The sequence below is a fragment of the Rhodococcus sp. DMU1 genome, assembly GCF_012272955.1.
Taxonomy (GTDB): Bacteria; Actinomycetota; Actinomycetes; order Mycobacteriales; family Mycobacteriaceae; genus Rhodococcus; species Rhodococcus aetherivorans.
Genome location: NZ_CP050952.1, coordinates 5983266 through 6098608 on the forward strand (window position 1 = coordinate 5983266; position 115343 = coordinate 6098608).

Genomic DNA, 115343 nt, shown 5'->3' on the forward strand with positions numbered 1-115343 from the left:
CGTCGCGGTCGTAGCACTCGACCGGCTGATTTCCGTACAAGTACACGAACCGTCGGAGTGGCATGAATACTCCGCGTCGATCTGGGGGGCGTAGATGTATACCGAACTGTTGGCGAACATCGCGATCCTGGTCCTGGCCGGGTTCGTGGGCTTCGCCGTGATCTCGAAGGTGCCCAACACCTTGCACACCCCGCTGATGTCGGGCACCAACGCCATCCACGGCATCGTGGTGCTCGGTGCGCTGGTGGTCTTCGGCCACCTGCCGGCCGGCGCGCCGTGGAGCATCAAGGTCATCCTGTTCGTCGCGTTGGTGTTCGGCACGCTGAACGTCGTCGGTGGCTTCGTCGTCACCGACCGCATGCTCGCGATGTTCAAGCCCAAGAAGCGGGTGCCGGTGTCGGCCGCCCCGGCGGAGCAGAAGGGAGCCGACGCGAAATGAGCTACCTCGTCTCCGTCCTGTACATCGTCGCGTTCGCGATGTTCATCTACGGTCTGATGGGCCTGACCGGCCCGAAGACCGCGGTCCGCGGCAACTACATCGCCGCGGTCGGCATGGCCGTGGCGGTGCTCGCCGTGCTGATCGACATCCGCGACACCGACAACTGGAGCTGGATCGTCGCCGGCCTGGTCGTCGGCGTCGTCCTGGGCGTCCCGCCGGCGCTGCGCACGAAGATGACGGCGATGCCGCAGCTGGTGGCGCTGTTCAACGGCGTCGGTGGCGGCACCGTCGCGCTGATCGCGTGGGCGGAGTTCCTCGACTCGGACGGCTTCACCACCCTCGCCGAGGAACCGACGGTGCCCGTGGTGGTCGGCTCGCTGTTCGCCGCGATCATCGGATCGGTGTCGTTCTGGGGTTCGCTGGTGGCGTTCGCCAAGCTGCAGGAGCTGCTGAACAAGAACCTCGAGCGCCGCCTCGTCGGCGCGGCCAAGGCCTTCCAGCTGGCGAACATCGTGCTCGCGCTCGCGGCGATCGCGCTCGCCGTGTACATCGGACTCGCGGCCGACCCGGCGAACGATCCGACCTCGGCGGTGTGGATCGTCGCGCTGCTCGTCGTGGCCGGGCTGATGGGCCTGTTCGTGGTGCTGCCGATCGGCGGCGCCGACATGCCGGTGGTCATCTCGCTGCTCAACGCCCTGACCGGCCTGTCGGCCGCGGCGGCCGGCCTGGCGCTGAACAACCAGGCGATGATCGTCGCCGGCATGATCGTCGGTGCGTCGGGTTCGATCCTGACCAACCTGATGGCCAAGGCGATGAACCGGTCCATCCCGGCGATCGTGTTCGGCTCGTTCGGCGGCGACGGCGGTGCCGGTGCGGCCGCGGGCGGGGCCGGCGGCACCGTCAAGGCGACCTCCGCCTCCGATGCCGCGGTCCAGATGGCCTACGCCAACCAGGTCATCGTGGTGCCCGGGTACGGGCTGGCGGTGGCGCAGGCGCAGCACGCGGTCAAGGAGATGGCGGCGCTGCTCGAGGAGAAGGGCGTGGAGGTCAAGTACGCCATCCACCCGGTCGCCGGCCGGATGCCCGGGCACATGAACGTCCTGCTCGCCGAGGCCGAGGTGCCGTACGAGGCGCTCAAGGAGATGGACGACATCAACGGCGAGTTCTCCCGCACCGACGTCACCGTCGTCATCGGCGCCAACGACGTCACCAACCCCGCCGCCCGGCAGGATTCGTCCAGCCCGATCTACGGCATGCCCATCCTCAACGTCGACCAGTCCAAGTCGGTCATCGTGCTCAAACGCTCGATGAGCTCCGGCTACGCCGGCATCGACAACCCGCTGTTCACCGCCGACCACACCTCCATGCTCTTCGGCGACGCGAAGAAGATGGTCTCCGAGGTCACCGAGGAACTCAAGGCGCTGTAACCGCCGCAACCGCCGAACCCTGCCAGTGCCCGCCCCCGTGAACACAGTGGCGGGCACTGGCACGTCGGCCTGAATTTCTCGAGTCACCTACCGGCGCATCTGCTTTCACCGGAATTAGTCACCAGAGAAACAAGATCGTGGGCAGCCCTGGACAATGGCCGGTCGGCTCTCCAGACCGCACGAAGAGTCCGTTCGAGTTTCAGGCCGTGCACGTAGACCTGACGCAGGGCGCCCGATGCGAGATCGTCCGCGACGGCGAGGCCGCTCACCACCGCCGGACCTATGCCAGCGAGCACGCTGTTGCGTATCGCTCCTGTGCTCCCCAGTTCGAGCAACGGCGATGCGGTGTGTCCGTCCAACGCGCGATCGATGGTCATGCGGGTTCCGGAACCCACCTCACGAACCAACAGCGGGGTGGCAGCCAACTCCGAGACGGTGATCGGTGCCGCACGACGCGCCCACGGATGAGCCGAATTCACGACGACGACGAGACGGTCGTGGGCGACCACGGCGCTGTGTGCGAACTCCGGAACATCCGGGCACTCGACAAAGCCCAGATGACAGCAACCGTCGTGCACCTGCTCGAGCACCTGTGTCGAATTCCGAACCTGTAGGTGTATCCCTACGTCGGGAAACCGTCCACGGTAGTGGTTCAGCCACACGGGCATCAACTGCTCCGCGATCGTCGTGCTGGCGCACACGTCGAGTTGGGCATGTTCGTCGTGGCGCAATCCCTCCGCCACGGCGACCATATCGGAGATGGCCTCCAACACTTTTCGGGCAGCCTCCATGATCGTCCGTCCGTGCGGGGTGAGAGTGGAGCCGGTCGGATTGCGTTGGAGCAGCTGCGTGCCGAAACGTCGCTCCAGATGCCGGATATGACGGCCGGCGTCCGGCGGGGCCATTCCCGCCCTCCGACTCGCAGCCGCCACGCTCCCGTATTGCTCTATCCCTGACAATAATTCGAGAGATCGAACGTCGATGTGTCTGGTCGACATGGGCTGGTCACACTTCCGCTGAGAACATATCGAATCGATATGGGGTGTTGGTATTCTGGTGTCTACCAAAGGCTTCTGAAATGCCCGACTGTTGAACAATGAACCCGATACAAGAGCGGATGCGTCCCACCGCGCATCGGAAAGCCACACCCGCCGGCATGTCACGGATCGGGAAGCTCAGTGGTGAACTGGCTCCCGGCGTCGCGATGTGCCTCATCGTCGCGATCCTGTCCATGGCAGCGGCTCGATTCCTGCCTGCGGTCAGCCCCCTGCTGATTGCAATCGTCATCGGGGCCGTCGGCGCAAACCTGCTCACCGTCCCCCAACGACTCCAGCCCGGGATGACCTTCTCGTCGAAGAAGCTGCTGCGTGTGGGCATCGCATTGCTCGGCCTGCAACTGATGCTGGCCGACATTTTCGGATTGGGCTGGAAGATCATGGCTGTGGTCGTCGCCGTTGTCTCCTTGGGCATCGTGGGCACGATGCTTGTCGGCAGGCTGTTGGGACTCTCGTGGACCCAGCGGGTGCTCATCGCATGTGGCTTCTCCATCTGTGGAGCCGCGGCGGTGGCTGCCACGGACGGTGTCGTCGATGCGGACGAAGAGGAGGTCCTCACCGCAGTCGCGCTAGTGGTCATCTTCGGTACGCTCATGATCCCGACGGTTCCTCTCGTGGCCGGTGCATTGGGACTGGAGCCCACCGTGGCGGGCCTGTGGGCCGGCGGGGCGATCCACGAGGTGGCCCAGGTGGTCGCGGTGGGCGGCATCATCGGCGGCGGCGCGCTGACTGTCGCCGCGATCGTGAAGCTTGCCCGCGTCCTGATGCTCGCACCGGTGATCGCAACCTTGGGCATCCTGCAGCGCCGGCGGGCGACCGATACGACCGGGCAGGCCGAACGGCCGCCCCTGGTGCCGTTCTTCGTCCTCGGCTTCCTGGCATGTGCGGCGCTGCGCACCACCGGAATCGTGCCCGACAACGCGCTGACGCTGGCCAAGAGCGCCCAGACGCTCCTGCTCACCGCGGCGATGTTCGCGCTCGGCGCCGGCGTGCGAGTATCGCTGATCAAGAAGGTCGGTCCTCGACCGTTTGTTCTCGCCACTGTCTCCACCGCATGGGTGGCCTCGATCGCTCTCGTCGGTGTTCTGCTCGTCGTGTGAGTGTCGGACCTCGCGACGATCGGCGCCGATTCCCTCACGGGGATCGGCGCCGATCTCTCGGGTCGGTTGTCGACCCCCTGGGCGAAGGCGGACCACCCAGAGCGCCGCCGACAGGAAACGTGCGCGATCAGTGTTCGGTCGAGGTCGCCGACACCCTGGTCCGGGAAGGCATCAGGTGGTCCTGGAACCGTTCTCGGAGCGGGGCCTTGAGCACCTTGCCGGTCGAACCCATCGGCAGGGAATCGACGAACACCACATCGTCCGGCAGCCACCACTTGGCGACCTTGCCCTCGAAGTAGGCGAGGAGCCCCTCGCCGGTGACATCCGCGTCGGGAGCGCGGACCACGACGAGCAATGGCCGTTCGTCCCATTTCCGATGGCGGACACCGATGCATGCTGCGGCGGCGATGCCCGGGTGGCTCATGGCGATGTTCTCGAGGTCGATCGAACTGATCCACTCGCCGCCGGACTTGATCACGTCCTTGCTGCGGTCGGTGATCTGCATGAATCCGTCCGCGTCGATGGTTGCGATGTCCCCAGTGGGAAACCATCCGTCGATCAGTGGATCGGCCTCCTCGCGGCGGTAGTAGGTCGACAGTACCCACGGGCCCCGGGCCATGAGGTGGCCGGCTGCCCTTCCGTTCCAAGGGAGTTCGTTGCCGACGTCGTCGACGATCTTCAGATCCATCCCGAACACGCATCGTCCCTGTTTGGCCTGCACCGCGAATCGTTCGTCGTCCGTGACGTCCTGATGTGTGTGCTTCGGTACGGACGCAGTGCCGAAAGGACTGGTTTCGGTCATGCCCCACCCGTGGATCACGTTGACGCCGTGTAGCTTTTCGAGCTCGCGCAACATGGACGGAGGGCACGCAGCGCCGCCGATCACCGCCCGTTCGAGCGTCGTGAAGCGCACGCCGTGCTCCTGTGCGTGCCGGAGTTGGCCTTGCCACACTGTCGGTACACTCGCCGAGAGGGTGACCTGCTCGGCCTCCTGCAACTCGTACAGGGAGCGGCCGTCGAGATCGGCGCCGGGCAAGACCACCTTCGCTCCGACCATGCACGCCGCGTACGGCAGGCCCCAGGCGTTGACGTGGAACATGGGCACCACCGGCATCACGCTGTCGCTCGCCGACAGGCCCATCGAATCGGGCAGGGCCACGGCGAACGTGTGTAGAACGGTCGACCGATGGCTGTAGAGCACACCCTTGGGATTGCCTGTCGTGCCACTGGTGTAGCACAGTGAGGATGCGGTCTGTTCGTCGAAGGTCGGCCACTGGTAGCTGCCGGATTCCTGTGCGATGAGGTCCTCGTACACGAGGACATCGCCGATGTCGCCGGGTAGGTGCTCGCGGTCGCTCATGACGACGTAATGCCGTACGCTCGCGAGTCGCGGACCGAGTTCACGCACGAGTGGCAGGAACGTGAGATCGAAGAAGAGCACGTCGTCGGCGGCATCGGCAATGATCCACGCCATCTGGTCCGGGTGGAGCCGGGGGTTGACGGTGTGCAGGACGGCACCCGAACCGGAAGCGGCATAGTAGAGTTCGAGATGTCGGTAGCCGTTCCATGCCAGGGTCGCTACTCGGGTGCCCGGTTCGATGCCCAGACGCTCCAATGCCTGTGCGAGTCTTCTCGAACGGTCGGCAAGATCGCGAAATGTGTAGCGGTGGATATCGCCCTCGACGCGCCGGGAGACGATCTCCTGCCCACCGTGGTGACGCTCCGCATGTCGGAGCAACGAGGAGACCAGCAGGGGTTGCTGCATCATCTGACCGATCACGGGAAACTCCTGTCTGTGCGGCGCCTCAGGACTTCTGGGCGCGCATCGAAATCTCTTCGAGGAGAGCGCGTGCACGTTGTGCGGCGTCACGCCCGCCTGCCGCGTCTCCGCGAACATGCAGCGGGCGCAATTCCTCGATCTCGTCGAGAGCACCGAGCAATTCGGGTTCGACGATCTTGTACTTGCGTAGAGTGTTCACGACCAGCATCGATGTATGGACGATGTCCTCGTCCTCCGTCGAAACGCCGTGTCGGTGCAACGCGTAGTTCGCCCAGTGGGTGCCCGCGAGCATCGCGGCTTCGATCGTGATCTCCCAATCCTGCTCACCGCAGAGCGCGATCGACTGCTCGATTCGTTGTGCGAGGTGGCAGTGTCGTTCGGGGTCCATCGGTCATCCTCGTGTTCGTGTGGTCAGCGTGGCCCGTACCTGCGAGAACGCGTGTTCGCACTCGTCGACGATGTGCCGGTCCGGGGTGTGGTACCCGCGCAGGCAGGGGTCGCGATGGTGCTCGATGGTTTCGAGGGCGTGTTCGAGTGCCTCGATGTCGGGCGGAATCGGCCGGGGTACGGAAGGCCAGCCCACGTGGCTCACATCACCGAGACCGCACAGGATCCGCCGATACGTGCCATCGGGTTGAGGTGCCACGTGGACTCCGGGGATTGTGGAAAAGAGCCTGTCGTCGCGTGTCAGGCCTGCGTCGTGCAGTGACGCGTTGTAGGCATTCGTACCTGCGGTCAGCGTGGTCCAGTACCACAGTTCGAAGTCCTCGAGGGGGTGGAGCCGGTCCCGCAGGTCGCACAGCCGTTCGAACTTGTCCAGATGCGATGCGATGTTCATGCGGCTTCTTCCAGCGCGGGGTCCACCAGTAGGACGATCTTGCCGAAGTGTCGATCGGTCGTCATGTACTCGTGTCCGGCGGCGATGTCCTCGATCGGGTACGTGCGGTCGATCGGCATGTTCAGCAGTCCCGCAGCGAGCGGTGCCATCAGGTCGCGTGCGGCGGCCTGAACACACTCGAGGCGTTCCGCTTCGGCGCGGGTCCGGAAGGTGACGCCGATCAGGTGCAGCCTCTTCAGCCAGAGGGTGTTGAGGTCGATCGACGCTGTCGCGGACCCGAGGCGTCCGATGTTCACCAGGCGTCCCTGCACGGCCAGGCACTCGAGATTCGCTTCGAACACCGTCCCGCCGACCGAGTCGATGATGACATCGACACCCGCTCCGTCGGTGGCGGCCAGGACCTCGGCGACCTGGTCATGCACCGAGACGTTGACGACGCAGTCGAGCCCCAACGCCTTCAGGCGTTCGGCCTTGTCGTCCGAACGTGTGGTCGCGACAATGCGGCCCGCTCCCATCGCCTGGGCGATCCGGATCGCGGCCAACCCGATCCCGCTCGACGCGGCATTCACCAGTACCGTTTCGCCCGGCCGCATTCGAGCATTGGTGATCAACGCGTCGTGAGCGGTGACGAAGACGTTGGGAAAGGCCGCGGCCTGTACCCACGAGATCGTGTCCGGCACCGGAATCAGGGCCAGCGGCGCGGCCACCACGTACTCGGCTTGCCCGCCGGTTCCGTGGCCCATGACGCGATCTCCGACGCGCCATCGCCGCACCTGCGCTCCTACTTGTTCCACCTCTCCCGCGAACTCGACCCCGATGGGGACGGGGTCGCCGGAGGTGACACGACCGGCCTGCAGGATTTCACCCCGGTTCAGTGCCGACGCTTTCACCCTCACGAGCACTTCGTCCGGGCCCGGGGTGGGGCGCGGGACCTCCATGACCGTGACCTTGCCGCCGGCGGGGTCACCGACGATGCGTGCAGCTTGCATGTTCACTCCTGGGTCGACGAATAATTATGTCGACATTAATAAATTTCAGCGTGTATCGCCAGGGGTCCAGGGCTCGATCGCGCATCGGACGTGGGTCGCGAAACCCCGGACGAAAAGCGGGCCGCCGACATCCTTCAATATTTATGTCGACAATAAACGCGATGATGGCTAGTGTGGTCATCCAAGACCTGACGGGGTTCAGGTCGAAGTCCTAGCACCCGATCCCAGGAGGGGACATGACCCAGACCAGAAGTGCCGAGCGCCTCGACCGCCTCCGTGGCAAGATCGTCGACTTCCGGCTTCGTCCGCCTACCGGCCCGTACCGCAACTTCTTCACGCCGACCGTGGTGGGCGCGGTGAACCGGATTCTCGGGATGCCCACGCCGCGTTCGTACTCGATCAGTACGGATCCGTTCCCGAACGCCGAGGACCGTGCGATTGCGGCGCTTGTCGACGAAATGGATTCGGTCGGTGTCCGACTGGGCGTTATGAACGGTCGTCACTCGGTCAACCGTCCCGTGCCCGTCCACATCGAAGACAGCGACCTCGCGGAGCTGAGCGCGCGCACCGGCAACCGCGTCCTCGGGCTCGCCGGTGTCGACTTCGACAAGCCCACGGAAGAGATCATCGAGGGTCTCGACATCGCGATGAAGGAACACGGGCTCGTCGGTGTCTGCCTCGAACCGGGCCTCGCCCGCGAACCCATGTATGCCGACGATGAGCGGTTGTTCCCGCTCTACGAGAAGATCGCCGATCTCGGTGTCCCGCTGCTGTTCATGTCCGGTCCGCTGGCCGGCCCCGACATCAGTTACACCGATCCCGTGCGCTTCGACCGGGTCGCCCGCCGGCACCCGTCGATGCCCGTGATCCTGGGGCACGGATGCTATCCCTACGCCAATGAGGCCGTGGCGCTCGCCTTCAAGAGCGAGGCGACCGGTGTCCACAACGTGTTCGTCTCGCCCGACGTCTATATGTTCGCCCCGGGCGGCGAGACCTTCGTCAAGGGCGTGAACTGGCTGCCCAACCGCTTCGTCTACGCCTCTGCGTACTCCTTTGCTGGCGTTGCGGAGTCGGTGCTCAGAACCGTCGAGTTGGACCTGACCGACGACGCGCTCGACGCCTACATGTACCGAAACGCCGAGAGCCTGCTGCGTCCCGTTCTGGGCCGCTGACCGGAACAGCGAAGGAGAATAGCCCATGGGTGAGCAGAACCTACAAGTCCACATGCGCCGACATCCGGAGGGGATGGTGACGGAGGACGACTTCGATATCGTCAGCGTGGACGTACCCGTGCCCGGTGCCGGTGAGGCTCTGGTGAAGATCCACTACCTGTCGTTGGATCCGTACATGCGGCCGATGATGGACCCGTTGCGGTCATATGTGCCGCACCTCAACCCCGGCGACCTGATGCCTGGTGCAACCGTCGGCGAAATCGTCGAAAGCAACGAGCCGTCACTTCCGGTCGGCTCGATCGTGACCGGGATGCTCGGATGGCAGACATACGGGATCGTCACGCCCGCCACATGCCGCATGGTCGATACGGAGGCAGGGCCAACCTCGGCAGCTCTGCATGTGCTCGGAATGACGGGCGCGACCGCGCACTATGGACTGCTCGAGCTGGCCAAGCCTCAGCCAGGTGAGACCGTTGTCGTGACCGCCGCATCGGGGGCGGTCGGATCCGTCGTCGGTCAGCTCGCAAAGATCCGCGGTGCCCGAACGATCGGCATCGCGGGGGGACCCGAAAAATGCCGTTACGTTCGAGAAGAACTCGGCTTCGACGAGTGTCTCGACTATCGCGCCCCCGATTTCGTCGAGCAGCTCGCTGCCGCTACGCCGAACTATGTCGACGTACTTTTCGAGAACGTGGGCGGCCCCATCTTCGATGCGGTTCTGACCCGGATCAATGACCATGCACGAATCGCATTGTGCGGAAACGTAAGTCAATACAACGTCGACAAGCCGTACGGCGTCACCGGAATGCGTTATCTGCTGGTGCATCGGGTCAGCGTGTTTGCCTTCGTCATCGCCGACCACCGTGAGTACTGGCCGGGTGCCATCGCGGAGATCGGTCAATGGGTCCGTGAAGGCAAGGTGTGCTACCGAGAAGATTTCGCCCCAGGACTGCACACTGCACCCAAGGCGTTCATCGAGATGTTGACGGGCAAGAACTTCGGTAAGCAACTCGTGGACGTGGCTGCACCTTGACCGGCCGTTCCAGAACGAGTTCGGCGTGGCAGATGAAGCGCGGAACCGCCGGGGCTCGTGTCGACAGTATCGGATGATCTTGTTTCCGACGATCCGCGGGCACGGAAAGCCACTTGCTTCCACCTCGGCCTGACCGCCGGTCTCGGTTCACGGGACACGAGCCGATCGACGATCGTCTCGCTCCGGCCTGCGTCGTCTTCATCCGGCCCGCCAACGCCGGTTGGAGGCATGTTGTCCACCGAAAGATCGGATGCAGTGGAGTGACATCCGGTGCGGGTTGCGCATGTGACCGACGTCGGGGCGCGGCCCCGGCTGCACGTGGCGGTGCGCGCGGAAGCGCGCACCGCCGGGTTGCTCGAGATGGATGACGTCGCGGTCGACGGCTCGTATGCGCAAGCCCTCGAAAGAGAGATCACACCGGGCCGTCACCGGTCGATCGTGGTCGCGGCGGCAGCAAGTACCTGTGATCGCCGGCCGGCACGGACTCCGTAGGCGGTGTCGCGGACCAGAGGAAACCGTCACGACGTTACTCAACTGCCGCCGCTGATCGATGGGTGGCTGGTGGACCACGAGCCGCCTGTGCATGCTCCATCTCCTCCAATCGATTGTTGTGCCCCGACTCCGACAGAAGGTCTCGGGCCATCCGGTACACGCCGGGCCTGGCCTACGTCGGCGCGGTCGCCTCGGTCGGCAGCACTCGGGACTCCTTCCACAACGCGGTGGCGGACGCATTCAACTCGCTGTTTCAAGGCCGAACCGATCCGAAACAAGGGTCCGTGGAGGTCGATCGGGACCTCGAATTCTCGGTCGCCGAGTACATCGACTGATTCAGTCGCACGGGAACAACCGGGCGGGTTATCGAGAGCCTCTATGAACAGCACAACACTTCGGGTGCGGATCCTGCCGTGGTCGTGCGCCCGGTCGGTGTGCGCCTGAACTGGTTCAAAATTGTTGTCGACATAAATGGTGATACCTGTTACGTTTGTGACTGGCACCACTTGCCCGACCTTTGCCGTCATCCGCATCGTGGAGAACCAGCCGACATCCGGGAGCCCTCGTGAAGGTTTGTGTCACCCCCCTGACTGGATCCATCGGTGCTGCAGTGGGCGGCGTTCGTCCGGACGAACCGATCGACGAGCAGAGCTCCGAGACCGCTGCGCGCGGCGTTCCGCGAGCGGCGCACGCTCGCATTCCGCGATCAGTTCGTAAATCCACCGGCGCAGATCGCGTTTGCCAGGTTCCGGGACAACCAGTGCACCATGCACTACGCGATTCACGGCCATGACTGCCCGGAACGGGTGCCCAACCGCACCACCCTCCACGGTGACGTCTCGGCGTAAGCGGTCCGGACCGTCGGCGGCCACAGCCCCCGGGCAGCGATACCTCACGAACAGGTCCATCCCCGTCCGCGTCGACTACCGGGGGCAAGTCAGGTGCGGTGCTCACTGATTGGAGCGACAATGCAAGTTATCGATCAGCCATCGGTAAGCGCGGCTGCCGGACCGGGTGGATCGGCACTCACACGTCGATCATGGAAAGTGCCCAAGGAGACGGCTTGCATCACAACGACAAAGACGAGGATGCCGTCATGACAGTCACGGACGATGCCGAACGGGCAGGCGACCCCGCCGACGGCGGCACCAGGACCACCGCGGCGGTGAGCGCTCCGACCGCCCGCACCGCATGGAGCATCACGTTCCTCGTGATGATTTTGCAGACGATCAACTTCGCCGACAAGGCCGTACTCGGGATCGTCGCCCGACCACTGTCCGAGGATCTGGGTCTGTCGAACGCGGACATCGGACTCTTGGGGAGCGTCTTCTACGTCCTGTTCGTGGTCACCGGGTTGGTGGGCGGCTTCATCGCCGACCGTGTGCGCATCGTCTGGGTACTTCTGGCTCTGGCCCTGCTGTGGTCGCTGGTTCAGATCCCGGTACTGCTGGTAGGCACGTTTACCGCGCTGATCGTCAGCCGCGTACTGCTCGGGGCGGCGGAAGGCCCCGCGAGTGCTGTGAACAACGTCGCGGTGTTCGGGTGGTTCCCCAAGAACAAACGCGGCCTTCCCTCGGCGGTGGTCAGCTCCGGTACGTCGCTGTCGAAAATTCTGATGGCACCAGCGCTCACGGTGATCGTCGCGGCATACGGCTGGAAGTCCGCATTCTGGACGCTGATGATCGTCGGCCTGGTGTGGGCGGCCGTATGGCTGATGGTCGGAAAGGACGGGCCGTACTCCGTGAGCAGTGCGCGCGAGGTGGCCCAGTCCGGTACCGCGGGCAAGGTGAAACGGGTGAGTCTCCTGCGGATTGTCGCGTTGCCCACCTTCTGGGGTGGGGTACTCGGCATGTTCGCCCTCTATGGCATGGTCGCAGTGATTCTGACCTGGCTGCCGTCCTACTTCGAGCAAGGGCTGGGCTTCAGCCGGGTCGACTCGGGGCTGCTCTTCGCCCTGCCGAGCGCGACCGGGATGGCTTCGATGTTGTTGGTGTCCTACATCACCGACCGGCTGGCCGGCCGTGGCGTGACCGTGCGGATCTCGCGCGGAATGGTCTCGGCGGTCGCATTGTTCGTCTGTGGCGGCATGATGGCCGCCATCCCGTTGGTGACCAGCACGTGGCTGGCGGTGTTCCTGGTCGTTGCGGGATACGGAGCCGGGGTGGCCAGCTATCCGCTGATGAATGTCGCGGTGGCGCACATCAGCCCGGAGCGTCAGGTCGCATCCACCCTGGGGGTCTTCACCGCATTGTTTTCGACCTCGGGCATCCTCGCGCCGTGGCTCACCGGTCGTCTCGTCGATGCGGCGTCGACACCGGCCGAGGGGTACACGACGGCCTTCGAGATCTTCGGTGTCGTGGCGATCATCGGTGCCGTGGTGATGGCGCTGACCGTGAATCCCGAGCGTGATCGCGCCCGTATCGCGGCGATCGACACGCTGACCAGGGCCGACCGCTCCGCCGGCGACGAGTCCTGACGGTTCCGGCGCAGACCCCACGCAGCCTGACCACGTGGGAGGCCGGAACATGCAATCACCGTGGCCTTCGTCGCCAAGAGACCGGGAAGGGCCTCGGTCCTCGCCGGCTTCGCGTTCAATTGCTTGGTGGTCCCTGCCGTTCACGGCGGGCGCGTCAGCGTCGACAGAACATCGAGACAGTGGACACTTCTGCGGTTCACGGTCGCCTCGCTGCAGTGCTGGGCAGGAGGTGATCTTGCCGGCGTTCTCCGAACTGCTGGACCCTCGGTCGAGCGACTGCGGTTGATCCCCGATCGGCGACGACCAGGCCTTAGGCTACCTCGCCACCCGACACCTGATCGATCTCTGACATTCCGACATCGCCGTCCTGTCGGCCCGTTGTTCACCTCGACCGCCTCCGGACGCCTCGCCGGCGCGAGGAGGACGTTCCAGAGGCCGAGATCGAAGTCGACCCGGACCGGATCGTCGAGACAGGCTTCGGTATAGAGAGCGGCGAGGAAGCCGGACGACGGCTCTTCGCCTCCTCGGCACACGCTACAGCCGCCTTCGCCGCCATGACCACCTCAGGGTCATGACGGCAACTCCCCAGCGGTCGCTGGCGATCGGCGACGATATCGACCTCGTCGGATACCATGACATCTCGTTGTCGCAACGACTTCCGGTTCCCCTGACGTCGGAACGCACGCCCTTCGATCTGCTCGCTGCCACCGCACCCGATCTGATGCTCGGCCCCACAGCCGATCCGATCCGCCGCGCCCTACCCGCCCTGATCCCCAGACCCTTCTCGGGGTTACACAGAGCCAGCGCCGAATCCCTGCGCTGACAAGCCGACTCACCGGTGCGTCCGTACCGCGCTCGGCCGGTGCGACGGACGATGTCGAGTCTCGGAGCAGATGCCCGCTTGGATCTCGAGGGCGCTTCCCGTTCGCGGATCGGCCCGGGCTCACCGCCCGTTCACCTTCTCGTTCCCTTTACCTGGTTTCGGTCTCCTACGGTGCCCGCGTTGAACCGATTCGACGAGGGAGTACCTGTGAGTCCGAAGCCCCTGCCGCTGATCGTCACGCACGACGGCACATCGTCGCGCGCCGCCGTCACCTGCCGCTACAAGTGCGGCAACGCGTGTTCCCACGCGGTGCCCAACACCTCCGGGGGCGAGTACTTCGGCGACATCGTGCGCACCGCCCTGACCCGGCGCGGCGTGCTGCGCGGCGGCGCGATGGCGGTTCTCGCGGTCGGTGCGGGCGGCGTGCTCGCCGCGTGTTCCGACGACGCGGGCAGCACCGGCGGCACCACGACGTCGGGCCCGGCGGACCTCGGCCCCGTGCCCCCCGGCACCGACTTCACCGCCGTCGCGCCGAACACCGACGACGCCGTGACCGTCCCCGAGGGCTACGACCAGGCCGTCGTGATCCGCTGGGGTGACCCGGTGCTGCCCGACGCGCCGGCCTTCGACATCGGCAACCAGACCGCGGCCGCGCAGGAGAAGCAGTTCGGTTACAACAACGACTTCGCCGGGCTGCTGCCCGTCGACGGCGTGCCGAACACCTACCTGCTGGTGGTCAACCACGAGTACACGTCCGAGCCGTTCATGTTCGCCGGCTACGACGCCGAGAACCCCACCGAGGAGCAGGTGCGCATCGGCTGGGCCAACCACGGGCTGTCCGTCGTGCAGGTCAAGGGCGAGGCCGGATCCGGGCGCCTCACACCCGAATTCGGCCCGTACAACCGCCGGATCACCGGCCTGACCGAGTTCGCCCTCACCGGTCCCGCCGCCGGAAGCGACCTGGTCAAGACCGCCGCCGACCCGACCGGAACCCGCGTGCTCGGCACCCTGAACAACTGCGCCGGCGGGCTCACCCCGTGGGGCACCGTGCTCTCCGGCGAGGAGAACTTCAACCAGTACTTCGCGAACGCCGAGAACGTCACCGATCCCGTGGCCGCCGAGCGACTGGCCCGGTACGGCCTCGAGGGCGGCGCCTCGGAACGGCTGTGGGAGCGCTTCGACCCGCGCTTCGACATCGTCGCTACCCCCAACGAGGTCAACCGGTTCGGCTGGGTCGTCGAGGTGAACCCGTGGGACGCGACGTCCGTGCCGGTCAAGCACACCGCGCTCGGCCGGTTCAAGCACGAGGCCGCGACGATCCACGTCACCGGCGACGGCACCGTCGTCTCCTACAGCGGCGACGACGAACGCTTCGACTACATGTACAAGTTCGTCTCCTCCCGGACGATGCAGAGCGGCACGTCGCAGGCCGCGATGCGGCACAACATGACGCTGCTCGACGCCGGAACCCTGTACGTGGCCAAGCTGACCGGCGATGCGCCGGACGAGATCGACGGCAGCGGTACGCTTCCCGCCTCCGGCACGTTCACCGGCACGGGGGAGTGGATCCCGCTGCTGCGCACCGCCGAGGACGGCCGCGGCGAGTCCCTGGTCGACGGCATGACCGCCGAGGAGGTCGCCGTGTTCACCCGTCTGGCCGCGGACAAGGTCGGGGCCACCAAGATGGACCGGCCCGAGGACTTCGAACCGAACCCGGTCACCGGCAAGATCTACGTGGCGCTGACCAACAACTCCAAGCGCGGCGAGGAGGGCAAGGCCGCGGCCGACGTGGCGAACCCCCGCAACAACAACAAGAACGGGCAGGTGCTCGAGCTCGACGACGACCACGCGGGCACGTCGTTCACATGGAACCTGCTGCTGGTCTGCGGCGACCCGGAGGCCGCCGACACCTACTTCGGCGGCTTCGACAAGGCTCAGGTCAGCCCGATCTCGTGCCCGGACAACCTGGCGTTCGACCCGCACGGCAACCTGTGGATCTCCACCGACGGCAACGCGCTGAAGTCCAACGACGGGCTGTTCAGCGTCGTGCTCGACGGTCCGCGCCGCGGCGAGACCCGGCAGTTCCTCACCGTCCCCGTCGGCGCGGAGACGTGCGGGCCGATCGTGCAGGAGAACCGCGTCGTGGTGTGCGTGCAGCACCCGGGCGAGACCGACGACGCCACGTGGGACAACCCGTCGTCGCACTGGCCCGACGGGGGCACCGCCCAACCGCGCCCGGCCGTCGTCGCGGCCTGGAAGTCCGACGGCCTGATCGGCGCCTGACCCCGTGCGCGCTTCTGGTAGTAGCCGCTACCAGAAGCGCGCACGGGCGCCGTCAGGCGTCGAGGCGGCGCGCGAGGTCGACGAGGTCGTCGGCGATCACGTCCCAGTCGTGTTCGGCGTGCAGGTCCGTGGTCTGGGCCGGGCCGTGTTCGGTGGGTCGCGCGAAGAACGCGGTCTTCAGGCCGCAGGCGCGCGCGGCCGCCAGGTCCTCGTTGTGGGCGGCGCACATGCACACCTCGCCCGGCTCCAGGCCCAGGATGTCTGCCGTGCGCAGATAGGCCTCGGGCATGGGTTTGTAGGCCTGGGCGACCTCCGCACCGAGGATGGCATCCCAGGGCAGACCCGCGCGCTTGGCGATATCGACCATCATGCTGACGTTGCCGTTCGACAGCGGCGCGACGACGAAGCGCTGCTTCAGCCGCGTGAGCCCCTCGACGGCGTCCGGCCACGGATCCAGTTCGTGCCAGGCACGGTTGAGCTGATCGAGTTCGTGCCCCGGTATGCCCGCCGGGTCGATGCCGAAGCGGCGCAGGGCGTCGTCCAGGTTCTCCCGGTGCAGCACGTCGAGACGCACGAAGGGCCGCCTGCCCTCGCGTACCGCCTGCATGGCCGGTTGGTAGCGCGCGCGCCAGGCATCCGCGAACTCCGCGGGTTCGACACTGCTCCCGTGACGAGCCAGGAACGGTGCCGCCGCGCGCGCGATGCTGGTGCGCCAATCCACCACACTGCCGAACACGTCGAAGACGAGTGCCTTCACGCCGGGCATGCTCATACGGTGCCTCCTGGAATCGACCGACCGTGCCGATGTTGTCACAGTCGGGATACCCGGCGCGTCAGCGCAACACCGCCTCCCCGAGGAACTCGCACGCCTGCAACGCCAGCGCGATGTCCAGCTTGTCGTGCACCGCGGGCGCGCGGGTCGGGTCGCCGAGGGCCTTGTTGATCCGGTACTTGACGGTGTTGCGGTGCAGGTTCAGCCGTTCGGCGGTGTGCAGGTGGCTCTCACCGGTGGCGAAGTAGGTGCCGAGCGTGACCCGCAGCATCGCGGCCTGCTCGGTGTCGTCGGCGAGCGGGCCGAGGATCTCGCCCACCCACGCCCGCGCGGCGTCGAGGTTGCGGGCGAGCAGCGACACCACGGCGACGCCGCGATCCCCGAACCCGATGACCCGCCGGGTGCACGTGGCCTGGGCCACCGCGATCGAATACGCGGCCTCGGCCTGTTCGTGCGAGCGCCGGAAACCGGCGAGGCCGGAGCCGGGCAGGCCCAGCGCGAGGCGGCCGGCGGGATGGGATCGGACGACGGAATCGAGTGCTGCCGTGTCGATCGTCGGCCGGTGCCGATCGAACGGCAGCCAGGCCCACACCGTGCGCCGGTCGATGGCGGTGAGGATCGGCGGGGCATCCGACCCGAGGTGCACCGCCACCGCGCGCACCAGCCGGTCCAGGGGATTGATCGCGCCGTCCGCGGATTCGGTTGTCGTCCAGACGATCACCCCGACATGACAGCGGTCGAGCCGGTACCGGGTCTCCGCCTCGAACGCCGCGACGTCGGTTTCGGATCCGTCGACGAGGCCGTGGATGAGGGCGGAGTGCACGTTGCCGCGCACGGCCGACCACCGGCGTCGTTCCTTCTCGTACGCGTCGAACACGTACAGGGTGATCCAGTCGATGTACCGGTAGACCACCGCGGAGATGTGCTCGATGACGTCGAGTGTCACCTGCGGCGGGAGGTTCATCGACCGCACCTCGTCGAAGCACAGCCGCATGAGGTCGTTCTGTCCCATGTGGTACGCACGGACGAGCGAGTGCGACGGCACGTCGCGCTGCGCCAGCCGCAACGCATATTCCACTGCCGCCGTGGTGGGTTGGAGGTGTTCGGCGGGGATCTCGTTGGTGAGCACGTGGATGATCGTCGCGATGTTGCCGTGCACGCTCGCCTCGAGCAGCTCGACGAGATGCGGATCCTCGTCGAGGTGAGCGATCTCCCGCGCCATCATCGCGGTCATGGAACGGGTGATCTCCCGCTGGCGGGCGTCGAACCGGCGCGCGACCTCGGCGACGACGCGCTGAACCTCGTCGGCGGCCGACGGTGCGCCCGTCGACCGCCCCGAGACCACCGGCTCAGCCACGGCCGGCGCTCCGCAGGTGCCGCAGCGCCGATTCCGCGGCGTTGTAGCCGCACATCCCGTGCGCGCCCGCCCCGGGCGGGGTCGAGGCCGAGCACAGGTAGACCCCGAGAACCCCGGTGCTGTAGGGGTCCAGAGCAATTCGCGGCCGGAACACCACCTGCAGGTCGGCGTTGGCGCCGCCGATGATGTCACCGCCGACCTGGTTGGGGTTCTGTCGCGCGAGGTCGGCGGGCGCGGTGACCGCGGTGGCGACGATGCGGTCCCGGAACCCCGGGGCGAACCGCTCGATCTGGGCGACGATCGCGTCCGTCGCGTCGCCGGTGTAGCCGGCTGGGACGTGGGCGTACGCGTAGAGCGGATGCACGGAGCCGCGGGAGCGGGTCGGGTCGGCGACGTACTGCTGGCCGAGCAGCACGAACGGCCGCTCCGGCATGCGTCCCGTCGCGACGTCCCGTTCGGCCCGGGCGATCTCGGCGAACTCGCCGCCGAGGTGGACGGTGCCGGCCTTCCCGCATTCCGGGTCGGCCCACGGAACGGGACCGTCGATCGCGAAGTCGACCTTGAAGGCTCCGGGAGCGTGGCGGAACCTGCGGTAGGCCTTGGCGATCCGCGCGGGTACCGCGTCGCCCAGGATGCCGAGGGCGGCCTCGGGGGCGACGTCGAGGAGCACGACGTCCGCGGGCGGCAGATCCGCGGCACGGCGGACCCGGACCCCGGTGTGCACCTTGCCGCCGTGCTCCGCGAGCTGCGCGGTCAGTGCCCGCGCGATCGCGGCGGAGCCGCCCTCCGCCACCGGCCACCCGTAGCGATGGCCGGCGGCGGTGATCATCAGACCCACGGCGGACGTGGCGGGCCGGTCCAGCCGGTGGTAGGCGTGAGCGGCGACCCCGCCGAACAGGGCACGTCCCTTGGGGGTGCGGAACCAGCGGGCCGAGGCCGTGGCGGGCAGCAGGGCCCGGGGCCCGAACGCCGCCAGCCGCAGCGGGTGCCGCGGGACGTTGAGCACCGGCCGCATCAGGTCCGCGGCGAGCCCGTCGAACCCGGTTGCGAGGTCGGCGAACATCCGCCGCCACCGCGGGCCGTCCTCGCCGAGGCCGGCCGCGGTGACGTCGAGGGATCGGTGCAGCAGGGCTGCCTCGCCCCCGTCGAGGGGATGGGCGCAGTCGATCTCCGGCCACCGCCACCGCAGCCCGTAGCGATCGAGGCCGAGGGTCTGCAGGTAGGGGGAGCCGGCACCCATGGGGTGGAAGGCGGAGCAGTGGTCGTGGACCAGGCCGGGCACGGTGAGCTCGCCGGAGCGGGTGCCGCCACCGATCTCGTCGGCTGCCTCGAGAACCTGGACGTCCACGCCGCTGCGGGCGAGGTGGACGGCGGCAGCGAGCCCGTTGGGTCCGCTACCGACCACGACCGCCGTACTCACGCTGTGACCTCCCGCTGTGCGGCTGCCCGGTGGGCGCCCTCACGGTCCATTGTCCACTGCACGTCGAACGGGATGGGCCCGTTGGGCAACCAGGGCTGCTCGGCGACGGCGTCGGCGACCCTGTAGGTGCCGCGTTCGATCACGCCGAGGGCCGCGTCGATCACCTTGTATTCCTGGGTGCCCTTGTGGATCGGCTGGGATTCGATCCAGGCGACGACGAACTCGCCGGGCGCGAAGTTGCAGCGCCGCTGGATCGCGGCGATCAGGTGCTCGTTGTGCAGGTGCCCGTCACCGAAGTTGAAGGCGACGATCGAGTTGCAGGAGAACTCGGCCTCGCGCAGGTCGTAGGTGTCGATGTCGTCCCCGAGGTGGCGCATCATCAGGGAGATCAGCGCCCGGCCCTGGCTGTGCATGGACCGCCAGCCCAGGAGCTGGTGCATCACGACGTCCGCGACGTCGGCGGGGTAGGTCGCGAGCAGCTGGGTGCGGGTGTTCTCGGCGGCCCGCACGATGTGCCGGTTCAGCTTCTCCTCCGCACCCGGGGCGAACGCCCAGGTGGCCGAGGCCCAGTTGCCGGCGTACTGCCGCATCGACGGCAGGAACGAGACCAGGTCGGGGCGCAGGTTGCCGAGGACCGGGAAGAAGCACAGCGCGGCGGTGATCGCGCCCGCCAGCCACAGCGACGACATGTCGGTCACGGCGTAGCCGTCCCAGGCGGGGAAGCCCCAGAACAGGAAGACCGTGGCGTAGGCGAACAGCAGGTTCCATTCCAGCGGCACCGCGAGCGGGAACGTCGAGGCGATGAAGAAGTGGAACGCCACCATCAGCAGCACCGCGAGCAGCGTGAGCGTGCGGTTGGTGGAGAACAGCAGCACCAGCGGGGTGACGATCTCGACGAACGTGCCGAGGACGTGGGCGACGCCGCTGCCGAGGTGCGAGGGCCGCAGGTCGTTCGGGAAGCTGCGGTAGTGCATGCGCTTGACCCGCTTGGACAGCATCCACGGGGTGTTGCTGATCATCGGGGGGACCACCATGGCGAAGTGGCGGCCGAACTTGGAGACGCCGGCGCCGACCCAGACGGTGACGATGAGCAGCTTGAAAGCCACGATCATGTCGACGAAGGGCAGGAAGGTGAAGAACACCATCGCCGGCAGGTACTGCTCGCTGCGGGCGGCGATGAAGATGACCTTGTCCCGCAGGCCGATCACGATCAGCAGCACGATCAGCGGCGCCACGACCGCGGGGCGGACGAGGCCGGCGTTGTCGGCGACGAGCGCGTCGACGGAGGCGGAATGCACACCCGGAAGAACGACGGCGACAATCAGATTGGCGAGCAGAAGGGCGTAGAGCGCCACGTCGCCGACGGTGCGGCGGTCACCGGACGTGCCGGGCACCTTGCCCGGCCACGGTGGGAGCCGGATCGTCTCGGGCTTGAGCCAGTACCGGAAGCCACCGGTCATCGGCTTGAAGTGCCCGGCGAGCGGCCCCCACGACCCGGCGAGACCGAGCGCCTCGAGCAGCACGGTCCACAGGATCAGCTTCTGGTAGACGATCGGCTGGTTCCACCACGACGAGACGTCGAGCCACGACAGGCCCGAGGTCAGCGTCGCCAGGGCGGTGCCGGCGCCGATGTAGAGGAACAGCAGCTTGAGGATGTAGACGGTGTGCACCATTTTCGGCGTGCCGAATCCGTAGTCGACCCAGTGGGTCGACATGGCCCGCAACCGATCCCGGAACGGGAGGTCGCGGAACGTGGCGGGGTCCACTTCCGGGAAGTGGCCGGTCTTGAAACCCATGGGAATTCGCCTTTCGGGTAGGGGTTGCCGCCCCACCGGCCCGGGGCCGGCGAGTCGGGGTGGAGCGTGTGGTGTCCTCGGGAGCGGTCAGGCGTGCACGGGAGCACCGTGGCTGCGCCGCAGGCCGGGTTTGTCGATCTTGCCGACGGGGTTGCGCGGCAGGGCGGCGACGACGTGCACCTCGGCGGGCACCTTGACCCTCGTCAACCGCTCGGCGAGGTGGGCGAGCAGTTCGGAGTCGGTGACGGTCCGCTCGGGATAGGTCACGACGTACGCGACGGGAACCTCGCCGTACACCTCGTGCGGCGCGCCGATCACGGCGGACTCGAGGACCGCGGGGTGCGTGGCCAGGGCGTTCTCGATCTCCTTGGGATACAGGTTCTCCCCGCCGCGGATGATCATGTCCTTGATGCGGTCGACGAGGGTGAGGTATCCGTCCTCGTCGAGCCGGCCGACGTCGCCGGTGTGCAACCAGCCGTCGACGACGGTGCGGGCGGTCTCCTCGGGTCGGCCGAGATAGCCGCGCATCACGTTGGGCCCCTTGATGAGCACCTCGCCGGTGGCCCCGGCCGGCAGGTGCCGCCCGTCGGGTCCGGCGATGGCGATCTGCTGGCCGGGCAGCGCGGGGCCGACGGTGCCGAGCTTGCGGGGGCCGTCGATCGGGTTGCACGCCGACGCGCAGGTGCCCTCGGTGAGCCCGTAGCCCTCGACCACGACCAGGCCGAAGCGCTGCTCGACCCGATCGAGAAGTTCCTTCGAGATCGGGGCCGCGCCGCAGATCGCGAAGCGCAGCGACGAGGTGTCCACCGGGGTGTCCAGCGGCTGGGAGACGAGCAGGGCGTAGATGGTGGGCACGGCCGAGAAGTAGGTCGGCCGCAGCCGTGCCACGTCGTCGAAGAACCGGGCCGGGGAGAACCTGCCGGTGATGCTGAGCTGCGCCCCGGCCAGGATCGGCGCCAGGAAGCTGACCGCGATCGCGTTGACGTGGAACAGCGGCAGGATCAGCAGGCAGTGGTCGGCCTCGGTCAGCTGCAGGTGCGTGCGGAACGAGTCGGCCATGAACTGCAGGTTCGCGTGGGCGAGCTGCACGCCCTTCGGGCGGCCGGTCGAGCCGGAGGTGTAGATCAGCAGGGCGGTGTCGTCGGGACGGGGATCGGCGCCGGCCGACCATCCGGCCGGCGGGGCGGTAGCCATGTCGTCCACGTGGATCAGCGGGCGGCCGCCCGACGGGGCGTCGGGACCGGCGCCCAGGACGAGTACGGCTCCCGCATCGTCGATCTGGTACTCGGCCTCGGTCGCGGTGAACGCGGGATTGACGGGGGTGGCCGTCGCACCCAGCCGCCACGCCGCCATGAGGGCGACGAGGAGTTCGGCCCGGTTCGGCAGCATCACCGCGACGACGTCACCCGCAGCGATCCCGTGCTGCTGGAGTTGCGCCGCGAAACCGTCGACTCTGCGGGCAAATTCGGCGTAGGTGAGTTCCCGGTCGTCGTCCCGCACGCAGGGCCGGTCCGATTCGCGGTGCCACACCAGATATTCGATCGTCACTACCGTCGGTCCTTTTCTCTTCGGCTGACCACAACGGTAGTGACGGGGATCACGTCCCGACTACGGCCTCGCGGGCTCGAGTTCCGACGGGGTGTTGTCCTCCGAGCACAACACCGCGCCGCCGGCTGTCGTTGCAGCCGGCGGCGCGGAGCGGATCGTCAGTGGGCCGGATTGCCCGAGGGGGCGGGCTGCGGCCCGCCGGGTCGCGGCTCCGCGTCGACGTGCATCGCCCGGGCCAGCGCCCTCTCCTCCGGCGGGGTGGCCCGTTCGCCCCCGCGCCGGCGCAGGTACCGGGTCTTGAGGTGGTACGCGGCGACGATGACCGCGAGCGCGATCAGCGACTGCACCAGTTCGGCGCGGGCGCCGGTGAACCACATGCCGACGAGGATCGCGACGATGACCGCCGTGACGACGACCGGCAGGACCGGGTAGAGCCACACCCGGAACTGCAGGATCTCCGGCGACGTGCGTTCCCAGCGGCGGCGCAGCACCAGCTCCGACAGGCAGATCATGATGTACACGAACAGGCAGATCGCACCGGACGACGTGACCAGGTACAGGAAGATCGTGTCGGGCCAGACGTAGGCCGCAACGATGCACACGTATCCGACGAACGTGCACGACAGCACGCCCTTCAGCGGGACACCGCGGGAGTTGACGGCCGTCATCCACGCGGGTGCGTCGCGGTGGGCACCGAGCACGAACAGCATGCGCGAGGCGGTGTAGAGCCCGGAGTTCAGGCACGAGAGCACGGCGACCAGCACCACGAAGTTGAGGATCTCGGCGGCCCCGGGGATGCCCAGGACGTCGAGGGCGGCCACGAACGGGGATTCGCCGACGACATAGCTGTCCCACGGCAGCATGGTCACGAGCAGGAACGTCGCGCCGACGAAGAACGCCAGGATCCGGAACACGACGGTGCTGGTGGCGCGGCGGATCGCCGCGGCCGGCTCCTTCGACTCGGCCGCGGCGATCGTGACGAGCTCGGCCCCCGTCATCGAGAAGATGACGGCGACCACCCCGACCATGACGGGGATGAAGCCGTGGGGCAGGAAGCCGCCGTGTGCGGTCAGGTTGCCGAAGGACAGCTCGGCCCCGGGCCAGACGCCCAGCACGTAGAGACCGGCCAGGACGAGGAACGCGATGATCACCGCGACCTTGATCCCGGCGAACCAGTACTCGGCCTCGCCGAAGTTGCCGACCGACAACAGGTTCACGACGGTCATGATCAGCAGCAGGCCGGCGGCCATCAGCCACAGCGGCACCCCGGGGAGCCAGCGGCCGAGCAGGGTGGCCCCGACCACGGCCTCGATCCCGACGACGACCACCCAGAAGTACCAGAACAGCCAGCCGGTGGCGAAGCCTGCCCAGTTGCCCATGGCGTCGCGGGCGTATTCGGTGAACGAGCCGGTGCAGGGCTTGGCGACGGCCATCTCCCCGAGCATGCGCATGACCAGGAAGACGATGAGCCCACAGATCAGGCAGGTGAGGATGGCGCCGGGGCCGGCCTGGCCGATGATCGCGCTGATCCCCACGAAGAATCCCGCGCCGATCACCCCGCCCATGGACAGCATGGTGAGATGGCGCTTCTTCAGCGCGTGACCCAGGGTGTCGGACCTTTCGGCCGGTGAATCGGTGTGCACGGCACTCCCTTCGAGACCTGGTGTGCGGCGCCGTGGGGTGCCGGTTCCGGCGTCCCGGCGGCGCTGTCGCTCGGATGGGAGAACCCTACGACCGCAATGTGACCCACGACATGTCCGTGATGTACACAATCGTGGGTCACACCCGCCGTCGGGGCGATTGTCCGTCGGATTCAGACCGGCTGCGCCTCATCCGGCGCCGCCTCGGGTGCCTGCGACGTTTCGGGTCCCTGCGCCGCCTCGGGTTCCGAGGGCGCACGATCCGTCACCCGCGGGGTGAGCAGCACGTAGCTGCCCGCGGCCAGCAGCACCGTCACCACCGGGGCGAGCTGCGCCCACGTCGCGCTGACCTCCTGCACGGTGAGCGCGATGCCGGCGACCGAGGAGATCAACCACGCCAGCGCCCCACCGGACGCGGTGCGGGGCATGGCGTGGCCCCGATCCCGCAGCACGTAGACCACCGCGATCGCCACCCAGGCGGTGATCAGCACGCCCTGCCAGGCGAGGGCCTGCAGCAGGTACCCCAGCACGTCGGTGAGCATGAGCAGGTATGCGAGCACGGCGGTGACCACCACCCACACCGCTCGGGGCACGTCGATGCGCAGTGCCCGGTGGACGAACACCTGGAGGTTGGTGGAGGCGAGATAGAAGTTGGCCGAGTTGATGCGGGTCTGGGACACGATGATCAGCAGCACCCCCGCGAAGCCGAGGGAGCCGACGACCGCCTCGACCACGCCGGTCTCGGTTCCGGCGATGTCCCAGGCGCCGAGGAGATAGAGGCCGACGAGCCCGTTCACACCGAAGGTCAGCGCATAGAACACCCAGCCGAAGGTGACGGTGCCGTGGAAGGCGGCGTCGGTGCGGCGACCGAGCCTCGCGTAGTCGAAGGTGTACATCATCAGCACCCAGACGCCCATGTAGACGAGGTAGGCGGTGAGCCAGCCCGGAAGCGGACCCGATGCCACCGTGGCGGTGAGCCATCCGGTGGGGTAGCCCTGGCGCACGGTCGCGGCCACCACGACGGCGACCATGCCGACGAGATAGAACGGCAGCAGGATCCCGTTGAGCTTGTCGAGCCACGCGGCGACACCCCCGATCACCACGGGAATCATGTACACCGTGCAGAGCAGGTACCACAGCCTGATGTCGCCGCCGAAGTACTCCTGCAGAGCCACGGCGACGATGGAACCCTCGAAGACCCCGTAGTAGAGCGCGGTGGCCGCGAACAGCGCCGGGGCGAGCAGTGAGCCGACGGCGCCGAACATGCGCCGGGACAGCAGCTCGACCGACAGGCCGGTGTGGATCGCATAGCGGGAGAGCACCAGATTGACGACGCCGAAGGTGGCGATCGAGGCAGCCATCCCGGCGAGGGTGGCCGGTACCCCGACCGCGCCGGCCGAGGCAACCGCGATGTAGAGCCAGAACATGGCGCTGAACATGGCCCACCAGGCCATCGTCAGCGACCAGCGGGACAGACGCCCGGATTCGGGCACGATTTCCCGCTCCGCGGGGGATCCGGGAGCAGATTCGGTGAGGTGATCGGACATGGGGTCGCCTCTCGGGGGGAGGGAATCCGAACCGGCGCAGGGGCGCACGACCGCCCGCAGCACCGGGGGCGGGAGATTCGGCAGGGGAGCTTCGAGGGAGGGTGGAGGGCGCGAAAACCGTTGCGGGGCAGCGGTGTCACTGCCCCGCAACAGAGATTCAGGACCAGTGTGCGACGGAGCGGGTCCGCAGCAGATCGCGGAACTGGGCGGTGGTCGTGGGCAGCAGCTCGCCGGTGCCCCAGTCGACGATCACGCCGTAGCGGCGCACGAGATCGAGCATGGACAGCTCACCGCTGCGGTAGCGGCCGGCGACGGCTTCGGGGTCCTCGTCGAGCCAGCCCTTGCGCGACACGCGGATCTCCTCGCGGACGCGCTCGGTGGCGTCGTGGTCGAGCTCGTAGCGGTCGATCTCGGGGTCCACCGGCACGACGACGACGCCGTAGTCCAGGGCGGCGCGCTCGACGGAGACGTACCCGTCGATCACGTCCTCGAGCACGGCCTCCGGGTCCCGCTGCAGCGGATCCCCGTAGCCACCACCGCCCGCCGACGGCCGCTCGAACGAATCTCCGGACTGGACCGGCACATTCGAGAACACGGACCCGAGGAAGCGCTCCTCGGGGGTGCCGCGGTTGAGCCACACACCGTGCGGGATGGACGGCAGGCCGCCCTCGATGCCCCAGGTGACCGAGCGGGAACGGTCACAGCAGTACGACATCACGCTGCTGTCGCTGTCGGTGAGGATGCCGCCCTTGGACAGGCCGCACCCGCCGCGGTATTCCCCGGGCCCACCGGAATCGGTGATGATGGCGTGCTCGCTGGTCAGCACGGGGGTGAGGCGTTCCTGCCCCTCGCACGGCTGCACGGCCAGGCCGATACCGAACACCGGTGCGGTGGCGCTCGATCCGTCCTTCGAGCTGCGTCCGCCCCAGCCGCCGGCCATCCAGTCGTACCACATGAAGAACGGCCGGTCGTCGGTGCGGGCGTCGCGGCCGCCGACGAGCAGGTACTCGAGGTTGAACGAGCACGCGATGGCGCGGGAGGGCACGACCTTCGACCACAGTTCGAAGATCGCGTTCATGATCTTCTCGTAGGGACCGGAGCAGAACCCGGTCACCGCGTGTGGCCAGCCCGCGTTGACGACGGTACCCTCCGGTCCGAGGTCGGTCCGGATCGCGTTGTACAGGCCCGAGTTCAGCGGCACGTCGGGGAAGAACGACTTGGTGCCCGCCACGATCCCGGAGAACGCGGTGCCGTAGCCGCTGTTGAGGAAGCTGGCGACCGCCGGTGCGCTGCCGGTCAGGTCGTAGCTGAGCTGGTCGCCCTCGATCGTCATGGTGACGCGGATCGGGACGAGCCCCTCGGGCCGGGCGGGATCGGAGTCGAGGTAGTCCTCGGTGGTCCACGTGCCGTCCGGCAGGTCGGCGACCCGGCTGCGCACAATGCGCTCGACGTAGTCCTGGACCTCGCGCATCGCGTCGGTGACGGTACCGCGCCCGTATTTGTCGACGAGGCGATGGATTTCACGTTCACACACGCCCGTGGCCTCCGCCTGGGCGTGCAGGTCGCCCATGCTGATCTCCGGGGACCGGGTGTTCGCGACGAGCAGTTTCGCGACGTCCGCCAGGAATCGGCCCTCGTGCCACACCCGGACCGGGGTGATCCGCAGGCCCTCACCGAAATGCTCGGTGGCGGTCACGTCGAACGACCCGGGGACGCTGCCGCCGATGTCGGCCCAGTGGCCCTTGTTCTGCGCGAAGGCGATGAGGACGCCGTCGGCGAAGATGGGCCGGACGAAGCTGACGTCGTTGAGGTGGGTGCCGCCCCGGTAGGGGTCGTTGACCATGAAGATGTCGCCGGGGTTGATGTCGGAGCCGAATTCCTCGAGCACGGCCTTGCACTGGAAGTGGAGGGTGCCCACGTGGACCGCGATGTCCTGGCTGCCCTGCATCACGGTGTTGCCCTCGGCGTCGCAGAGCGCGGAGGAGAAGTCCCGCGAGTAGATGACGAACGAGTAGCAGGTGCGCAGGATCTGCTCGGACATCAGGTCGACCGAGGTGGCGAACGCGTTCTTGAGGACCTCGAAGGTGACCGGATCGAGGGTGGGGGACGTGGTGGTCATCGGGTCTCCTGGATGTCGATGCGGATGTTCGCCCACTCGTCGATCGTGGCGGTGGTCCCCGGGGGGACGACGGTGGTGGAGTCGAGCTGGGTGATCACGGCCGGGCCGGAGATGCACGTACCGAATTCCAGTGTGTCGCGGTCGAAGACGGGGGTGTCGAGCCGGCCGCGCGCCTCGTCGAAGTAGACGTTGCGCCGCTCGACGGGCGCCGGCTCCGCGGTGGTGGGTTCGGAGGTGCGCGGGAAGTTCGGCTTCGGCGTGGTGCCCACCGCGCGCAGCCCGATCTGGTAGATCTCCACGGGCGTGTCGTCGCGCCGGAACGAGTAGTCCCGTTCGTGCTCCTCGTGGAACCGCTCGACGGCCTCCGCGAGGAAGCCGGGGCCGCTGCCGGCCTCGACGGTGAGCGAACGCCACTGCCCCGCGTAGCGCATGCTGATATGACGATCGAGGACCATCCGTTCGGGTTCGACCCCCTCGTGGCGGAGACGCTGCGTGCCCTCCTGCTCGAGCCGCAGGAATTCGCGCTCGAGCGCGGTGGTGTCGACCTCGTCGACGCGGCCCTGGAACATGGCCGACAGGTCGTGCCGGATGTCGACGAGCAGGCACCCCTGCGCCGAGGTGATGCCCGGATGGGGCGGCACCACGACGGTCGGAATGGACAGTTCCTTCGCGAGGGCCGCGCCGTGCAGGGCGCCCGCGCCGCCGCAGACGACGAGAACGAAGTCGCGCGGATCGTAGCCACGCCGAATGGACAACAGCCGCACCGCATCCGCCATGTTGGCGTTGGCCACCTGGATGATGTTGCTGGCCGCGGTGTCGGCGTCGAGACCGAGCGGTCCGGCCACGCTCTGCTTGATCGCGTTCTCCGCGGCCGCCACGTCCAGAGTGAGGCCGCCGCCGATGAGGGCGGTGCCCAGGCGGCCGAGCAGCACGTTGGCGTCGGTGTTCGTCGGCTCGGTGCCGCCGCGCAGGTAGCAGGCGGGTCCGGGGGAGGCGCCGGCCGACTGCGGCCCGTTGCGCAGCGAGCCTGCCTCGTCGAGCCAGGCCAGCGATCCGCCGCCGGCGCCGATGGTGAGCACCTCGATGCTGGGGAAGGAGATGGGGAAGCCGTACTCGACCTGCCACTGCTTGGTGGTGCGGACCTCGCCGTCGTAGACGAGCGAGATGTCGGTGCTGGTACCACCCATGTCCAGGCCGATCGCGTTGGGGTATCCGCAGCGGGTGGCGATGTCGGCCACGGCGATCGCGCCGGCGGCGATGCCGGAGGCGGCGAGCCGGACGGGATACTTCTCCACCATCGCGGGGGTCATCGAGCCCCCGCCGGAATGGAGCAGGAGCAGGTCGCCGTCGTATCCGTCGGTGCGCAACTGCGCTTCGAGCCGGTTGACGTACCCGCTGACCAGGGGTGCGAGCACGGCGTTGGCGACGGTGGTGGAGGCGCGGTCGTACTCGAAGATCTCGGGGAGGATCTCGCTGGAGGTGGAGACGGTGACGTCGGGCAGCTCGGCCTCGAGCAGTGCCCGCACGCGCTGCTCGTGTGCGCTGTTGACGTAGCTGTTGATCAGGCACACCGCGACGGTCTTGATGTTCTTGCGGCGCAGGATGCGGGCGATCTCCCGGACCTCCGACTCGTCGAGCGGGGTGACGACCTCGCCGGCGTAGTCGATGCGTTCGGTGACCTCGTACCGATCACGGCGGCGAATGTAGGGGGTGCCGACGTCGACGTACGTGTCCCACAATTCGTCCTTGGTCCCGTCGCGGATCTCGAGCACGTCGCGGAACCCGCGGGTGGTGACGAGGGCCGCGGGCGGGAAGTTGCGGGTGATGAGCGCGTTGGTCGCGACAGTGGTGCCGTGGGAGAACAGGGTCACCTCGGTCAGGTCGATGCCCGCGGTGCGCACACCGTCGATCACGGCGCGCATGGGATCGTCCGGGGTCGAGGGAACCTTCGCGATGCGGGTGGTCGATGCGCTCTCGTCGAAGATGCACACGTCCGTGAAGGTGCCTCCGACGTCCACGGCGACGCGCAGGTGGGGATTGCGGGATGTGATCATCGTCATACTCCTGGGTCGGGTGGAACTCAGTATTCGGCCTGGTCGCGGGGCCATCAATTGGAGAAAGTGAATCGAGTTCCCCGAATCGTTGGAGATCTTCACACCCATGGGAGAAAGATGTCGGGCATGCTTCCGGACCGTTTCCGGCTCGTCGACCTGCTGCTCGAACCCGACCTCGGGCTCCGGCTGGCGACCGATGCCGACCCCAACGTGGGAATCACCGGCGCGCACCCGATCGAGATCGAGAACCCGACCCGGTGGCTGCGGCCGGGGTCGATGATGCTCACCACCGGCTCGCGCTTCCCCGGCCACGAGCACCCGCAGCAGGCCTATCGCGAACTGATCCGCGAGCTCGTGGGGTCCGGCATCGCCGCGCTCGGGTACGGCGTCGGGGTGATCACCGACGACGTCCCCCGGCCCCTGCTCGACGAGGCCGAGCGCCATCGGTTCGCCGTGGTGGCGATCCCGCCGGAACTGCCGTTCATGGAGGTGGTCGGACGTGTCAATGCCGCGGCGCAGGCGCAGGACTCGATGCTGCTGCGCCGCACGCTGCAGATGCAGAACCACCTGCTCGAGGCGATGACGGCCGAGTCCCCGGAGGCCGACCTCGTGGCCCGGCTCGCCGGGCTGCTCCGCAGCAGCGTGGTCCTCTACAACGAGGTCGGCGACGTCGTGGCCTCGGCGGGTGGCGCACCGGTGCACCTGATCCGCAATCAGCTGCGCGGCCGGGACGGCCGGCTGCTGTTCCGGGTGGGCCGATGGTCGGTGAGCGCGCACTCGATCTCGCCGGGCGGCCAGCACTACTGGTTCGCCCTCGCGTCCAAGAGCAACGAACTCACCGATCCGCTCACCGCGCCCGCCGTCGAGGTGTCGCTGAGGCTGCTCAACACGATCGAACGCACCCGCCAGCGCGCCACCATCGAGAACCGCGCGCGGCACGCCGCACTGGTGCGGGCGCTGGCGTCGGGCGATCCGGCCGATTCCGACACCGTCCTGGACCAGCTCGAGATGCTGCGGTTCGGCCCCGAGCCCGATATGCGGATGCTGGCCTTGTCCGCCGCACCCGACTACGACAACCGCCGATGGGTGTTCCGGGCGAACTCGCTGCTCGATGCCGTCGAAACGGACGTGTCCGGGCTGGCCCGCGACATCGGGCTGACCCTGCTGCTCGCCCGGGGCGAGGGGGGCCTCGTCGGAGTGGTCCCCGCCCGGGCGGAGGCTCTCGACTCCTGGTCGAACAACCTTCCACAGGGGTTGACGTGCGGCTCGAGCGAGCCGTTCACCGATCCCGCGCGCGGGCCCGACAAACTGCGCGAGGCGCGCTGGGCGCGACGGGCCGCCGAGCGGCTCGGCCGCAGCACCCAGCGCTTCGAGGACGTGAGCCTCGCGGACTGGTTGCTGGCGGGCCGCGACCCGGGGCCCGCTCTCGCGCGCGCCACCGCGGTCCTGGCCCCACTGCTCGACGGCCACGACGACCTGGTCGATTTCCTCGTGCTCCACCTGGCCCGGGACCTGGACGTGGGGCGGACGGCGCGGGAGCTGAACCTGCATCCGAATACCGTGCGGCACCGGGTGAAACGAGTCGAGGACCTGCTGGGCCGGTCCCTGCGTTCCCCCCGGGACGTCACCGACGTGCATCTGGCCCTCGAAGTCCTCGCCGAACACCCCACCTCCTAGCCGCCCGGTGCGGGGAAGGATCGTCATCATGGCCATCACCGTGCGTCGGCTCACGACGCTGCCGGAGCTCGGGCTCACTCTCGTGGCGGGTCGCGACGGAGCCGACCGTGTCATCGAGTGGGCGCATCCGATCGAGCTTCCCGACCCCACCCCGTGGCTCTCGGGTGGAGAGCTCGTGATGACCACCGGACTGGAGATCGGCGCCGGCGCCGACGAGCAGTTCGCGTACCTCCAGGGCCTGGTGGGGGCCGGCTGCGCGGCCTTGGCGTTCGACACCGGAACCCGGTTCGACCGCGTGCCCGACGGTCTGCGCGCCGCGGGTGACGCGCTGGGGTTCCCGGTGCTCGCCGTGCCCGCCTCGACGCCCTTCATCGCCATCACCCGGGCGGTCATCGACGAACTGACCGCCGACCAGGTCCGCGCGGTGCAGCGGGTCGTCGATCAGCAGGAGCGGCTGGCCCGGGCCACACTGCGCGGGGGTGTGCCCGCGGTCGTGACCGCGCTCGGTCAGGCCCTCGCCGGAGCCGTCGCCGTCGTCGACGCCGACGATCGCGTACTCGCCGAATACGGGTCCGACACGACGCGGGCGGTCCGGCATGCGCGCGGGGTGGCGGAGTCGGCGTCCCGATCTCCGCGGCGGCGGCAGATGAGCAAGGTGCTGGCCGACGCCGCCGGGCACTACACCGTTCAGAGCATCGCGGCGGCCCAGGACCTCTACGGATACCTCGCCGTCGGCACCGCGGAGCCGCTCCCGCCGGCCGACCGTCTGCTCCTCGCCCACGCCGTGTCGCTGATCTCCATCGAGCTCGGCAAGCCCGCGAAGGTGCAGAGCGCAGAACAGCGGCTGCGGGCCGTCGTCACCCGGACACTCTTCGACGCACCCGAACGCATGGACGCCGGCCTGCTCCGCTATTTCGGGTTCGAACCGACCGACACCGTCGCGGTCGCCGTGCTGACGGAGGTCGGCCCGCTGCTGCCGGCGGAACGACAGGTCGGCGCAGTCCTCGCCGCGGAGGGCGTACCCCATCTGGCGGCCTCGGTCGGCGCGGATGTCGCCGTGGTCGTGCCGGCCGACCGGGCCCGCGAGATCGCGACCCGGGTCCAGGACCGGGTCCGCGCGCAGCTCGGCCGGCCGGTCCGGTGCGGGCTGGGCGGTCCGTGCGGCGTGAAGGACGCGAACACCAGTGTGCAGCAGGCTCTCTCGGCGGTCAGGGCAGCGCGGAACGGGGGCCGGACACCGGTGGAGTTCGCCGAGCTCGGTACCTTCTCGGTGTTGCTGGGCATGCAGGACCCGGACGCGCTGCAGGCCATCGCCCGCACCGGACTCGAAGCACTCGATGCCTACGACGCGAAGCACGGATCGAGCGGAAGACTGGTCGAGACCCTCGCCGCGTACCTCGAGCACAACGGCCAGGCCGAGAGCACCGCCGCCGCGCTGGGCATCCACCGGCACACCCTGCGGAACCGGCTCGCCCGCATCACCGAACTCACCGGCCGCGACCTCGACTCGATCCACACCCGGGTGGAGTGGTGGCTGGCCGTCAAGGCCCGGGAGATGCTGGACGGCCGTGGCGGATAGGTGCCGACGTCCGGTCGCAGCGCCTCGACGAGATCCTCACCCCGGCCGCGCCCCGGAAGATTCAGGTGCGGTACGCGTCGGCGCGGTGGGAGATCGCGGTGACTCGGACCTGGCGGGTGTTCTCGTCGATCAGGTACAGCACCCGGTAGGAGCCGCGGCGGGCGGAGCAGGCCGGTGCCAACGGTGGGGCGAGTTGGTTGCCGACCCGGTGCGGGTTTTCGAGGAGGGGTCCGGTGAGGAACTCGTACACCGCGGCGGCGACCTTCTCGGGCAGGGTCCGCTCGAGCGCACGAGGAGCGGTACGGGCCACGATCAGGGTGTAGGGCTCGCCGGGAACGCTCACTCGTCGCCGGGCTTGCCCGCGGACATGATCTCGGCGAGGGATGCGGCATCGAGGCTGTCCCCGGCCTCGATCTCGGCCATTCCCGTGAGGTGGTCGGCAAGCAGGGACTTCTCGGCCAGCACGGCAATGGTCTCGCGCAGCGCGTCGTAGTCGTCGGCACCGAGCAGCACCGCGGCCCGGTGCCCATTTCGGGTGATCTCGAACCGCTCGTGGGTGCGCTCGGCCTCGTCGACCAGACGGGAGAACTGCGCCCGCGCCTCGGCCACCGGAAGAGTCGTCATGTACATAATTGTAGCCAACATTTCGGCTGACCGCTGCGACCTCGACTCGATCCACACCCGGCCGGAGTGGTGAGCGGCCGTCGAGGTCCGGGAGATGCCGGGCGGCCGTGGCGGACGATCCGGACCCGAGCGGGGGATGCAACGCGGCGCAACAGTTGTGGCGCGCGATCGTTTCGAGTGTGCTCCGAGTCACATTCTCACGAGTCGCATTCTCACGGGAAGGACACTCCGATGCTCCACGCTCCCACGGCCGGTCCCGAACTGCGCCGGCGGAGCTGACGAAGAACCCTCGAGGACACGGTCCGCGATCCGGCAGCCGACTCCGGCCACCACACCACTCACCGATCTCCTCGGCCGACGTTCCCCTCGCCCCTCGTTTCGAGGGCATCACAGAAGGTTTCGGTACCCCATGCCCGAACGCTCGCACGCCGACACGTCCCCGGGGTGGCTCGGATTCGGTGTCGCCAACACCGCCGTGATCACCACCGCCTCCGTCGCGGCGTGGTATCTGCTCGCCGACCCGCGGCTCAGCCCGTTCGACCTGTATCCGTTGCCGTTCAACGCCGCCCTGTTCTGGGCCCTGCTGTTCGTCGTGTGGGCCGGATTCAACCTCGAACTCTGGGGATTCGACCGGCTACGGCAACCCTGGCGCGGCATTGCGTTCCTCGGCGCCGCATCGGCTTTCGCCGTCGTTGTCACGTATGCCCTGGCGAGCGGAATCGGCCACCTGTATCCCGACTACGCGGCCGCGCGTCCCGACGGCCTGGGCTACTTCACGGGCGCGTTGTTCGTCCTGTTCGGCTTCTCCACGTGGGTCCTGGTGGTGCTCAACTGGGGACACTGGCCGTGGACCGATCTGGGCCTGAAACAGCCGTGGGTCGGCGCCTGCGAGATCGTCTCCCTCCTCGTCCCCACCGCACTGCTCTATCTCGTGTTGGGTGTACCCGCGGTCTCGGAGACGGTTCGGGAGGGCACAGCACTGCTCGGCATCGACACACTGCTCGGCTGGTACTACTCGATCATCGTCGCGATCGTGCTCACCGGACAGACCTGGGAGAACTGGCCGTGGCGGCTCGCCGGCAGCCGCATGCGGGTCGCACTGGTCTCGACGGTCGGCAACATCGCGCTCGGCACCGTGCTGTTCGCGGCACTGCGCGCCGTGTGTGCGGTGCTCGTCGGTCCCGGCACGGCAGCCGAACCGGGCTTCCCGCTCGATCAGTTCCCGGCCCAGCTGGGCGTGTGCTGGGTCGCATGGATGATTCTGTGGGCCAACGCCTTCGGCAACAGGCCGACGGGCGGCGGGGCCGTGGTGAACCTGCTGTCCCGCGCCGCGATCACGTTCGCCCTCGCCGTGACCACGTTCGTCCTGTACTACTACGTGATCGCCGAGATCGTGCTCCACGAGCCGGCCGTCGCCGGCGGCCTGCACGGCAACGCCCTCGGATTCATGGACTTGTTCGCGTTGGTGACGCTCCTGTACGTCGTCGGCTTCGAGTCCTTCGGTCTGCGACGGCCCGCAGCCACCGTTCCCGCCCCCGAGGATCGCGCCGTCGCGCATCCCTGATCGAGGGAGGGGACGGACGACGGAGGTGCCCGCCGTTCGGTTCGGTGCGGCACGACGCCCGTCCCGCCGCGGCCGGACGCGACGGGACGGGCACTCCTCCGGTTCCTGCCGGTCAGTCCGCGGCTCCACCCAGGGGTGGCGGGGCCGAACGGTACCGGACCGGAGTCCTGGAGAAGCTCAACGGATTTCCGACCTGCGGCGTGGCGCTTCCCGGCACGGACACCACGGCGTCGAGGCCGAGACGCCGGGCGAACTCGAATGCCTCGGCGACGTCGTTGATGGGTCCGGCCGGAACACCCACGCGGGAGAGTTCGTCGTACCAGTGGTCGGCCCCGGCCGTGACGAGGATCGAGGTGATCTCGGCGCACAGTTCCTCGCGGTGTGCGACGCGCAGCGGGTTGCTGCGGAAGCGCGGATCGGTGGCCAGCTCCGGCGCGCCGATCGTCTCGGCGAGCCGGGTGAACTGCTTGTCGTTGCCCACCGCCAGCGCCAGCGGCCGGTCCTTGGTCGTGAACACCTCGTACGGGGCGATGCTGGGGTGCCGGTTTCCGAGGATGCCGGGCACCACCCCGGCACCGAGGTACGCCGACGCCTGATTGACGAGCGACGACAGGAGCGCGGAAAGAAGGTTGGTCTCGACGCGCTGCCCCTCGCCGGTGCGCTCCCGATGATGCAGAGCGGCGAGGATGCCGGCGAGGGCGTGCAGGCCGGTGAGCACGTCGACGACCGCGACACCCACCTTCGTCGGCGTACCGGCCTCGGGTCCGGTGATGCTCATGAGCCCACCGACGGCCTGCACGAGCAGGTCGTAGCCCGGCAGGGCCGCTCCGTCCCCGCTCCCGAACCCGGTGACGGAGCAGTAGATCAGCCCCGGGTTCACGTCGAGCAGCTCGTCGTAGCCCAGGCCGAGCCGCTCCATGGTGCCCGCCCGGAAGTTCTCGACCACGATGTCCGCGCGCGCCACGAGCCGGCGGGCCTCGGCGCGGCCGTCCTCCGACGCGAGGTCCAGGACCACGGAGGTCTTGTTGCGGTTCACCGAGTTGAAGTACGTGGCCGAGCCCTCGTCGTCGTAGGGCGGTCCCCACGCGCGGGTGTCGTCGCCGGTGCCGGGACGTTCGATCTTGACGACCTCGGCGCCCATGTCCGCGAGCATCATCGTGGCGTAGGGGCCGGCGAGGACCCGGGTGAAGTCGGCGACGACGATGCCGTCGAGTGCGCCCCTGCTCATGCGATCGGCCTCCCGCCGCGAAGGTAGACGGTCGTGGTGTGGGTGAAGAACTCCCGTGCGGCGCGGCCCTGTTCCTTCGGGCCGTACCCGCTCTTCTTCGCGCCGCCGAACGGGACGTGCGGGTCGGCGCCGGCGGATTCGGAGTTGATGTGCAGGATGCCCACGTCCAGGTCGTCGAGCGCCCCGAGGGCGCGGGTGAGGTCCTGGGTGAACACGGCCGCCGACAAGCCGTACTCGCTGTCGTCGGCGAGCGCGAACGCCGTCTCGGCGTCGGCCGCCCGGCACACGGCCAGCACGGGCCCGAACAGTTCCTCGCGCCACACGTCGAGCCGGGTGCCGGGCAGCTCGAGCACGGTGGGCGGCACGTAGAACCCGGCCGCCAGTTCACCGTCCTCGTAGGGCCGGCCCCCGCACAACACTCGGGCACCCTGGCGTACCGCCTCGTCGACCCCCGCCCGGATCGACGCCCGCGCCGCGGCGTCGACCACCGGACCCATGTGGACGTCCTCGTCCAGGGGGTTGCCGACGGTCCACTTCCCGATCCGGGCGACGAGTTCACCGACGAACTCGTCGGCGACGTCGTCGGTGACGATGAGCCGGGAGGTCGCCGTGCACTTCTGCCCCGACGACCGGAACGCGCCGAGCAGCACCTGTTCGGCGGCGAGATCGAGGTCCGCGTCGCCGAGCACCACCGCCGCGTTCTTGCCGCCCATCTCCGCCTGCACCGGCACCCCCCGGGCGGCTCCCGCCGCCGCGAGGCTCCGGCCCACCGCCGTGGAACCGGTGAAGGTCAGCGCGTCGACACCCGGATGGTCGGCGATGCCGGCGCCGACCGCCCGGCCACCGATGACGAGGTTGAGCACCCCCGGCGGCAGGCCGGCGTCGGCGAGGGCCTGCATCAGCCGCATGGCCAGCAGCGGCACGGTGCCCGCCGGCTTCCAGACCACGGTGTTGCCGTAGGTCAGTGCCGGGGCGATCTTCCAGGCGGGGATCGCGATGGGGAAGTTGAAGGGGGTGATGACCCCGACCACGCCGACGGGCTTGCGCGCGACCAGGATCTGCTCACCGCGGCGGGGGGAGGCGAACATCTCGCCGGCCTCCCGGTCGCCCTCGCCGCCGTAGAAGCGCAGGATCTGGGCCGCGCGGAGCACCTCGGCGACGCCTTCGCCCCGCGTCTTGCCCTCCTCCCGGGCAAGTTCCGCGCCCCACTGCGACGCGGACGATTCGACGACGGCAGCCGCCCGGGCGAGGACGGCACCGCGCTCGTGCGCCGGGGTTTTCGCCCATGGCCGGGCCGCGGCGCGCGCGGCGGCCACGGCCCGGTCGACGTCGTCGCCCGTGGCCGCACGACCGCGGGCCACGGTGACATCCGGCTCGGCGGGGCTGATGCTCGCCAGGGCCTCGGCCCCGCCGTCGAACCACTCGCCGTCGATGTAGTGCTGCAGCAGAACGGGTGTCGTCATCGTGTGTCCCTTCGACGCTTCGACGGTGCGGGTCAGCGGAATGCGGCGTGACCGGTCAGGGCGCGGCCGATCGAGAGCAGGTGCATCTCGCTGGTGCCCTCGTAGGTCAGCACCGACTCGAGGTTGTTGGCGTGCCGCAGCGGCGAGTACTCGAGGGTGATGCCGCTGGCGCCGAGAATGGTCCGGCATTCGCGGGCGATGGCCAATGCCTCGCGCACGTTGTTGAGCTTGCCGAGGCTGATCTGCTCGGGGGTGACACCGGACTCGTCCTTGAGGCGGCCGAGGTGCAGTGCGAGCAGGAAGCCCTTGCCGAGCTCGAGCGTCATGTCGGCCAGCTTCTCCTGGGTGAGCTGGTAGGCGGCGAGCGGGCGGTCGAAGACCTCCCGGGAGGCGGCGTAGTCCAACGCGGTCTCGAGGCTGTTCCGGGCCGCGCCGAGCGCGCCGAACACGATGCCGAAACGGGCCTCGTTGAGGCACGACAGGGGAGCCCCGAGGCCGCGGGCGAGGGGAAGCTCGGCCGAGCCCGGCAGGCGCACGTTGTCGAGGACCAGCTCGGAGGTCACCGAAGCCCGCAGCGACAGCTTGCGGTGAATCCTGTTGGCGGTGAAGCCGGGTGTGTCGGTGGGAACCAGGAACCCGCGGACACCCTCGTCGGTCTGGGCCCACACCGTGGCGACGTCCGCGAGATTGCCGTTGGTGATCCACATCTTGGTGCCGGTGAGGATCCAGTCCGAACCGTCCCGGCGGGCGCGGGTGCGCATTCCCGAAGGGTTGGACCCGAAGTCGGGTTCCGTCAGGCCGAAGCACCCGATGGCGTCTCCGGAGGCCAGGCGGGGCAGCCATTCCTGCTTCTGTTCGTCGGATCCGTAGCGGTGGATGGAGAACATCGACAGCGAACCCTGCACCGAGACGAAGCTGCGGAATCCGCTGTCGCCGGCCTCGAGTTCCAGGCAGGCCAGGCCGTAGCTGACGGCGTTGGTGCCGGCGCAGCCGTACCCGTCCAGGTGCATGCCGAGGACGCCGAGGGCGCCGAACTCCTTCGCCACTTCCTTGGGCAGCGTCGCGGATTCGAACCAGTCGCCGACCTCGGGGACGAGCCGGGTCTCGACGAAGCGGCGGACAGTGGCGGCGATGTCGCGTTCGTCGGCGTCGAGCAGTGTGTCGGCGCCGAGGAGTTCGAGCGGTCGCAGCGGACCGGTCGTGCGGGCGGGTGCGGTGGTGGTCATGTGCTGGTCCTCGCGGAGTAGGGAGCGGTGGTGGTCAGAGGGCGGCGAACGCGTCGCGCAGCACCGAGAACGCCTCGGTGAGCAGCTCGTCGGAGATCGACAGCGGCGGCAGGAAACGGAGCACGTTCCCGAACGTGCCGGCGGTCAGGGTGAGGACCCCGTGGGCCTGGCAGTACCGGACGATCTCCGCGACGGCCTCGCGGTTGGGAGTGGTCGTACCGGGCTCGACGAGTTCGACGGCGATCATGGCGCCGCGTCCGCGGACGTCGCCGACGACGGGGTGGTGGGTGCCGATGTCGCGCAGTTCCCGCAGCATCAGCGCGCCGATTTCCTGAGCCCGGTCGAGCAGATGCTCCGCTTCGATCGTCTCGAACACCCCGAGGGCCGCCGCGCACGCCGCGGGGTTGCCGCTGTAGGTGCCGCCGATGCCGCCCGGGTGGGCGCGGTCCATGATCTCGGCCCGGCCGGTGACGGCCGCGAGCGGAAGCCCGCCGGCGAGTCCCTTCGCCGTGACGATCAGATCCGGCACCAGGCCTTCGTGCTCGCAGGCGAACCATGCTCCGGTGCGGGCGATGCCGGTCTGCACCTCGTCGGCGACGACGAGGATGCCGCGGTCCCGGCAGAAATCGGCGACGCGGCGGAGGAATCCGTCGGCGGGGACGATGAACCCGCCTTCGCCCTGGATGGGTTCGACGACGACGCACGCCACCTGGTCCGCGCCGATCTGGGCGTCGACGAGCAGCCGGAACTGCTCGAACGCCTCGTCCGCGGCGCGGTCGGGCCCGCTCGGCCACCGGTAGGGGTAGGCCATCGGCGCGCGGTAGACCTCCGGGGCGAACGGACCGAAGGAGTGCTTGTAGGGCTGGTTCTTCGCCGTCATGGTCATCGTCATCAGCGTCCGGCCGTGGAAGGCGTGGTCGAACGTGACCACGGCGGAACGACCGGTCGCCGCGCGGGCGTACTTCACGGCGTTCTCGACGGCCTCGCTGCCGGTGTTGAACAGTGCCGTGCGCTTGGCGTGGGTTCCGGGGGTCAGCCGGTTGAGGACCTCGGCGACCTCGATGTACGGCTCGTACGGCGTGGCGAGGAAGCAGGTGTGGGTGAACTGCTGCAGCTGCGCGGTGGCACGTTCGACGACGCGCGGCGCGGAGTTGCCGACGGTGGTGACGGCGATGCCGGAACCGAGGTCGATGAAGGAGTTCCCGTCCACGTCGACGAGCACACCCCCGCCGCCCGCCGCCGCGTAGATCTCGGCGCCACTGGCCAGGCCCGCCGGCAGCGCGGCGGCGCGGCGCTGCGCCAGCTCGCGGGACCGGGGGCCCGGGATTTCCGTCACGATGCGGCGTGCCTGCTCGAGTCCGGGCCCGCCCCGTACGAGTTCCACTGCGGTCATGTCCTTCTCCCTCCGTCGGTTTCCTCGAACTGTAGGGGCGAGAACGCCGGTCACTTATGGACCGGAAGTACAAGTTCTGACGCATACATGGACATCGAGTACATGTCCGTCTCCAGGGGTCGCCCGCAGACTGGCGGCACACCACGGCCCACACCGGGTGATCGAAAGGACACGCCGATGACCACCGATACCGCCACCACGCATCGACACGAACCGCTGCCCACCGACGTCGCCGGGGCCGCGCGGCACCTCGCCGGGTCACGCGGGGAGCATCCGGCCCTCCTGTTCGTCGAGCGCGCTGCCCGCGACGGCGTCGCCGACGCCGTCATGAGGTGGCCGGGCCGCGATCCGTCGCTGTCCGACTCCGTCCACACCTTCGAACACTTCGGGCTGCGGATCGACGATCACGAACACCTGACGGGGGACGGCGAGGATCGCCGGGTGCATCGGTTCGCGTTCGTCACGCCCCCGGAGTGGGGGCCGGGTTCGCCTTGCCGGGTAGCGGCGGTCGTCGACGCCCATGCGCAGGGCCGCACCGTCGTCGACCGGTACGCCCGCCTCGCCGTCGTCGCCGATGTGGACGTGCGGGACATCGCCCTGGTCCGGGCCGCCGGCCGCTTCGCCCGCCAGGCCGGTCTGATCATGTCGGAGCGGTACATCGTCGATACCCTCTGCCGGCATCCAGGATTCGTCGAGGCCCTCGTCGCCTGCTTCGCCGCGCGCTTCGACCCGGACCGGCGCGACCGGGACGTCGCCGCCGAGCGGGCGGAGCGGGCGCTCGCCGCGCGGCGCGGTGCGGCGGAAAGCCTCGACGAGGACCGCATCCTGCGCAGCGCGGAGTCGTTCGTCACCGCCACCGTGCGCACCAACTGGTACCAGCGCGACGAACACGGCGCACCGAAATCGTACGGCGCATTCATGCTCGATTCCGGACGTCTCACCGATCCCGGGCCCGTCGTCCCCCACCGCGAGATCTTCGTCCACTCGGACGACATGGAGGGCATCCACGTGCGGAGCGGCACCGTCGCCCGTGGCGGTGTGCGATTCTCGGACCGCCCGGAGGACTACCGCACCGAGGTACTCGGCCTGATGAAGACCCAGGTGGTGAAGAACGCTCCCATCGTCCCCGTCGGCGCCAAGGGTGCGTTCGTGCGGCGAAACCCGGATGTCTCTCCGGCTCAGGCCTATTCGACGTTCATTCGGGGAATGCTCGATCTCGTCGACAATATCGTCGACGGGAAGATCGTGCACCCGGACCGTACGGTCGTCCACGGTGGGGACGACGGATATCTGGTGGTGGCCGCGGACAAGGGCACCGCAGCGTTCTCCGACCTGGCGAACTCCATCGCAGCGGAGTACGACTACTGGCTCGGCGACGCCTTCGCCTCCGGCGGATCCAGCGGATACGACCACAAGGCCATGGGCATCACCGCGCGCGGCGCGTGGGTCGCGGTTCGCGAGCACTTCGCCGACCTCGGCGTCGACGTGGACACCACCGAGGTGACGGCGGTGGGGATCGGAGACATGTCCGGCGACGTCTTCGGCAACGGGATGCTGCTCTCCCCGCACCTGCGCCTCGTCGGCGCCTTCGACCACCGGCACATCTTCCTCGACCCGGACCCGGACCCGGACCCGGCCCGCGCCTACGCGGAGCGCCGCCGGCTGTTCGAGCGTCCCGGATCGAGCTGGGACGATGTCGACCGCGACGTCCTCTCGCCCGGCGGAGGGGTGTGGCCTCGCTCCGCGAAGTCCGTCACCGTCCCGGAACCCGCACGGCGCCTGCTCGGTCTGCCGCACCCCACCACCACCCCGAGCGAGTTGATCAAGGCGCTGCTGACCGCACCGGTGGACCTGCTCTGGAACGGCGGCGTCGGCACCTACGTCAAGGCCACCTCCGAAAGTCACACGGATGCAGCCGATCCGGGTAACGACGACGTCCGCGTCGATGCCTCCCAGCTCCGCTGCCGCGTCGTCGGCGAGGGCGGCAACCTCGGTTTCACGCAGCGGGCACGCATCGAGTTCTCGGCGGCGGGCGGCCGCATCAACGCGGACTTCATCGACAACGCGGCCGGCGTCGCCACCTCCGACGCCGAGGTGAACCTGAAGATCGCCCTCGAATCCGCCCGGCGCAGCGGACGTCTGACACTCGAGGAACGCAACCGCCTGCTCGGCGACGCCCGTGACGAGGTGGCCCGCACCGTGTTGCGCACGAGCCGGGACCAGTCGGTGGCGCTCGGGCTCGCCGTCTCGCGCGCGGCCCGGCTCCTCGGCCGGCACGAGCGGCTCATCAGCCACCTCGAGACCGGTGACGGGATCCGCCGCAGCACCGAGGTACTGCCCACGGTGCAGGAGCTGGCCGCGCGGGCCGGGGCCGGCCGCGGGCTGACCAGGCCGGAGATCGCGGTGCTGCTCGCGCGGTCGAAGAACGTCGTGTGCCGGGACCTGCTCGAGTCGGATGTGCCCGACGACCCCGTCTTCGCCGACGTCGCCCAGGCGTACTTCCCCGAACGCATGCGCGGACTGCTGCAGGACGAGATCCGGGATCATCCCCTGCGCCGCGAGATCGTCGCGACCCGGATCGCCTCCGACCTCGTCGACCACGTCGGACCGGGGATGATCTATCAGCTCGAGGAACGACTCGGGGTGCGCACGCCGGCGGTCGCACGGGCGTACGCGGTGATCCGGGCGGTGTTCGACACCGACCGGTTGTGGGCCGAGGCGCGGGACCGCCCCGGTTCCGGCGCCGAACGCTGGGCGCGGCTCGGCACCGTGCAGAATTTCGTCGAGCATGCGGCCTCGTGGATCCTGCGGCTGCGGCCGTCGCCGCTCGACGTGAGCGCCGAGATCACCCGGCTGCGTGCCGGAGTGGAGGACCTGCTGAGCGACACCGGGGCGGACGGGGGGCCGGACTTCCGGCTACTCGGCGAGTACCCGGCCCTGGTCGACACGGCGTACACGCTGAACTGCCCGGCGCGCACCGTCGCCCGGGTGCACGCCGGCACGGGTTCGCTGCTGGGGCTCGACGGGACGTCGCCGGACCTGTCCGCCGGATCCCACACCTGGTGGGACAGCACGGCGATCGCCACGGTGCGGGACGAGCTCGCCGAACGCCACCACGCCCTCGTCGCCGCGATCCTGCGCCGGGACGGCACCCCGATCGCTCCGGCCGACGTCGACGAGGTCCTGGCGCGGTGGCAGCGGCGGGTCCCGGACGCGATCGCCCGGGTGACGCGCCTGACCACCGAACTGCGCGAGGACGGGCTCGTCGATCTGCCGCGGGCGTGCACGCTCGGCGCGGAACTGCGCCTGCTCGTGCGCGAGAGTCATTGAGTGTGGTGCCCTTTCGGATCGGGGGAGATCCGAAAGGGCACCACGGCGAGCCGCCACAGTGTCACGGCGGCGAGCCGCCACAGTGTCACGGCGGCGAGCCGCCTATATTTCGAGTTCGCCCATGCGGGACCACTCGACGCCGGGGATCTCGGTGTGGAGGATCCGCGGGGTCTCGCTCAGCGCCGGGCGCATGGCGTCGAGCCCCTTGCGGAAGTGGTCGGCACCGACGTGGGCGGCACCGGCCTCACCGTCGCGGAACGCCTCGACGAGCACGTACTCGGACGGGTCGTCCACGCTGCGCGACCATTCGAACCACAGATTGCCCGGTTCGGCCCGCGTCGACTCGGTGAATTCCTTTGTGAGGGGGAGCCAGTCGTCCCGGTATTCGGGACGGACCCGGAACCTGACCACGATGAAGATCATTGCGCACTCCGTTCCTGTCGAGCCGTGGTGGGCACGGCGGCGGCCGGTTGCCTCGGAGGGAAGCGACCGACGAGGCCCGGCCGCCGCCGAGACGATCCCCCGGCGATCAGTAGATGTTGGACGGGCGGACCATGCCCTCGGCCAGGTCCCCGAAGCCGGGCGCGTGGATCGCCCCGGGGTTGCCGAAGACCTCCTCCACGATCGCGGTCTCGGTGGTGATGAGCAGCGCCGCGATGGACGCGGCGCTCTCGAGCGCGGCGCGGGTGACCTTGAACGGATCGACGACGCCCTCGTCGAACATGTCGCCGTACTTGCCGGAGAGCGCGTTGAACCCGTGTCCCGACGGCAGCCCCGCGACGACCTCCACGACCTCGTCGCCGTCGAAGCCGGCGTTGACCGCGATCCACCGGAGCGGCTCGGGCAGGGCACGCCGCACCACGTCGCGGCCGATGCCTTCGTCGCCGGGCAGGTCGAGGTCGGCCAGCGCCCGGTGCGCCTGCCCCAGGGCGGTGCCGCCCCCGGCGACGATGCCGTCCTCGAGGGCGGCCCGGGTGGCGGCCAGGGCGTCCTCGACGCGCAGCATGCGTTCCTTGAGTTCGACGCTGGTGGCGCCGCCGACGCGGATGACGGCGACCCGCCCGGTGAGCCGGGCGATGCGCAGCTGGAGGCTGTCCTGGTCGGCGTCGATCCGGGCCCGTCCGAGCTGCGCCTCGAGCTGCGCGATCCGCGCGTCGAGGAGACTCTGATCGCCGTGGCCGCCGACGATCGTCGTCTCGTTCTCGGTGACGGTGATGCGGTCGCAGGAACCGAGGTGCTCGGCCGTCACCTCGGACAGTTCGACGCCGGTGTCCTTGGCGACGACGTGCCCGCCCAGCGCGACCGCGAGGTCCTGCAGCTCGGCGACGCGCCGGTGCCCGAAGCCGGGCGCCCGCACGACGACGGACTGCATGGTGTTGTGCATGTTGCCGCCGACGAGGAGCTGCAGGGCGGGGCCGTCGACGTCCTCGGCCAGCACGACGAGGGGCCGATCGGCGCGCTTGGCCGCCTCGATGCTCGGCATGATCTCCTGCACCTGGGTGATCTTCTTGTTGGTCAACAGGATCAGCGGATTCTCGTGGACCGCTTCCATGCGTTCGGGGTTGGTCACCATGTAGCCGGAAATGTAGCCGTGGTCGAATTCGATGCCGTCGACGACGCTCACCGACATCCCGAGGGTCTCGCTCTCCTCGGTGGTGACGATGCCGGACCTGCCCACGTGGGAGACCGCCTCGGCGATGGCCTCGCCGATGGCCTCGTCGTCGCTCGCGGCGAGGGTCGCGATGCGCTCGAGATCCTTGCGTCCGTCGACCTGCACCGACCGGTCCCGCAGTGCCTCGACGACGACGGGAACGGTGCGTTCGATGCCGCGCCGCACCCGCATGGGATTGGCACCGGCGTCGACGGCCCGCATCCCCTCGCGGACCATGGCCTGCGCCAGCACGGTCGCGGTCGTGGTGCCGTCACCGACGACGCCGTTGGTCTTCATCGCCACTTCCTTGACCAGCTGCGCGCCCATGTTGGCGAACGGGTCCCGCAGCTGGATCTCGCGGGCGATCGTGACACCGTCGTTGGTGATGGTGGGTGGGCCGGTCAGCTTCTCGAGCACCGCGTTGCGGCCCTTGGGGCCGAGGGTCACCTTGACCGCGTCGGCGAGCGCGTTGACCCCGTACTCGAGAAGGAGGCGTGCCTCCTGGTTGAACCGCAGATCCTTGGCCATGGCTGGACTTCCTTTCGTGCTGACTGTGCGGGGTGCGGTTCAGGGGACGAGGATCGCGCGGCCGCGGACCCGTCCCGCGTCGAGGTCGTCGATCGCCTGCTGGAACTGCTCGAGCGGATATTTCGTGGTGTGCAGCGTGACTTTTCCCTGGGCGGCGAGGGCCATGAGCTCCTGCAGGTCGTTGTAGGAGCCGACGAGATTGCCGATGAAGTTGATCTCGGTGGAGATCACGTCGATCGTGGGGACGTCGATGTTCTCGCCGTATCCGACCACGTAGTAGTTGCCGGCGCGGCGCAGCATCGCGACGCCGTCCCTCGTGGCGCCGCCCTCGCCGACGAAGTCCACGACGGCCTCGGCGCCGCGGCCGCCGGTCAGCTCGAGCACCTGCTGCACGTGGGTGCCGTCGGCGACGATGCCGTGGTCGGCACCGATCCCGACGGCCAGCGCGACGGCGGCCGGGTTGCGGTCCACCACGATCAGGGTCGCCGCGGAGACCGCCTTCAGGACCTGGATGCCGATGTGGCCGAGGCCGCCCGCGCCGATCATGACGCACACGTCGCCCGGTCGCGTCGCCCGCGCGGCCTTGGCGACCGCGTGGTAGGCCGTGAGCCCGGCGTCGGCGAGGGCTGCGACGTCGGACGGCTCGAGCGAGTCGTCGATCCGGACCACGCTGCGCGCGGTGGTGCGCAGGTACTCGGCGTAGCCACCGTTGGTGTCGATGCCGGGGAACCGGCTGTTCTCGCAGTGCACGTCGTCGCCGAACCGGCACGCGCGGCAGAGTCCGCACGTGATGAGGGGGTGGAGGATGACCTTGTCGCCGACGGCGACGTTGGTGACGGCGTCGCCGACGGCGTGGACCCAGCCGGCGTTCTCGTGGCCGATCGTGTACGGCAGGACGACGCCGCTCTTCTCGGCCCACTGCCCCTCGAGGATGTGGATGTCGGTGCGGCACACGCCCGCTCCGCCGATGCGGACGACGACGTCGAGCGGGCCCTCGATCTTCGGCTCGGGGATCTCCTCGAGCTGGAGCTTGGTGTGGTACCCCACCACCTGCACGGCCTTCATGACACTCTCCTGACGATTGCGGAACAACTGGTTCGGATGTCGGCGACCCGGGGTGTTGCCGATCCGCCGTCGCTGTCGGCGTACCGGGTCGCGAGCAGCCCGCGGCAGAAGTGTGCGTTCCCCTCCATGGAGATCCGCACGGACTTGGCGAACCGCAGCCGCATCGGTACCGCCTCACGGGGGATCGGCCGCCCGTCGTCGTCGACGAACACCCGGCTGGCCGGGCACAGGCTCAGGCCGATGTCGAGCCGCCGGCGTATCAGGGCCGCCTTCTGCCGGCCGGGCGGGATGTCGCTCAGCGTCAGCGACGGGATGTCGTCGACGGTGAGCTCCGAGTGCTTCAGCAGGTTCTCGAGGCAGCGTTCCAGGGCGGCGAGGTGCGCCTTGCGCCGGAACGTGCGCCGCAACTCGTCGAGGTTCTCCTCCGCCTCGGAGCCGAAGGTGCCCCGGTAGCCGGCGTCGGCGGCGAGCCCGCGGTTGATCTTGCCGCTGTCGTGGTGGTCGTCGAGGAGGATCCGCACGTGCCCGATGTCCTCGATCGCCCGCAGGGCGTCCTGCGCGTCGGATGCCATGAGGTAGGCGAAGTTCGGCGAACAGAACGCGGTGGGCAGCCGCAGGTGCACGGTCACCCCGTCGTCGTCGAGGACCACCGACCGCACGAAGCCGAGATCGGTGATCGGTTCGTCCAGTTCGGGATCGACCACGGTGCCGAGCGCGGCGAGCACGTCGCTGCCCGACACCGGAGCCGCGGTCACGACGACACCGCCTGCTGGGCTCCCGCGGCGACCTCGACCCCCTCCTGTCCGGCCGGCTCGGGCAGCCGCAGGTGTTCCGGGACGTCGATGTCGTAGAGCGCCGCGGCGTTGAGGCCGAGGATCTTCTTCTTCTGTTCGACGGTGATCGGCGCGTATTCGGTCATGTCCTCCGGGATCTGGAAGTCCACGAACTTCTCGATCAGCCACTTCGGGGTCCACAGCGCGTAGTCGCTGGCGAACAGGATCTTGTCCTCGCCGAGCCAGTAGAGCAATTCGCCGATGATCTGGGCGAAGTACCGGGGACGGGTGTGGATGAACGGCATCGCCACGGCCAGACCGCCGTACACGTTGGACTCCTGGGTGGCGATCCAGCAGAAGTCCTCGAGCCGGGGCAGGCCCACGTGTTCGACGACGAAGCGCAGGTCGAGGTAGTCGGTGGCGACCTTGTCCACGTCGGCGACGTCGAAGGCGTCGCGGTCCAGCGGCCGGATGGTGGGGCCCTTGTGCACGTGGATGTTCTTGATCCCCAGCTCGATGCACTCCTCGAGGTAGCGCCTCGACCACGGGTCGTCGAGCTTGTATCCGCGGGAGTCGCCGTGCCATTCGGCGGTGTAGAGCTTGACGCCCTGGAGGTTCATCCGTTCGGCGTCCCGGCGCAGCTGTTCGAGGCCGGCCTCCCCGTGGCGGGGATCGTAGGCATGGTTGTACGTGAGCTTGTCGGGGTGCTTGCGGGTGAGCCCGAACGCCTCCTCGGTCTGCCCGAACCCGTTGCGGTAGAAGTCGCTCAACAGGGTGGCCTGGAAGATCGCGTGGTCCACGTGACCGTCCACGAACAGGTCCTTCATGAGGCGTTCGCCGCCGTAGTAGGTGTAGGTGTCGTAGTCCCACACCTCCTCCTCGGGGCTGAGGTTCTTGTGGTAGTCGTAGAAGCAGTCGATGAACTGCCGCCCGTGCACGTTCTTCTGGTTCGACTCGCGGCCGTCCCAGATGTGCACGTGCCCGTCCACGATGAAGTACTGCTGCCCGTCCTTCTCGTACATCGCTTCCCTCGTTCTGTCGTGTGCCGGTGGTGGATCGGGAGCCGTCCGGGCCCGGTCTGCGGGCCCGGACGGCCGCGGTCAGTGCGCCGTGAGATCGAATCCGATGTACTCGGCGGCGTCCTCGGGACTGGCGAAGAGCATGGTCTTGTCATCGAGGTGCACCATGCGCCCGTAGTGGGTGGAGCTGATCTCCTCGAAGACGGAGCCGTCGAAGTCGGAGCCGAGAGCGTCGGTGAGTTCCTCGTAGTCGAACTCGAGGCGGTTGACGCCGTCGACGCGGATCATCGACGGGTACTCCGTCAGCTGCACGCCGTCCTTGGCGCCCATGACCTCGGCGACCACGCGGCCGATCGGGGTGTTCATCAGGGTGACGCCACACATGTTGGAGAACTCGGTGGCCGATCCGAATTGCATGCTCACTTGTCCAGCTCCTTCGCGATGTCGAGCCCGATGTCCTCGAGCAGGGAACGGAACTTCGCCTCGGCCGCCTCGAGGCTGGAGGCGAAGGTGACCGCCTTGTCGGCCGGCTGCGACCAGATCGGCTGCAGGGCGCGCGCGGCGTCGAGGCAGCGCGGCACCCAGGTCGCCAGCCAGGTCCCGAACAGCTCCCTGTTCGATTCGCCGAACTGCTCGTCGCGGGTGAGCAGCCGGAAGAGGTTGCGCGTGTACGCGAGATCCCGGTCGTAGTCGTGCTCACCGGTGCCGACGATCGTCGGCGTGATGTAGTCGCCGTTGCGGGCGGCGATCTGCATGACCAGTTCGCTGCGGAACAGCGAGCCGACAAGCTGCTCGAAGACGATGTTGGTGGCGAAGAGCAGCTCGCACCAGTCCGGCACCGCGGTGAGCCGTTCGACGACCTCGCGGGTGGGCTGCCATTCGGGCGCCGACTGCCAGACCTCCTTGTGGGCGGCCCCGTCGAACGGTATCCCGGCCTCGGACAAGTCGAGGTTGAACAGCGCGAGGTCCTGCGCGAACCGCATCTTGTGTGCCGCGTTGACCGCCACCGCGGTGTTGATCATGTTCGTGGGCCCGGACCGCTGGATGGAGGTGAACACGTGCAGCGCCAGGCCGTTCTCGGCGTGCATCCAGGCGCCGAGGTTGCGCTCGATGAACTTCAGCCACGGCGTGTTCCAGCCGTCGTAGGCGCGGGCGCGCTTGGCGTTCTGCAGGCACAGATCGACCTGGCGCACGACCGCCGCGTTGTTGCGGTAGATCGTCTGGTCCCACTCCTCGTTCGGGTCGAGGAAGGCGTGCCAGTTCGACGACTTCGCGGCCGTCCATTCCTTCGGGTATCCGCCCGGTCCGTCGCCGAAGCCGTAGATCCAGCCCTGCGACAGGTGCCGCTCGGGATCGGGCTGCACGTCGACGGTGACGTCCTCGTACATCGTCGACCGCTTCTTGGCCGGCGTGTAGTAGGTGAAGGTGCGGCTGCGGGAGCTGGGAAAGTCCAGCGCGCCGGCTTCGGAGTCGGTGAACTCGATCTTCGGGAAGCTACGGTGCTTGGAGTCGGTAGATGCGGTCATCTCGTTTCTCACTTCTGTCGGTGAAGGAGCAGGGTGGTTTCCTACGGCGCCTACTCGAAGGCGGGGCTGGTGAACTTGTCGTAGAAGATCTGGTCTTTCGGGGTGTTGTGCACCTCGAGCAATTCCAGGGCTGCATCGACCATGGGGGGTGGCCCGCACAGGTAGACCTCGCTCCGATGGATGTCCGGCTCGCGGCGGTCCACGATGTCGGTGACGTTGCCTTCCTCGACCTCCGGGAGTCCGGACGGCACCGGCTCCGCCGACTCCGAGAGGCAGGGCACGAACACGAAGTCCGTCAGGGTCTTTCCCAGTTCGAGGATCTCTTCGAGGTAGAACAGATCCGCCGGCGTGCGGGCACCGTAGTAGAACCGGACGGGCCGGGTGCTGCCGGTCTCGCTCATGTGCCGCAGGAGCGAGAGGATCGGGGCCATGCCGGCGCCGCCGCCGATGAAGACCACCGGCAGGACGTGACCGTCCTTGAGGGTGAAGGATCCGTACGGTCCGGTCAGGGTGATCTCGTCGCCCACCGAGATGCCGTCCTCGAGCAAGCCGGCGAACTTGCCACCGGGGTACTTCTTGATGAGGAACTCGACATGTCCCGGCGTCGATCGGGTCGTCGCCATGGAGAAGGACCTATGTTCCTCGGTTCCCGGTATCTGCAGGTCGGAGTACTGACCAGGTTTGAACTCGTACTCCGTGGGTTCGACGGGCTGCAGTTGCAGCGACACAATGTCCTTGGTCATCGGCTCGATCGCGGTGATCCGGGTGCGCACTTCTTGAATGGGGATACCACCCAGGAGTTCGTCCTCGTCGAAATTGAGCAGTTCGATGGTGCAGTCGCTGTATGCAGTCGAGCGGCAGAGCAGTACGTGCCCCTCGTCGGTCTCGGCGTCGTTGCAGGCGAACGTCGAATAGTCCTCCATCTGGATGTCGCCGTCGAGGACAAAAGATTTGCAGGCCGAGCAACGCCCCTCGCGGCAGCCGTGCATCAGATGGATGCCCTGCCGGAAGGCGGCGTCGAGGATGTACTCGTCCTCGCCGACTTCCATCTCGATGTCGACGGGCTCGAAATTGATGCGGTGCTTGTCGGCCACGGGGGTGTCTCCTGGGCTCGTGGAATGAATGGTGAGGCGGTGGGTGGCGCCGGAGTGGCCGCGGCGCCACCCACCGAGCCTGAATCAGGCAGGAACTGCGCCGCCGGCGCGGTACGCGGCGATGTGGGCGTCGCGTTCTGCGTCGGACATCTGGTTCAGCAACACGTTCGGGCTCTGGAAGGTGTTGCCCCGCACGTCGTCGAGGGTCCACATCTTCTTCGGGTCGAGGTCGAGGTGCGGCTGACCGACGAGGGTCTTGCCGTCGTCGCGCACGTACCCGAGGTCCTGCACGATGTCGGCGAGATCCTTGTCGTGGTGCAGGGTCTCCCATTCACGGAAACCGGTGAGGCGGCCCATGTTCGGGGTGGGACGTCCCTCGTACTCGCTGCGGAACGCGACGGCGTCGGTCCAGTAGCAGGTCTCCGAGCAGTAGGTCCGCCACTGGTCGTCCACCTTCTCCACGACCATGTCCTCGCGGATGAGGGCGGGCACCATGCACGTCCAGCAGCGGTGCGGGTACTGGTATCCCACCTCCTCGAACGCGATCGGCTTGTTGCGGCCGGGGTAGGCGAGGCGGTTGTAGTTCTCCCACCACTTGCCGTACTTGGAATACCAGCCCGGGTACTTGTGCTCGAACCACTCGAAGTCCGCGTCGGTCATGGCGTCGATCCGCCAGTAGTTCACCGGCCAGCCCGTCGCGAAGAACCGGGCCACCTCGTGGACGTAGCCCTTCTCGGTGATGCGCTTCCACGCCTCCTCGACGAGGTCGTGCGGAATGGTCAGCCCGTACTTCTCGAGCGGGATGAGGTAGCTGCGGTAGTAGTCGTCGTAGATCCACCGCCGCCACATCTCGGCGTAGCTCTCGCGATCCTTGCGGCGGTCCTTGGTGCCGTACTCGATGAAGGTGCCGATCGCGGCGTCGACCACGCAGTGGTTGTTCCACCACGCGTAGCGCAGGTCCCGCTCGAGCAGCGGCCGGTTCCGCTCGTCGGCCAGCGCCATGAGCAGGATCGAGTAGCCGTTGGAGATGTGCCGCGACTCGTCGGACTGCACCGAATGGAACACGGTGGGCAGCAGGTAGTCGCCGTTGGCGGCCGCCTCGTCGGGCATCGCCACGAACAGGGTGTTCGTGAAGGCCGTCTCCGCGACCACGGTCAGGTAGATGTTGGCCGCGGTGATCGCGTCACCGGTGATGAAGCCCTCCCCGAACTGCCGGCCGATGGTGCCCGCGTAGTTGTTCGCGAACGCCTTCTCGGTCATGTCGAACCCGGCGGGGTCGATGTAGTTGTTCATGTAGAGCTTCTTGAGGTTCATCTGGATCGTCGAGTGACGAACCTCGTCGATCATCTGCACGGCGAGCCCGTTGTGGATCTCGGGGTTGGGCACCGCGTCGATGGCCATCGGCATCGCGCGGGCCGCCGAGATCTCCGGGAACGGGATGATCGAGAGGAACAGCTTCTGCCACTCCAGCCAGCGCTGCTGGACCTGCCGGAACATGTTCCCGCGGATGGCGCCGTCCATCGCGCCGTAGACCCGGTTGTCCTTCTCCTCCTCCATGGGGAAGTAGGACCGCATGATCTGCTTGAGAGGGTCCTTCTTGGGGGCCTTCTCGAACGTGTAGTCGGTGCCGAAGCGGGTGGCCGGCGTCGCGAACGTCGGTTCCCACGACAGCTCGGTGATCTTCGCATGGGCCTTGGTCAGGCTCTGCCTACTCAATGTGCGCCTCCTGGATCGGGAGCCGGCTCGGTGCCAGCCGTGGACGGTGGGGTGTGGATGCAGATACAACCCGCGGGCGCCACCCCGATCTGTCTCAATGTGAGACGCAGGTCACATTCGGCACAATTACCCTTGTGGACGCAGGGCCCGATGAGAATGTCCCCGTGACAACTCCAGACGACCGGGAGACCGAGGTGGGTGAATTCAGCCGAAGCAGTTCCCAGGACCACACGTCACTCCGGGAGGCACGCGAGGCGTTCCACTCGGCCGATCAGGCCGCGGACGATCCCGGCGACCGCCGGGTCCGGAACTGGCTGCGGGTCTCGTGGCTGCGGTCTCGGGCGGCGAAGGTCGACGTGGACCGCCCGAGCGCCGGCTACGTCGAACCGCTCCCGGTCGACACCGTCCTCACCCGCGCGGCCCGCCCGGTGCTGTCCGCGCTGTCGGCGGAGATCGAGAACGAGCCGGTGTCCCTGATCCTCACCGACGCCAAGGGCACCGTGCTCAGCCGCTACGGCGGCGACCGCGGCCTGCTGACCGCCCTGGACCGGGTCGACCTCGCTCCCGGCTTCCGCTACGCCGAGTCCCAGGTGGGGACCAACGGCATCGGGACCGCGCTCGAGGTCGGTGCACCCCTGCTGATCCGGGGGGACGAGCACTACAGCGGGCACCTGCGGTTGTTCTCCTGCGCCGGGGCCCTGGTGACGCACCCGATCACCGGGACACTCCTCGGCGTCGTGGACCTGACCACCAAGACCGAGAACACGAACTCGCTGCTGTTGTCCTTCGCCAAGCTGGCCGCCACCCGCATCAGGGAACGGATCCTCGAGGAGGCCAACGAACTGGACCGGGCCCTCCTGCACGACTACCACGCGGCCTGCCAGCATTCGGGTCGCCCGGTCATCGCCGTCGGCGACGAGGTCCTGATGATGAACGCCCAGACCCAGCAGCAGTTCGACTCACGCGACCAGGCCGCGATCATCGACCGGACCCGCGACGCCCGCGGGCGGGCCGAACCGTTCACGATGCTCGCCGACCTGCCGAGCGGGATCACGGCGCGGCTGTCCTACCAGCCGACCTTCGTCGAGGACAGGCTCGCGGGCGGGGTCGTGCGGATCAAGGAGCAACTCGCCCGGACCCGGAGCCCGCGCGCCGCGAAGCAGCCGGCGTTGCGCGCGCTGGCCGGTCGCAGCGCGCAGTGGCAGCACACCGTCCACGGCGTCGTCGAGGCCTGCCGGCGACGGGAATGGCTCGTGCTCGACGGCGAGCCCGGAGTCGGCAAGACCGCGCTGATCCGGGCCGCGCACGAGCACGTCCGGAGCGACCGCGGCCTCGCGGTGCTCGACGCGGCCGCGGTCGACGGCGGGGAGCTGCTGGAGCAGGCGTCGGCTACGCTCGAGGGCGGCTCCGACCTGGCGGTGCTGCACGCCCATGCGCTCGGCGACGACGATCTCGCCGGTCTCGGCCAGCTCCTGCAGACCGTCACGCCGGACACCCTTCCGGACGACCCGTGGGTGGCGCTGACCATGCAACCCCCGCAGGAGGAGAGCGACACCCACTCCCTGCTCCGACTCTTTCCGAAGACGCTCTCCGTTCCCCCGCTGCGCCATCATCTCGAGGACGTCCCCGAGCTGGTGCGCTTCCTCCTCGACGCCGCCGGCGCCACCGACCTCACGCTCTCGCCGGCCGCGGCGAACCAGCTCATGCGACTGTCGTGGCAGGGGAACGTGACCCACCTGCGCAGCGTCCTCGAGGAGACCTGCCGGCGCCGGCGCTCGGGGACCGTCGAGATCGGCGACCTGCCCGCCGAGTGCCGGGCGACGACCCGCCGGAACCTGACCCGGCTCGAGTCCCTCGAGCGGGACGCGATCGTGGACGCACTGGCCCTGCACGGAGGCGACAAGGCGGCGGCCGCGAAGGCGCTCGGCATGTCGCGGGCGACGATCTACCGCAAGATCCGCGAGTTCGGCATCACCCTCTGATTCCGAATATCAAGTGCCCGTGTCAAATTGAGACACCGGGACACCGCTCCTCAGGAAACACTGCTGAGCGCAGAGACGTTCGCCCCGCCAGCCTGGGGTGACCAGACAGGAGTGATCGATGACCGACCACAACGGACTCACCACCGCCGCCGGCGCGCCGGTGCCGGACAACCAGAACAGTCTCACGGCCGGGGCGCGCGGACCCATGCTGCTCCAGGACGTGTGGTTCCTCGAGAAGCTCGCGCACTTCGACCGCGAGGTCATCCCCGAACGACGGATGCATGCAAAGGGTTCCGGAGCATTCGGCACCTTCCGCGTCACGCACGACATCACCCGGCACACCAGGGCCGCAGTGTTCTCCGCCGTGGGCAAGCAGACCGAGGTGTTCGTCCGGTTCTCCACGGTCGCGGGGGAGCGCGGTGCCGCCGACGCCGAACGCGACATCCGCGGCTTCGCCGTCCGCTTCTACACCGAGGAGGGCAACTGGGACGTCGTCGGCAACAACACGCCGGTGTTCTTCTTCCGCGACCCGCTCAAGTTCCCCGACCTCAATCACGCCGTGAAGCGGGACCCCCGGACCAATCTTCGCGATCCCGAGAACAACTGGGACTTCTGGACCAACCTGCCGGAGGCACTGCACCAGGTCACGATCGTCATGTCCGACCGCGGCATCCCCGACGGGTACCGGCACATGCACGGATTCGGCTCGCACACCTTCTCGTTCGTCGATGCCGAGGGCACCCGTTCGTGGGTGAAGTTCCACTTCCGCACCCAGCAGGGCATCAGGAACCTCACCGACGAGGAGGCCGCGGCCGTGATCGCCGGCGACCGCGAATCCGCCCAGCGGGACCTGTACGAGGCGATCGAATCCGGCAACCACCCGAAGTGGACACTGTACGTGCAGATCATGCCCGAGGCCGACGCGGCGACGTACCGGTACCACCCCTTCGACCTGACCAAGGTGTGGTCCAAGAAGGACTACCCGCTCATCGAGGTCGGCGAGCTGGAACTGAACCGCAATCCGGACAACTACCACGCCGACGTCGAACAGGCCGCCTTCTCCCCGGCGAACATCGTTCCCGGCATCGGGTTCTCACCCGACCGGATGCTCCAGGGCCGGCTGTTCTCGTACGGGGACGCCGCGCGCTACCGGCTCGGCGTGAACCACCACCAGATCCCGGTGAACTGCCCCCGGGCCGCCGCGCACGTGAACTCCTTCCACCGCGACGGCGCGATGCGCGTGGACGGCAACCAGGGCAGCGTCCCGAGCATCGAACCGAACTCGTACGGCCGCTTCCGGGAGCAGCCCGAGTACGCCGAACCGCCGCTCGCGGTGGGCGCGGTCGCGGACCGGTTCGACCATCGGGCGGACGACGAGAACTATTTCGAGCAGCCGGGAATCCTGTTCCGCGGCATGTCCGCCGAGCAGCAGACCGTGCTGTTCGAGAACACCGCGCGTGCCATCACAGGGGCATCGGCGGCGACGATCGAGCGGCACATCGCCAACTGCACCCAGGCCGATCCGGCCTACGGCGAGGGAGTTCGCAAGGCCTGCGAGGCACTCGGCGCGCTGTGAGTCCCGTGGTGTCCCCCGGCCCCGTGCGGGTGCGGGGGACACCGCCTCACCCCAGCCAGTCCAGTACCGCGGCGGCGGTCCACGACTGCTGCATGCTGCCGAGCGGCTCGCCGGTGAACGGCTCGTAGTACTCGGCGAACGAGCCGTCGCTGGCCTGCCGCAGACCCTCCGCTCGCAGCAGGTGAGCGCGCTCCGCCCACCCGCGGCGGGCGAACGTCCACGAGAACAGCCACGTCATCACCGGCCACACCGGCCCGCGCCAGTACTCGCGCGGACGGAAATCCCGGGAGACGGGGGAGGTGGACGGCGGCACCGCGTAGCGCAGGTCGGGGTGGCCGCAGAACTTCGGGCCCTCGAAGGTGCGCAGCAGGGCCCGTTCGGTGCCGCGGGGCAGGCCACCGCACAACAACGGCGCGAACATCGCGAGCGTGTCGGTGGCCATCCAGCGGCCGCTGCGCAGGTCGAAGTCCTTGGCGGCGCCGGTGCGCGGATCGGTGGTGTCGAGCACGCCGCGGCGGAACCGGTCGGCGTACTCGTGCAGCTCGCGGACGTCGGCGTTCGGGCGCGAATGCTCCTCCCCGATGACGGCGAGCACGTCGCACGCGAGGGCGAACACGGCACTGACGAACACGTCCTCGACGGCGAAGCTCATGGCCGTGGCCAGGGCGTCGTCGTCGTAGCGCACTTCCTTCATCTCCTCGAGCAGCCACAGGTAGCGGGCGTACTCGGCGTCCGTCGGCCGCTGACTCGGGTCGCCGACGTGGGCGAGGTCCTCGCGCCGGAACGTCGGCACCGCGCCGGCGACGACGTTCGCGTAGGCCGCGTCCCACCGGGGCGAGTTGTCCATGCCCGATTCCCAACCGTGGTAGAGCGCGATGCGGCCGTTGCCGTCGAGGTCCCGGGCGCGGGCCAGCCACCGGTGCCAGCGCACCAGGTCGGGCCAGCGGCGGTCGAGGAACTCCTCGGCGACGGCGCGGGTGCTGCGGCCGTGCCGGCGGCTGTGGTCGAGGATGCGCTGCACCGCGATGGCGTGCACGGGCGGCTGGGTGATGCCCGACGTCTGCGGGCCCAGTGGCGCGGCGGCGGCGAGATCGGTACAGGCCCAGCGCGCCGGACCCGGAAAGTAACCGTCCACCCCGCTCGCGAACACGATGTGCGGGATCATGCCGTTGCGCCACTGCGCCGAGAGCAGGGTGTCGAGTTCGACGACGGCCCGCTCGACGCTCAACGGGGCCAGCCCCACCGCGACGAACGCCGCGTCCCAGCTCCACATGTGCGGATACAGCTTCGGGGCGGCACTGGTCATCGTGCCGAGGTCGTTACCGCGCAGCAGGTAGGCAGCCCGCGCGGCGAGCTGGGTGTGGGTGAATCCGCGGTCCGGCATCGCATCATTGTGCGACCGTCCCGGCGTGGGCGCGCGCCGAGGGGCAGGTGGACCGCCCGTCGCGGGGTGCCGGAAATCGGACATCTTCACGCGTCCCGACCGTTGTTTCTGTCCGAAACGGCGCATCGATCGGTGCCGACGCCCACCAACCTTCCCGCACGAGACCTACGGTGGGATCCGGAAACCGTCCCGCGGACCCGAGGAGTATCGGCAGATGAGGATCACCGGCGCAGTCCTGGAGGAGATCGGCCGGCCGCGGCCGTTCGCCGAGTCGAAACCGATCAACGTGTCCGAACTCGAGCTCGACGCGCCGGGACCGACCGAGCTGCTGGTAAAGATCGAGGCGGCCGGGGTGTGCCACTCCGATCTGAGCGTCGTGGACGGCAACCGGGTCCGCCCCGTACCGATGCTGCTCGGGCACGAGGCGGCCGGCCGCATCGTCGAGGTGGGCTCCTCCGTCGACGACTTCCGGGTGGGGCAGCGGGTGGTCATGTCGTTCCTGCCGAGATGCGAGGCGTGCGACAGCTGCGCGGAGGACGGCCGGCTGCCCTGCACGACCGGGTCCGCCACCAACAACGCCGGGGAACTGCTGCACGGCGGCCGTCGCCTGCACCGCGACGGCCACCCGGTGCACCACCACCTCGGGGTCTCGGGTTTCGCGACGCACGCGGTGATCGACCGCGCGTCGGCCGTCGCGGTCGACGACGACGTGCCGCCCGACGTCGCCGCGGTGCTCGGCTGTGCCGTGCTCACCGGCGGGGGCGCCGTTCTCAATGCGGCCCGGCCGCGGCCGCAGGACAGCGTCGCGATCGTCGGCCTCGGCGGGGTCGGCATGGCCGCCCTCCTCACGGCCGTCGCGCAGGGCGTCTCGCGCATCGTCGCGATCGACACCCTCGACGACAAGCTCACCCGCGCCCGCGAGCTGGGAGCACACGAAACCTACACGCCGGCCGAGGCGGTGGAGCGGGGCGTCAAGGCCCGGTACGTCATCGAGTGTGCCGGCAGTGCACGGGCGTTCGAGACCGCGTTCGGTCTCACGGCGCCCGGCGGCACGACCGTGACGGTCGGCCTGCCCGCGCCGACCGCGACGGCGGCGATCTCCCCGTTGACGGTGACCGCGGAGGCACGCACGATCGTCGGCAGCTACCTCGGTTCGGCCGTGCCGCGCCGCGACATCCCCCAGTACGCGCGGATGTGGCGGGAGGGCCGGCTCCCGGTGGAGGAACTGATCTCCGCACGGATCCCCCTGTCGCGCATCAACGAGGCCATGGACCAGCTCGCCGACGGGCTGGCCGTGCGTCAGGTCATCATCTTCGACGACTGACGGTAAGAGGCCGGGTGCCGGTCGGTCCGGGACCAAGGTCCCGGACCGGATATCTTGCGGGAAGTGGTTTTCCGGACGGCCGAGCGACCCGTCGAGCGGCACGGGACGAGGTGCCCGGCCGACCCGGCCACTCGGTCCCTCGCTGGGCGCCGGAGTGCTCCGGCCGATGGGCACAGTCGGCGGGAGACTTTGGGCCCTTTCTCCGAGTCCTCGGTCCCGCCGACGGCGACAGAGTCGAGGGAGCGCTCCCGGTCCCGCCGGTGTGCGGTCGGTGCCCGCACCGCCCGGCTCGCCTGCGCGCGCGCATGTCCACACCTGTGGAACAACCTGTTGATCAGTACCTTTCGACCCGATCGACTACCGCCTCGGCTCCCGCGCCCGTCCCGTCCGTCCGGGCACAGCGGCCGTTGCCGACACCCGCCGCCGGGCCTTCGCCGCCCCGCGGACGTGCTCCACGTCTCATTGCCGATGCCGATGCCGCGGTGCAAGAGTCAGCGCGCCGACGGTCGACGGCTCCGCTCCGTTCCGGGACGAACGCCTGCGCCGCCGTCTCGTCGGCCGAACGGGAGGACGCGGATCCACCCTCTCGCGGCAGCAGGTCGGAGCTCGATGCCCCACACGGACGGCGGTGGGGCCGAAGTCAGGAGTCGTGGTCATGGTTGATGTCGCGCCGATACTGAGGAGGCCGGACGCGCAGCGGCCGTATCCTCCGACCCGCCGCCCGAAGGGCTCGACGATCCTCACGGTCGTCACCTCCACCGACCACAAGGTCATCGGCGTGATGTACATCGTGGCGGCCTTCGCGTGGTTCCTCATCGGCGGCCTCATGGCGCTGCTCATCCGTGGTGAGCTCGCCGTGCCCGGCCTGCAGTTCCTGTCCAACGAGCAGTACAACCAGCTGTTCACCATGCACGGCACGATCATGTTGCTGCTGTACGCGACTCCGGTGTTCTTCGGCTTCGCCAACTATCTGCTGCCGCTGCAGATCGGCGCTCCGGACGTGGCCTTTCCCCGACTCAATGCGGTGGGCTTCTGGCTCTACGTCTTCGGCGGGCTCATGGCCGCCACCGGCTTCCTCACCCCCGGGGGCGCGGCCGACTTCGGGTGGACGGCGTATGTGCCGCTGACGAACTCGCTGCACTCGCCCGGCGTCGGTGCCGACCTGTGGATCCTCGGACTCACCGTCGGCGGTCTCGGCACGATCCTCGGTGCGGTCAACCTCATCACCACCATCGTGTGCCTGCGCGCCCCCGGCATGACCATGTTCCGGATGCCGATCTTCACCTGGAACACCTTCATCGCCTCGCTGCTGATCCTGCTGATCTTCCCGCTGCTCGCGGCGGCGCTGATCGCCCTGTTCGTCGACCGCCAGTTCGGTGCTCACATCTTCGACCCCGGAACGGGCGGAGTCATGTTGTGGCAGCACCTGTTCTGGTTCTTCGGCCACCCAGAGGTGTATGTGCTGGCGCTGCCGTTCTTCGGCATCGTCTCGGAGATCTTCCCGGTCTTCTCGCGCAAGCCGATCTTCGGTTACTCGGGTCTGGTCTACGCGACCCTGGCCATCGCGGCGCTCTCGATCGCGGTGTGGGCGCACCACATGTACGCCACCGGCGCCGTGCTGCTGCCGTACTTCTCCTTCATGACCTTCCTGATCGCGGTGCCCACCGGCGTGAAGTTCTTCAACTGGATCGGCACCATGTGGAAGGGCCAGCTGACGTTCGAGTCGCCGATGCTGTTCTCGGTCGGCTTCATCGTCACCTTCCTGTTCGGCGGCCTGTCCGGCGTCATCCTCGCCAGCCCGCCGCTCGACTTCCAGCTGCACGAGTCCTATTTCGTCGTGGCGCACTTCCACTACGTGCTCTTCGGCACCATCGCCTTCGCCACCTACGCCGGCGTCTACTTCTGGTTCCCGAAGATGACCGGGCGCATGCTCGACGAGCGTCTCGCCAAGTGGCACTTCTGGCTGACCTTCCTCGGCTTCCACACCACGTTCCTGGTGCAGCACTGGCTGGGCAACGAGGGCATGCCGCGCCGCTACGCCGACTACCTGCCCTCGGACGGGTTCACCACCCTGAACATCATCTCGACCGTCGGTGCCTTCGTGCTCGGCGCCTCGACCCTGCCGTTCCTGTGGAACGTGTTCAAGAGCTACCGGTACGGGCAGGTCGTGACCGTCGACGACCCGTGGGGTTACGGCAACTCCCTCGAGTGGGCGACGAGCTGCCCGCCGCCGCGGCACAACTTCACCGAGCTGCCGCGCATCCGCTCGGAGCGCCCGGCGTTCGAGCTGCACTACCCGCACATGAGCGAAAAAATGCGGTCCGAGGCGCACGTGGGCTGGGGTTCGCACGCCCAGACCGCTCGCGCGATCGAGGGGAAGCACTGACATGGAGGACGGACGCCGGTTCCGCCGGTACACGACACTCGGCGAGACCCGCACCCGCCCCGACCCGACGGCCCTACTGATCGCGATGCTGGTGCTGGCAGTGCTGCTCGCGTCCCCGTGGTGGCTGGCCCCGGCCCCGGCCGTGCTGCTGATCGTCGCGGCCCTCGCCGGCACGGTCGCGGTCGGTGCCACCAGCCGGAGGACGATCGTGCCGACCCGGTGGTCTTGACGTCCCGCCCGGGCTGAGTACTGCATCGACGGTGTCTGATGTGGGGTTGTGTGGTGGCGCGCGGGCACTGGTCCGGCCGGCGCTGCGCCAGTTCGACCAGTGCCGGCACCAGGCGGAGATTCCGTGGAGCATGTCGTCGCGCCCCTGCGGAAGGGTGGGTACGGCGCCATGGCGTGTGCACGCGAGGCTCCGGCCGCCACCACATCCTTACGGTGCCGTAACTTACGGTGTCGTAACTTACGCTAGGGTAGTCGCATGGCCATCTCAGATCTTCAGGAATTCGCGCATCTGACGGACGCGGATGTCGAGGCCCTCGGCCGAGAGCTCGATGCCATCCGTCGCGACATCGAGGACTCCCGCGGCGAACGCGACGCCCGATACATCCGCAACACCATCAGGTTGCAGCGCAGCCTCGAGCTCGCCGGGCGGGTGACCCTGTTCGGCAGCCGGCGCCGTCCGCTGTGGTTGCTCGGCACGGGTCTGCTCGGCGTGTCGAAGATCATCGACAACATGGAACTCGGGCACAACGTGATGCACGGGCAATGGGACTGGATGAACGATCCCGAGATCCACTCCGCGAGTTGGGAATGGGACAACGCCGACCCGTCGGCGCACTGGAAGCAGACCCACAACTATCTGCACCACAAGTACACCAACATCCTGGGCATGGACGACGACGTGGGATTCGGCCTGATCCGGGTCACCCGGGACCAACGGTGGAAGCCGTTCAACGCCGGCAACCTCGTCTACAACGCGTTGCTCGCGCTGCTGTTCCAATACGGCGTCGCCATCCAACACCTCGAACTCGGCAAGGTCGCCAGGGGCCGGGACGACCGTGCCGAAACCAGCCGTAAGCTGCGTGAGGTGGGCCGGAAGGTGGGCCGACAGATCGGCAAGGACTACGTGTTGTACCCGGCCCTCACCGGGAGGGCGTGGAAGTCCACCCTGACAGCCGACATCACTGCCAACGTGATCCGTAATCTGTGGACCAACGCGGTGATCTTCTGTGGGCACTTTCCCGACGGCGCGGAGAAGTTCACCAGGGCGGACGTCGACAACGAGAGCCAGGCCCGCTGGTATCTGCGACAGATGCTCGGCAGCGCCAACATCTCCGGTGGTCCGTTGATGGATTTCATGACGGGCAACCTCAGCTATCAGATCGAGCACCACCTGTTCCCGGACCTACCGTCGAACCGGTATGCCGAGATCGCCGTGCGGGTGCGCGCATTGTGCGGCAAGTACGACCTGCCCTACACCAGCGGTCCGCTCGCGGTGCAGTACCTCAAGACGTGGCGCACCATCGCGAAACTGTCGCTGCCGAACAAGTACCTCAAAGACACTTCGGACGCCGCTCCCGAGACCGCATCCGAACGCGGCTTCGGCGGGATGCCGGTTGTCGATCCCGTCACCGGCCGGCGGCGCGGACTGGCCACCACGATCCGCGCGAACCGCCGGATTCGTGGCGTGCGCCGACTTCTGGGGATGCGCTGATCGACGCGTAGGTGTTTCGAAGTGCCGTCGTGCGGACTCACAGCCGGGCACGGCCGCCGAGATGATCGCCGCGGACCCGCCGAACCAGTGGCGCCGCACCCCCGCCTGCACCGGACCCCGGCGCACCAGGTGCACCGACCTCACCACGGTCGGCGGGTCCCGGGGGCGGGCCGATGGTCATCCGCCGGCGCTGTGGGTTGCGGCGAAGACGACGAACACCACGAACAGTGCCGCGGTACCGAGGACGGCACCGGTGAGGGCCTCCCGATGGTTCGTTGCCAGGCCCTTGTCGACCCGGTCCAGGCCGACCCAGCCGCAGACCACCGCGGCCAGCCCGGCGGGAATCGTGATCAGGTCACCGATGAGGGGAACGAAGGCGAACACCGCGGCGGTGATTCCCGCGACAAGCGCGGTGCTACCCGCACCGTTGCGGAACGGCGACTCGGTGGAACGGTGTGGCGGCATACCAGCTCCCCATTCAGGACAAGGCGATCATGTCCGTCCATGGTGCCTCGCACCGCTGGATCTCGCCGCACTACCCGTGCGCCGGGCAGGGGCGTCTCGGCTCGGCCGCGGCGCATGCCGTGACCGGCGTCCGTGCGTCAAGGCCGGGTCTGCCGGGCACGCAGGGCGGCGATCATACGGTGGAGTTCACCGAGGGTGACCCACAGTCTGCATGCTTCGTCCTCGAATCGTTGGGCACTGACCGCGAAGCCGTGCCGTTGTTCATCGGCGGCGCAGTGCTCAGCAAAGTTGATCCGCGCTGTGACCTGCTCGAATTCTCGCTCGAGCACGCCGAGAAAGAGCTGAGCCTGTGCCCGGTCGGCACGGCGGGCCGCAGCCTCGGCATCGGCTGGCCCCACCGGACCGGGGCGGACGGATGCGATGATCATGAGAGTTCGAGGGTCGCGTCGCGGACCATGTCGAGTGTGCTGGCGTGCGAGGGGCCGGTCGGAGTGCTCGCAACAGTGTGGAGCAGCAGGGTCACGGTCGGGCGCGGGTAACGGTAGCGGGCGCAGGCCGCATCAAGGCAGTCCTCGATCACGGCACTCACCTCGCGTTGCTCCAATGCCGCAGCCGCAGGAATGCTCGCGTCCGCGATGGTGATCGCCAGTTGACTCAGTAGCACCCCGTGGCGGCGCCGGATGTGTTCCATCGCGGCGACCGCACGGTCGATACACGCGTCCAGGCAGCGTTCCCCGGCCCCGGGAGTCTCGAGTGCGCAGCACATCCCCGCCAGGCGCAGGTGCTGTCGGTGCAACACCCGCTCGACGCCGGCATCGATCGTGCCGACGTCCGCGGCGCACTCGGACACGTCGATCCAGACGTTCTGCTTCGGCCGTGATCGGGCGAACAGGTGCCAATGGGCGAGCATTGCGGACCTTCTCCTTGATCAGGTGGCCCGCGCCGTTGCGGGTCCTTCCACCCATACCGCCGCCGAGGATCGAAACGGATGCGTCTTGACGCTTTCCTTATGCTCTGGACCGAAAGTTTGATGCGGTGCTTACTCATCACCCAGCTTCGCGGGGCCCGTGGCGCCCTCGCTCGGAATGGGGGCGACTGTCGGAGGCTCGGAGCGTTCGGCATGCAGATCGGAGTACTCGAGCATCGGAGCGCATCCCGTGCCGGCGGTGGAGTTCGATCGAGCGATGCAGGAGACGCGAATCGGGGCGCAGGCCACAACGCGGTGTGCTGTTGCCCGCCGTGACGGGCACGGGGCGGCGGCTCCTCCGTCCGGAGGCGTAGAGATTTCGCAAGGATCCGACGGCGAGTCTTCCCTGCCGGGTCGGGACGGGCCGATGCTCGTTGGTGGTCGAAACCCGTCGACGCGAAGGAAGGATACGTGCGCGTGAGCGACATGCTGACCACGTGGATGCTCCTCGGGGCGTTCGTGACAGCCGCCTTGGTCATCCGCTACCTCAACACCGCTTCGGACCGGCCGACGGCCCGGGCACCGCTGCACTATGTCCGTCGCCCGCCGGTGCCGCCTTCTGGGATCCCGGTGGTCCGCTACTGCTCGCCGGCTCCGGCCGCAGAGCGGACTCGACTGCAATTCCCGCCGGCCGACGACGATGTGCTGCTGCTGATCGCGGTCGGATGACCACCCTCGTGCCGCTGTGCGCGATCGGCGTGTTCGTCGATTTCACCCTTGCCCAAACGGCGATGGTGCGGCACTGATGGTGCACGCGTGGGCACGGGTGGCGCATGCGGATACTGCTCAGTGGTACGGGTACGGTCCTGGCCGGCACCGCCGGTGCCTGGCTCCTCGCGGTTGCTTTGCCGCTGCTGGTGGCCGGGATGTGCACGGTCCGCCGGACGTTCCGGCATCGCCGGTACGTGTGCCGGTGGCCGACGCCGTCGTCTGCCACACCCGCAACCGTCTCGCCTCGGTCCATGCCACCCCGTGCGAGCGTGACCTCTCACTCCGATCGGAGAATCCCGATGTTCGACGCTCTTGCCCCCGTCCTGTTGCTGATCGGCGTCCCCACCCTCGTCCTGCTGACAGTTCGCCGCCTCAACCTCCGCGACTGCCGGCACGAGCCACCTGCCGACAGCCCGCATACCGGAGGCCGCACCGTAGGGTCGGAACCGCCGCACGGCCCTACCGACCCACATCCGCCGGGGTCTCGACGGACCCGCCACACGCCCCCGCGCGGGTGCGGTCCGTCGGTCGCCGATGGGGAGTGTCCTTATCGGACACTCCCTGTCGCGACAACCACACCACCGGTCCGAGTCGGCAAAGCGCGGGGGAATCGGGTCGGAATCTCGGATGACGTGGCGTGAGCACTCGGCGGCCGGCAGCTCGGAGCATCCGCACGCGTGCGCAGTGGAGACCCGTCAGGGTGGCTCACTGTGTGAGGAACGTTGGCGAGTGGTCGGTGTGGAAGCGGGGCAGGGCGGCGCAGAGGGCGGACAGTTCGTTGCCGCTACGAAGGACGGTGCCGTCGGGCCGGACGATGACAGCGCGCGCCCGGCCGCGGCGTAGCCAGCGGTGCAGATCGGTGTCCGGCCGAGCCAGCAGGACTGTGCCACCCCGTTGTTCGATGGCGGTGCGTTCTTCCGGGGTCGGGGAGACGGAGGTGACCACCGCGAACCGGCCGGCGACGACCTCGGCGAATCGGCGACCCTCGTCGAGGACCGGATTCGGGATCAGGCGGCCCGCTCGGCTTCTGCGTAGTCGGGATCGCTCGATGAGACTGGAGCGGCGGAGAGCCGGGGTCTCGTTGTCCATGATCTTGTCGCTGAGGCCCGGCACGCGGTGCAACAGCGGTAAGGCGACGCGGCGGATGAGATTACCGAGTTCGCCGCCCTCGGTCATGGCCATTCCGACGAACTTGGCCCGCCGGATCAGCGCCAGTGCGTGGGGCTTGCGTTCGATCTCGTAGGTGTCCAGAGCGCTCTCAGGCAGATCCCCGCGGAGGACGCCTGCAAGTTTCCAGGCGAGGTTCATCGCGTCCCGCATCCCGGCCCCCATCCCCTGTCCGATGAAGGGCGGTGTGAGATGGGCGGCGTCGCCCAGCAGAAACACGTGCCGGTCGCGCCATCGGTCCGCGATTCGGGCTCGAAAGGTGTACTCGGCCAGACGGACCAACTCCAGGTCTTCGGCCGGTGTGTTCCTTGTCCATGGCGAGATGAGGGGATGCAGTCGGGCCATTTCGCGATAGTCCTCGGCGCTCTCACCGGGCTTCAGACGGAACTCCCAGCGGTAGCGCGTTTTTCCGATCCGCATGTACGTTGCCGCGCGCACGGGGTCGCACACCTGGTGCACGCCCTCCCACTCGCCGAGGTCTGCGGTGGTGGCGACGTCGACAACCAGCCAGCGTTGTTCGAACTTCAGATCCCGCATCGTTGCCTGAATCTGTTCTCTGACCATGCTGTTGGCGCCGTCGCAGCCCAACACGTATCTGGTCCGTACCGATTCGTGCACGCCGGTGCTTCGGTCGGTGAAGTCGACGCGAATGCCGCCGGTCTTGTCGTGGGCCAGCCCGGTTACTTCGACGTCGCCGCGCAGAGAGGCCCCTGGGTACCGTTCCAGATTGGCGCGCAGGATCTCCTCGAACTGCGGCTGATCGAACATGTTGGCCTCGGGGTAGCCGTGTACGCCCGGACCGGGGTCTCGGTGGAACTCGGTGAGAATTCGCATGTTCCGGTCGAGGAGCCGCAACCCGAGGCACGGCCGGGAGATCGCCGCGAACTCGTCGGCGATCCCGAGATGCGCCAGGATCCGGTGAATCTCACCGTCGAGGTGGACCGCCCGCGGCTGCGCATAGACGCCCTCCCAGCGCTCGAGTATCAGGCAGTCGACCCCGTGCTGAGCAAGCAGCGTGGCGGCGGTCAGTCCGGTGGGTCCGGCACCGACGACGACGACCGGGACAACCCGCTCGCTCATCGGATCGATCCGAACAGGACGGCGAGGTAGGCGAGGATCAGCGCGCTGACGAGGATGGCGGGCGTCATCTCACGCAATCCATCTCCGTTGCGTACGTGCGTAACGACGGCCCCTGCCATCAGGAGCAGGAGCCCGACGCCGGCCGCGGCGCCGAGCGCCGGTACGAGTCCGCCGAGCAGGAGACCGGCTGCACCGGCGACCTCGAGCGCACCGATACCCCGATACGTGCTGACGGAAATACCGACGTGGGCTGCCCGTTCCCGCATCGGCGAGGTTGCCGCCATCTTGCTCACGCCGAGCAGGAGGTAGAGGACTGCGAGCGAGACCGCCAGAACTAGGGATGCGGTAATCATTTGCGCACCATTACCTTCCAATTGATCGCATATCGGTCCAAGATCGCCTTGACCGCCGGTTCGCCGGCAGATCCGTCGATCTCGACAGTGGCAAGAATCGAACCGTCCGCTACGGACGCATGGATGCTGTCGACCCCTGCGATGGTGGCGAGGGCCTGCTCGAGCTCGCGCCGTGTCGCGTCCGCGCGCAGTGCGAGCTTGTAGGGCTTGCCTACCGCCGTGACGGGCAAGGCGTGGAGGATGGTCACCGTTCTGGGGGCCGCGGCCCGTTCGGGGACACGCTCACCCGCCCAGGCGTGCAGCTCTTCCTCGGTGATGCCGGCGTCTGCGGCAACGGTGACGTACGCGACGGGCACTTCGCCCGCGTGGGCATCGGGTCGTCCCACCGCGCTGACCGCGGTGACCTGCGGATGGGCCAGTAGGGCGTCTTCGATGACCGCTGGATCGATGTTGTGCCCGCCCCGGATGATGACGTCCTTCGCGCGTCCGACCAGGTAGATGAAACCGTCGCTGTCGACGCGCGCCAGGTCGCCGGTATCGAGCCACCCGTCGACCAGTTTGCCCATACCGTCCAGCACGTGTCCGTGTTCGTCGTGGGCGGCAGCGTAGCCGGCGAACACCGTCGGACCGCTGATGGCCAGCACGCCGGTCGTTCCGGTGGGCAGGTCTTCCCAGCTGCCGTCTTCGCGGACGCGTACCACTTTGACCTGCTGATAGGGCATCCGTAGGCCCACCGCGCCGGGTCGTGGCGCGTCGGTGAAGCTGCGTGCACTCGCGCAGGTTGCCTCCGTCAGGCCGTAGCCTTCGAGAAGGGGGACACTCGTGTGTTCCCGGAACTTCTCGACGACCGCAGTCGGCAGAGGCGACGCTCCGACCATGGCGAATCGCAGACTACTGATATCGGCGTCGACCGGGCGCTCCGCAAGGGCCGCGTATACGGTGGGCACCGCGCTCATCGACGCGATGCGGTAGTGCTCGACGATCTTCCAGAATTCGCTGAGCAGTACCGGGTCGCGGTAGCCGAGCGGGCCGGCCCATACCACACCCTGGCCCTTGAACAGCGGTGCCAACAGCGTGACCATCAAGGCATTGACATGGAACAGCGGCAGGGCGGCGAGTACCACGGAGTCCTGGTCCCACAACGAGTTCGCGGCCAGCATCCAGGCATTGGCGACCTCGTTGTCGTGGGTGTGGGCGGCCAGCTTCGGAACACCGGTGGTACCGCCGGTGTGAAACAGTGCCGCCATGTCGAACCCACGGGGGGGATCACCGGCGAAGCCGGAGGAGTCGATGTCGGCCGACAGCGCACCGAAATAGCCGATCCGCACTCCGTCGACTTCGGGCAGGTCCGCAGGGACGCCGGCGGCACCGGTGGGCCTGAGGACCAGCACTGCATCCGCCCCTCCGCTCACGGCAATCTCGTGCGCGACCTCCCATGTGTCGGCCGCAAGTTCCGGACCGGCCGCGACGAGTACCCGGGCACCTGAGCGGCGTAACAGTTCAGCGATGTGCTGCTGCGACTGTGCCGCGTTGATGGGGGCAGCGATGCCGGCAAGCTGCGCGGCGAGAGTCGCGGGGATCAGTTCGGCGCAGTTGGGCGCCATCAAGGCGACCGGGTCGTGGCGCCGCACGCCCAGACGATGGAGCAGGTTCGCGTAGCGGTGAACATCGTCGAGTAGTTCGGAGAAACTGCGCTGCAACGGCTCCCGCCACCGTGCGGCATCCGGGAGGACGGTGAGCGCGAGGCGGTCCGGCCACATGCGGGCCGCTCGGGTGAGCAAGGCATAGGTGGACTCCGGAAGCCCCCGATCTCGCAGCGGCACGGCCTCGATCGCCGTCACATCCGTGGGCGCTGCGTACCGCGGCCACAGCAGGTCGGTGGTCATCGCGCGTACCTCACCACCGTGCGCTGCCGCCCCAAGTCGATCGTCCCGTCGTCTGTGGCGACGGTGGCTTCGATGACGTCGCCGTCCTGCAGATAGTTCGAATTCCGGGCCTGGCCCGCAAAGAAGAGCTTCCATTTGACGGCCGGCGGCAGCAGGGAGGAGAGGATTTCGATCGGCTTCGGTGGGGCGCTCAGCGCCGTCCCGACCGGTGTTCCGGTCAGCAGCAGGTCTCCGGCATCGAGGCGTTGGAACCGGGTCAGCGCCTGCAGAGTCTCGGCCGGCTGGTAGATCATGTCGGCAACGGTCATGTTCTGGCGAGGCTCACCGTTGACCCAGAGCCGCAGGCGCAGGTCGGTGAACCGCTTCAGTTCGTCGGCATCGAGCAGTACGAGCGCGGGGCCGACCGGGGTGAACGTCGGGTACGACTTGGCCTCGTAGAACTGCGTTTTGGGAAGCTGGACGTCGCGCGCGGAGATGTCGTTGGTGACAACCAGGCCGGCGACGTGATCGGCGAGAGTGTCTGCGGTGATCGTGGTGCCGACGGGGAGTTCACGCCCGAAGACGAGCCCGATCTCCACCTCGTAGTCCAGTAGCCGGACATGGGCAGGACGGATCACGTCGTCGTGGGGACCGCTGATCGAACCGGATGCCTTTCGGAAGAAGGTCAACGGAATGGTGTCGGGGTTCATCCCCGCGTCCTTGACGTGCGAGGCGAAGTTCGTCATCTGTGCGACCACACGGCAGGGGTCGGTGACCGGGGAGAGCAACGAGAGGGTCTCGACGGGCACGGTGCCCTCGCTGGACGCCGCTGCCTCGACGGCTGGTCGGTCGGCCAGCAGTTGAGCGGTGGTGGTGGCCTCGGTGTCTACCCGGGCGGCACCCGTCGGTGTGACGACCCACCAGGCGTCGGCGGTGCGGAGGACAGAGATGGTCATGAGCTGGCAACTTTCAGAAGGCCGCGTAGGCGGTGGAGGTCGAATTCGTTGTCGGCGCGCAGCGCGAGGGCGATGGCGCGCAGTTCCTGGAGTGAGTCCCGACCGGGGCTCAGTCCGAGGAAGTCCTTGGTGGCGGGCGGCCCCCACTGGGCCAGTCCGGACGCGGTCATCGGTGCCCAGCCCGCCTCGAGCGTGTTGTCGAAGAGATCGCCGTCGCTGAAGTGCTCGACCATGAATCCGTCGGGGTCGCGCCAGTAGTCGAAGATCTGGCTGCCCTGGATGTGCCGGCCGATGCCCCAGGACCGGCGGTAGCCCCGGTCGAGCAGGTACTCGCCTCCCGCCGCGAGGGAGTCCAGGTCGGCGACCTGATATGCCGAATGCACATAGCGGTTGGCCGGGCCGAGAACCATCGCGAGGGTGTGATGGTCGGTGGGCGTGGCACCCCGGTCGCAGCGGATGAAGCTCATGATCGGGCCCCGGGCCCGTTGCCCCGGGTAGTAGAGGAAGTCGCTGACGATCAGTCCGAGGTGCTCGAGGTACCAGTTGAGCGTTTCGAGGTACTTCGTCGTCTGGAGCACGACGTGACCGAGCCGTTGCACGGTGGCCGGCGCGCGGGGTGGCCGCTGGGTGGCGTTCACCCGCCCGCGGTCGTGTCCGAAATTGAAGTGGAGCGGAGCCTGGGCGGCCAGCGCCGGCAACTCGAACGTGTCGGACACCACGCGGACTCCGAGAGCGCTTGGATCCACGAGATCGACAGCGATCCCGCCGAGGCTCTCAGGGAGGGGCACGACCGCGCCTCCGACTGCGTCTGCGAGTCGCAGCACGTCGGTCGAGTCGGCTGCCCGGAAGGCGGGACCGACGAACCGCGAACGCGGGCCTCGGCGGATGAGCACGCAGGGCGAACCGGGGTCTGTGCCGCGCAACTGTAGTTCGTGCGCCGTTCGGAGCGCCGTCGCAAAACCGAAGGCATGGGCGAACGCCTCCGCCCGATCGAGGTCGGGCTTCTCGAACTCCAGCCACGCGAGGTCGAACACCTTGATGATCGGCTCGGCGGCCTTCCCCCGGTGCTCGCCCGCCAGCGCGCCCTGCTCACTGTGCAGTCCGGAATGCGGGTCATGGTGGACACTCATGGACCACTCCCTTCAAGTTATGACGATATCGTCACTTACGAAGATATCGTCAGTCAAGAGTTTTTGAGGAATTCGTCACAATTGATGACGCGCCGTAGGGTAAGGCCAGGTCGGACGGATCAGAGAGAAGGGCACGCAGGCATGACCGAGCAGAACACCGATGCACCGAACCGTCTGGACCGGCGCAAGGCGCGCACCCGCGCCGCACTCGTACGCGCAGCCCAGTCGTTCATGGCGGCAGGGAAACCGACCGCCCCGATTCTCGAGATCACCCAAGCCGCAGATGTCGGGATGGGGTCCTTCTACAACCACTTCCAGACCAAAGAGGAGCTCTTCCACGCTGCCGTGGAGGAGGCCCTCGACCGCCATGGGGCGGTGCTCGACGAACTGACCGCAGATCTGGACGACCCCGCCCAGGTCTTTGCGCAGAGCTTCCGTCTGACCGGACGCCTCCATCGCAGGAATCCCGAGCTGAGCAAGGTTCTGCTCAGCAACGGTCTGAGTCTGATCGGCTCGGACAAGGGCCTGGCGCCGAGAGCTCGCCGGGACATCGAGGCAGCTGCCCGGTCGGGCCGGTTCAGCGTGCGCGATCCCGAACTGGCCATGACAATCGCAGCAGGCGCCGCGCTATGCCTGGGTCAACTGCTGCACGACCACCCCGAACGTGACGACGCGGAGGCCACCGACCAGGTCACCGAGGACCTGTTGCGCATGTTCGGCGTCTCGGCCGACGAAGCCCACGAAATCTGCCGACGCCCCTTACCCGACGCCGACTATCAGCCCCCAGCCGCAACCGCCACATAGCTCGTCTGCTTCGTCAGGATCGTCGGCAGGCGCGGCATCCCACCCGCCGTGATCTGGAACCTCGAATCCTTGGTGCGGATCGACTGCCGAGCATCACGCGGCGAGGACTAACTGCGGCGGCGCGGGCGAGGAACCGGACCCGCCATCACCATGGCGTCGTAGATCTCCATCAGGGCGCGTCGCTGTCGAGGCGCGAGGGCCGGGTCGGCCTCGAGGGCGGCTTCGATTCGTGCACGTGCGTCGTCGCCCTCGCGGTCGCCCACGGGAAAGCCGGCCTGCTCGTAGAGAATGTCGGCGCTGATGTTCAGCGAGCGTGGGATGGCATCGATGACGGTTGCCGAGGGGGCGCGCAGTCCGCGCTCGATCTGCGAGAGGTACGGATTCGAGATCCCGGCCATCTCGGCGAACTGCCGCAGGGTGAACTTGTTGAATTCTCGCTGCCGTCGGATGATTTCCCCGAGCTGTGCCGACGGTCTCCTCATACTCGCGAGTTTACTGACACGCTCGGGGCTGAACACACGCTCGAAGCCCGTGGAACACGTGCGCAGTATCGCAGGGCGCGGCCGGCTCAGTCCTCATCGAGGAAGTCCCCGATGAGCTGCGCCGCCCGGGCGGTCTCCTGGAGCACGCACAGGTGGCTGCCCCCGTCGATGATCTCCAGGCGGCCGTGAGGGACGGCCTTGGCGATGATCCGGCCGTTGACGGTCGGCACGAGCCGATCGTCGCTCCCCGCGATCACGAGCACGGGCATCGGCAGGTGGCGCAGCCACGGTCGACTGGTCCACTCGAAGGCCGCGCGGAGCTGGACGACATGGCCCCGCAACGACGGCCGGCAGTCCCGGCGGATCTCGAGGTGCTCGTCGAGGAGCGCGGGATCGTCGACGATCCCCTCGCCGTAGATCAGCGGGGCGACCTTGCGGAAATACGCCGGGGAGTAGAAGCTCACCGGGTTGAAGACGGCGGTCAGCGCCCTCGGCGGGCTGGGCATGCCGCCCAGGCCGCAGTTCGTCGAGGCAAGCGCGAGCCTCTCGACGCGTCCGGGACTCCGGCGCGCCAGCTCCTGCGCCACCATCCCGCCGAACGCCAGGCCGAGCACGCCGGCCGAGTCGATCCCGAGGTGCTCGAGGAGATCATCTATGACGCCCGCATGCTCGCGGACGCCGAAGCGGCCGCGGGGGACCGAGGAATGCCCCGAGCCCGGCGGGTCGACCGTGATGGTCCGAAACCGCCCGAGCCGGGCCTCGAGTGGACGCCAGAACTCCAGGGGGAGGCCGATACCGTTGATCATCAGCAGGGCCGGCCCGTCGCCCCGGACTCGGTAGCGGACACGCAGCCCCGCCGTCTTCATGAACTGTGGTTCTTCCAGCGTCGAAGCGCTCGGCGTCTTCTTCTGCATGGGATGACCGCCTCTCGGTTGACCCCGCGCCTGGAGTGCAACGCGACTGTGAGACAGTCGCCCCTCGGAGTGCTTGCTTGCAAGCTTCACAACAGCTAGAGAGCTACCAGGCTCGCCGGACGGGGGGCGGTCGGCGAGCCGCAGCCCTGCTGCGCAGAGACATTGTCGGACAACATATCCGACATTCCGTGCGCTCACGTAGGCCCTCACGCGCGACACCGGCGATGCACCATGAACCCGATGACACAGAGCGGGACACGCCGTGGGCGGCGGGAGGGGGCGTTCCCTTTCGCCGATCACCCGGATCGGGTCCTCACGCGACGGTCGAGGCGGTCCTCCCACGCCGTCCGGTGGCAGCGGTCCCCCACCTCCATACAGCTGTAAACCACTGTCGCACAACAAATCCCGTGCTTGAACACAGACAACTACCGCGCCCATGTGCTGCCGCCGATGCGGCGCGAGTTGTCCACCGACCGCCGACGCCACAACTCGTCGTCGTAGATCTCCTCGTAATCGGTCTCGTCCCAGTACTTCTCGCGCCGATACAGCAACCCGAAGAACAGTCGGTAGTCCTTCGCGTAGGCGCGCTCGGTTCCCTCGGCCAGGAACCCTCGGAGCGCGCCGACCGAGCGCGCCCGGAGACCGGATCCCGACGGCCCTCGCGGCCCGGCTACCCTCGATGTCATGGGCAGGCAGCGGGAGCGTCGGGCCGCGCCGGGGTCCGGTCGCGGTCCGGCCGAGGGCATCTACGACATCGACACCGGCACCTGCGAGCTCGTCAAGGACCGGTACCTGCCGGACGGCTGGGTGCTCGAGGTCAACGGGGTGCCCAGCTCCCACATCGATCTCGCCGATCCCACGCTGCTCGAATTCGAGTACATGCGGTGGATCGCGCAACTGCTCGAATCACAGCGGCCCCGGGACGAGCGGCTGCGCGTGCTGCACCTCGGCGGAGGGGCCTGTTCCATGGCCCGCTACCTCGCCGCCACCTATCCGAACGCGCGGCAGGTGGTGGTCGAGATCGACGGCCGGCTCGCCGAACTCGTCCGGGACTGGTTCGACCTGCCCCGTGCCCCGCTGCTGCGGATCCGGGTGGGGGAGGCGCGGGCGGTCCTCGCCTCGCTGACCGACGCGACCCGCGACGTGATCGTCCGCGACGTCTTCGCGATCAACCGGACACCCGTCGCGCTGACCACGGTCGAGTTCACCCGGCACGCCCGCCGGGTGCTCGATGCGGGCGGCGTCTACGTCGTCAACTGTGGTGACACCCGGGATCTGACCACCGCCCGGCGGGAGGCGGCCACCATCGGCAGCATCTTCGAGCACACCGCGATCATCGCGGATCCGGCAATGCTCAAGGGCCGCCGCTACGGCAACATCGTCATCGCCGGCAGCGACGCACCGCTCGGGCAGTCCCCGGCCCTGGCCAGGGACCTGCTCGGCGGGGGAGTGCCCGCCCAGGTCTGGACCGACGCACAGGTCCGCCGGTTCGCCGCCGACGCCCGCGTCCTCCTCGACGCCGAGTGCCGACCGCCGGCCACGGTCCCGGCCGACGAGGTGGCCACCGGCTGACCCGTCAACCTGTCCGACCGGCGGTCCAGGCGAGCAGGTCCTCGACCGGCCACGTGTTGATCACGTCCCCGGCCTCGACCCCGCGTTCGGCGGCCCGTTCGCAGCCGTACCCGATCCAGTCCAGCTGTCCGGGCGCGTGCGCGTCGGTGTCGATCGCGAAGCGGCAACCGAGATTCAGCGCGAGGTCGATCAGCCGCTCGGGCGGGTCCTGCCGCTCGGGGCGCGCGTTGATCTCCACCGCGGTGCTGTGGTCGCGGCACGCCGAGAACACCGCCTCGGCGTCGAACCGCGACTCCGGGCGGGTGCCGCGCCCACCCTGCACCAGCCGGCCCGTGCAGTGCCCGAGCACGTCGACGTGCGGGTTCTGCACCGCCTTCAGCATCCGCTTCGTCATGACCGCCCGGTCGGCCCGCAGATTCGAGTGCACGCTCGCCACCACGACGTCGAGTTCGGCGAGCAGACCCTCGTCCTGGTCGAGGGTGCCGTCGTCGAGGATGTCCACCTCGATCCCGGTGAGAATGCGAAAGGGGCGGCCGCTGTCCGCGAGGACGCGGTTGAGGTCGGCGACGACCCCCAACTGGGTGCGCAACCGCTCGGCCGTGAGCCCGTTGGCCACCTTCAGCCGGGGGGAATGGTCGGTGAGCGCGCAGTATCGGCGCCCGAGTGCCGCGGCGGTCCGCATCATCTCGGCGATCGGGCTGCCACCGTCCGACCAGTCCGAATGCACGTGGAGATCGCCCTGCAGGGCCTCCAGCAGTTCCGCACCGCCGCGGCCGATCGGCTCGGCCTCCGCGCGCAGTTGCTGCAGGTACGCGGGCACCCCGTCGAAGGCTTCCCGGATCACGGTGGCGGTCTTCGGGCCGACGCCGGCGAGGGCGGTCCAGCTGTCCGTACGGCGCCGTGCGGCGCGCTGCTCGGGGCTCAACCGGGCGACGACGTCGGCGGCGTGGCGGTAGGCCTTCACGCGGTAGCTCTCGGCCCGGTCGCGTTCGAGCCAGAACGCGACCTCCCGCAGGGCGTCCACCGGGTCCATGCGTCCATTCTCGCCACGGCGGTCCGTAGCGTGGGGCACATGCGCACAAATGCGAGGTGGCGGCGGACTGTGACCGGAACCGCGATCGGGGTGGCCGGAGGGACGCTGGCGCTGGCCGGGGTCTCGGCCCGGGTCGCGGCGCCCGCGGCGGGGCGGCTGTACACCCTCGCCGACGCGCCGACGGCCCCGGTGGTGATCGTGCCGGGTGCCCGGGTCCGGAACGGATGGCCCATGCCGATGCTGCGCGGGCGCCTCGACGTCGCCGTCGCTCTGCTCGCGGACGGCCGCGCCCGCAGCGTGCTCGTCTCGGGCGACGCGGGGGGCCGGTCCGGGGACGAGATCGCGGCGATGACCGGCTATCTGGTGGCGCACGGCGTGGGACGGGAAGTGATCGCCACCGACCCCTACGGGCTCGACACATACGACACCTGCCATCGCGCCGCACAGGTCTACGGCGTGACGACGGCCCTGATCGCCACCCAGGACTTCCATCTTCCGCGGGCCGTCGCGCTGGGGCGGCGCGCGGGGATCGACATGGCCGGCGTGGTGGCCGGGTGCGACTGCCGGCTGCGCACCCGGGTGCGCAACGTGCTGCGCGAGTATCTGCTGTCGCGGCCGAAAGCGCTTGTGGAGATGCACTTTCCGCGGCCGCCGCGCGTGGGGTCGGCCACGGACGGCACGTCGACCGGGATCCTCGCCTAGGGTCGTCGCATGCGACCTTCAGCCCTGATCACCGGTGGCGGCCGCGGCGTCGGCGCCGCCATCGCCCGGGAACTCGCCCCCAGCCACGACCTGCTGCTCGGGGGCCGGCGCGCGGAGTCGCTCCGGGCGATCTGCGAGGAGATCCCGGAGGCGGTGCCGTGGCCGGTCGACCTGCTCGACCACGAGGCGGTGGCCACGGCCTGCTCGGGCATCGACCGGTTGGACGTGCTGGTACACAACGCGGGCCTCGCCGAGCTCGGGACGATCGCCGACGGCGGAATCGCGCAGTGGCGGGAGATGTTCGAGTCGAACGTGGTGGCGGTGGTGGAGCTGACGCGTCTGCTCCTGCCGGCGCTGCGGGCCGCGAACGGCCATGTCGTGCTGCTCAACTCGGGGGCCGGGCTGAACGCGAAGGCCGGCTGGGGTGCGTACGCCGCCAGCAAGTTCGCGTTGCGCGCGTTCTCCGACGTCCTGCGGCAGGAGGAGCCGGCGCTGCGAGTGACATCGGTGCATCCTGGCCGGATCGACACCGACATGCAGCGTGCGATCGTCGCGAGCGAGGGCCGGATCTACGAACCGGAACGCTTCCTGAAGGCGTCGACCGTGGCGCGCGCAGTGCGCCAGGCGGTCCAGACACCGGCCGACGCGCACCCGACGGAGATCGTGCTGCGGCCCCGCTGAGCCGTCGTCAGAACGGCAGCGGAATCACGACCGGCGCCCCGTTCGGCAGCTGGATGCGGATCTGCGGTGGTGGCGGCGGGGCAGGCGCCGGGGCAGGCGCCGGAGCCGGTGCCGGTGCCGGGGGAAGCGGCTCCGGCGCAGGCGGCGGGGGAGGCGGCGGTGGCGGCGGCGGGGGAGGCGGCGGTGGTGGCGGCGGCGGCTCCGGGGGTGGCGCCGGGGCCCGCGGCGCGGGCGCCGCAATGTCCACGTCCGGCACCAACGCGGGAGACGGTTCCGGTGCGGGCGGCGGTACCGGGTCGATCGCCCCGGGTGCCGGTTGCTTGGGGCCGGCACCGATGGGCACCGCCAGCAGATTGCCGGTGGTGACGTCGACGACGGTCAATTCACCGACGGGCGCCGCACCCGGCTGCACCACGAACAGCCGTTCCTCGTCGAGGCCCGACCAGCCCTCGCCTTCGAGATCCTGACCCGAGGACAGGACGGGGGAGAGCAGCGGGCTCCCCGGTGCACACCGCACGCGGGGGACGCCGCGGTCGTCGACGAGAACGACGGTTCCGGCCTCGAGGACGGACTGCACGGGCACCGCGCGCCCGCCGCGATACTCGTGATCGGTGACCCGGGTGTCCGCACGCAGCAGCACCGGCGTCAGTGTGCGCAGGTATCCCCGGGCGTCGGCGACGTCGAATACGTCGAGCCAGGCCTCCTGCTTGGCCGGGTCCTGCTCGAGCGTGCCGGCGAGCCGCTCGCGGTCGCACAGCTCGCGCTCCAGGCTGCCGCCGTAGAGCCCGGTCCGGTCTCCGGACACCGTCACCGGGCCGTCGTCGGGAACGGGAAGCTCGGCCTGCGGTGCCGGTGGAACGGCGACCGGTACCTGGTCGGGCAGGAGCAGGACGCTCCACGGATGCTCACCGCGCGACGTCGCGAGGTCCAGGCGTACCGGCTCGGTTCGCGACGGACCGTCCGTGGAGCATCCCCCCACGGCGAGCGCAGTCAGCGCGAGTACCATCCCGAATCCGCGCGCAGCGGTGCCGGCGGCCACCCGCCCATGGTAGGCGGAACCCCTCCGCATCTCGGGTGGTTTCGGTCGGCTTCAGCTCTCGGGCGTCAGCCGGAGGCGGGCGATCCGACGGCCGTCCAACTCGCTCACGGTGAGGCGATGGCCGTCGACGGTGATGCTGTCGCCGAGTCGTGGAAGGCGCTGGAGGCGGTGCAGCATGCACCCCGCGACGGTCTCGTAGGGGCCTTCGGGCAGCCCGATCCCGGTGGCGCGTTCGAAGTCCTCGACGATCAGCAGACCGTCCACCTGCTGTGTATCGGGCTGCGCCGGAGCGGGCGTGACCGAGGCCTGCTCGGTCGGTTCGAACTCGTCGCCGATCTCGCCGACGATCTCCTCGACGATGTCCTCGAGCGTCGCGATCCCGGCGGTGCCGCCGTACTCGTCGACGACGAGGGCGATCTGGTCGTTGTTCCGGCGCATCAGCGACAGTGTCGCGAGTGCCGGTTTGGAGCCGGGCAACGAGAGGATGGGCCGGCACACGTCGGCGACGGTCGAGGCGTTCGCCGGATCGGCGAGCAGCAGGTCGCGCAGGTGCACGAAGCCCACGACGTCGTCGAGCGACGATCCGACGACGGGGTACCGGCTGTGCGTACCCGCCAGCGCCTGTTCGCGCGCCGCCGGGATCGGGGTGCCGGCGGGCAGGAAGTCGACCTCGGTGCGCGGACGCATCACCTCGAGCAGCGATCGCTGTCCAGCGTCGAACACCTCCGCGAGCACCGTGCGCTCGTCCTCCGGCACTGCCGAATGGCCGAGCAGCAGTTCGCGCAGCTCCTCGTGGGTGATCTCCTCGCTCCGGCGCGCCGGGTCGGCGCCGAGCAGCCGGACGAGTCCGTCGGTGGAGACCGACAGCAGCCGGATCACCGGTCGCATCAGGGTGGCGAACCGGTCCAGGGCCGGTGCGGTCAGCAGCGACACCCCGGTGGCCCGCTGCAGGGCGATGCGCTTGGGGACGAGTTCGCCGAGCACCAGGGAGAGGTAGGCGATCACCAGTGTGGTGCCGATGAGGGCGGCGGCGCTCGCCGCCGCGGCGGGCAGCCCCCACGACTCGAGGGCCGGGGCGAGGTTCGGTGCGATGGTCGAGGCGCCGTAGGCAGCGGAGAAGAACCCGGCCACCGTGACGCCGATCTGCACCGCGGACAGGAAACGGTTGGGATCCTTCGCCAGCGCGGCCGTCCGGCGGCCGCGCCGGCCGCGTTCCTCGAGTGCACGAATCTGACTCTCGCGCAGCGACACCAGGGCCAGCTCGGTGCCGGCGAAGACGCCGCCGATCAGGACGAACACCAGGACCAGCAGGATGTCGACGAGCGCCGACCCGGTCATGGCGGCCACCCGGGACCGTCGGCCATGTCGTGTCTCCTCACCGGGAAGACGCGGGATACGGCTCCCAGTCTAGGAACGCGGCGGCGGTTCGGATACCGATCGCACGGCCTCCGGAGGGGGATGTTCCACGTGAAACAGTTCGGGTTCAGGAGGCGGGGAGGGTCTGCATGTCCTCCTGGCTCCAGTAGGCCTTCATGCTCGTGATCCGCGCGTCGTCGTCGAAGGTCATGACGTCGATGACCTCCATGACGAGATCCTGCTCGCCGAGGTGGGTGGTGAGCCGGAACAGGAAGGCCGCGTTGCCGGCGGCGATCTTCAGGGTGAGCAACTCGCCGGTCTGGGTGAGCGGCTCGATCATCGAGTAGAACTCACGCAGGGACGCCTCGGTGGTGCGAACGTCCGTGCCGATCGGGTCCTCGACCGTGGCACCGGGGGCGTAGAGGGCGAGCACCTCGTCGGTGGTCCCTTTCGCGACCGACCGGATGTAGGACTCGACGGTGGCGCGGATCGCGACGGGAGTCGGGGCCATGCGAAAACCTCCGTTGCTAGAACGTGTTCTAGCAACGGAGGTTAGCAGCGCGCGCCGGGACTGGGAATGTCCGGCGTTGCCGCCGCTGCGCCTCGGCCCGCGCACCGGGACCCCCACGCCGGGGGATCAGGCCCCCGCGTCGGCCGTCGGGAGCAGGCGTTCGAGGACGTCAGCGAGGGTGATCAGCCCGACCACCCGGCCGTTGTCGGTGACGGTGGCCAGGTGGTTGCGGGTCTCGCGCATGGTGCGCAGCGCCTCGTACACCGGCACCGCCGTCTCGAGGGTCAGCGCCGGGCGCATCAACTCGGCGGCGGTCACCCCGTCGGCGGCGTGCAGGCTGTCCCGCACGTGCACCACCCCGTCGACGTGCCCGTTGCCCCGCACGAGCAACCGCAGGTGCCCGGTGCGCCGGGCGGTGTCCCGGATCTGCGCGGCGTCCGCGTCAGGGGTGACACTGCTCGGGCGGGCGTTGGGGCGGACGATGTCGCCGACGGTGAGGGCCTCGAGTTCGAGCGCGCTGGTCAGGTGCCCGTGGTAGCGCTCGTCGAGGGTGCCCACGGTGGCCGAGTGCTCGACCAGGTGCCGCAACGCATCCGGGTCCTGTCCGGCGCCGACCTGGTCGACCGGGACGACACCGACCCGCCGCAGGCACCAGTTGGCCAGGTGGTTGAGCTGCACGATCACCGGCCGGGTCAACCACATGAACGCGCGCATCGGGAGCGCGAGCATGGTCGCCGACTTCTCCGGGTGCGCGATCGCCCAGGACTTCGGGGCCATCTCCCCGACCACCAGATGCAGGAACGTCACGATGATCAGCGCCAGGACGAAGCCGGCGACGTCGGCCAGCCAGAGCGGAGCGCCCCAGTCCTCGAACACGGGAGTGAGCCAGTGGTGCACGGCGGGCTTGGTCACCGCACCGAGGGCCAGGGTGCACACGGTGATGCCGAGCTGGGACCCGGCGAGCAGGACCGACAGCTCCGAGGCGCTGCGCAGCGCCGCGCGGGCGGCACGGCTGTGCGGGGCGGCGTCCTCGAGGCGGTGCCGGCGGGCGGCGATGAGCGCGAACTCGACCGCGACGAAGAATGCGCTCGCCGCGATCAGCCCGACCGTCACGGCGAGCACGATCCAGGGATTACTCATCGCCGGTCACCTCGCCGTCGGTGCGCACGGTCACCAGCACCGAGGACGGCACGCGCCGGTCGATCTCGCGGACCTCGGCGATCAGCGTCCGCGCCGGGGGTGCGCTCTCGTGCACCAGGTCGGCCGGGTCGGGCTCCAGCGGGATCGCGACGGTGTCGCCGACGGCGGGCAGGCCGCCGAACTCGGCGATGACCAGGCCGGCGAGGGTTTCGTAGTCGCCCTCGGGCAGCTCCTGGTCGAGGGTGCGGGCGACCTCGTCGAGGTGCACGTCGCCGCGGATGACCCAGCCCTCACCCTGGCGGGTGATCACCTGCGTCTCGACGGCGGTGTCGTGTTCGTCGGCGATCTCCCCGACGAGTTCCTCGGCCATGTCCTCGACGGTGACGACGCCGGCGAAGCCGCCGTACTCGTCGACCACCAACGCCATCTCCTCCTGCCCCTCGGTCAACCGGGCCAGCACATCGGGCAGCGGCAGCGTCGTGGGCACGATCACCGCGGGCCGGCACACCGTCCCGGCCGTCCCGGTCGTCGCGTCCAGGGCGAGCAGATCGTGCAGATGCACCACACCGCGCAGGTCGTCGGCGGAGAAGCCGACGACCGGGTACCGGGTGTGGCCCTCGCTCATCCTCGCCAGCACCCGCGTCACGGGTTCCCCCGCGCGGACGTAGTCCACGCGGGCACGCGGAATCATGGCGTGCTCGGCGGTGCGGGTCGGGAAGTCGAGGATCCGGTCGAGCAGGGTCGACAACTCCGTGGGCAGATCGCCGGCGTCGCGCGATTCGGCCACGATGTGCTCGAGGTCGCGGACGGTGGCCGAGTGCTCCACGTCGTGCACCGGTTCGATCCGCAGCGCGCGCAGCAGCAGGTTCGACGAGGCGTCGAACAACCGGATCAACCAGCCGAACAGCTTCAGGTAGAGCGTGGTGGACAGCGCCAGCCATCGAGCGACCGGCTCGGGCCGGGCGATCGCGAGGTTCTTCGGGAACAGCTCCCCGAAGACCATCTGCACCACGGTGGAGAACAACACCGCCAGCACCGTGCCGACCGCCACCCCGACCGCGGTCGGGATGCCGACACCACCGAGGAGCTCCCCGAGGCCGCTGCCGATGAGCGGTTCGGCGACATAGCCGACGAGCAGGCCGGTCACGGTGATGCCGAGCTGAGCGCCGGAGAGCATGAACGAGGTGCGGCGGGTGACCGACAGGGCGCGGGCCGCGGCGGCGTCGCCGGCTTCGGCACGCGCCTTGAGCCGGGACCGGTCCACCGCCATGTAGGCGAATTCCTGGGCCACGAAATAGCCGGTCAGGGCCGTGATGGCCAGGACCACGAGGATGCCGAGTGCGATACCGAGGACGGTCAGCACGGTCGGCTCCGATGGGCGGTGACGGACGGGGGGTCACTCGGGGGCGGGGAGGGTCTTCGAGGTTTGCGCTTGGCGCGTCTCATGGCTCTCTCTGCAATAGACGACGACTTCCTGTCACAGAATACGACGAATCGGGCCGCCGACGAGTTCCCTCGTGCGGTGCCGACCCGGTCACAGGGGTCCGGCACCGCACGACGACGCGACACCCGGGCGACGACGGCGCGAATACCGCGCCGGAGCCGTCGGCAGTGCTTGGCTGTTCTGGCAGACGGCCACATCGTGAGGAGCCTCGATGAGCGACACCACCGCTTTCCCCCTGCCCGGGCACGCCGGCACCCTGTCCGCCCGGTGCTGGGTCCACGACGACCCGCGGTACGTCGTGCTGCTGTGCCACGGCTACGGCGAGCACGCCGGCCGCTACGAATACGTGGCCACCCGACTGGTCGCCGACGGTGCCGTGGTCTACGCCGTCGACCACGCCGGGCACGGGCTCAGCGAGGGGGAACGCGTCCTGATCGAGGACTTCGAGAAGGTCGTGGACGACTTCCGTCTGCTCGACGTCAAGGCCCGCAGCGAGCACCCCGGCCTGCCGGTGGTGCTCGTCGGGCACTCCATGGGCGGGCTGATCGCCGCCCGCTACGCCCAGCGCTACGGTTCCGAACTGACCGCGGTGGTGCTGTCCGGTCCGGTGCTGGGCCGCTGGCCCGCCCTCGAGGCGATGCTCGCGGCAGAGGAGATCCCCGACGCACCCATCGACCCCGCGACGCTGTCGCGCAACCCGGAGGTGGGCCGCGCGTACGTGGACGATCCACTCGTCTGGCACGGCCCCTTCAAGCGGCCCACCGTCGAGGCACTGCAGCGTTGCCTCGACGCCGTCACCGGGGCAGGCACCGTCGGCGACGTGCCCGTCCTGTGGCTGCACGGCGAGGACGATCAGCTCGTCCCGCTCCCGGGCAGCCGCGAGGGCTGGGCCACGTTCGCCGGACCACGGTCGACGTCGAAGGTGTATCCCGGGGCACGGCACGAGATCTTCAACGAGACCAACCGTGACGACGTGCTCGACGACGTCGTCGATTTCGTGCGTGGGGTCCTTCCGGATCGGGGGTGATCCGAAAGGACACCACGGCGGCGCAGCCGCCTACTTGACCACGTTCACCATCTTGCCCGGTACGACGATCACCTTCCGCGGAGCGGCACCCTCGAGGAGGGCGGCGATCTTCTCGTCCGCGAGCGCCGCGGCCTCGATCGCCTCCCGGTCCGCGTCGGCCGGCACGGTGATACGGCTGCGCACCTTGCCGTTGACCTGGATCGGGTACTCGACCGTGTCCTCGACGAGCCACTTCTCGTCCGCCACCGGGAACGGACCGTGGGCCAGCGACTCGGTGCGCCCGAGCCGCGACCACAGCTCCTCGGCGAGGTGCGGGGCCACCGGGGCCAGCATGAGCACGAGCGGCTCCACCGCCGTCCGTGGCGCCCCGTCCGGGTACGCCTTGGTGAGGTGGTTGGTGTACTCGATCAGCTTGGCGATGGCGGTGTTGTCGCGCAGGCCCGCGTAGTCGTCGGACACGCCCGCGATCGCCTTGTTGAGGGCGCGCAGCGTCTCGTCGGTCGGCTCGGCGTCGGTGACCCGCAGCGCGCCGGTCTCCTCGTCGATCGCGGCCCGCCACACCCGCTGCAGGAACCGCTGCGCCCCGACGACGTCCTTCGTCGCCCACGGCCGGGACTGGTCCAGCGGGCCCATCGACATCTCGTACACACGCAGCGTATCGGCGCCGTAGTCGTCACAGATCTGGTCCGGCCCAACGGAATTCTTCAGGGACTTGCCCATCTTCCCGTACTCGCGGTGGACTTCCTCACCCTGGTGGAAGAACTTCCCGTCGCGCTCCTCGACCTCGTCGGCGGGCACGTACACGCCGCGCGAATCGGTGTACGCGTACGCCTGGATGTAGCCCTGGTTGAACAGGCGCCGGTACGGCTCGGACGAGGTGACGTAGCCGAGGTCGAACAGCACCTTGTGCCAGAACCGCGCGTACAGCAGGTGCAGCACGGCGTGCTCGACACCGCCGACGTACAGGTCGACCCCGCCGGGGTCGTTCGGGCCGTGGATCTGCGGGCGCGGACCGGTCCAGTACGCCTCGTTCTCCTTGGCGCAGAACTCGTCCGGGTTCGTCGGGTCGATGTAGCGAAGCTGGTACCACGAGCTGCCGGCCCACTGCGGCATGACGTTGGTGTCGCGGGTGTAGTGCTGCAGCCCGTCGCCGAGGTCGAGTTCGACGTTCACCCACTCGTCGGCCTTGGCCAGCGGGGGCGACGGCTCCGAGCTCGCGTCCTCGGGATCGAACGACACCGGCGCATAATCCTCGACGTCCGGAAGTTCCACCGGCAGAGCAGATTCCGGCAGAGCGTGCGGGTTGCCGTCGGTGTCGTAGACGATGGGGAACGGCTCTCCCCAGTACCGCTGCCGGGCGAACAGCCAGTCCCGCAGCTTGTACTGGATGGTGCCGGTGCCCGCACCCGACTCCTCGAGCTTCGCGACGACCGCCTTCTTCGCGTCGGCGACGCTCAGCCCGTTCAGGTAGCCGGAGTTCACGAGCGCCCCGTCGCCGGTGTACGCCTCCTCCGAGATATCTCCGCCCGCAATCACTTCCACGATCGGCAGGCCGAACGCGGTGGCGAACTCCCAGTCGCGCTGATCGTGGCCGGGCACGGCCATGATCGCGCCCGTGCCGTACCCGGTGAGCACGTAGTCCGCGATGAACACGGGCAGCGACTGCCCGTTCACCGGGTTGACTGCGTAGGCGCCGAGGAAGACGCCGGTCTTCTCCTTGCTCTCCTGCCGCTCGAGATCGGACTTCGCGGCGATCGACGCCCGGTAGGCGGCGACGGCCTCGGCCGGGGTGGCGGCGCCACCGGTCCAGCGCTCGTCGACACCCTCCGGCCATGCAGAGGCGACGATCTCGTCGACGAGTGCGTGCTCGGGCGCCAGCGTGACGTAGGTCGCGCCGAACAGCGTGTCGGGGCGCGTGGTGAACACCTCGATCGTGGCATCCGGACGGCCGGCGGCGGATTCCCCGGCGCCTCGCTCGCCCCGGACGGCGAACGTCACCTGCGCCCCGTGCGAGCGCCCGATCCAGTTGCGCTGCATGGTCTTGACCTTCTCGGGCCAGTCCAGGTACTCGAGGTCGTCGATGAGGCGGTCGGAATAGGCGGTGATCCGCATCATCCACTGCTGCAGGTGCTTGCGGAACACCGGGAAATTGCCGCGCTCGGAGCGGCCCTCGGCGGTGACCTCCTCGTTGGCCAGCACCGTGCCCAGACCCGGGCACCAGTTGACGAGGGAGTCCGAGCGGTACACCAGCCGGTACTCGTCGAGGGCGGCGAGCCGCTCCGCCTTCGACAGCGACGCCCAGTCGCGGCCACCCGCGAGCGCGCGGGTGCCGGCGTCGAGCTCGGCGGCGAGCTCGTCGATGCGGCGCGCCTTGTTCTGCTCCGGGTCGTACCAGGCGTTGTAGATCGTCAGGAAGATCCACTGGGTCCAGTGGTAGAAGTCGACGTCCGTCGTCGCGACCGAGCGGCGCTCGTCGTGGCCCAGCCCCAGCCGGCGCAGCTGCCGCTGCATGTTCTCGATGTTCGCCTCGGTCGTGGTGCGCGGGTGCGTGCCCGTCTGCACCGCGTACTGCTCGGCCGGCAGCCCGAACGCGTCGTAGCCCAGCGTGTGCAGGACGTTGTGGCCCAGCATGCGGTGGTACCGGGCGTACACGTCGGTGGCGATGTAGCCGAGGGGGTGACCCACGTGCAGGCCCGACCCGGACGGGTAGGGGAACATGTCCTGCACGAACAGCTTGTCCTCGGGAACGTCGCCGGCGAGCGGGCCGACCGGGTTCGGCGCGTTGAACGTGCCGCGCTCACGCCACAGATCCTGCCAACGCCGCTCGATCCGGCCGGCGAGATCGGCGGTGTATCGGTGTTGCGGGGTGGCGTCGGACGACGGTGTGGAGGGCTGCGCAGGACGAGTCACGGTGGTCGCTATCTACTTGGCTGACGTCATTTACCTCCGACCAGGGTAGAGCCTGGCCCGACCCGGCCCGACCAGCGGCTGTGCCTCCCACGTATCCTCGAGGGGTGCTGATCGTCGCCATCGTCTTGTTCGTGCTCGCTCTCGCCGTCGGCGGGATCGCCGTCGCCGGACTGACCGGGCGGCTGCCGCGTAACCGGTGGGCGGGCGTGCGCACCGCCGACGCCCTGCGCGACGAGACGACGTTTGCCCTGGCCAACAAGGTCGCCGCCCCCAGTCAGCTCGGTGCGGCAGGCCTGCTCGTCCTCGGCGGCGTGGGCGCGCTCGCGCTCGATACGGTCCCGGGTCTGATCGCCGTCGTGGGTGCCGTGATCGCGGCCTTCTTCACCGCCGGTGTGGGCGGCTCCATCGGCGCCCGCGTCGCGGCGGCCAGCGCACCGGCCGAGACCGCCGGGTGCGGCACGTCGTGCGGGGCGTGCAGCCTGCGCGGCGCCTGCGAGCCGACCGCCTGAGCGCAGCGCACGGCGCAGGGTGACCGCCTGAGCGCAGCGCACGGCGCAGGGTGACCGCCTGAGCGCAGCGCACGGCGCAGGGTGACCGCCTGAGCGCGGTTCCCTCCGGTCGAGAGGTTCTCAACCCCGCGTCCGGGGGAGATACTGACAGGGTGACTCCGGCACTGGCCGGTGCCCGGCTGAAGTCGACGATCCGCGACGCGGCCGCCGCGGCGACGGACTCCGCCGAGTTCCGGGAGGTCGTCCTGGACGCGATCCGCGCCCGGGTGCCGTACGACGGGGTCTGTCTGGCCACCATCGATCCCGCGGCTCTCGTCCCGACCACACTGACGACCCGCGGATACGAGGTTCCGCGGGCCTATGCGTCCGCCCTCGAGTTCGAGTACGGCGAGGATCCCCAACCGGGCCGGTTCGACTCGCTGCTGCACCGGGAGGTCCCCATCCGGACGCTCCGCGAGGTGACCGGCAACCGCGTCAGGAGCAGCCGGCAGTATGCCGAACTGCTCGCGCCCTACGGGATGCAGGACGAGGTACGCATGCTCTTCCGCGGCCGCGACGGAGCCTGCTGGGGCGCGTGCACGATGAGCAGGCGGCCCGGCCCGGAGTTCGCCGACGAGGAGCTCGAGACCCTGGGCACGGTGCTCACCGACATCGGGGAGGGGTTGCGCACCACCCTGTTCCGCGACGGCACCCGCACCCCCCACCCCGGCTCCGAGGGACCTGCCGTCGCGATCGTCGGCCCCGACGACGAGTTCGAGTCGATCACCGTCCCCGCACTCGAGTACTTCGAACGGCTCGGCTGGGGGCCGCCCGGCAGGCCCGTGCCCACCGCGCCCGCGGTGTCGGCAGCACTGTGGCTGCGGCGATCCGGGACGGATTCCGCGGTCTTGCGGGCCCGCACCCTCGACGGTGAGTGGGTCGTGATCCGCGTCGGGCGGTTCGACGGCGAGCACCCGCCACGGCGCGTGCTGATGACCGTGGAGCGGGCGCAACTCCCGGAGATCGTGAGCCTGGCCGCGGCAGCGCACGGGCTGACCCGGCGCGAGTCGGAGGTACTCACGCAGGTTCTCGCCGGCAGGACCCGTCACGAGATGGCCCGTGTCCTGGGCATCAGCCCGTACACGGTGCAGGATCACCTCAAGGCCGTGTTCGCCAAGACCGGCGTCAACAGCCGCGCGAGTCTCGTCGCCAAGCTGGCCCACACCGAGTACGTACCGCGCCTCGGTCAGCGCATCGGCCCCGACGGCTTCTTCACCGAACGACGTTCCCCGGAGCCGGCTTCGGCCCCGAAGAGCTGAACCGCGCGCCCCTCGGCGACTCGGCCTGCGAAGCTCATTCCCAGCGCCGCACGCGCCGGTAGCGCGGGTTCCACCAGAACCGGTGCACGAGCCGCAGCGGCACGGGCAGCTCGCTCAGCACGCGGCGGGCCTGCTCGGGGGTGGCCCCCTCGACGACGTACGGACCCAGCTGCGCGATGTCGCTGTAGGCCAGTTCCTTGACGGCGGCCTTGGACAGCGCCTGCCATTCCTGCGCGGTGATCACCTCCTTGATGAGCGGGAACGCGTCGCGCTCCTCGTGCGCGAGGTGCGACTGCAGCAGCGCCACGAGGTCGTCGATCCGATGCGGCACCTGCCGCGGGCCGTGCTCCCGGTCGTCGAACGCGTCCTCCAGTGCGGCGAGCGTGGGATCGATGAGGGAGTGCTGGGCCTCCATGTCGTCGAGCACCGCGAGGTCGTCGGGGCGGTCCGCGAGCTTGCGGCGCATCAGCGGCCAGATGTGGGTGTCCTCGATCCGGTGATGGTGGTGCAGTTCCCGGCTGAAGCCGCGCCACCCGACGAGCAGGGCGTCGTGCGTCTCGTCGTTCTCGGTGCCGTAGGTCTGGGCCACGTGCGCCAGGCGCGTGGCGTCGCGGCGGAACGCGGCGTGCAGCAGCGTCATCACGTCCATGTCGTCGTCGGTCAATGCAGTGGACTTGGTGGTGGTCATGTCGTCGACCTCGATCCCGTCGTGCTCGAACCCTTGCTTTCGAGCGTGCGACCGGCGAGGGCGGCGCTCAATCCCACATTCGGGGGAGATCGGGAGGCGGGCGGCGGCGGTTCGCCGTTCCCTACGCTGGGCCCGTGACCACCCGCCGCGTGATCGACCCCGCCGGGGCCCTGTTCGGGCTGGGGCTGCCCCTCGTCGCCGTCGGGGCGGCGCTGCTGCTGCCGCGACTGTGGGAGTCGCGCCTGCCCCCGCGGATCGCCACGCACTGGTCCGGGTCGGCACCGGACGGATTCTCGGACCCGGCGTCGTTCTCGTGGACGATGGCGCTGGTGATCCTGCTGGTCGGCGGCGGCTGCAGCGCGATCGCGGCGCTGGCCCCCGCAATGCTGATGATGCGGCGCTACATGCTGGTGCTCGGTCTCGGGGTGACCGGCCTGCTGTTCACCCTGTGCGCGACGGTGCTCGTGGGCCAACTGGACGCGCCGGCCGAGCAGGCGCAGCTGCCGATGTGGAGCATCGGGGCGGGCGTCGCGCTCGGCGTCGCCGTCGGGATACTCGGGGCGTCGCTGCTGCGGGACCACCGGGTCCGGCGATCCGCCGTCGCCCGCCCCGATCCGGCGCTGCCGCGCGGCCCGGTCGAGCTGCCGATCGTCGAGCAGGTCGGCACCGGAACGCGCACCACCCTCGTGCTCGCGGCGCTGGTCCTGGCCCCCGCGGGCCTCGTGTGCGGCGCGGCGCGCAGCTGGTGGCCGCTGGCGATCTTCCTGCCGGTCGCCGTGCTCGTGCTGAGCCTGCTGCGGTTCCGCGTCGTCGTCGACGACACGGGCGTGCGGGTGCAGAACCTCGGGATGACCGCGGTGGACTACGGTCTCGACGAGATCGTCGGCGCGAAGGTCGCTCACGTGCGTCCCTTCCAGGACTGGGGCGGGTGGGGACTGCGCGCCAAGGGCCGGGGCCGGTACGGCCTCGTCACGATCACCGGTCCCGCGCTCGTGGTCACCGTCGCCGGAGGGCAGGAGTTCACCGTCACCGCGTCGCAGGCCGAGCGCATGGCCGGCGCGCTCAACACCCTCGCCGATCGTCGCTGACCGGTGCGATCCGAGGACGCGGGCTACGCGAACAGCCCGCGCGTACGCGGCTGATCCGGTCTAATGGGAGCGATTGCCGACGAGTACGGAGGCCGACGTGAGCCATCGGAAGCAGTTGCACCCAGACGGAGTCCTCGAACCGGCGTACACCGGGCGCATCGACAGTGAGCCGGTTCCGGCGCTGCGGCTGCCGAAGCACTCGATGGATCCGGGGGAGGCGTACCGGTACATCCACGACGAGCTGATGCTCGACGGCAGTTCGCGGCTGAATCTCGCCACCTTCGTCACCACGTGGATGGAGCCGCAGGCCGATGTGCTCATGGCCGAGACGTTCGACAAGAATCTCATCGACAAGGACGAGTACCCGGCGACCTCGGCGATCGAGGAACGCTGCGTGGCGATGGTCGCCGACCTGTTCCACGCGCCGGGACTGTCCGACGTCGATCCGGCGTCCGCGACGGGTGTGTCCACGATCGGCTCGAGCGAAGCGGTGATGCTCGCGGGCCTGGCGCTCAAGTGGCGCTGGCGGGCCCGGCGGCAGGCGGCGGGCGAGGACACCTCACGTCCGAATCTGGTGCTGGGCAGCAATGTTCAGGTGGTGTGGGAGAAGTTCTGCCGCTACTTCGACGTGGAGGCGAGGTACCTGCCGATGGAACCCGGCCGCTACGTGATCACCCCCGAGCAGGTGCGGGAGGCGTTGGACGAGAACACGATCGGTGTCGTCGCGATCCTCGGCACCACGTACACCGGTGAGCTCGAACCGGTGGCCGAGATCGCCGGGATGCTCGACGACGTGGCCGACGAGGGCGGTCCCGACGTGCCGCTGCACGTCGACGCGGCGAGCGGCGGATTCGTCGTGCCGTTCCTGCATCCGGAACTGGAGTGGGACTTCCGGGTGCCACGGGTGGTCTCGATCAACGTCAGCGGGCACAAGTACGGCCTGACCTACCCCGGTATCGGGTTCGTGGTGTGGCGCGACAAGGAGTACCTGCCCGAGGATCTGGTCTTCCGGGTCAACTACCTCGGCGGGGACATGCCGACCTTCACCCTGAACTTCTCCCGGCCCGGGAACCAGATCGTCGGCCAGTACTACAACTTCCTGCGGCTCGGCCGCGACGGGTACCGCCGGGTGATGAAGACGCTACGGTCCACCGCGAGCCGGCTGGCCGGGCAGATCGCCGGGATCGAGGGGATGCGCCTGATCTCCGACGGCACCGCCATCCCGGTGATCGCGTTCGAGCTCACCGGGGATCCGGGCTTCACCGTCTTCGACGTCTCGCACGAGCTGCGGACGCACGGCTGGCAGGTGCCGGCCTACACGATGCCGGCCGATGCCCAGGATGTGGCAGTCCTGCGGATCGTGGTCCGGGAGGGGTTCAGCGCCGACCTCGCGCGGCAGCTGTTCGCCGACCTCGAGCGGGTGTGCGCCGAGTTGCGCAAGGAGGGACCGCTCCGGCACTCCAGCGAGCAGCACTTCGCGCACTGACCGCCGGGTCGCTCAGTTCCGTTCGACCTCGATGGGGTGGGTGGCCAGCAATGCGAGCGGTAGCGGCTGCCGGCGCAGCACCCGCGCCCACAGGTCGACTCGCGGCGGTCCGAGGATGTCCTGGGGGAGGGCGGAGATGACCATCCAGTCGTCGTTGCGGAGCTCGCCATCGAGCTGACCGGCGCTCCACCCGGCGTAGCCGGCGAAGATGCGGATGCCTTCCACGAGCGGGCCGATGACGGCCGGGTCGGAGTCGAGGTCGATCATGACCACCCGCCCGTCGATCCGGCGCACCCCCGGCACGCCCTCGACGGAGACGCCGACGCGCAGCGTGCCCAGGCACAGGGCCGAGTCGCGCCGGACGGGGCCGCCGACGTAGAGCGCCTTCGGATCGGCGCTGAGCGCCGTCCACTGCGGTAGCACGGCTTGGACCGCGGTGTCGCTGGTGCGGTTGAGCACCACGCCGAGGCTGCCCACGTCGCCGTGCTCGATGATGTAGACGACCGTTCGCCGGAAGGTCGGCTCGACGAGGTCGGTGGCCGACACGAGCAGGGTTCCGGGCCGGACGGCCGGTGTCGCCGGTGCCGTGCGGTCCTCGGGTTCGTCCTGATGCTGCGCCACCCCGACATCATCCCACCGTCGCCGACGGCGCGTGGCGGCAAGGCGGGGGAGTTGTTCAGGACAGCCCGACGGTCTCGGCGAGCACCGCGAGGTGATGGTCGAACAGCTGCCCGGGGTCGGTGAAGGTGTCGGTGCCGTACTGGCCGAAGACCTCGAAGTTCACGGCCCCGAACAGGGCGGCCCAGACCAGCACGCCGCGCGCGAGGACGGCGTCGGGAACGCCGGTGCCGAGTTCGGCGCGGATCCGGCCCAGGTCGGCGGTGAGGGTGTCCGGCACGGCGACGGTGGTGGGGATGCGGAGGGTGCCGGCGGCGTGGGCGTCGTCGAGGATGCGGACGAGCCGGACGACGACGCGGGTGCCCGGACCCGTGGTCCGCTCGGCGGGGGCGTGGTAGCCGGGGACCGGGCTGCCGAACAGCAAGGCATAGCGCGCGGGTTCGCGCAGCGCCCAGGCGCGCACCGCGTGGCCGAGCACGCGGAACTGCTCGGCGTGGGCGTCCGCGGCGACGTCGGCGAGCGCCTCGTCGACCGTGTCGGCGAGTTCGGTGTAGCCGTCGACGACGAGGAGGGTGAGCAGTTCGTCGCGGCTGGCGACGTAGCGGTACACCGCCGAGGAGACGACGCCGAGGTCGCGGGCGACGGCGCGCAGGGACAGCGCGGCGGCTCCGTGGGTGGCGAGGTGTTCGCGGCCGATCCGCAGGATGTCGGCCATCGTCTGCTGCCGGGCGCGGGCGCGGGGGGTTCCGGTCATGTCCCTCACCCTGCCAGATGTGCGAGCACCGTCAACAAAAGTGAGCACTGCTCTTGACTTTGCGCACCCGGGGGCGCATCGTGATGTCAGACAGAGAGCAGTGCTCACATTTCGAAGGAGCTGACCACCATGTCGAATCTGCAGGTCGTCACCGGAGCCGGGCCGGTCGGCTGGACCGTCGCCGAACAACTCGCCGACCTGGGCCACCGCGTCCGCGTCCTCACCCGGTCCGGCAACGGCCCCGAGCACCCGCTCGTCGAACGCCGCCGGGTCGACGTCTCCGATCCCGCCCGGCTCGGCCCCGCGCTCGAGGGTGCCGGTGCCGTGTACCACTGCATCCACGGCTCGGCCTACCGCGCCGACACCTGGGAGCGCGAACTGCCGGCGGCGGAGAGCACGGTCCTCGAGGCGGCCGGGCGCACGGGCGCGGTGGTGGTCTTCCCCGAGAGCCTGTACTCCTACAGCGAACCGGACCGGGTCATGACCGAGGACTCGCCGCGCGCGAGCACCACCGGCAAGCGGGGCGTGCGGGCCCGGCTGCTGGACCGCCGCGCCGAAAGCGCCACCCCGACCGTGAGCGTGGTCGCGTCCGACTTCTTCGGCCCCCACGCCCGCACCGCCCACGCGGGCGAGCGGATGGTGCCGGCCATCCTGGCCGGGCGCAGCCCCCGCGTGCTCGGCTCACCCGACGTGCCGCACTCGTTCACGTACGTGCCGGACCTGGCCGCCGCCATGATCGCGGCCGCGGCGAATCCCGCGGTGTGGAACCGGGTCCTGCACGCTCCCACCGGTCCGGCCGGCACGCAGCGCGACCTCGTCGCCGCGTTCGCCGCGGCCGCGCAGGTGCCGGCTCCGAAGGTCGGCACGATTCCCACCTGGATGCTGCGCGGCGCCGCGCTGGTCAACCGCGACGCCCGCGAACTGACCGAGATGCTCTACCAGTTCACCGATCCGTTCGTCATGGACTCCGCGTACAGCGAGGAACTCCTCGGCCTGCGCCCGACGCCGCTGCCCGAGGCCGCGGCCGCGACGGTGCGATGGTGGCGCGAGCGGTGACACTCACTTCCCGGTCTGGGAGGCGGCCGCCCGCTCGTCGAGGTCCGCGAGCGTGATCGGGTGCCGCGGGGGCTCGTCGACGACGACGGTGCGGGTGACCCGGAGCTCGCCGTCGACGTGCAGCAGCTCCCCGCAGCGCAGGTCCGACCAGCCCGGATCCTCGTCCATGCGCTCGCTGGCGACCACGACCGCCGGGTGCCGTGCCAGGTGGCCCGAGCGCACCCGGACCGTGCCGGCCTCGCTGGCATGCTCGAGATGGCGGCCGCCGTGCGGGCCGCCGGCGGGACGCTCGAGGACGAACAGGTCGTGGGTGTCCGGATAACGCAGCGCCCACAACTGCGTCGCGGTCGTGAGCACGACGTTCAACGCGTAGACGGGCAGATTCTCGGCGGCCCACCGGACCGCGGCGGTCAGCCCCGCGCCGACGTCGCCGCCGTGCTCGTCGATGCGACGGGTGACGAGCGCGAAGAAGCGCTCCGAGTCCGTCTCGCCCGTCACCAGGTCGCGGTACGGGCCGAGCTCGGCCTCGAGCCGCGGCAGATCGCCGAGGACGCCGTTGTGGGCGAACAGCCGCCCGCGCTGCTCGAACGGGTGCGTGTTGCCCACGTCCAGCCCTCCCGTCGAGGCGAACCGGATGTGTGCGAGGAACGTCTGTGACCGCCGCTCCTTCGCCTCCGTGGCGAACGCGCGGTCCTCGTACGCCGCCAGCGGCTGCTTCTCCACCACCGGGCGGCCGTCGTCGGTGAACGTCCCGAGCCCGGTGCCGTCCGGTTCACGCCGGCTCTGCCGGGCGAGCGAATCCGATGCGTCGAGCAGCCAGAAGGTGGCGTGCACCCGGTGCGGCGCGGCGGTCAACCCGAACAGTCGGCACATGACGGGACGTCCCCTCTTCCGGAAGTTGCCGGTTGCGCCGAGGGTAGGCCGGAAAACCTCGCCGGGGAGGCGGAACCGTCGTCGCGGGGCGACCCCGCACCGGACGGATAGTGTCGGACACTGTGCGGGAGTCGAGACGGCAGGCGTGGCGATCCACGGCGACGGCTCTGCGCCGATCGCCGGGACTGGCGCGGCTGACGGTCGTCCGCTTCGCCAGCCAGTTCGGGGACGGACTGTTCCAGGCCGCCCTCGGTGGGGCGATCCTGTTCAATCCGGAGCGCCAGACCGATCCCGCCGCGATCGCCGCGGGATTCGCGGTGTTGCTGCTGCCCTACTCGGTGGTCGGGCCGTTCGCCGGCGCGCTGCTCGACCGCTGGGACCGCCGGCTGGTGCTGCTCGCCGCCAATGCCCTGCGCGGCGTGCTCATCCTCGCCATGTCGGCGCTGCTCCTCACCGGCGGCGGATCCACCGCGCTGCTGCTGCTCGCGCTCGCCGCCGTCGGCGTCAGTCGCTTCGTGCTCGCCGGGGTGTCGGCGTCCCTCCCGCACGTGGTGCGCCAATCATGGCTCGTACCAGTCAATTCCGTGCTCGCGACGGTAGGATCGGGGATCTCTGCCCTCGGGGCGGGCATCGCGGTCACCACGATCGGCCTCGTCGGGGAAGGCGACTTCGGCTCCGGGGTGGCGGTGGCGCTCGGCGTCTCCGGCTCCGTGGTCGCCGCGCTCGCCGCCGGCGGCTTCGCCCGTCATGCGCTCGGTCCCGACCGTGCCGTGCTGCGCCACCCGATCCGGGCCGTCGCCGCCGGTCTGCACACCGGTGCCACGGCGGTGTGGGAGGCACCGGGGGTCACGGTCGCGATGATCGGTATCGGTGCGCACCGCATCGTGTTCGGCATCGACACACTCATCATGGTGCTGGTGCTGCGCGACGCCGACGGGGCCACGCTGCCGGGCGGGCTCGTCGGGTTCGGCGTCGCCGTGGGCGCCACCGCCACCGGGATGCTCGTCGCGGCGGTCGCCGCCCCGCTCGTCATCCCGCGCCTCGGCCGGCCCCGCACCGTCGTCACGGCACTGATCTGCGCGGGCGTCGTCCAGCTCGTCCTCGTCACCGGGTTCGACGAGACGGGACTGCTCGTCGCCGCGTTCCTGCTGGGTCTCGTCGGTCAGACCATCAAGCTCACCGGGGACGCCGCGATGCAGATCGAGATCGACGACGCCCGTCGCGGGCAGGTCTTCGCCCTGCAGGACACCGTGTTCAACATGGCGTTCCTCGCGGCGATCGTCGCGGGCGCCCTGGTCGTCGCGCCCGACGGCCGCAGCCCGGCGCTCGCGCTCGCCGGGGTGGCGGTGTACGTCGCCGGTCTGGTCGCGGCGACGACGATCCGGCGGCTCCGCATGTGAGTCTCCGCGGTTTCGGGCGCCGGATTTGTTAGGTTCTCCGGGGCATTTCCCCGAGTATCCGGAGGAGAACGCGATGGCACGCAGGCACCGCACGCCGCTGGCTGTTCTCGCCCTGGTCTCGTCGATCCTGCCGCTGTTCGCGCTGCCCGCCCAGGCGTCGCCCGCCCCGCCCGTCAACTCGTGCGGCGAACCGGGCTTCGATCCCGCGGTCGAGCCCCCGGACCCCGACGCGCCGCAGCTGCCACGGATCGAGATCCCGCCCGTCGTGAAGATCCCCCTGCCGTACCCCGAGCTCGTGCCGGTCCCGGTCCCCGGCCCGGCGCCGGACAACACCCGCGTGCCGCAGGAGCCGTTGCCCGCCGACCCGTGCGCCGACCCGTGCCCGGACCTCGGTCTCGCGACGGGCGCTCCCGACGCCCTGCCCGGCGGCTCGAGTGGCTCGAGCGGCTCGAGTGGGTCCGCCGGCCCGAGCGGGTCCTCGAGTTACCTGCCGCGCGTCGAGCTGGATCCGCAGCCGGAGACGATCCCGATTCCCGTGCCCGGCGCGCCGGGTGCACCCGTCCCACCGGCCCCGCCACGGGAGAATCCGCCGTTCGAGCCGGGTACCGTCACCGCCCGGCCACCCGCCCCCGCCGTGGGCGACGTCGAGCTGGTCTCCCAGCTGACCGGTCCCGGCTCGGAGAACCGCACCGATGCGCGCTGGGCCGTGCACGGCACCGACCTCGGCATCATGTGGGAGACGCGCCCCGGCGAGGTCGCCCTCGCCTTCGGGGACACGTTCGGGCTCGAATGGACGCCGCCGGGCGGGGCCGGCGGAGACTGGCGCAGCAACGTCCTGGCATTCAGCCGCGACACCGACCTGGCGGACGGCCTCACCATCGACGCGATGGTGCAGGACAGCCCCTGCCACGCCGCGGAGATCCTCGACGCCTGGCATGTGAAGAACTTCGAGACGACCGTCATCCCCACCTCCGGCTTCGCGATCGGCGACCGCCAGTACCTGAGCTACATGTCGGTGCGACGGTGGAGCGTCGTGCCGGGCATGTGGTACACCAACCACGGCGGCATCGCCTACTCCGACGACCACGGCCAGACGTGGACGAAGGACCCGCATGCCCGCTGGGACAACGTGTTCGGGCTCGGCCGGTTCCAGGTCGCGACGATGGTGCCGCACGGCGACCACGTCTACATGTTCGGCACTCCGAACGGCCGCGTCGGATCGGTGGGCCTGGCCCGCGTGCCGGTCGACGACGTGCTCGATCCCTCCGCGTACCAGTACTGGGTGCACGACCGCTGGATGCCCGTCTTCGAGCAGCTCGCCACCCCGCTCGCCGACGGCGCGGCGAGCGAGCTGTCGGTGCGGTTCGACGTCGGACGAGGCCGCTGGCAGATGAGCTACCTGGAACCGATCGCGGGCGAAATCGTTCTCCGCGAGTCGGATTCGCCGCAGGGCGCCTGGTCCGATGCCGCGACGCTGGTACGGACCTCGGACTACCCGAAGGCATACGGCGGCTTCATGCACCCATGGTCCCACGGCGCGGACCTGTACTTCACCGTGTCCGAGTGGGACAGCTACAACGTCTACCTGATGCGCGCCCGACTGAACTGAATCACTCTCGCGCGCAGCGTAAGCCGAGCGAATGTATCGTTCACCTCCTCAGTCCGACGGAACGATACATTCGCTCGGTCAGCGGGCGGCATGGATGCGGACCTCGGTGGCCTTGACGACGAACCACATCGTCGCACCCGGTGCGAGCGCGAGATCGGCGGCCGCGGACGTGGTGACCTCGGCGGTGATTCCGGACTCGGCGGCCCGGACGAGGACGGTGGCACCGTGGACCTCGAGCTCGCCGACGACGACGGCGAACGAGTTGCGGGGGCTGCCGTGGGGTTCCCCGGGATAGACCGCGACGGCGGCGGGGGTGAACACCGCCACCGCCGAATTCCCTGGGGCACAGTCGTCGTCGAGCACACCGCGGACCCGGCCGACGGGGGTGTCGAGTCCGTCCGCGGTGACGGTGCCGGCGAGCAGGTTCAGGCCCGCGATGCGGGCCGCGAAGGCACTGCGCGGCCGGGACAGCACGTCGCGCACCGTGCCCTCCTCGACGATCCGGCCGTCGTCGAGCACCACGGCCCGGTCGGCGAGCGCCAGGGCATCGAGGGGGTCGTGGGTGACCACCAGCGCCGTGCGTCCCGGACCGCGCAGGACGGTGCGCAGCAGCGACCGCACGGCCGGGGCGGCCGTCACGTCGAGGGCGGCCATCGGTTCGTCGAGCAGCAACAAACGCGGGTCGGCCGCCAGCGCGCGGGCAATCGCGACGCGCTGGGCCTGCCCCCCGGAGAGCTGGTGCGGCCGGCGGTCGGCGAGCTCCGTCGCGTCGACGGCGGCGAGCTGCCGCAACGCCGCGGCGCGGGCGGCCGATCGGCCGCGGCCCGCGCTGCGGGGAGCGAAGGCGACGTTGTCGAGGACGCTCAGGTGCGGGAACAGCAGCGGCTGCTGCGCGAGCAGGGCCACCCCGCGACGGTGCGGCGGCACGGCCACGCCCGCCGCGGTGTCGGTGAGCACGCACCCGTCGAGTTCGATGCGACCGTCGTCGGGCTGCAGCAATCCGGCGATCACGTTCAGCAGCGTCGACTTGCCGGCGCCGTTGGGTCCCAGGACCGCGAGCACGCGGCCGGACTCCACGGCGACAGCCAGGTCGACGTCGCGGGACCCGACCCGGGCACGCAGCCGCAGGCCGGTCACAGTCCGCCCGCGATCCGCCGCCCCCGCGCGGCGACGACGATCACGAGGGCGGCCACGACGAGCAGCAGCGACAACGCCACCGCCGCGTCGGCGTCGGTCTCGCGCTGGAGATAGATCTCGAGCGGCAACGTGCGGGTGACACCCTGGAGGCTGCCGGCGAAGGTGAGGGTGGCCCCGAACTCGCCGAGGGCCCGCGCGAAGGCCAGCACGGTGCCGGACGCGAGGCCCGGCAGCACGAGCGGCAGGGTGACCCTGCGGAAGACGGTGGTGGGCGGCGCCCCGAGCGTCGCGGCGACCGCCTCGTACCGGGTGCCGGCGGTGCGCAGGGTGCCCTCGAGGCTCATCACCAGGAACGGCAGCGCGACGAACGTCTGCGCGAGGACAACTGCCGTGGTGGAGAACGCGATACGGATTCCGAGCAGCTCGAGGTGCTCGCCGATCAGTCCGCGGCGCCCGAAGGTGTACAACAGTGCGATCCCGCCGACCACGGGCGGCAGCACGAGCGGCAGCAGCACGAGCGAGCGCAGCACCGGAAGGAAACGCACCGTGCTGCGCGCGAGCACGGTCGCCATCGGCACGCCGAGCAGGACACACAGCACCGTGGCGGCCACCGCGGTGCGCAGGCTCAGCGTCAGGGCCTGCAGGGATGCCTCGGACGTCACCAGTTCCGGGAAGCGCCGCCAGTCGACGGCGAGGATCAGCGACAGCAGCGGCAGGGCGACGAACAGTCCGCCGACGATCGCGGGGACGTGGATCCACGTCGGCAGCCCGGCCGGTCGGACGCGCGTCACGGGGCCGCGAATCCCTTCTCGGCGAGGATCCGTCGTCCCTCGGGGCCGGTCACGTACGCGACGAACGCCGCCGCCGTCACGGGGTTCGCGCCCTCGGCGAGGACGGCGACGGGGTAGGTGTTGACGGCCGCCGCGGACTCGGGGAACGGCACGGCGGTCACGTCGTCGCCGGCGCGCAGAGCGTCGGTGACGTAGACGAGCCCGGCGTCGGCCTGCCCGGTGGCGACCTTGCCGAGCACGTCCGTCACCGAGGATTCCTCGCTGACCGGCTCGAGGGTGACGCCGGCGACGTCCTCGACGCGGGCGGCCGCGGCGCCGCACGGTACCTGCGGCGCACACACGACGACGTCGAGTCCGGGACGACTCAGATCCGCGAAAGTCTGCACGTCCTCTGGGTTTCCGGGTTCGGTGACGATGGTGAGGGTGTTGGCCGCGAAGTTCACGGGTTCGCCGGCCACGAGACCGGCATCGACGGCCCTGGTCATGTTCGCCGTGTCGGCGGAGGCGAAGACATCGGCGGGGGCACCCTGGGACAACCGCGCGACGAGGTCGGCCGAGCCGGCGAAGTCGAAAACAACATCCGTGCCAGGATTTTCGGCCTCGAACCGCACTTCGATCTCCCGGAACGGTACCTGCAGCGACGCGGCCGCGAACACGGTCAGCTCGCCGGTGACCGCCGTGGCGGGCGCAGGGTCGCCGTCACCACCGGAGCCACACGCGGCGAGCATCAGCGCCGAGAGCACGACGACGACTGCCTCCCGCCGTCTCACGACGCACCCGCCGGGGTTTCGACGATCACCGTCGTGGCCTTGACGACGGCCACCCCGAGGCTGCCCGGTTCGAGGCCGAGTTCACGGACGGCCTCGGTGCTCATCAGCGACACGACGCGGTGCGGGCCGCACTGCATCTCCACCTGCGCCATGACGGTGTCGGACACCACGCGGGTCACGATCCCGGCGAACCGGTTGCGGGCGGAGCTGCCCACGCCGAGCAGATCGGGTGCCTCGTCCGCCTGACGGCGGGCGAACTCGGCAAGGTCGGCCCCCTCGACGATCTTGCGGCCGGCCCCGTCCTTGCCGGCCGGCAGGGCGCCCTGGTCGATCCACCGCCGGACGGTGTCGTCGCTGACGCCGAGCAGCCGGGCGGCATCCTTGATGCGAATCTGCGTCACAAAACAGACACTACTTCCGCTTCTGCGGACCTATCAAGCGTACTGAAGCGAATTTGCGGATCAGTACACGTCGCGCACGTAGCGCTTCTCGGCGGCGAGCTGCTTGACGTACGTTTCGGCGTCCTCCTCGTCGAGCCTGCCGTGCACCTGCACCACCTCGCGCAGCGTCTCGTCGACGTCCTTGGCCATCCGGCTCGCGTCGCCGCACACGTAGAAGTGGGCACCGTCCTGCAACCACTTCCACAGCTGCGCCCCGTGCTCGCGCATCCGGTCCTGCACGTAGACCTTCTGCCGCTGGTCGCGGGAGAAGGCCAGGTCGAGCCGGGTGAGGAAGCCGTCGGCGTGCATCGCCTCGATCTCGTCCCGGTACAAGTAGTCGGTGGAGGACCGCTGATCGCCGAAGAACAGCCAGTTCCGGCCGGTGTGGCCCATCTCGCGGCGATCGTGCAGGAAGGCGCGGAACGGCGCGATGCCGGTGCCGGGACCGACCATGATCATCGGGGTGTCCGGCGTCCGGGGCGGCCGGAAGTGGGTGCTGCGCTGGACGAAGATGGGGATGTCGACGCCGTGACTGTGGTCGGCGAGGAAGCTCGAGCACACCCCGGCCCGGCCGATGCCCTCGTAGCTGTAACGCACCACCGAGACGGTCAGCTGCACCTCGCGGGGGTTGGTCCGCGGGCTCGACGAGATCGAGTACATACGGGGCTGCAGCCGCTTGAGCACGGGCAGCCACTCCTCGATCGGCGCCTTGAACGGATACGCCGAGATCACGTCCATCGCCTGTTTGCCCCACAACCACTGCTGCAGCTCGATCTTGTTACCCGGTCGCAGCAGCTTGGCCAGCTCCGCGCTCTGGGTCTGCTCGTGGACGAACCGCAGCAGCTCCGGGGTCACCCGAGCGATCTCGAGGTGCCGGGTGGCGGCCTCGCGCAGGGGAATGGTCGGCAGATCGGCGAATTCCACGGGTGTTTCCGGGTCGAGCGCGGTGACCTGCAGCCATTCGTCGACCGTCTCGGGTCCGTTGGTGGGCATCACGCCGAGCGCGTCTCCCGCCTCGTACACGAAGTCCGGGTCGTACAGCTCGAATCCGAACTGGCGCACGTCCTTCGACGACCCCGGTCCACTGAGCGGGACGTTCCGGGTCAGCCGGGTGACGAGCGGCACCTTCCGGCTGTAGGCGGGTTCGGGCTTCGCCGGGGGTCCCGGGGTGGGCGCGGCCGGTGCGGCACCGTCGGGACGCACGAGTTGTTCGACGACGGCGAGCCATTCGCCGGCCGGTTCGTCGTAGTCGGGCTCACAGTCCACCCGTTGCGTGAGCCGGGTGGCCCCGAGTTCGGCGAGCCGCTCGTCGATGCGGCGGCCGTGACCGCAGAAGTCGTCGTAGCTCGAGTCCCCGAACGCCAGCACGGCGTAGCGCGTGTCGGGAAGGCGGGGCGTGTCGTCACTGTTGAGGGCGTTCCAGAAGGCGGTGCCGTTGTCCGGGGCGTCGCCGTCGCCGAAGGTGCTGGTGATGACGAGCAGGTCGCGCACCCCGGTCAGCGCGGACACGTCGTAGTCGTCCATCCCGACCAGGGCGGCGGGCCGGCCCGCGGCGCGGAGGCGCTCGGCGCACATCCGGGCGAACTCCTCGGCGTTGCCGGTCTGCGACGCCCACGCCACCACCACCGGCGGCGCCCCGTCGGCCTCGTCGCGGTCCGGTGCGGCGTGCGCGAAGTGCCCCGCGAGCAGCCCGTCCACCCATGCCCGGGTGGCAGCCGGAAGGGGAGCCGACGCCGGGAGCACCGGCACACCCGCCTGTCCGGACTCCCGGAGTCCCGTGAGAAATCCAGTCAGATAACGCTTTTCGAGATCATCGAGCACGGGCGGCACGACGTCCCCCAGTCCGAGCGTCGAGGCGAGCCGGTCGGCCGGTGCACCCGACGCTTCGGGCCGGGCGGGCGTTGCCACCTTGGTCAGCGACACCGCGCACACCTTGAACTCCGGCTGCAGCGACGCGGGATCGACGGCGTCGTTGGTGACCGCGTTGACCGACAGGTACTCCCCGAACATGTCGTTCCAGTGGAACGGGGCGAAGCAGCATCCCGGCCGTACCCGGTCGGTGACCACGGCCGGCAGCACCGCCCGGCCCCGGCGGGACGCGACCTCCACCTGGTCACCGTCCGCGATCGAGAGTCGTTGCGCATCGCCGGGATTGATCTCGACGAAGGGTCCGGGGTTCAGCTTGTTGAGCTTGGCGACCTTCCCCGTCTTGGTAAGAGTGTGCCACTGGTGCTGGACGCGGCCGGTGCCGAGCACGACGGGGAAGTCGTCGTCGGGCATCTCGGCCGGCAGCATGTGTGGTCGGGGGTGGAACGCGGCCCTGCCGGTGGCGGTGGCGAACCGCAGCCGGGGGGCGGTGCCGTCCTCCGACCTCAGCAGGGTCTGGCTCACCCCGTCGTTGAGATAGCGGATCGGGTTCCGGTCGGTCGCGGCGTCCGGCGGGCACGGCCATTGCACGGGGGTCTCGCGCAACCGGTCGTACGTGATTCCGCGCAGGTCGTATCCGGTCCTGGGGTTCCAGAAGCGCGTGATCTCCTCGAAGATCTCCTCGGGGCAGGAGTAGGTGAACGCCTCGGCGTAGCCCATGGCGCAGGCGACGCGCGCGATGATCTGCCAGTCCGGCAGGGCCTGGCCGACCGGATCGATCGCCTGCTGCAGCAGCGTCAGGTTGCGCTCGGAGTTGACCATCACCGCCTCCGACTCCGCCCACAGCGCTCCCGGCAGCAGGACGTCTGCATACGCGGTGGTTTCGGTCTCGAGAAAGACGTCCTGCGCGACGACGAAATCGGCCTTCTCGAGAGCTTCGACGACGGTGCGTCGATTGGCCACGGAGGCAACCGGATTGGTGCAGATGATCCAGCAGGCCCGGATGGTGCCCGCGGCCATCTGCTCGAACATGTCGACGGTGCCCTTGCCGACCGTGGTGGGGATCGCGCCGGGCGGCAGCCCCCACTGCTGTTCGACGAAGGCCCGCTCGGCGTCGACGAGGACGGAGCGCTGCCCCGGCAGGCCGGGCCCCATGTAGCCCATCTCGCGGCCGCCCATGGCGTTGGGCTGGCCGGTGAGCGAGAACGGGCCGCTGCCGGTGCGGCAGATCGCGCCGGTGGCCAGATGCAGGTTGCAGATCGCGTTGGTGTTCCAGGTGCCGTGGGTGCTCTGGTTCAGGCCCATGGTCCAGCACGACATCCAGTCACCGGCCTCGCCGATCCACCGGGCGGCCGTGCGGATGTCCTCCTCGGCCAGTCCGGTGATCTCCGCGACGCGTGCGGGGGTGTAGTCGGCGAGGAACCCGGGCATGGCGTCCCAGCCCTCGGTGAATTCCGCCACGAACGCCCGGTCGACGTGCCCGTTCTCGACGATCAGGTGCAGCAGGCCGTTCAGCAGCGCCAGGTCGGTCCCCGGCGCGATCTGCAGGAACAGGTCCGCCTTCTCGGCGGTGGCCGTGCGGCGGGGGTCGACGACGACGAGCTTCGCACCGGCCTTGACCCGGTTCATCATCCTGAGGAAGAGGATGGGGTGGCAGTCGGCCATGTTCGCGCCGCTGACGAAGAACAGGTCCGCGTGGTCGAAGTCCTGGTAGGAGCCGGGCGGGCCGTCCGCGCCGAGCGACTGCTTGTAGCCGGTGCCGGCGCTGGCCATGCACAACCGCGAGTTGGACTCGACGTTGTTGGTGCCGACGAACCCCTTCGCGAGCTTGGTGATCAGGTACTGGGCTTCGAGGGACATCTGGCCGGAGACGTAGAAGGACAGGGCGTCGGGTCCGTGCTCGTCGAGCACCTCCCGCAACCGGCGGGCGGTCTCGGCGATCGCGGCGTCGACCTCCACGGGCACCGGCGCACCGCCGCGTTCGGCGCGACGGTACGCGCTCTCCATCCGCCCGCCGGCGGCCAGCATCTCGGCGCTGGTCGCCCCCTTCGTGCACAGGCGCCCGAGGTTGGTGGGGTGCTCCTTGTCGCCGTACGCGTCGAGCACCCGGCGGGCGCCGGTGGCGGGGTCGAGGCCGACCTCGAGCACCATGCCGCAGCCCACGCCGCAGTATGAGCAGGCGGTCTTGACCTTCGTGATCTCGCCCTGCATCGAACCGCTCCTCACCTGGGTCGGCCACGTTCCTCCGGCCAGGTCTCATGCTCCCGACACCGTGTTTCGTGGGCATTAACCGTGGTGAGTCCCCGGTGACATCTGGCTCACGATTCGCCGCGCGCGGCGGTGAGAGGGCCCGAACGGCCCGATCGGCGGCCCCCGGGCGCCGGAACGACGCACGGCACCCCGCGGGCTGTGTCAGCCGGCGGGATGCCGCACGAGGGGTGTGGATGATCGGCCCCGGGGGCCGATCATCGAGCGCTGCTCAGGCGAGGTCGAACCGGTCGAGGTTCATCACCTTGTTCCACGCAGAGACGAAGTCCTGCACGAACTTCTGCTGCGCGTCGGCGCTGCCGTAGACCTCGGCGATACCGCGCAGCTGCGAGTTCGAACCGAAGACGAGGTCGACGGCCGTGGCCGTCCACCTGACCTCGCCCGTGGCGCGATCACGACCCTCGTACACGTTCTCGGTCGACTCGGACACCTTCCACTCCGTGCGCATGTCGAGCAGGTTCACGAAGAAGTCGTTGGTCAGTGCCTCGGGCCGATCGGTGAACACGCCGTGGGCGGATTGCCCGAAGTTGGCGTTCAGGGCACGCATCCCGCCGACGAGAACCGTCATCTCCGGAGCGGTCAACGTCAACAGGTTCGCCCGGTCCAGCATCAGCCGCTCCGGCGGCAGCTTCTCGCCGGCGCGCAGGTAGTTGCGGAACCCGTCGGCCGCGGGTTCGAGCACGGCGAACGACTCCACATCGGTCTGTTCCTGCGAGGCATCGGTGCGGCCCGGCGTGAACGGGACCGTGATCTCGACGCCGGCGTTCTTCGCTGCCTGCTGGACGGCGGCGCAGCCGGCCAGGACGATCAGGTCCGCGAGCGAGACCTTCTTCGCAGACTGCGCGCCGTTGAAGTCCTGCTGGATCCGTTCGAGGGTCTGCAGCACCTCGGCCACCCGGCCCGGTTCGTTGATCTCCCAGTTCTTCTGCGGCTCGAGGCGGATGCGTGCCCCGTTGGCTCCGCCGCGCTTGTCGGTGCCGCGGAAGCTCGCCGCCGACGCCCACGCCGCGGCGACCAGCTGGGGGATGGACAGGCCCGATTCGAGGATCTTGCTCCCGAGGGCGGCGATGTCGTCCGCTCCGATCAGTTCGTGATCGACCGCGGGAACCGGGTCCTGCCACAGCTGCGGCTCGGGGACCCACGGTCCGAGGTAGCGCGCGACGGGTCCCATGTCGCGATGCAGCAGCTTGTACCAGGCCTTCGCGAATTCCTCCTCGAACTCCTTCGGGTTGTCCAGCCAGCGCCGGGTGATCGGTCCGTAGATCGGGTCGAGTCGCAAGGAGAGGTCCGTGGTCAGCATCACCGGCGAGTGCCGCTTCGACGGGTCGTGGGCGTCGGGGACGGCGTCGGCGCCGGCCCCGTCCTTCGGGATCCACTGCCACGCACCGGCGGGGCTCTTGGTCTTCTCCCACTCGTAGCCGTACAGGGTTTCCAGGAAGCTGTTGTCCCACTGCCGGGGGGTGGGCGTCCAGGCGCCCTCCAGACCGCTGGTGATCGCGTCCCCGCCCACGCCGGTGCCGAAGGAGTTCTTCCAGCCGAGACCCTGCTGCTCGATGGGAGCGGCCTCCGGCTCGGGACCGACGTGGTCGGCCGTGGCGGCGCCGTGGGTCTTGCCGATGCTGTGACCACCGGCGATGAGCGCCGCGGTCTCGACGTCGTTCATCGCCATCCGGCCGAACGTCTCCCGGATGTCCCGGGCCGCGGCGATCGGATCCGGGTTACCGTTGGGCCCTTCCGGATTCACGTAGATCAAGCCCATCTGCACGGCGCCGAACGGGCCGGACAGTTCCCTGTCGCCGGCGTAACGCTCATCCCCGAGCCACGTGTCCTCGGGTCCCCAGAACACCTCGTCGGGCTCCCAGATGTCCTCGCGTCCGAAGCCGAAACCGAACGTCTTGAACCCCATCGATTCGTAGGCGCAGTTGCCGGCGAAGATCAGCAGGTCCGCCCACGAGAGCTTCCGGCCGTACTTCTGCTTGATCGGCCAGAGCAGCCGCCGCGCCTTGTCGAGGCTCGCGTTGTCGGGCCAGCTGTTGAGGGGGGCGAAGCGCTGGGCGCCCTTGCCGCCGCCGCCCCGGCCGTCGGCGATGCGGTACGTGCCCGCGGCATGCCAGCTCATCCGGATGAAGAGCGGCCCGTAATGGCCGTAGTCGGCCGGCCACCACTCCTGCGACGTCGTCATCAACTCGAAGATGTCCTGTTTCAGGGCCTCGACGTCGAGGGTCGCGAACTCTTCGGCGTAGTTGTAGTCCGGGCCCATCGGATTGGAGAGGGGCGAGTGCTGGTGGAGAACCTGCAGGTCCAGCTGGTTCGGCCACCAGTCCCGGTTGGTCCTGGGCCGATGCGGCTTCGGCTCGGGGGACGGGATTACCGGATTTTCGCTTTCACTGTTGGACACGTCGGCCCTTCCTTCCGGGTTTCGGTGAATCGGACGGTGATCACGGATGTGATCGCGAAGCGTGTGCTGCCGAGCAGTCGGGGCACATGCCCCAGTAGATGACCTCGGCCTCGTCGACGAGGAAGCCGCTGTGGTCGGACGCGGTCAGGCAGGGCGCCTCGCCGACGGCACAGTCGACGTCGGCGATGGCCCCACAGGACCGGCAGACGAGGTGGTGGTGGTTGTCCCCGACACGCGACTCGTACCGGGCGACGGAACCGGACGGCTGGATCCGCCGCACCAGACCCGCACCGGTCAGGGCGTGCAGCACGTCGTACACGGTCTGCCGGGAAACCTCCGGCAGACCGGTGCGCACGGCTCCGAAGATCGTCTCCGTGTCGGCGTGCGGATGCTGGTTCACCGCCTCCAGCACCGCGATCCGGGGCCGGGTCACGCGCAGCTCCGCCGTACGCAACTGCTCCACGTAATCCCGCGTCGAGGGCACGTGGATACTATGACGCACTTTTCTGGAATGAGTCACGACTTTGGGTAACCGCAGCGTGATCAGAACTCGCGCGTGTGTTCGGTGGCGCGGGTGGCGGTCGCGCGGACCCTCACCCGTCCGGCTACCCGGCCGCTAGGGCTTCGGCTGCTGCGCCCACCACTTCAGCAACTCGGCCTCGGCCTCGTCGCGGTCGAGGGGACCACGGTCGAGCCGCAGCTCCTTGAGGAACTTCCAGGCCTGCCCGACCTGCGGGCCGGGTTTCAGGCCGAGCAGCTCCATGATGGCGTTGCCGTCGAGGTCGGGCCGCACCTTCGCCAGGTCCTCCTGCTCGGCGATCCGCTCGATGCGCGTCTCGAGATCGTCGTAGGTGGCCTGCAGCGCCGCGGCCCGGCGCTTGTTGCGGGTGGTGCAGTCCGCCCGGACCAGCTTGTGCAGCCGGGGCAGCAGGTCACCGGCGTCGTGCACGTAGCGCCGGACCGCCGAGTCCGTCCACTGGCCCTTGCCGTAGCCGTGGAACCGCAGGTGCAGGAACACGAGCTGACTGACGTCGTCGACCATCTGCTTGGAGTACTTCAGGGCCCGCATCCGTTTGCGGACCAGCTTGGCCCCGACGACCTCGTGGTGGTGGAAGCTGACGCCGCCGCCCGGCTCGTTGTGCTTCGTGGCGGGCTTGCCGATGTCGTGCAACAGGGCCGCCCAGCGCAGCACGAGATCGGGATCCCCGTCCTCGAGGTCGATGGCCTGCCTGAGCACGGTCAGCGAATGCCAATACACGTCCTTGTGCTGATGGTGCTCGTCGATCTCGAGCTTCATCGCCGGGATCTCCGGGATCACCCGCTCGGCGAGGCCGGTCTCGACCATGATGTCGATGCCCTCGATCGGGTAGGCACCGAGGATCAGCTTGTCGAGCTCGGCCTGCACCCGCTCGGCGCTGATCCGCAGGATCTCGTCGCCCATGGCCACGATCGCGTCGTGCACCCGCTCCGCCAGCCCGAACCCCAGCTGGGAGACGAACCGCGCCGCGCGCAGCATCCGCAGCGGATCGTCGTGGAACGACTCGCTCGGCATCGCGGGGGTGTCGATGACCCCGGCGAGCAGGGCGTCCATCCCGCCGAGCGGGTCGACGAAGTCCTCCGCGCCGGTCGGGCCGATCCGTACCGCCATGGCATTGACGGTGAAGTCGCGGCGGATCAGGTCGTCCTCGAGGCTGGTGCCGTACTCGACGATCGGGTGGCGGGTGACACGGTCGTACGCGTCGCTGCGGAACGTGGTGATCTCGATCTGCTCCGGGCCCTTGACCGCGCTGATCGTGCCGAAGTCGATGCCGGTGTCCCACTGGTGGTCAGCCCAGCCGCGCAGCAGCGCCTGCACCTGCTCGGGCCGCGCGTCGGTGGTGAAGTCCAGGTCGGTGCCGAGGCGACCGAGCACCGCATCGCGGACGCTCCCTCCCACCAGGTACAGCTCGTGACCGGCGGCGGTGAAGCGCTCACCGAGCGGGGCCAGGATGTCCGACAGCGCACGCAGCGTCGCGTCGGCGCCGGCGAGCAGTCGGGCGCGCCGCTCGGTGTCGGTGGAGGGAGAGTTCACGTCTTCGAACCTTACCGAGGTGGCCGAACGCGCAGTCGCGCGATCCGGACGTGCCTGGTTGGACCGCCGGGCACGTCCCGCCAACTAGTATCGATGAGGTGTCGCCCGCAGAACGTGCCAACCGCAACCGCCGCACCTCGCGGCGGCGTGGCGCGGGCGCCAAGTCCGGTGGCCGGGCCACCTCCGACGCGGCGAAGCCTCACCTGCGCACGGTCCGCGAGACATCGGCCGGGGGACTGGTGGTCGACGGCCTCGGCGGGCCCCCCGACAAGTTGTGCGCGGCGTTGATCGGCCGCACGGACCGGCGCGGCCGGCTGCTGTGGTCGCTGCCGAAGGGACACATCGAGAAGGGCGAGACCGCCGAGCAGACGGCGATGCGCGAGGTCCACGAGGAGACCGGGATCCACGGCACCGTCCTCGCCACGCTCGGCAGCATCGACTACTGGTTCGTCACCGAGGGCCGGCGCGTCCACAAGACCGTGCACCACTACCTGCTGCGTTACCTGGACGGCGAGCTCTCCGACGCCGACGTCGAGGTCACCGAGGTGGCCTGGGTGCCGCTGCCGGAGCTGCGCTCGCGCCTGGCGTACGCGGACGAGCGCAGGCTCGCCGACGTCGCCGACCAGCTGATCGCCGAGATGGATCCGTCGATGCTGCTCGGACCCGGCGGACCGGAGGCCCGTCTCGGATGACCTCGGCAGCTCGCCGGGCCGCGGCGGCCGTTCTCGCCGTGCTCGCGCTCGTCCTGACGACGGCGGGTGTGGCCGTCGCCCAGCCGCGCAGCGACGCGTCCGACGCCCCGCGCTTCCTCGAGCTGCGCATCGACTCGGTGACGCCGACGACGATGTCCACCAGCAGCGAGCCTGTGGTGACCGTGACCGGCACGCTCGAGAACGTCGGCGACCGCGATGTCGAGGACATCGCCGTGCGGCTGCAGCGCGCCCCGGCGGTCGGCTCCGCCGAGGAGCTGCGCACGGCGCTGACCTGGGATCAGACCGCCTACGACCGCACCGGGCCGTTCGAATCGGTCACCGACGTCCTCGAGCGGGGTGAGGAGCGGCAGTTCCGCCTCGAGCTGGCGCTGCGCTCGGCCGACAGCCCTTCGCTGGGTATCGACACCCCCGGGGTGTATCCGCTGCTCGTCAACGTCAACGGAGCTCCCGAGTACGGCGGTCAGGCACGGCTCGACGACGCCCGGTTCCTGCTGCCCGTGCTGGGGGTGCCCGCGGGCGAGAGCAGCGAGAGCCGGCCCGTGCCCCCGGACACGTCCGCACCCGTGGGGGTCACCATGCTGTGGCCGCTCGCGGACCGGCCGCGCCTCGCGGCGGGGGTGCCCGGATCGGCGACGGACCCGGTCCGTCTCGTCGACGACGACCTCGCGACGTCGCTCGCCGACGGCGGCCGGCTCGACGGACTGCTCGACGCCGCCGAGCGCGCGGCCACCGCCGAGGACCGCCGCGTCGCCGACGCGATGTGCCTGGCCGTCGACCCCGATCTGCTCGTCACCGTCGCCAACATGACCCGCGGCTACCTGGTGGTCGAGGACACGGCCGAGCCGAGGGGCGACGCCCACGACGGGGAGGGGACGGCCGCGGCCGTCGCGTGGCTGGAACGGCTGCGCACCCTGGCCGCGTCGATGTGCACGGTCGCGGTGCCCTTCGCCCAGGTCGACGTGGCCGCCCTCGCCGAACTCGACGACGCCTCTCTCGCCGGGCCCGCGCTCGCCGCACCGACCGAGATCGTGAACACGATCCTCGGGATCACCACGACCCGGGAGGACGTGGTCTGGCCCGACGCCGGGGTGCTCACCGAGCAGGCGGGGGCGCTGCTCGCCGCCGACGGCCCGGTGACGACCCTGCTCGCCGACACGGCGGTCGACGCCGCGGACTCGGACGCGGGCACGGGTCCGATGCCCGTGCGGGGGGTGGACGGCCTGTCCACGGTCCTGTTCGACAGCGCCGCCGCCACCGCGCTCGCCGCGCTGGGCGACGCTCCCCAGACGCCGTCGTTCACCGCCGAGGACGCCCGCTACGACCTCACCGAGGATTCCCCGGGCGCCCGGCTGCAGGACGCGCTGGGCGCCCTGAGCTGGTCCGCGCTGCGCACGTCGGAGAGCGCCACCCGGACCGTGTCCACCGGCGACGGCGCGTCCGCGGCCCCGGGCTCCGCGCTGTTCGTGCCGCCGCAGTCGTGGAGTGCGTCCGGCGACGACGCCGCCGCGGTCCTGTCGATGGTCGGCACCCTGATCCGCTCCGGCCTGGCCACCCCGCGTCCGTTCGACACCCTGTTCGCACCCGCCGCCAGGGACGCCCCCACCGTCGCGCTGTCCTACCCGGAGCAGGCCATCGTCGACGGTGCGTCGGCGGAGGTGATCGACGCGGCCCGCGAGCAGGCACCCCGGCTCGACTCGTTCCAGGAGGCGCTCGTCGAGGATCCGCAGGCGCAGCTGACACCGCAGCAGTTCACCGCACCGCTGCGCGAGGACCTGCTGCGCGCGATGAGCCTGGCGGGCCGGCGCGGGCCCGACCCCGGCGCCGCCGCGCGCGACGCGGGGCAGCGCGGCGAGGAGGTACGCGACGCCGTCGACGGGATGTTCGCGGGAGTGACCGTGCTCTCACCGGGCGGTGTCTACACGCTGACCTCGGAACAGAGTCCCCTACTGTTGGTCGCGCGCAACGATCTGCCCGTGGGCATCACCGTGCGGCTGCACGTGGACGCGCCGTCGGCGATGAAGATCACCGACATCGGACCCACTCAGCTGCCCCCGCGCGGCAGCCGCACCCTCACGGTGCCGGCGCAGATCAGCGACTCGCGGAAGATCGGTGTCGAGTTCGCCCTGACCACGGAGTCCGGGCTGCCGCTCGGCACCCCGACGAACGTGACGGTACGGTCCAACGCGTACGGCCAGGTTCTCGCGATCGTCACCGGCTGTGCGGGGGCGCTGCTGCTGTTCCTGGCGGGCCGTCGTCTCCTGCACCGCTTCCGCGGCGAGCCCGATCCAGCCGACGAAGGGTACGAGAAACGATGACCGGGAACCCCACCCGTGAGGACGTCGCCCCGCCCGCCCCCGCGGCGGCGGAGCCGGCCCCGCGCAAGAACCCCGGCCTGCTCGCCGCGACCGGCTCGATCGCCTTCGCGACCCTGATCAGCCGCATCACCGGCTTCGTCAAGCAGGTGCTGTTGCTGACCCTGCTCGGCGCCGCCGTCGCGAGCTCGTACACGGTGGCCGCCCAGATCCCGAACATGATCTCCGAGCTGGTGCTCGGCGCCGTCCTCACCTCGATCGTCGTGCCGGTGCTGGTCCGCGCGGAACGCGAGGACCCGGACGGCGGTACGGCGTTCGTCCGGCGCCTGTTCACCGTCTCCGTCACCGTGCTCGGCCTCGCCGCCCTGCTGGCCACCGCCGCGGCGCCGGTCCTCGTCACCCGGTTCTTCCTCGACGACACGGGCAAGGTGTCGACGACGCTGACCACGGCGCTGACGTATCTGTTGCTGCCGGCGATCCTGTTCTACGGCCTGTCGGCGCTGCTGACCGCCATCCTGAACACGCGGCAGGTGTTCAAACCGGGCGCATGGGCGCCGGTGCTGAACAACATCGTCGTCATCACGGTCCTGGTCCTGTACTTCCTGCTGCCCGGGGAGATCACCCTCGACCCGGTGCGCATGAGCGACCCGCACCTGCTGCTGCTCGGCTGCGGCGTCACCCTCGGTGTGGTGACCCAGGCGATGTCCCTGGTGCCGGCGCTGCGCCGCGAGGGGATCAGCCTCAAGCCGCTGTGGGGGCTCGACGACCGGCTGCGCCAGTTCGGCGGCATGGCCGCGGCCATCGTGCTGTACGTGCTCATCAGCCAGGCCGGCATGGTGTTCGCGACACACGTCTCGTCGAGCGCCGACGCGGCCGGTCCGGCGATCTACAACAACGCGTG

General features: G+C 69.4%; 93 protein-coding genes and 1 pseudogene (1 of these 94 only partly in view). 34 read left to right on the forward strand and 60 right to left on the reverse strand.

Translation table 11 applies throughout. The features are described 5' to 3' along the window. The first annotated feature begins 94 nt into the window (after window positions 1-94). Both HFP48_RS27475 and HFP48_RS27480 read left to right on the forward strand, forming a co-directional pair. The gene (locus HFP48_RS27475) at window positions 95-439 is read left to right on the forward strand and encodes an NAD(P) transhydrogenase subunit alpha (protein WP_006940142.1); all 345 of its coding nucleotides are present in this window, start codon (window positions 95-97) and stop codon (window positions 437-439) included. Then, a complete protein-coding gene (locus HFP48_RS27480) occupies window positions 436-1866 on the forward strand; it encodes an NAD(P)(+) transhydrogenase (Re/Si-specific) subunit beta (RefSeq protein WP_050035005.1) in 1431 nt (476 codons plus the stop codon). Before HFP48_RS27475 ends, HFP48_RS27480 begins: the two co-directional genes overlap by 4 nt. Before the next feature lie 83 nt (window positions 1867-1949). On the opposite strand, the gene HFP48_RS27485 is transcribed toward HFP48_RS27480, so the two are convergent. After that, complete coding sequence (locus tag HFP48_RS27485; protein WP_168580441.1) at window positions 1950-2864, reverse strand: LysR family transcriptional regulator; 915 nt, start codon at window positions 2862-2864, stop codon at window positions 1950-1952. Between the two features lie 158 nt (window positions 2865-3022). On the opposite strand from HFP48_RS27485, the gene HFP48_RS27490 reads away from it, so the two are divergent. Then, window positions 3023-4021 (forward strand): YeiH family protein, encoded by a 999-nt coding sequence (locus HFP48_RS27490; RefSeq protein ID WP_231772954.1) that lies wholly within the window; start codon window positions 3023-3025, stop codon window positions 4019-4021. 127 nt (window positions 4022-4148) lie between these two features. Here the strand turns inward: HFP48_RS27490 and HFP48_RS27495 are convergent, their stop codons facing one another. From HFP48_RS27495 to HFP48_RS27510, 4 genes are read right to left on the reverse strand one after another with little or no spacing between them, the layout of a single operon-like run. Beyond that, a complete protein-coding gene (locus HFP48_RS27495) occupies window positions 4149-5801 on the reverse strand; it encodes a 3-(methylthio)propionyl-CoA ligase (RefSeq protein WP_168580442.1) in 1653 nt (550 codons plus the stop codon). Window positions 5802-5826: 25 nt separating this feature from the next. Next, window positions 5827-6189: a hypothetical protein gene (locus HFP48_RS27500; protein WP_168580443.1), complete on the reverse strand. Its 363-nt coding sequence runs from the start codon at window positions 6187-6189 to the stop codon at window positions 5827-5829. Between the two features lie 3 nt (window positions 6190-6192). Continuing rightward, window positions 6193-6639, reverse strand: coding sequence for a hypothetical protein (locus HFP48_RS27505; protein ID WP_168580444.1), 447 nt, complete (start codon window positions 6637-6639; stop codon window positions 6193-6195). Next, window positions 6636-7628, reverse strand: a complete 993-nt coding sequence (locus HFP48_RS27510; RefSeq protein WP_168580445.1) for a zinc-binding dehydrogenase — start codon at window positions 7626-7628, stop codon at window positions 6636-6638. Before HFP48_RS27510 ends, HFP48_RS27505 begins: the two co-directional genes overlap by 4 nt. 236 nt (window positions 7629-7864) lie before the next feature. On the opposite strand from HFP48_RS27510, the gene HFP48_RS27515 reads away from it, so the two are divergent. From HFP48_RS27515 to HFP48_RS27535, 5 genes and pseudogenes are all read left to right on the forward strand, one after another. Continuing rightward, on the forward strand, window positions 7865-8800 hold the full coding sequence (locus tag HFP48_RS27515) for an amidohydrolase family protein (RefSeq protein ID WP_168580446.1): 936 nt from the start codon (window positions 7865-7867) through the stop codon (window positions 8798-8800). 25 nt (window positions 8801-8825) lie between these two features. Continuing rightward, complete coding sequence (locus HFP48_RS27520; protein ID WP_168580447.1) at window positions 8826-9833, forward strand: NADP-dependent oxidoreductase; 1008 nt, start codon at window positions 8826-8828, stop codon at window positions 9831-9833. A gap of 1438 nt (window positions 9834-11271) precedes the next feature. Then, complete coding sequence (locus HFP48_RS27525; protein WP_246872490.1) at window positions 11272-12801, forward strand: MFS transporter; 1530 nt, start codon at window positions 11272-11274, stop codon at window positions 12799-12801. 286 nt (window positions 12802-13087) lie between these two features. Beyond that, window positions 13088-13624, forward strand: a pseudogene (locus tag HFP48_RS27530) (substrate-binding domain-containing protein); the annotation flags it as partial. Window positions 13625-13831: 207 nt separating this feature from the next. Further along, entirely contained in the window at window positions 13832-15907 is a 2076-nt protein-coding gene (locus tag HFP48_RS27535; RefSeq protein WP_168580448.1) for a PhoX family phosphatase, read from the forward strand. Between the two features lie 52 nt (window positions 15908-15959). On the opposite strand, the gene HFP48_RS27540 is transcribed toward HFP48_RS27535, so the two are convergent. From HFP48_RS27540 to HFP48_RS27580, 9 genes are all read right to left on the reverse strand, one after another. Next, window positions 15960-16679 (reverse strand): haloacid dehalogenase type II, encoded by a 720-nt coding sequence (locus HFP48_RS27540; RefSeq protein WP_168580449.1) that lies wholly within the window; start codon window positions 16677-16679, stop codon window positions 15960-15962. 61 nt (window positions 16680-16740) lie between these two features. Next, entirely contained in the window at window positions 16741-18036 is a 1296-nt protein-coding gene (locus HFP48_RS27545) for a helix-turn-helix domain-containing protein (RefSeq protein ID WP_050036186.1), read from the reverse strand. Further along, window positions 18029-19456, reverse strand: a complete 1428-nt coding sequence (locus tag HFP48_RS27550) for an NAD(P)/FAD-dependent oxidoreductase (protein ID WP_072636720.1) — start codon at window positions 19454-19456, stop codon at window positions 18029-18031. Before HFP48_RS27550 ends, HFP48_RS27545 begins: the two co-directional genes overlap by 8 nt. Then, window positions 19453-21252 (reverse strand): DUF3556 domain-containing protein, encoded by a 1800-nt coding sequence (locus tag HFP48_RS27555; RefSeq protein WP_043800981.1) that lies wholly within the window; start codon window positions 21250-21252, stop codon window positions 19453-19455. The genes HFP48_RS27550 and HFP48_RS27555 overlap by 4 nt, the downstream gene beginning before the upstream one ends. A gap of 87 nt (window positions 21253-21339) precedes the next feature. Beyond that, a complete protein-coding gene (locus tag HFP48_RS27560; RefSeq protein ID WP_043800984.1) occupies window positions 21340-22800 on the reverse strand; it encodes an AMP-binding protein in 1461 nt (486 codons plus the stop codon). A 158-nt stretch (window positions 22801-22958) separates the two neighbouring features. After that, a complete protein-coding gene (locus HFP48_RS27565; protein ID WP_168580450.1) occupies window positions 22959-24443 on the reverse strand; it encodes an amino acid permease in 1485 nt (494 codons plus the stop codon). A gap of 170 nt (window positions 24444-24613) precedes the next feature. Beyond that, window positions 24614-25987 (reverse strand): permease, encoded by a 1374-nt coding sequence (locus HFP48_RS27570; RefSeq protein WP_102800242.1) that lies wholly within the window; start codon window positions 25985-25987, stop codon window positions 24614-24616. Between the two features lie 157 nt (window positions 25988-26144). Next, complete coding sequence (locus tag HFP48_RS27575) at window positions 26145-28106, reverse strand: hydantoinase B/oxoprolinase family protein (RefSeq protein ID WP_168580451.1); 1962 nt, start codon at window positions 28104-28106, stop codon at window positions 26145-26147. Further along, a complete protein-coding gene (locus HFP48_RS27580; RefSeq protein WP_168580452.1) occupies window positions 28103-30166 on the reverse strand; it encodes a hydantoinase/oxoprolinase family protein in 2064 nt (687 codons plus the stop codon). The genes HFP48_RS27575 and HFP48_RS27580 overlap by 4 nt, the downstream gene beginning before the upstream one ends. A gap of 120 nt (window positions 30167-30286) precedes the next feature. Here HFP48_RS27580 and HFP48_RS27585 point away from each other — a divergent pair, with 120 nt between their 5' ends. Continuing rightward, window positions 30287-31837, forward strand: a complete 1551-nt coding sequence (locus tag HFP48_RS27585) for a PucR family transcriptional regulator (RefSeq protein ID WP_029546738.1) — start codon at window positions 30287-30289, stop codon at window positions 31835-31837. Between the two features lie 28 nt (window positions 31838-31865). Further along, entirely contained in the window at window positions 31866-33416 is a 1551-nt protein-coding gene (locus HFP48_RS27590; RefSeq protein ID WP_168580453.1) for a PucR family transcriptional regulator, read from the forward strand. 61 nt (window positions 33417-33477) lie between these two features. Here the strand turns inward: HFP48_RS27590 and HFP48_RS27595 are convergent, their stop codons facing one another. Further along, the gene (locus HFP48_RS27595; protein WP_168580454.1) at window positions 33478-33759 is read right to left on the reverse strand and encodes a type II toxin-antitoxin system RelE/ParE family toxin; all 282 of its coding nucleotides are present in this window, start codon (window positions 33757-33759) and stop codon (window positions 33478-33480) included. Next, the gene (locus HFP48_RS27600; RefSeq protein WP_230304376.1) at window positions 33756-34040 is read right to left on the reverse strand and encodes a type II toxin-antitoxin system Phd/YefM family antitoxin; all 285 of its coding nucleotides are present in this window, start codon (window positions 34038-34040) and stop codon (window positions 33756-33758) included. The genes HFP48_RS27595 and HFP48_RS27600 overlap by 4 nt, the downstream gene beginning before the upstream one ends. 409 nt (window positions 34041-34449) lie before the next feature. Between HFP48_RS27600 and HFP48_RS27605 the strand changes: the two genes are divergently transcribed. Beyond that, window positions 34450-35604, forward strand: coding sequence for a hypothetical protein (locus HFP48_RS27605; RefSeq protein WP_168580455.1), 1155 nt, complete (start codon window positions 34450-34452; stop codon window positions 35602-35604). 112 nt (window positions 35605-35716) lie between these two features. On the opposite strand, the gene HFP48_RS27610 is transcribed toward HFP48_RS27605, so the two are convergent. Genes HFP48_RS27610 through gabT form a run of 4 tightly spaced genes read right to left on the reverse strand, consistent with a single transcriptional unit; the run spans window position 35717 to window position 40914 of the window. Then, window positions 35717-36832, reverse strand: a complete 1116-nt coding sequence (locus HFP48_RS27610) for a CoA transferase (RefSeq protein WP_006932154.1) — start codon at window positions 36830-36832, stop codon at window positions 35717-35719. Then, a complete protein-coding gene (locus tag HFP48_RS27615) occupies window positions 36829-38295 on the reverse strand; it encodes an aldehyde dehydrogenase family protein (RefSeq protein ID WP_168580456.1) in 1467 nt (488 codons plus the stop codon). The genes HFP48_RS27610 and HFP48_RS27615 overlap by 4 nt, the downstream gene beginning before the upstream one ends. Window positions 38296-38327: 32 nt before the next feature. Beyond that, window positions 38328-39521 (reverse strand): acyl-CoA dehydrogenase family protein, encoded by a 1194-nt coding sequence (locus HFP48_RS27620; RefSeq protein WP_006932150.1) that lies wholly within the window; start codon window positions 39519-39521, stop codon window positions 38328-38330. 34 nt (window positions 39522-39555) lie between these two features. Beyond that, a complete protein-coding gene (gabT, locus tag HFP48_RS27625; protein ID WP_029546739.1) occupies window positions 39556-40914 on the reverse strand; it encodes a 4-aminobutyrate--2-oxoglutarate transaminase in 1359 nt (452 codons plus the stop codon). Between the two features lie 177 nt (window positions 40915-41091). Here gabT and HFP48_RS27630 point away from each other — a divergent pair, with 177 nt between their 5' ends. Next, complete coding sequence (locus HFP48_RS27630) at window positions 41092-44244, forward strand: NAD-glutamate dehydrogenase domain-containing protein (RefSeq protein ID WP_168580457.1); 3153 nt, start codon at window positions 41092-41094, stop codon at window positions 44242-44244. A gap of 102 nt (window positions 44245-44346) precedes the next feature. Here HFP48_RS27630 and HFP48_RS27635 read toward each other — a convergent pair whose 3' ends face one another. From HFP48_RS27635 to HFP48_RS27675, 9 genes are all read right to left on the reverse strand, one after another. Then, window positions 44347-44667: a putative quinol monooxygenase gene (locus HFP48_RS27635; protein WP_168580458.1), complete on the reverse strand. Its 321-nt coding sequence runs from the start codon at window positions 44665-44667 to the stop codon at window positions 44347-44349. 106 nt (window positions 44668-44773) lie between these two features. Further along, the gene (gene groL / locus HFP48_RS27640) at window positions 44774-46423 is read right to left on the reverse strand and encodes a chaperonin GroEL (RefSeq protein WP_050036196.1); all 1650 of its coding nucleotides are present in this window, start codon (window positions 46421-46423) and stop codon (window positions 44774-44776) included. Window positions 46424-46462: 39 nt separating this feature from the next. Further along, complete coding sequence (locus HFP48_RS27645; protein ID WP_029546743.1) at window positions 46463-47488, reverse strand: NAD(P)-dependent alcohol dehydrogenase; 1026 nt, start codon at window positions 47486-47488, stop codon at window positions 46463-46465. Further along, window positions 47485-48243: an iron-sulfur cluster assembly protein gene (locus HFP48_RS27650; RefSeq protein WP_072636731.1), complete on the reverse strand. Its 759-nt coding sequence runs from the start codon at window positions 48241-48243 to the stop codon at window positions 47485-47487. The genes HFP48_RS27645 and HFP48_RS27650 overlap by 4 nt, the downstream gene beginning before the upstream one ends. After that, window positions 48240-49283, reverse strand: a complete 1044-nt coding sequence (locus HFP48_RS27655; RefSeq protein WP_100056432.1) for an amidohydrolase family protein — start codon at window positions 49281-49283, stop codon at window positions 48240-48242. The genes HFP48_RS27650 and HFP48_RS27655 overlap by 4 nt, the downstream gene beginning before the upstream one ends. Before the next feature lie 78 nt (window positions 49284-49361). Next, window positions 49362-49703, reverse strand: coding sequence for a propane 2-monooxygenase effector subunit MimD (gene mimD, locus HFP48_RS27660; protein ID WP_029546745.1), 342 nt, complete (start codon window positions 49701-49703; stop codon window positions 49362-49364). Further along, window positions 49700-50806: an aromatic/alkene monooxygenase hydroxylase subunit beta gene (locus HFP48_RS27665; protein WP_029546746.1), complete on the reverse strand. Its 1107-nt coding sequence runs from the start codon at window positions 50804-50806 to the stop codon at window positions 49700-49702. The genes mimD and HFP48_RS27665 overlap by 4 nt, the downstream gene beginning before the upstream one ends. 50 nt (window positions 50807-50856) lie before the next feature. Next, the gene (locus HFP48_RS27670; protein ID WP_043801009.1) at window positions 50857-51900 is read right to left on the reverse strand and encodes an FAD-binding oxidoreductase; all 1044 of its coding nucleotides are present in this window, start codon (window positions 51898-51900) and stop codon (window positions 50857-50859) included. Window positions 51901-51984: 84 nt separating this feature from the next. Then, window positions 51985-53616 (reverse strand): methane monooxygenase, encoded by a 1632-nt coding sequence (locus HFP48_RS27675; RefSeq protein ID WP_029546748.1) that lies wholly within the window; start codon window positions 53614-53616, stop codon window positions 51985-51987. Between the two features lie 164 nt (window positions 53617-53780). On the opposite strand from HFP48_RS27675, the gene HFP48_RS27680 reads away from it, so the two are divergent. Beyond that, the gene (locus tag HFP48_RS27680) at window positions 53781-55598 is read left to right on the forward strand and encodes a helix-turn-helix domain-containing protein (protein WP_029546749.1); all 1818 of its coding nucleotides are present in this window, start codon (window positions 53781-53783) and stop codon (window positions 55596-55598) included. A gap of 118 nt (window positions 55599-55716) precedes the next feature. Continuing rightward, on the forward strand, window positions 55717-57174 hold the full coding sequence (locus HFP48_RS27685) for a catalase (RefSeq protein ID WP_006932116.1): 1458 nt from the start codon (window positions 55717-55719) through the stop codon (window positions 57172-57174). Window positions 57175-57220: 46 nt separating this feature from the next. On the opposite strand, the gene HFP48_RS27690 is transcribed toward HFP48_RS27685, so the two are convergent. Further along, window positions 57221-58558 (reverse strand): hypothetical protein, encoded by a 1338-nt coding sequence (locus HFP48_RS27690; RefSeq protein WP_006932115.1) that lies wholly within the window; start codon window positions 58556-58558, stop codon window positions 57221-57223. A gap of 214 nt (window positions 58559-58772) precedes the next feature. Here HFP48_RS27690 and HFP48_RS27695 point away from each other — a divergent pair, with 214 nt between their 5' ends. The 4 genes from HFP48_RS27695 (at window position 58773) to HFP48_RS27710 (ending at window position 63988) form a co-directional block, all read left to right on the forward strand. Next, window positions 58773-59882, forward strand: a complete 1110-nt coding sequence (locus HFP48_RS27695; protein WP_168580459.1) for an alcohol dehydrogenase catalytic domain-containing protein — start codon at window positions 58773-58775, stop codon at window positions 59880-59882. Window positions 59883-60537: 655 nt separating this feature from the next. Further along, on the forward strand, window positions 60538-62268 hold the full coding sequence (gene ctaD / locus HFP48_RS27700) for a cytochrome c oxidase subunit I (protein WP_029546752.1): 1731 nt from the start codon (window positions 60538-60540) through the stop codon (window positions 62266-62268). Between the two features lies 1 nt (window position 62269). After that, entirely contained in the window at window positions 62270-62497 is a 228-nt protein-coding gene (locus HFP48_RS27705; protein WP_006947519.1) for a hypothetical protein, read from the forward strand. Between the two features lie 255 nt (window positions 62498-62752). Then, window positions 62753-63988, forward strand: a complete 1236-nt coding sequence (locus HFP48_RS27710; protein ID WP_168580460.1) for a fatty acid desaturase — start codon at window positions 62753-62755, stop codon at window positions 63986-63988. A 177-nt stretch (window positions 63989-64165) separates the two neighbouring features. Here the strand turns inward: HFP48_RS27710 and HFP48_RS27715 are convergent, their stop codons facing one another. From HFP48_RS27715 to HFP48_RS27725, 3 genes are all read right to left on the reverse strand, one after another. After that, a complete protein-coding gene (locus tag HFP48_RS27715) occupies window positions 64166-64453 on the reverse strand; it encodes a hypothetical protein (protein WP_006947522.1) in 288 nt (95 codons plus the stop codon). Window positions 64454-64590: 137 nt separating this feature from the next. Next, a complete protein-coding gene (locus HFP48_RS27720) occupies window positions 64591-64881 on the reverse strand; it encodes a hypothetical protein (RefSeq protein ID WP_051446122.1) in 291 nt (96 codons plus the stop codon). Beyond that, on the reverse strand, window positions 64878-65363 hold the full coding sequence (locus tag HFP48_RS27725) for a hypothetical protein (RefSeq protein WP_168580461.1): 486 nt from the start codon (window positions 65361-65363) through the stop codon (window positions 64878-64880). The genes HFP48_RS27720 and HFP48_RS27725 overlap by 4 nt, the downstream gene beginning before the upstream one ends. Before the next feature lie 483 nt (window positions 65364-65846). On the opposite strand from HFP48_RS27725, the gene HFP48_RS27730 reads away from it, so the two are divergent. Then, on the forward strand, window positions 65847-66089 hold the full coding sequence (locus HFP48_RS27730; protein ID WP_246872582.1) for a hypothetical protein: 243 nt from the start codon (window positions 65847-65849) through the stop codon (window positions 66087-66089). 747 nt (window positions 66090-66836) lie between these two features. On the opposite strand, the gene HFP48_RS27735 is transcribed toward HFP48_RS27730, so the two are convergent. From HFP48_RS27735 to HFP48_RS27755, 5 genes are read right to left on the reverse strand one after another with little or no spacing between them, the layout of a single operon-like run. After that, entirely contained in the window at window positions 66837-68378 is a 1542-nt protein-coding gene (locus HFP48_RS27735) for a bifunctional 3-(3-hydroxy-phenyl)propionate/3-hydroxycinnamic acid hydroxylase (RefSeq protein WP_168580463.1), read from the reverse strand. After that, window positions 68375-68731, reverse strand: coding sequence for a DoxX family protein (locus HFP48_RS27740; RefSeq protein ID WP_065923265.1), 357 nt, complete (start codon window positions 68729-68731; stop codon window positions 68375-68377). Before HFP48_RS27740 ends, HFP48_RS27735 begins: the two co-directional genes overlap by 4 nt. Further along, window positions 68728-70617, reverse strand: coding sequence for an acyl-CoA synthetase (locus tag HFP48_RS27745; RefSeq protein WP_168580464.1), 1890 nt, complete (start codon window positions 70615-70617; stop codon window positions 68728-68730). Before HFP48_RS27745 ends, HFP48_RS27740 begins: the two co-directional genes overlap by 4 nt. Continuing rightward, on the reverse strand, window positions 70614-71552 hold the full coding sequence (locus HFP48_RS27750) for a fumarylacetoacetate hydrolase family protein (RefSeq protein WP_168580465.1): 939 nt from the start codon (window positions 71550-71552) through the stop codon (window positions 70614-70616). The genes HFP48_RS27745 and HFP48_RS27750 overlap by 4 nt, the downstream gene beginning before the upstream one ends. Further along, window positions 71549-72682 carry a VOC family protein gene (locus tag HFP48_RS27755; protein ID WP_029546760.1) on the reverse strand — a complete coding sequence of 378 codons (1134 nt, stop codon included), beginning with the start codon at window positions 72680-72682 and terminating at the stop codon, window positions 71549-71551. The genes HFP48_RS27750 and HFP48_RS27755 overlap by 4 nt, the downstream gene beginning before the upstream one ends. 141 nt (window positions 72683-72823) lie before the next feature. Between HFP48_RS27755 and HFP48_RS27760 the strand changes: the two genes are divergently transcribed. Further along, a complete protein-coding gene (locus HFP48_RS27760; RefSeq protein WP_029546761.1) occupies window positions 72824-73486 on the forward strand; it encodes a TetR/AcrR family transcriptional regulator in 663 nt (220 codons plus the stop codon). Window positions 73487-73593: 107 nt separating this feature from the next. On the opposite strand, the gene HFP48_RS27765 is transcribed toward HFP48_RS27760, so the two are convergent. The 3 genes from HFP48_RS27765 to HFP48_RS27775 form a co-directional block, all read right to left on the reverse strand. After that, window positions 73594-73968: a helix-turn-helix domain-containing protein gene (locus HFP48_RS27765; RefSeq protein ID WP_168580466.1), complete on the reverse strand. Its 375-nt coding sequence runs from the start codon at window positions 73966-73968 to the stop codon at window positions 73594-73596. Between the two features lie 86 nt (window positions 73969-74054). Continuing rightward, a complete protein-coding gene (locus HFP48_RS27770) occupies window positions 74055-74882 on the reverse strand; it encodes an alpha/beta hydrolase (protein ID WP_050036205.1) in 828 nt (275 codons plus the stop codon). Window positions 74883-75307: 425 nt separating this feature from the next. Then, entirely contained in the window at window positions 75308-75568 is a 261-nt protein-coding gene (locus tag HFP48_RS27775; protein ID WP_043799142.1) for a four helix bundle protein, read from the reverse strand. Between HFP48_RS27775 and HFP48_RS27780 the strand changes: the two genes are divergently transcribed. Beyond that, window positions 75567-76454 carry a fused MFS/spermidine synthase gene (locus HFP48_RS27780; protein WP_043799140.1) on the forward strand — a complete coding sequence of 296 codons (888 nt, stop codon included), beginning with the start codon at window positions 75567-75569 and terminating at the stop codon, window positions 76452-76454. The two genes, HFP48_RS27775 and HFP48_RS27780, sit on opposite strands and share 2 nt — an antisense overlap. 4 nt (window positions 76455-76458) lie before the next feature. Here HFP48_RS27780 and HFP48_RS27785 read toward each other — a convergent pair whose 3' ends face one another. Beyond that, window positions 76459-77487: a PHP domain-containing protein gene (locus tag HFP48_RS27785; protein WP_006947543.1), complete on the reverse strand. Its 1029-nt coding sequence runs from the start codon at window positions 77485-77487 to the stop codon at window positions 76459-76461. 39 nt (window positions 77488-77526) lie between these two features. Here HFP48_RS27785 and HFP48_RS27790 point away from each other — a divergent pair, with 39 nt between their 5' ends. After that, window positions 77527-78189, forward strand: coding sequence for a YdcF family protein (locus HFP48_RS27790; RefSeq protein WP_170914002.1), 663 nt, complete (start codon window positions 77527-77529; stop codon window positions 78187-78189). 9 nt (window positions 78190-78198) lie between these two features. Further along, window positions 78199-78870, forward strand: a complete 672-nt coding sequence (locus HFP48_RS27795; protein ID WP_065923261.1) for an SDR family oxidoreductase — start codon at window positions 78199-78201, stop codon at window positions 78868-78870. 7 nt (window positions 78871-78877) lie between these two features. On the opposite strand, the gene HFP48_RS27800 is transcribed toward HFP48_RS27795, so the two are convergent. The 5 genes from HFP48_RS27800 to HFP48_RS27820 all read right to left on the reverse strand — a co-directional run bounded on the left by HFP48_RS27800 (window position 78878) and on the right by HFP48_RS27820 (window position 84279). Next, window positions 78878-79909, reverse strand: coding sequence for a DUF6777 domain-containing protein (locus HFP48_RS27800; RefSeq protein WP_083662354.1), 1032 nt, complete (start codon window positions 79907-79909; stop codon window positions 78878-78880). A 51-nt stretch (window positions 79910-79960) separates the two neighbouring features. Next, entirely contained in the window at window positions 79961-81247 is a 1287-nt protein-coding gene (locus HFP48_RS27805; RefSeq protein WP_168580467.1) for a hemolysin family protein, read from the reverse strand. 145 nt (window positions 81248-81392) lie between these two features. Continuing rightward, entirely contained in the window at window positions 81393-81776 is a 384-nt protein-coding gene (locus HFP48_RS27810; RefSeq protein ID WP_006934380.1) for a nuclear transport factor 2 family protein, read from the reverse strand. A 126-nt stretch (window positions 81777-81902) separates the two neighbouring features. Then, a complete protein-coding gene (locus tag HFP48_RS27815) occupies window positions 81903-82916 on the reverse strand; it encodes a hemolysin family protein (protein WP_029546770.1) in 1014 nt (337 codons plus the stop codon). Further along, window positions 82909-84279, reverse strand: a complete 1371-nt coding sequence (locus HFP48_RS27820) for a hemolysin family protein (protein ID WP_072633783.1) — start codon at window positions 84277-84279, stop codon at window positions 82909-82911. The genes HFP48_RS27815 and HFP48_RS27820 overlap by 8 nt, the downstream gene beginning before the upstream one ends. Window positions 84280-84571: 292 nt before the next feature. Here HFP48_RS27820 and HFP48_RS27825 point away from each other — a divergent pair, with 292 nt between their 5' ends. Then, the gene (locus HFP48_RS27825; RefSeq protein WP_029546772.1) at window positions 84572-85387 is read left to right on the forward strand and encodes an alpha/beta hydrolase; all 816 of its coding nucleotides are present in this window, start codon (window positions 84572-84574) and stop codon (window positions 85385-85387) included. Window positions 85388-85417: 30 nt separating this feature from the next. Here the strand turns inward: HFP48_RS27825 and leuS are convergent, their stop codons facing one another. Further along, window positions 85418-88297 carry a leucine--tRNA ligase gene (leuS, locus tag HFP48_RS27830; RefSeq protein WP_168580468.1) on the reverse strand — a complete coding sequence of 960 codons (2880 nt, stop codon included), beginning with the start codon at window positions 88295-88297 and terminating at the stop codon, window positions 85418-85420. A gap of 104 nt (window positions 88298-88401) precedes the next feature. On the opposite strand from leuS, the gene HFP48_RS27835 reads away from it, so the two are divergent. Together HFP48_RS27835 and HFP48_RS27840 are read left to right on the forward strand one after the other, a co-directional pair. After that, entirely contained in the window at window positions 88402-88806 is a 405-nt protein-coding gene (locus HFP48_RS27835; RefSeq protein WP_006934385.1) for an SdpI family protein, read from the forward strand. Window positions 88807-88958: 152 nt separating this feature from the next. Beyond that, complete coding sequence (locus HFP48_RS27840) at window positions 88959-90104, forward strand: helix-turn-helix transcriptional regulator (protein ID WP_161996586.1); 1146 nt, start codon at window positions 88959-88961, stop codon at window positions 90102-90104. 34 nt (window positions 90105-90138) lie between these two features. On the opposite strand, the gene HFP48_RS27845 is transcribed toward HFP48_RS27840, so the two are convergent. Continuing rightward, on the reverse strand, window positions 90139-90792 hold the full coding sequence (locus tag HFP48_RS27845; RefSeq protein ID WP_168580469.1) for a hemerythrin domain-containing protein: 654 nt from the start codon (window positions 90790-90792) through the stop codon (window positions 90139-90141). A gap of 134 nt (window positions 90793-90926) precedes the next feature. Here HFP48_RS27845 and HFP48_RS27850 point away from each other — a divergent pair, with 134 nt between their 5' ends. Both HFP48_RS27850 and HFP48_RS27855 read left to right on the forward strand, forming a co-directional pair. Continuing rightward, window positions 90927-91880 carry a DUF1648 domain-containing protein gene (locus tag HFP48_RS27850; RefSeq protein WP_168580470.1) on the forward strand — a complete coding sequence of 318 codons (954 nt, stop codon included), beginning with the start codon at window positions 90927-90929 and terminating at the stop codon, window positions 91878-91880. 97 nt (window positions 91881-91977) lie between these two features. Then, window positions 91978-93366, forward strand: coding sequence for a glutamate decarboxylase (locus HFP48_RS27855; protein ID WP_050036213.1), 1389 nt, complete (start codon window positions 91978-91980; stop codon window positions 93364-93366). A gap of 12 nt (window positions 93367-93378) precedes the next feature. On the opposite strand, the gene HFP48_RS27860 is transcribed toward HFP48_RS27855, so the two are convergent. Together HFP48_RS27860 and HFP48_RS27865 are read right to left on the reverse strand one after the other, a co-directional pair. Beyond that, window positions 93379-93987: a YqgE/AlgH family protein gene (locus HFP48_RS27860; protein WP_006934398.1), complete on the reverse strand. Its 609-nt coding sequence runs from the start codon at window positions 93985-93987 to the stop codon at window positions 93379-93381. Window positions 93988-94042: 55 nt separating this feature from the next. Continuing rightward, window positions 94043-94738, reverse strand: a complete 696-nt coding sequence (locus HFP48_RS27865) for a TetR/AcrR family transcriptional regulator (protein WP_168580471.1) — start codon at window positions 94736-94738, stop codon at window positions 94043-94045. A gap of 129 nt (window positions 94739-94867) precedes the next feature. Here HFP48_RS27865 and HFP48_RS27870 point away from each other — a divergent pair, with 129 nt between their 5' ends. Then, on the forward strand, window positions 94868-95794 hold the full coding sequence (locus tag HFP48_RS27870) for an NAD-dependent epimerase/dehydratase family protein (RefSeq protein ID WP_168580472.1): 927 nt from the start codon (window positions 94868-94870) through the stop codon (window positions 95792-95794). A gap of 3 nt (window positions 95795-95797) precedes the next feature. Here HFP48_RS27870 and HFP48_RS27875 read toward each other — a convergent pair whose 3' ends face one another. Continuing rightward, window positions 95798-96667 carry a class II glutamine amidotransferase gene (locus HFP48_RS27875; protein WP_006934404.1) on the reverse strand — a complete coding sequence of 290 codons (870 nt, stop codon included), beginning with the start codon at window positions 96665-96667 and terminating at the stop codon, window positions 95798-95800. Between the two features lie 122 nt (window positions 96668-96789). On the opposite strand from HFP48_RS27875, the gene HFP48_RS27880 reads away from it, so the two are divergent. Continuing rightward, the gene (locus HFP48_RS27880; RefSeq protein ID WP_029546780.1) at window positions 96790-98067 is read left to right on the forward strand and encodes an MFS transporter; all 1278 of its coding nucleotides are present in this window, start codon (window positions 96790-96792) and stop codon (window positions 98065-98067) included. 73 nt (window positions 98068-98140) lie between these two features. After that, window positions 98141-99676 carry a DUF4185 domain-containing protein gene (locus HFP48_RS27885; RefSeq protein ID WP_168580473.1) on the forward strand — a complete coding sequence of 512 codons (1536 nt, stop codon included), beginning with the start codon at window positions 98141-98143 and terminating at the stop codon, window positions 99674-99676. A 78-nt stretch (window positions 99677-99754) separates the two neighbouring features. Here HFP48_RS27885 and HFP48_RS27890 read toward each other — a convergent pair whose 3' ends face one another. The 8 genes from HFP48_RS27890 to HFP48_RS27925 all read right to left on the reverse strand — a co-directional run bounded on the left by HFP48_RS27890 (window position 99755) and on the right by HFP48_RS27925 (window position 111417). Beyond that, window positions 99755-100813 carry an ABC transporter ATP-binding protein gene (locus HFP48_RS27890; protein WP_029546782.1) on the reverse strand — a complete coding sequence of 353 codons (1059 nt, stop codon included), beginning with the start codon at window positions 100811-100813 and terminating at the stop codon, window positions 99755-99757. Further along, window positions 100810-101604 carry an ABC transporter permease gene (locus tag HFP48_RS27895; RefSeq protein ID WP_006934410.1) on the reverse strand — a complete coding sequence of 265 codons (795 nt, stop codon included), beginning with the start codon at window positions 101602-101604 and terminating at the stop codon, window positions 100810-100812. The genes HFP48_RS27890 and HFP48_RS27895 overlap by 4 nt, the downstream gene beginning before the upstream one ends. After that, the gene (gene modA / locus HFP48_RS27900; protein ID WP_051359276.1) at window positions 101601-102332 is read right to left on the reverse strand and encodes a molybdate ABC transporter substrate-binding protein; all 732 of its coding nucleotides are present in this window, start codon (window positions 102330-102332) and stop codon (window positions 101601-101603) included. Before modA ends, HFP48_RS27895 begins: the two co-directional genes overlap by 4 nt. A 38-nt stretch (window positions 102333-102370) precedes the next feature. Next, window positions 102371-102775, reverse strand: coding sequence for a TOBE domain-containing protein (locus HFP48_RS27905; protein ID WP_006934412.1), 405 nt, complete (start codon window positions 102773-102775; stop codon window positions 102371-102373). 60 nt (window positions 102776-102835) lie between these two features. Then, window positions 102836-106891, reverse strand: a complete 4056-nt coding sequence (locus HFP48_RS27910; protein WP_168580474.1) for a bifunctional nitrate reductase/sulfite reductase flavoprotein subunit alpha — start codon at window positions 106889-106891, stop codon at window positions 102836-102838. Window positions 106892-107159: 268 nt separating this feature from the next. Then, window positions 107160-109346 carry a catalase/peroxidase HPI gene (gene katG, locus HFP48_RS27915; protein WP_168580475.1) on the reverse strand — a complete coding sequence of 729 codons (2187 nt, stop codon included), beginning with the start codon at window positions 109344-109346 and terminating at the stop codon, window positions 107160-107162. Between the two features lie 40 nt (window positions 109347-109386). Beyond that, window positions 109387-109830 (reverse strand): Fur family transcriptional regulator, encoded by a 444-nt coding sequence (locus HFP48_RS27920; protein WP_029546787.1) that lies wholly within the window; start codon window positions 109828-109830, stop codon window positions 109387-109389. A 132-nt stretch (window positions 109831-109962) separates the two neighbouring features. Beyond that, window positions 109963-111417, reverse strand: a complete 1455-nt coding sequence (locus HFP48_RS27925) for a CCA tRNA nucleotidyltransferase (RefSeq protein WP_029546788.1) — start codon at window positions 111415-111417, stop codon at window positions 109963-109965. 98 nt (window positions 111418-111515) lie between these two features. Here HFP48_RS27925 and HFP48_RS27930 point away from each other — a divergent pair, with 98 nt between their 5' ends. The 3 genes in view from HFP48_RS27930 to murJ are tightly spaced (each overlapping or abutting the next) and all read left to right on the forward strand, a layout consistent with a single transcriptional unit that may run on beyond the window. Further along, complete coding sequence (locus tag HFP48_RS27930; protein ID WP_006934418.1) at window positions 111516-112109, forward strand: NUDIX hydrolase; 594 nt, start codon at window positions 111516-111518, stop codon at window positions 112107-112109. Further along, on the forward strand, window positions 112106-114445 hold the full coding sequence (locus HFP48_RS27935) for a DUF6049 family protein (protein WP_168580476.1): 2340 nt from the start codon (window positions 112106-112108) through the stop codon (window positions 114443-114445). Before HFP48_RS27930 ends, HFP48_RS27935 begins: the two co-directional genes overlap by 4 nt. Next, window positions 114442-115343, forward strand: partial view of a murein biosynthesis integral membrane protein MurJ gene (murJ, locus tag HFP48_RS27940; RefSeq protein WP_168580477.1) — the beginning only. 2935 nt of this gene lie beyond the right edge of the window; 902 of the gene's 3837 nt are visible here — the first part of the coding sequence; it begins with the start codon at window positions 114442-114444; the stop codon falls past the right edge of the window. The genes HFP48_RS27935 and murJ overlap by 4 nt, the downstream gene beginning before the upstream one ends.

Bases quoted from the DNA above. Each gene is read 5' to 3' on its own strand.
- HFP48_RS27740 (WP_065923265.1), bottom strand. From the start codon at position 68,731: ATGATTACCGCATCCCTAGTTCTGGCGGTCTCGCTCGCAGTCCTCTAC.
- HFP48_RS27690 (WP_006932115.1), bottom strand. From the start codon at position 58,558: ATGCCGGACCGCGGATTCACCCACACCCAGCTCGCCGCGCGGGCTGCC.
- HFP48_RS27845 (WP_168580469.1), bottom strand. From the start codon at position 90,792: ATGACCACCACCAAGTCCACTGCATTGACCGACGACGACATGGACGTG.
- HFP48_RS27870 (WP_168580472.1), top strand. From the start codon at position 94,868: ATGTCGAATCTGCAGGTCGTCACCGGAGCCGGGCCGGTCGGCTGGACC.
- HFP48_RS27590 (WP_168580453.1), top strand. From the start codon at position 31,866: ATGGCCATCACCGTGCGTCGGCTCACGACGCTGCCGGAGCTCGGGCTC.
- HFP48_RS27710 (WP_168580460.1), top strand. From the start codon at position 62,753: ATGGCCATCTCAGATCTTCAGGAATTCGCGCATCTGACGGACGCGGAT.
- groL (WP_050036196.1), bottom strand. From the start codon at position 46,423: ATGGCCAAGGATCTGCGGTTCAACCAGGAGGCACGCCTCCTTCTCGAG.
- HFP48_RS27935 (WP_168580476.1), top strand. From the start codon at position 112,106: ATGACCTCGGCAGCTCGCCGGGCCGCGGCGGCCGTTCTCGCCGTGCTC.
- HFP48_RS27600 (WP_230304376.1), bottom strand. From the start codon at position 34,040: ATGACGACTCTTCCGGTGGCCGAGGCGCGGGCGCAGTTCTCCCGTCTG.
- HFP48_RS27815 (WP_029546770.1), bottom strand. From the start codon at position 82,916: ATGAGTAATCCCTGGATCGTGCTCGCCGTGACGGTCGGGCTGATCGCG.
- HFP48_RS27720 (WP_051446122.1), bottom strand. From the start codon at position 64,881: ATGATCATCGCATCCGTCCGCCCCGGTCCGGTGGGGCCAGCCGATGCC.
- HFP48_RS27735 (WP_168580463.1), bottom strand. From the start codon at position 68,378: ATGAGCGAGCGGGTTGTCCCGGTCGTCGTCGTCGGTGCCGGACCCACC.
- HFP48_RS27795 (WP_065923261.1), top strand. From the start codon at position 78,199: ATGCGACCTTCAGCCCTGATCACCGGTGGCGGCCGCGGCGTCGGCGCC.
- modA (WP_051359276.1), bottom strand. From the start codon at position 102,332: ATGCTCGCCGCGTGTGGCTCCGGTGGTGACGGCGACCCTGCGCCCGCC.
- HFP48_RS27785 (WP_006947543.1), bottom strand. From the start codon at position 77,487: ATGGACCCGGTGGACGCCCTGCGGGAGGTCGCGTTCTGGCTCGAACGC.
- HFP48_RS27540 (WP_168580449.1), bottom strand. From the start codon at position 16,679: ATGAGCATGCCCGGCGTGAAGGCACTCGTCTTCGACGTGTTCGGCAGT.
- HFP48_RS27695 (WP_168580459.1), top strand. From the start codon at position 58,773: ATGAGGATCACCGGCGCAGTCCTGGAGGAGATCGGCCGGCCGCGGCCG.
- HFP48_RS27745 (WP_168580464.1), bottom strand. From the start codon at position 70,617: ATGACCACCGACCTGCTGTGGCCGCGGTACGCAGCGCCCACGGATGTG.
- HFP48_RS27765 (WP_168580466.1), bottom strand. From the start codon at position 73,968: ATGAGGAGACCGTCGGCACAGCTCGGGGAAATCATCCGACGGCAGCGA.
- HFP48_RS27570 (WP_102800242.1), bottom strand. From the start codon at position 25,987: ATGTCCGATCACCTCACCGAATCTGCTCCCGGATCCCCCGCGGAGCGG.
- HFP48_RS27715 (WP_006947522.1), bottom strand. From the start codon at position 64,453: ATGCCGCCACACCGTTCCACCGAGTCGCCGTTCCGCAACGGTGCGGGT.
- HFP48_RS27780 (WP_043799140.1), top strand. From the start codon at position 75,567: ATGGGCAGGCAGCGGGAGCGTCGGGCCGCGCCGGGGTCCGGTCGCGGT.
- HFP48_RS27750 (WP_168580465.1), bottom strand. From the start codon at position 71,552: ATGACCATCTCTGTCCTCCGCACCGCCGACGCCTGGTGGGTCGTCACA.
- HFP48_RS27655 (WP_100056432.1), bottom strand. From the start codon at position 49,283: ATGTACGAGAAGGACGGGCAGCAGTACTTCATCGTGGACGGGCACGTG.
- HFP48_RS27685 (WP_006932116.1), top strand. From the start codon at position 55,717: ATGACCGACCACAACGGACTCACCACCGCCGCCGGCGCGCCGGTGCCG.
- HFP48_RS27605 (WP_168580455.1), top strand. From the start codon at position 34,450: ATGCCCGAACGCTCGCACGCCGACACGTCCCCGGGGTGGCTCGGATTC.
- HFP48_RS27515 (WP_168580446.1), top strand. From the start codon at position 7,865: ATGACCCAGACCAGAAGTGCCGAGCGCCTCGACCGCCTCCGTGGCAAG.
- HFP48_RS27825 (WP_029546772.1), top strand. From the start codon at position 84,572: ATGAGCGACACCACCGCTTTCCCCCTGCCCGGGCACGCCGGCACCCTG.
- HFP48_RS27500 (WP_168580443.1), bottom strand. From the start codon at position 6,189: ATGGACCCCGAACGACACTGCCACCTCGCACAACGAATCGAGCAGTCG.
- HFP48_RS27755 (WP_029546760.1), bottom strand. From the start codon at position 72,682: ATGAGTGTCCACCATGACCCGCATTCCGGACTGCACAGTGAGCAGGGC.
- HFP48_RS27725 (WP_168580461.1), bottom strand. From the start codon at position 65,363: ATGCTCGCCCATTGGCACCTGTTCGCCCGATCACGGCCGAAGCAGAAC.
- HFP48_RS27810 (WP_006934380.1), bottom strand. From the start codon at position 81,776: ATGGCCCCGACTCCCGTCGCGATCCGCGCCACCGTCGAGTCCTACATC.
- HFP48_RS27505 (WP_168580444.1), bottom strand. From the start codon at position 6,639: ATGAACATCGCATCGCATCTGGACAAGTTCGAACGGCTGTGCGACCTG.
- HFP48_RS27485 (WP_168580441.1), bottom strand. From the start codon at position 2,864: ATGTCGACCAGACACATCGACGTTCGATCTCTCGAATTATTGTCAGGG.
- HFP48_RS27620 (WP_006932150.1), bottom strand. From the start codon at position 39,521: ATGACCACCACCGCACCCGCCCGCACGACCGGTCCGCTGCGACCGCTC.
- HFP48_RS27585 (WP_029546738.1), top strand. From the start codon at position 30,287: ATGCTTCCGGACCGTTTCCGGCTCGTCGACCTGCTGCTCGAACCCGAC.
- HFP48_RS27520 (WP_168580447.1), top strand. From the start codon at position 8,826: ATGGGTGAGCAGAACCTACAAGTCCACATGCGCCGACATCCGGAGGGG.
- HFP48_RS27790 (WP_170914002.1), top strand. From the start codon at position 77,527: ATGCGCACAAATGCGAGGTGGCGGCGGACTGTGACCGGAACCGCGATC.
- HFP48_RS27645 (WP_029546743.1), bottom strand. From the start codon at position 47,488: ATGAAGGCCGTGCAGGTGGTGGGGTACCACACCAAGCTCCAGCTCGAG.
- HFP48_RS27475 (WP_006940142.1), top strand. From the start codon at position 95: ATGTATACCGAACTGTTGGCGAACATCGCGATCCTGGTCCTGGCCGGG.
- HFP48_RS27910 (WP_168580474.1), bottom strand. From the start codon at position 106,891: ATGCAGGGCGAGATCACGAAGGTCAAGACCGCCTGCTCATACTGCGGC.
- HFP48_RS27775 (WP_043799142.1), bottom strand. From the start codon at position 75,568: ATGACATCGAGGGTAGCCGGGCCGCGAGGGCCGTCGGGATCCGGTCTC.
- HFP48_RS27555 (WP_043800981.1), bottom strand. From the start codon at position 21,252: ATGGGTTTCAAGACCGGCCACTTCCCGGAAGTGGACCCCGCCACGTTC.
- HFP48_RS27865 (WP_168580471.1), bottom strand. From the start codon at position 94,738: ATGACCGGAACCCCCCGCGCCCGCGCCCGGCAGCAGACGATGGCCGAC.
- HFP48_RS27705 (WP_006947519.1), top strand. From the start codon at position 62,270: ATGGAGGACGGACGCCGGTTCCGCCGGTACACGACACTCGGCGAGACC.
- HFP48_RS27610 (WP_006932154.1), bottom strand. From the start codon at position 36,832: ATGAGCAGGGGCGCACTCGACGGCATCGTCGTCGCCGACTTCACCCGG.
- HFP48_RS27480 (WP_050035005.1), top strand. From the start codon at position 436: ATGAGCTACCTCGTCTCCGTCCTGTACATCGTCGCGTTCGCGATGTTC.
- HFP48_RS27630 (WP_168580457.1), top strand. From the start codon at position 41,092: ATGACCACCGATACCGCCACCACGCATCGACACGAACCGCTGCCCACC.
- HFP48_RS27770 (WP_050036205.1), bottom strand. From the start codon at position 74,882: ATGCAGAAGAAGACGCCGAGCGCTTCGACGCTGGAAGAACCACAGTTC.
- HFP48_RS27760 (WP_029546761.1), top strand. From the start codon at position 72,824: ATGACCGAGCAGAACACCGATGCACCGAACCGTCTGGACCGGCGCAAG.
- HFP48_RS27805 (WP_168580467.1), bottom strand. From the start codon at position 81,247: ATGACCGGGTCGGCGCTCGTCGACATCCTGCTGGTCCTGGTGTTCGTC.
- HFP48_RS27575 (WP_168580451.1), bottom strand. From the start codon at position 28,106: ATGACCACCACGTCCCCCACCCTCGATCCGGTCACCTTCGAGGTCCTC.
- HFP48_RS27580 (WP_168580452.1), bottom strand. From the start codon at position 30,166: ATGACGATGATCACATCCCGCAATCCCCACCTGCGCGTCGCCGTGGAC.
- ctaD (WP_029546752.1), top strand. From the start codon at position 60,538: ATGGTTGATGTCGCGCCGATACTGAGGAGGCCGGACGCGCAGCGGCCG.
- HFP48_RS27885 (WP_168580473.1), top strand. From the start codon at position 98,141: ATGGCACGCAGGCACCGCACGCCGCTGGCTGTTCTCGCCCTGGTCTCG.
- HFP48_RS27635 (WP_168580458.1), bottom strand. From the start codon at position 44,667: ATGATCTTCATCGTGGTCAGGTTCCGGGTCCGTCCCGAATACCGGGAC.
- HFP48_RS27730 (WP_246872582.1), top strand. From the start codon at position 65,847: ATGCTGACCACGTGGATGCTCCTCGGGGCGTTCGTGACAGCCGCCTTG.
- HFP48_RS27875 (WP_006934404.1), bottom strand. From the start codon at position 96,667: ATGTGCCGACTGTTCGGGTTGACCGCCGCGCCGCACCGGGTGCACGCC.
- HFP48_RS27665 (WP_029546746.1), bottom strand. From the start codon at position 50,806: ATGACCGCATCTACCGACTCCAAGCACCGTAGCTTCCCGAAGATCGAG.
- HFP48_RS27490 (WP_231772954.1), top strand. From the start codon at position 3,023: ATGTCACGGATCGGGAAGCTCAGTGGTGAACTGGCTCCCGGCGTCGCG.
- gabT (WP_029546739.1), bottom strand. From the start codon at position 40,914: ATGACCGCAGTGGAACTCGTACGGGGCGGGCCCGGACTCGAGCAGGCA.
- HFP48_RS27510 (WP_168580445.1), bottom strand. From the start codon at position 7,628: ATGCAAGCTGCACGCATCGTCGGTGACCCCGCCGGCGGCAAGGTCACG.
- HFP48_RS27615 (WP_168580456.1), bottom strand. From the start codon at position 38,295: ATGACGACACCCGTTCTGCTGCAGCACTACATCGACGGCGAGTGGTTC.